At 40.6% G+C, this 115,343-nt stretch carries 106 protein-coding genes, 7 tRNA genes and 1 other RNA gene (2 of these 114 only partly in view); 42 read left to right on the top strand and 72 right to left on the bottom strand.

Annotated elements, in window-relative coordinates; translation table 11 throughout:
• The 5 genes from CAP51_RS14915 to sdhC form a co-directional block, all read right to left on the bottom strand.
• Positions 1-79: the start of a 2-oxoglutarate dehydrogenase E1 component gene (locus tag CAP51_RS14915; protein ID WP_213062701.1), read on the bottom strand. 2,762 nt of this gene lie to the left of the window's left edge; the window shows 79 of its 2,841 coding nt (coding positions 1-79); it begins with the start codon at positions 77-79; its stop codon lies beyond the left edge, outside the window.
• 578 nt (positions 80-657) lie between these two features.
• Positions 658-1,368 (bottom strand): succinate dehydrogenase iron-sulfur subunit, encoded by a 711-nt coding sequence (locus CAP51_RS14920; RefSeq protein WP_087621554.1) that lies wholly within the window; start codon positions 1,366-1,368, stop codon positions 658-660.
• Between the two features lie 14 nt (positions 1,369-1,382).
• The gene (locus CAP51_RS14925) at positions 1,383-3,281 is read right to left on the bottom strand and encodes an FAD-binding protein (protein ID WP_087621555.1); all 1,899 of its coding nucleotides are present in this window, start codon (positions 3,279-3,281) and stop codon (positions 1,383-1,385) included.
• Positions 3,282-3,293: 12 nt separating this feature from the next.
• Positions 3,294-3,659: a succinate dehydrogenase, hydrophobic membrane anchor protein gene (gene sdhD / locus CAP51_RS14930; RefSeq protein WP_087621556.1), complete on the bottom strand. Its 366-nt coding sequence runs from the start codon at positions 3,657-3,659 to the stop codon at positions 3,294-3,296.
• A complete protein-coding gene (gene sdhC / locus CAP51_RS14935) occupies positions 3,659-4,060 on the bottom strand; it encodes a succinate dehydrogenase, cytochrome b556 subunit (RefSeq protein WP_171294806.1) in 402 nt (133 codons plus the stop codon). The genes sdhD and sdhC overlap by 1 nt, the downstream gene beginning before the upstream one ends.
• A gap of 626 nt (positions 4,061-4,686) precedes the next feature.
• On the opposite strand from sdhC, the gene gltA reads away from it, so the two are divergent.
• Positions 4,687-5,961, top strand: a complete 1,275-nt coding sequence (gltA, locus tag CAP51_RS14940; protein ID WP_087621557.1) for a citrate synthase — start codon at positions 4,687-4,689, stop codon at positions 5,959-5,961.
• Between the two features lie 248 nt (positions 5,962-6,209).
• Positions 6,210-6,659, top strand: coding sequence for a lipopolysaccharide transport periplasmic protein LptA (gene lptA, locus CAP51_RS14945; RefSeq protein WP_087621558.1), 450 nt, complete (start codon positions 6,210-6,212; stop codon positions 6,657-6,659).
• 92 nt (positions 6,660-6,751) lie between these two features.
• Here the strand turns inward: lptA and CAP51_RS14950 are convergent, their stop codons facing one another.
• Complete coding sequence (locus CAP51_RS14950; protein WP_087621559.1) at positions 6,752-7,249, bottom strand: type IV secretion protein Rhs; 498 nt, start codon at positions 7,247-7,249, stop codon at positions 6,752-6,754.
• Positions 7,250-7,513: 264 nt separating this feature from the next.
• Between CAP51_RS14950 and CAP51_RS14955 the strand changes: the two genes are divergently transcribed.
• Positions 7,514-9,139 (top strand): NAD+ synthase, encoded by a 1,626-nt coding sequence (locus CAP51_RS14955; RefSeq protein ID WP_087621560.1) that lies wholly within the window; start codon positions 7,514-7,516, stop codon positions 9,137-9,139.
• Positions 9,132-10,154, top strand: a complete 1,023-nt coding sequence (locus CAP51_RS14960; RefSeq protein WP_140404453.1) for a hypothetical protein — start codon at positions 9,132-9,134, stop codon at positions 10,152-10,154. Before CAP51_RS14955 ends, CAP51_RS14960 begins: the two co-directional genes overlap by 8 nt.
• An 83-nt stretch (positions 10,155-10,237) precedes the next feature.
• Here the strand turns inward: CAP51_RS14960 and CAP51_RS14965 are convergent.
• A tRNA-Met gene (locus tag CAP51_RS14965) sits at positions 10,238-10,314 on the bottom strand.
• A gap of 201 nt (positions 10,315-10,515) precedes the next feature.
• Between CAP51_RS14965 and CAP51_RS14970 the strand changes: the two genes are divergently transcribed.
• The 4 genes from CAP51_RS14970 to rpsT all read left to right on the top strand — a co-directional run bounded on the left by CAP51_RS14970 (position 10,516) and on the right by rpsT (position 13,044).
• Positions 10,516-11,136, top strand: coding sequence for a rhomboid family intramembrane serine protease (locus tag CAP51_RS14970; protein ID WP_087621562.1), 621 nt, complete (start codon positions 10,516-10,518; stop codon positions 11,134-11,136).
• 18 nt (positions 11,137-11,154) lie between these two features.
• Positions 11,155-11,853 (top strand): putative quorum-sensing-regulated virulence factor, encoded by a 699-nt coding sequence (locus CAP51_RS14975; protein ID WP_087621563.1) that lies wholly within the window; start codon positions 11,155-11,157, stop codon positions 11,851-11,853.
• 45 nt (positions 11,854-11,898) lie between these two features.
• On the top strand, positions 11,899-12,630 hold the full coding sequence (gloB, locus tag CAP51_RS14980; protein WP_087621564.1) for a hydroxyacylglutathione hydrolase: 732 nt from the start codon (positions 11,899-11,901) through the stop codon (positions 12,628-12,630).
• Positions 12,631-12,768: 138 nt separating this feature from the next.
• Complete coding sequence (gene rpsT / locus CAP51_RS14985) at positions 12,769-13,044, top strand: 30S ribosomal protein S20 (protein WP_087621565.1); 276 nt, start codon at positions 12,769-12,771, stop codon at positions 13,042-13,044.
• Positions 13,045-13,107: 63 nt separating this feature from the next.
• Here rpsT and CAP51_RS14990 read toward each other — a convergent pair whose 3' ends face one another.
• Both CAP51_RS14990 and CAP51_RS14995 read right to left on the bottom strand, forming a co-directional pair.
• A complete protein-coding gene (locus tag CAP51_RS14990) occupies positions 13,108-13,836 on the bottom strand; it encodes a histidine phosphatase family protein (protein ID WP_087621665.1) in 729 nt (242 codons plus the stop codon).
• 90 nt (positions 13,837-13,926) lie between these two features.
• The gene (locus CAP51_RS14995; protein WP_245809180.1) at positions 13,927-14,802 is read right to left on the bottom strand and encodes a 3'(2'),5'-bisphosphate nucleotidase CysQ family protein; all 876 of its coding nucleotides are present in this window, start codon (positions 14,800-14,802) and stop codon (positions 13,927-13,929) included.
• Positions 14,803-14,821: 19 nt separating this feature from the next.
• Between CAP51_RS14995 and CAP51_RS15000 the strand changes: the two genes are divergently transcribed.
• The 4 genes from CAP51_RS15000 (at position 14,822) to CAP51_RS15015 (ending at position 17,812) form a co-directional block, all read left to right on the top strand.
• Positions 14,822-15,529, top strand: a complete 708-nt coding sequence (locus CAP51_RS15000) for an HAD-IA family hydrolase (protein ID WP_087621667.1) — start codon at positions 14,822-14,824, stop codon at positions 15,527-15,529.
• 14 nt (positions 15,530-15,543) lie between these two features.
• The gene (locus CAP51_RS15005; protein WP_087621566.1) at positions 15,544-15,996 is read left to right on the top strand and encodes an RNA-binding S4 domain-containing protein; all 453 of its coding nucleotides are present in this window, start codon (positions 15,544-15,546) and stop codon (positions 15,994-15,996) included.
• A gap of 207 nt (positions 15,997-16,203) precedes the next feature.
• Entirely contained in the window at positions 16,204-17,259 is a 1,056-nt protein-coding gene (recA, locus tag CAP51_RS15010) for a recombinase RecA (protein WP_087621567.1), read from the top strand.
• A 67-nt stretch (positions 17,260-17,326) separates the two neighbouring features.
• Positions 17,327-17,812, top strand: a complete 486-nt coding sequence (locus tag CAP51_RS15015) for a regulatory protein RecX (protein WP_087621568.1) — start codon at positions 17,327-17,329, stop codon at positions 17,810-17,812.
• A gap of 10 nt (positions 17,813-17,822) precedes the next feature.
• Here the strand turns inward: CAP51_RS15015 and ffs are convergent.
• Positions 17,823-17,919, bottom strand: an RNA gene (gene ffs, locus CAP51_RS15020) — signal recognition particle sRNA small type.
• 219 nt (positions 17,920-18,138) lie between these two features.
• Here ffs and CAP51_RS15025 point away from each other — a divergent pair.
• Positions 18,139-18,933: a tetratricopeptide repeat protein gene (locus CAP51_RS15025; protein ID WP_087621569.1), complete on the top strand. Its 795-nt coding sequence runs from the start codon at positions 18,139-18,141 to the stop codon at positions 18,931-18,933.
• Between the two features lie 55 nt (positions 18,934-18,988).
• Here CAP51_RS15025 and lpxA read toward each other — a convergent pair whose 3' ends face one another.
• From lpxA to rimO, 12 genes are all read right to left on the bottom strand, one after another.
• Positions 18,989-19,777, bottom strand: a complete 789-nt coding sequence (gene lpxA, locus CAP51_RS15030) for an acyl-ACP--UDP-N-acetylglucosamine O-acyltransferase (RefSeq protein ID WP_087621668.1) — start codon at positions 19,775-19,777, stop codon at positions 18,989-18,991.
• Complete coding sequence (fabZ, locus tag CAP51_RS15035; protein ID WP_087621570.1) at positions 19,777-20,268, bottom strand: 3-hydroxyacyl-ACP dehydratase FabZ; 492 nt, start codon at positions 20,266-20,268, stop codon at positions 19,777-19,779. Before fabZ ends, lpxA begins: the two co-directional genes overlap by 1 nt.
• A complete protein-coding gene (gene lpxD, locus CAP51_RS15040; RefSeq protein WP_087621571.1) occupies positions 20,261-21,337 on the bottom strand; it encodes a UDP-3-O-(3-hydroxymyristoyl)glucosamine N-acyltransferase in 1,077 nt (358 codons plus the stop codon). The genes fabZ and lpxD overlap by 8 nt, the downstream gene beginning before the upstream one ends.
• A 10-nt stretch (positions 21,338-21,347) precedes the next feature.
• Positions 21,348-21,854, bottom strand: coding sequence for an OmpH/Skp family outer membrane protein (locus tag CAP51_RS15045; RefSeq protein WP_087621572.1), 507 nt, complete (start codon positions 21,852-21,854; stop codon positions 21,348-21,350).
• 38 nt (positions 21,855-21,892) lie between these two features.
• Positions 21,893-24,355: an outer membrane protein assembly factor BamA gene (gene bamA / locus CAP51_RS15050; RefSeq protein WP_425426822.1), complete on the bottom strand. Its 2,463-nt coding sequence runs from the start codon at positions 24,353-24,355 to the stop codon at positions 21,893-21,895.
• Positions 24,356-24,389: 34 nt separating this feature from the next.
• Entirely contained in the window at positions 24,390-25,745 is a 1,356-nt protein-coding gene (gene rseP, locus CAP51_RS15055) for an RIP metalloprotease RseP (RefSeq protein ID WP_087621574.1), read from the bottom strand.
• The gene (gene dxr, locus CAP51_RS15060; RefSeq protein ID WP_087621575.1) at positions 25,745-26,953 is read right to left on the bottom strand and encodes a 1-deoxy-D-xylulose-5-phosphate reductoisomerase; all 1,209 of its coding nucleotides are present in this window, start codon (positions 26,951-26,953) and stop codon (positions 25,745-25,747) included. Before dxr ends, rseP begins: the two co-directional genes overlap by 1 nt.
• The gene (locus tag CAP51_RS15065) at positions 26,953-27,786 is read right to left on the bottom strand and encodes a phosphatidate cytidylyltransferase (protein WP_087621576.1); all 834 of its coding nucleotides are present in this window, start codon (positions 27,784-27,786) and stop codon (positions 26,953-26,955) included. The genes dxr and CAP51_RS15065 overlap by 1 nt, the downstream gene beginning before the upstream one ends.
• 4 nt (positions 27,787-27,790) lie before the next feature.
• Positions 27,791-28,534, bottom strand: coding sequence for a polyprenyl diphosphate synthase (gene uppS / locus CAP51_RS15070; RefSeq protein WP_281249293.1), 744 nt, complete (start codon positions 28,532-28,534; stop codon positions 27,791-27,793).
• Between the two features lie 22 nt (positions 28,535-28,556).
• Entirely contained in the window at positions 28,557-29,111 is a 555-nt protein-coding gene (frr, locus tag CAP51_RS15075) for a ribosome recycling factor (protein WP_087621577.1), read from the bottom strand.
• Between the two features lie 71 nt (positions 29,112-29,182).
• A complete protein-coding gene (gene pyrH, locus CAP51_RS15080; RefSeq protein WP_087621578.1) occupies positions 29,183-29,920 on the bottom strand; it encodes a UMP kinase in 738 nt (245 codons plus the stop codon).
• 124 nt (positions 29,921-30,044) lie between these two features.
• Positions 30,045-31,382 (bottom strand): 30S ribosomal protein S12 methylthiotransferase RimO, encoded by a 1,338-nt coding sequence (gene rimO / locus CAP51_RS15085; RefSeq protein WP_087621579.1) that lies wholly within the window; start codon positions 31,380-31,382, stop codon positions 30,045-30,047.
• A gap of 348 nt (positions 31,383-31,730) precedes the next feature.
• On the opposite strand from rimO, the gene glnL reads away from it, so the two are divergent.
• The 5 genes from glnL (at position 31,731) to argF (ending at position 36,836) form a co-directional block, all read left to right on the top strand.
• A complete protein-coding gene (gene glnL / locus CAP51_RS15090; RefSeq protein ID WP_087621580.1) occupies positions 31,731-32,837 on the top strand; it encodes a nitrogen regulation protein NR(II) in 1,107 nt (368 codons plus the stop codon).
• Positions 32,838-32,875: 38 nt separating this feature from the next.
• Complete coding sequence (gene glnG, locus CAP51_RS15095; RefSeq protein WP_425426826.1) at positions 32,876-34,315, top strand: nitrogen regulation protein NR(I); 1,440 nt, start codon at positions 32,876-32,878, stop codon at positions 34,313-34,315.
• Positions 34,316-34,431: 116 nt separating this feature from the next.
• Entirely contained in the window at positions 34,432-35,055 is a 624-nt protein-coding gene (locus CAP51_RS15100; protein ID WP_087621582.1) for a hypothetical protein, read from the top strand.
• 109 nt (positions 35,056-35,164) lie between these two features.
• Positions 35,165-35,812 (top strand): TetR/AcrR family transcriptional regulator, encoded by a 648-nt coding sequence (locus CAP51_RS15105; protein WP_087621583.1) that lies wholly within the window; start codon positions 35,165-35,167, stop codon positions 35,810-35,812.
• 103 nt (positions 35,813-35,915) lie between these two features.
• Positions 35,916-36,836 carry an ornithine carbamoyltransferase gene (argF, locus tag CAP51_RS15110; protein ID WP_087621584.1) on the top strand — a complete coding sequence of 307 codons (921 nt, stop codon included), beginning with the start codon at positions 35,916-35,918 and terminating at the stop codon, positions 36,834-36,836.
• A 641-nt stretch (positions 36,837-37,477) separates the two neighbouring features.
• Here the strand turns inward: argF and CAP51_RS15115 are convergent.
• The 5 genes from CAP51_RS15115 to argC form a co-directional block, all read right to left on the bottom strand.
• Positions 37,478-37,825 (bottom strand): YnfA family protein, encoded by a 348-nt coding sequence (locus CAP51_RS15115; protein WP_087621585.1) that lies wholly within the window; start codon positions 37,823-37,825, stop codon positions 37,478-37,480.
• Between the two features lie 3 nt (positions 37,826-37,828).
• Positions 37,829-40,102, bottom strand: coding sequence for an ATP-dependent Clp protease ATP-binding subunit ClpA (gene clpA / locus CAP51_RS15120; protein WP_087621586.1), 2,274 nt, complete (start codon positions 40,100-40,102; stop codon positions 37,829-37,831).
• A 10-nt stretch (positions 40,103-40,112) separates the two neighbouring features.
• A complete protein-coding gene (gene clpS, locus CAP51_RS15125; protein ID WP_087621587.1) occupies positions 40,113-40,568 on the bottom strand; it encodes an ATP-dependent Clp protease adapter ClpS in 456 nt (151 codons plus the stop codon).
• A gap of 13 nt (positions 40,569-40,581) precedes the next feature.
• Complete coding sequence (locus CAP51_RS15130) at positions 40,582-41,337, bottom strand: DUF6776 family protein (protein WP_087621588.1); 756 nt, start codon at positions 41,335-41,337, stop codon at positions 40,582-40,584.
• A 96-nt stretch (positions 41,338-41,433) separates the two neighbouring features.
• Complete coding sequence (argC, locus tag CAP51_RS15135; protein WP_087621589.1) at positions 41,434-42,483, bottom strand: N-acetyl-gamma-glutamyl-phosphate reductase; 1,050 nt, start codon at positions 42,481-42,483, stop codon at positions 41,434-41,436.
• A gap of 190 nt (positions 42,484-42,673) precedes the next feature.
• Here argC and CAP51_RS15140 point away from each other — a divergent pair, with 190 nt between their 5' ends.
• Positions 42,674-44,173: a hypothetical protein gene (locus tag CAP51_RS15140; protein WP_087621590.1), complete on the top strand. Its 1,500-nt coding sequence runs from the start codon at positions 42,674-42,676 to the stop codon at positions 44,171-44,173.
• Between the two features lie 62 nt (positions 44,174-44,235).
• On the opposite strand, the gene CAP51_RS15145 is transcribed toward CAP51_RS15140, so the two are convergent.
• Positions 44,236-44,925 (bottom strand): M48 family metallopeptidase, encoded by a 690-nt coding sequence (locus tag CAP51_RS15145; RefSeq protein WP_087621591.1) that lies wholly within the window; start codon positions 44,923-44,925, stop codon positions 44,236-44,238.
• Between the two features lie 3 nt (positions 44,926-44,928).
• Positions 44,929-45,600, bottom strand: a complete 672-nt coding sequence (rpiA, locus tag CAP51_RS15150) for a ribose-5-phosphate isomerase RpiA (RefSeq protein ID WP_087621592.1) — start codon at positions 45,598-45,600, stop codon at positions 44,929-44,931.
• Positions 45,601-45,719: 119 nt separating this feature from the next.
• Here rpiA and ilvA point away from each other — a divergent pair, with 119 nt between their 5' ends.
• The 3 genes from ilvA (at position 45,720) to CAP51_RS15165 (ending at position 47,962) form a co-directional block, all read left to right on the top strand.
• On the top strand, positions 45,720-47,261 hold the full coding sequence (gene ilvA / locus CAP51_RS15155; protein WP_087621593.1) for a threonine ammonia-lyase, biosynthetic: 1,542 nt from the start codon (positions 45,720-45,722) through the stop codon (positions 47,259-47,261).
• An 86-nt stretch (positions 47,262-47,347) separates the two neighbouring features.
• A complete protein-coding gene (locus CAP51_RS15160; RefSeq protein WP_245809181.1) occupies positions 47,348-47,716 on the top strand; it encodes a diacylglycerol kinase in 369 nt (122 codons plus the stop codon).
• Positions 47,717-47,737: 21 nt separating this feature from the next.
• Positions 47,738-47,962: a DUF1653 domain-containing protein gene (locus tag CAP51_RS15165; protein WP_087621595.1), complete on the top strand. Its 225-nt coding sequence runs from the start codon at positions 47,738-47,740 to the stop codon at positions 47,960-47,962.
• Between the two features lie 84 nt (positions 47,963-48,046).
• Here the strand turns inward: CAP51_RS15165 and CAP51_RS15170 are convergent, their stop codons facing one another.
• The 3 genes from CAP51_RS15170 to CAP51_RS15180 form a co-directional block, all read right to left on the bottom strand.
• Positions 48,047-48,679, bottom strand: coding sequence for an OB-fold-containig protein (locus CAP51_RS15170; protein WP_087621670.1), 633 nt, complete (start codon positions 48,677-48,679; stop codon positions 48,047-48,049).
• Between the two features lie 2 nt (positions 48,680-48,681).
• A complete protein-coding gene (locus tag CAP51_RS15175; protein WP_087621596.1) occupies positions 48,682-49,014 on the bottom strand; it encodes a Rieske (2Fe-2S) protein in 333 nt (110 codons plus the stop codon).
• A gap of 72 nt (positions 49,015-49,086) precedes the next feature.
• Positions 49,087-50,082 (bottom strand): adenosine kinase, encoded by a 996-nt coding sequence (locus CAP51_RS15180; protein ID WP_087621597.1) that lies wholly within the window; start codon positions 50,080-50,082, stop codon positions 49,087-49,089.
• Between the two features lie 286 nt (positions 50,083-50,368).
• Here CAP51_RS15180 and CAP51_RS15185 point away from each other — a divergent pair, with 286 nt between their 5' ends.
• Both CAP51_RS15185 and CAP51_RS15190 read left to right on the top strand, forming a co-directional pair.
• Positions 50,369-53,308, top strand: coding sequence for an insulinase family protein (locus CAP51_RS15185; RefSeq protein WP_087621598.1), 2,940 nt, complete (start codon positions 50,369-50,371; stop codon positions 53,306-53,308).
• A gap of 12 nt (positions 53,309-53,320) precedes the next feature.
• The gene (locus CAP51_RS15190) at positions 53,321-54,502 is read left to right on the top strand and encodes a phospholipase A (RefSeq protein ID WP_087621599.1); all 1,182 of its coding nucleotides are present in this window, start codon (positions 53,321-53,323) and stop codon (positions 54,500-54,502) included.
• 282 nt (positions 54,503-54,784) lie between these two features.
• Here the strand turns inward: CAP51_RS15190 and adk are convergent, their stop codons facing one another.
• The 3 genes from adk to CAP51_RS15205 form a co-directional block, all read right to left on the bottom strand.
• Positions 54,785-55,444 carry an adenylate kinase gene (gene adk / locus CAP51_RS15195; protein WP_087621600.1) on the bottom strand — a complete coding sequence of 220 codons (660 nt, stop codon included), beginning with the start codon at positions 55,442-55,444 and terminating at the stop codon, positions 54,785-54,787.
• 107 nt (positions 55,445-55,551) lie between these two features.
• The gene (locus CAP51_RS15200) at positions 55,552-56,868 is read right to left on the bottom strand and encodes a DUF445 domain-containing protein (protein WP_087621601.1); all 1,317 of its coding nucleotides are present in this window, start codon (positions 56,866-56,868) and stop codon (positions 55,552-55,554) included.
• A gap of 53 nt (positions 56,869-56,921) precedes the next feature.
• Positions 56,922-57,455: a hypothetical protein gene (locus tag CAP51_RS15205; RefSeq protein ID WP_425426823.1), complete on the bottom strand. Its 534-nt coding sequence runs from the start codon at positions 57,453-57,455 to the stop codon at positions 56,922-56,924.
• Between the two features lie 242 nt (positions 57,456-57,697).
• On the opposite strand from CAP51_RS15205, the gene mrdA reads away from it, so the two are divergent.
• The 3 genes from mrdA to CAP51_RS15220 all read left to right on the top strand — a co-directional run bounded on the left by mrdA (position 57,698) and on the right by CAP51_RS15220 (position 62,919).
• Positions 57,698-59,683 (top strand): penicillin-binding protein 2, encoded by a 1,986-nt coding sequence (gene mrdA / locus CAP51_RS15210; RefSeq protein WP_087621602.1) that lies wholly within the window; start codon positions 57,698-57,700, stop codon positions 59,681-59,683.
• Positions 59,680-60,225, top strand: coding sequence for a 16S rRNA (guanine(966)-N(2))-methyltransferase RsmD (rsmD, locus tag CAP51_RS15215; RefSeq protein ID WP_087621603.1), 546 nt, complete (start codon positions 59,680-59,682; stop codon positions 60,223-60,225). The genes mrdA and rsmD overlap by 4 nt, the downstream gene beginning before the upstream one ends.
• Positions 60,226-60,486: 261 nt before the next feature.
• Positions 60,487-62,919 (top strand): membrane-bound PQQ-dependent dehydrogenase, glucose/quinate/shikimate family, encoded by a 2,433-nt coding sequence (locus CAP51_RS15220; RefSeq protein ID WP_087621604.1) that lies wholly within the window; start codon positions 60,487-60,489, stop codon positions 62,917-62,919.
• Positions 62,920-63,037: 118 nt separating this feature from the next.
• Here CAP51_RS15220 and hemL read toward each other — a convergent pair whose 3' ends face one another.
• The 4 genes from hemL to CAP51_RS15240 all read right to left on the bottom strand — a co-directional run bounded on the left by hemL (position 63,038) and on the right by CAP51_RS15240 (position 68,322).
• Positions 63,038-64,333 carry a glutamate-1-semialdehyde 2,1-aminomutase gene (gene hemL, locus CAP51_RS15225; protein ID WP_087621605.1) on the bottom strand — a complete coding sequence of 432 codons (1,296 nt, stop codon included), beginning with the start codon at positions 64,331-64,333 and terminating at the stop codon, positions 63,038-63,040.
• Positions 64,334-64,348: 15 nt separating this feature from the next.
• Positions 64,349-64,960: a thiamine phosphate synthase gene (thiE, locus tag CAP51_RS15230; protein ID WP_087621606.1), complete on the bottom strand. Its 612-nt coding sequence runs from the start codon at positions 64,958-64,960 to the stop codon at positions 64,349-64,351.
• 156 nt (positions 64,961-65,116) lie between these two features.
• A complete protein-coding gene (locus CAP51_RS15235) occupies positions 65,117-67,546 on the bottom strand; it encodes an ABC transporter permease (RefSeq protein WP_087621607.1) in 2,430 nt (809 codons plus the stop codon).
• A gap of 2 nt (positions 67,547-67,548) precedes the next feature.
• On the bottom strand, positions 67,549-68,322 hold the full coding sequence (locus tag CAP51_RS15240) for an ABC transporter ATP-binding protein (RefSeq protein WP_087621608.1): 774 nt from the start codon (positions 68,320-68,322) through the stop codon (positions 67,549-67,551).
• Positions 68,323-68,362: 40 nt separating this feature from the next.
• Here CAP51_RS15240 and CAP51_RS15245 point away from each other — a divergent pair, with 40 nt between their 5' ends.
• The gene (locus CAP51_RS15245; RefSeq protein WP_213062702.1) at positions 68,363-68,986 is read left to right on the top strand and encodes an arylesterase; all 624 of its coding nucleotides are present in this window, start codon (positions 68,363-68,365) and stop codon (positions 68,984-68,986) included.
• Between the two features lie 88 nt (positions 68,987-69,074).
• Here the strand turns inward: CAP51_RS15245 and CAP51_RS17355 are convergent, their stop codons facing one another.
• The gene (locus CAP51_RS17355; protein WP_171294808.1) at positions 69,075-69,227 is read right to left on the bottom strand and encodes a hypothetical protein; all 153 of its coding nucleotides are present in this window, start codon (positions 69,225-69,227) and stop codon (positions 69,075-69,077) included.
• Between the two features lie 219 nt (positions 69,228-69,446).
• Between CAP51_RS17355 and CAP51_RS15250 the strand changes: the two genes are divergently transcribed.
• Both CAP51_RS15250 and CAP51_RS15255 read left to right on the top strand, forming a co-directional pair.
• A complete protein-coding gene (locus CAP51_RS15250; RefSeq protein ID WP_087621609.1) occupies positions 69,447-70,889 on the top strand; it encodes an aminotransferase-like domain-containing protein in 1,443 nt (480 codons plus the stop codon).
• A 98-nt stretch (positions 70,890-70,987) separates the two neighbouring features.
• Entirely contained in the window at positions 70,988-73,183 is a 2,196-nt protein-coding gene (locus CAP51_RS15255) for a TonB-dependent siderophore receptor (RefSeq protein WP_087621610.1), read from the top strand.
• Between the two features lie 87 nt (positions 73,184-73,270).
• On the opposite strand, the gene CAP51_RS15260 is transcribed toward CAP51_RS15255, so the two are convergent.
• The 3 genes from CAP51_RS15260 to hemE all read right to left on the bottom strand — a co-directional run bounded on the left by CAP51_RS15260 (position 73,271) and on the right by hemE (position 75,906).
• Positions 73,271-73,891, bottom strand: a complete 621-nt coding sequence (locus tag CAP51_RS15260; RefSeq protein WP_087621611.1) for a phosphoadenosine phosphosulfate reductase domain-containing protein — start codon at positions 73,889-73,891, stop codon at positions 73,271-73,273.
• A gap of 125 nt (positions 73,892-74,016) precedes the next feature.
• On the bottom strand, positions 74,017-74,814 hold the full coding sequence (locus tag CAP51_RS15265; protein WP_245809183.1) for a DUF817 family protein: 798 nt from the start codon (positions 74,812-74,814) through the stop codon (positions 74,017-74,019).
• Positions 74,815-74,832: 18 nt separating this feature from the next.
• Entirely contained in the window at positions 74,833-75,906 is a 1,074-nt protein-coding gene (hemE, locus tag CAP51_RS15270) for a uroporphyrinogen decarboxylase (protein WP_087621613.1), read from the bottom strand.
• Positions 75,907-76,096: 190 nt separating this feature from the next.
• Between hemE and CAP51_RS15275 the strand changes: the two genes are divergently transcribed.
• The gene (locus CAP51_RS15275; protein ID WP_087621614.1) at positions 76,097-77,389 is read left to right on the top strand and encodes a L,D-transpeptidase family protein; all 1,293 of its coding nucleotides are present in this window, start codon (positions 76,097-76,099) and stop codon (positions 77,387-77,389) included.
• A 136-nt stretch (positions 77,390-77,525) separates the two neighbouring features.
• Here the strand turns inward: CAP51_RS15275 and CAP51_RS15280 are convergent, their stop codons facing one another.
• On the bottom strand, positions 77,526-78,800 hold the full coding sequence (locus CAP51_RS15280; protein ID WP_087621615.1) for a DcaP family trimeric outer membrane transporter: 1,275 nt from the start codon (positions 78,798-78,800) through the stop codon (positions 77,526-77,528).
• A 427-nt stretch (positions 78,801-79,227) separates the two neighbouring features.
• Between CAP51_RS15280 and CAP51_RS15285 the strand changes: the two genes are divergently transcribed.
• Positions 79,228-79,932, top strand: coding sequence for a nitroreductase (locus tag CAP51_RS15285; RefSeq protein ID WP_087621616.1), 705 nt, complete (start codon positions 79,228-79,230; stop codon positions 79,930-79,932).
• 192 nt (positions 79,933-80,124) lie between these two features.
• Here the strand turns inward: CAP51_RS15285 and CAP51_RS15290 are convergent, their stop codons facing one another.
• Entirely contained in the window at positions 80,125-81,339 is a 1,215-nt protein-coding gene (locus CAP51_RS15290; protein WP_087621673.1) for a multidrug effflux MFS transporter, read from the bottom strand.
• 271 nt (positions 81,340-81,610) lie between these two features.
• Here CAP51_RS15290 and yccS point away from each other — a divergent pair, with 271 nt between their 5' ends.
• The 3 genes from yccS to CAP51_RS15305 all read left to right on the top strand — a co-directional run bounded on the left by yccS (position 81,611) and on the right by CAP51_RS15305 (position 87,299).
• On the top strand, positions 81,611-83,785 hold the full coding sequence (yccS, locus tag CAP51_RS15295) for a YccS family putative transporter (protein WP_281249292.1): 2,175 nt from the start codon (positions 81,611-81,613) through the stop codon (positions 83,783-83,785).
• A 71-nt stretch (positions 83,786-83,856) separates the two neighbouring features.
• Positions 83,857-84,414, top strand: coding sequence for a hypothetical protein (locus tag CAP51_RS15300; RefSeq protein ID WP_087621617.1), 558 nt, complete (start codon positions 83,857-83,859; stop codon positions 84,412-84,414).
• 137 nt (positions 84,415-84,551) lie between these two features.
• On the top strand, positions 84,552-87,299 hold the full coding sequence (locus CAP51_RS15305) for a PepSY domain-containing protein (protein WP_087621618.1): 2,748 nt from the start codon (positions 84,552-84,554) through the stop codon (positions 87,297-87,299).
• 71 nt (positions 87,300-87,370) lie between these two features.
• Here the strand turns inward: CAP51_RS15305 and CAP51_RS15310 are convergent, their stop codons facing one another.
• The 9 genes from CAP51_RS15310 to CAP51_RS15350 form a co-directional block, all read right to left on the bottom strand.
• Positions 87,371-87,850 carry a DUF2750 domain-containing protein gene (locus CAP51_RS15310; RefSeq protein WP_087621619.1) on the bottom strand — a complete coding sequence of 160 codons (480 nt, stop codon included), beginning with the start codon at positions 87,848-87,850 and terminating at the stop codon, positions 87,371-87,373.
• Between the two features lie 189 nt (positions 87,851-88,039).
• Positions 88,040-88,420, bottom strand: a complete 381-nt coding sequence (locus CAP51_RS15315) for a DUF2750 domain-containing protein (protein WP_087621620.1) — start codon at positions 88,418-88,420, stop codon at positions 88,040-88,042.
• A 17-nt stretch (positions 88,421-88,437) separates the two neighbouring features.
• Positions 88,438-88,513 (bottom strand) — tRNA-Val (locus tag CAP51_RS15320).
• Between the two features lie 113 nt (positions 88,514-88,626).
• Positions 88,627-88,703: transfer RNA gene (locus CAP51_RS15325), tRNA-Asp, on the bottom strand.
• Between the two features lie 63 nt (positions 88,704-88,766).
• Positions 88,767-88,842: transfer RNA gene (locus CAP51_RS15330), tRNA-Val, on the bottom strand.
• Between the two features lie 98 nt (positions 88,843-88,940).
• Positions 88,941-89,017, bottom strand: a tRNA-Asp gene (locus CAP51_RS15335).
• 37 nt (positions 89,018-89,054) lie between these two features.
• A tRNA-Asp gene (locus CAP51_RS15340) sits at positions 89,055-89,131 on the bottom strand.
• A 26-nt stretch (positions 89,132-89,157) separates the two neighbouring features.
• A tRNA-Val gene (locus CAP51_RS15345) sits at positions 89,158-89,233 on the bottom strand.
• A 164-nt stretch (positions 89,234-89,397) separates the two neighbouring features.
• Entirely contained in the window at positions 89,398-89,784 is a 387-nt protein-coding gene (locus CAP51_RS15350) for a YbaN family protein (RefSeq protein WP_087621621.1), read from the bottom strand.
• 99 nt (positions 89,785-89,883) lie between these two features.
• On the opposite strand from CAP51_RS15350, the gene CAP51_RS15355 reads away from it, so the two are divergent.
• From CAP51_RS15355 to dapE, 3 genes are all read left to right on the top strand, one after another.
• Complete coding sequence (locus CAP51_RS15355; RefSeq protein ID WP_087621622.1) at positions 89,884-90,744, top strand: DUF1853 family protein; 861 nt, start codon at positions 89,884-89,886, stop codon at positions 90,742-90,744.
• Between the two features lie 149 nt (positions 90,745-90,893).
• A complete protein-coding gene (locus tag CAP51_RS15360; RefSeq protein WP_087621623.1) occupies positions 90,894-91,037 on the top strand; it encodes an entericidin A/B family lipoprotein in 144 nt (47 codons plus the stop codon).
• Positions 91,038-91,187: 150 nt separating this feature from the next.
• Complete coding sequence (gene dapE, locus CAP51_RS15365) at positions 91,188-92,321, top strand: succinyl-diaminopimelate desuccinylase (protein WP_087621624.1); 1,134 nt, start codon at positions 91,188-91,190, stop codon at positions 92,319-92,321.
• A 61-nt stretch (positions 92,322-92,382) separates the two neighbouring features.
• Here dapE and CAP51_RS15370 read toward each other — a convergent pair whose 3' ends face one another.
• The 9 genes from CAP51_RS15370 to pdxA form a co-directional block, all read right to left on the bottom strand.
• Positions 92,383-92,838, bottom strand: a complete 456-nt coding sequence (locus CAP51_RS15370) for a hypothetical protein (protein WP_087621625.1) — start codon at positions 92,836-92,838, stop codon at positions 92,383-92,385.
• A 30-nt stretch (positions 92,839-92,868) separates the two neighbouring features.
• Positions 92,869-98,232, bottom strand: a complete 5,364-nt coding sequence (locus tag CAP51_RS15375) for a hybrid sensor histidine kinase/response regulator (protein ID WP_087621626.1) — start codon at positions 98,230-98,232, stop codon at positions 92,869-92,871.
• A gap of 173 nt (positions 98,233-98,405) precedes the next feature.
• Entirely contained in the window at positions 98,406-100,478 is a 2,073-nt protein-coding gene (locus CAP51_RS15380) for a methyl-accepting chemotaxis protein (protein WP_087621627.1), read from the bottom strand.
• A 46-nt stretch (positions 100,479-100,524) separates the two neighbouring features.
• The gene (locus tag CAP51_RS15385) at positions 100,525-101,049 is read right to left on the bottom strand and encodes a chemotaxis protein CheW (protein ID WP_087621628.1); all 525 of its coding nucleotides are present in this window, start codon (positions 101,047-101,049) and stop codon (positions 100,525-100,527) included.
• 3 nt (positions 101,050-101,052) lie between these two features.
• Complete coding sequence (locus tag CAP51_RS15390; protein ID WP_087621629.1) at positions 101,053-101,421, bottom strand: response regulator; 369 nt, start codon at positions 101,419-101,421, stop codon at positions 101,053-101,055.
• A gap of 43 nt (positions 101,422-101,464) precedes the next feature.
• Entirely contained in the window at positions 101,465-101,848 is a 384-nt protein-coding gene (gene pilG / locus CAP51_RS15395; RefSeq protein WP_087621630.1) for a twitching motility response regulator PilG, read from the bottom strand.
• Between the two features lie 161 nt (positions 101,849-102,009).
• Complete coding sequence (locus CAP51_RS15400) at positions 102,010-102,861, bottom strand: symmetrical bis(5'-nucleosyl)-tetraphosphatase (protein ID WP_087621631.1); 852 nt, start codon at positions 102,859-102,861, stop codon at positions 102,010-102,012.
• Positions 102,862-103,677: a 16S rRNA (adenine(1518)-N(6)/adenine(1519)-N(6))-dimethyltransferase RsmA gene (rsmA, locus tag CAP51_RS15405; RefSeq protein WP_087621632.1), complete on the bottom strand. Its 816-nt coding sequence runs from the start codon at positions 103,675-103,677 to the stop codon at positions 102,862-102,864.
• Positions 103,678-103,714: 37 nt separating this feature from the next.
• Complete coding sequence (pdxA, locus tag CAP51_RS15410; RefSeq protein ID WP_087621633.1) at positions 103,715-104,695, bottom strand: 4-hydroxythreonine-4-phosphate dehydrogenase PdxA; 981 nt, start codon at positions 104,693-104,695, stop codon at positions 103,715-103,717.
• A 71-nt stretch (positions 104,696-104,766) separates the two neighbouring features.
• Between pdxA and CAP51_RS15415 the strand changes: the two genes are divergently transcribed.
• Positions 104,767-105,636, top strand: coding sequence for a 1-aminocyclopropane-1-carboxylate deaminase/D-cysteine desulfhydrase (locus CAP51_RS15415; RefSeq protein WP_087621634.1), 870 nt, complete (start codon positions 104,767-104,769; stop codon positions 105,634-105,636).
• Here the strand turns inward: CAP51_RS15415 and CAP51_RS15420 are convergent.
• Complete coding sequence (locus tag CAP51_RS15420; RefSeq protein ID WP_087621635.1) at positions 105,633-106,004, bottom strand: DUF4870 family protein; 372 nt, start codon at positions 106,002-106,004, stop codon at positions 105,633-105,635. The two genes, CAP51_RS15415 and CAP51_RS15420, sit on opposite strands and share 4 nt — an antisense overlap.
• Positions 106,005-106,122: 118 nt before the next feature.
• Between CAP51_RS15420 and CAP51_RS15425 the strand changes: the two genes are divergently transcribed.
• A complete protein-coding gene (locus CAP51_RS15425; protein ID WP_087621636.1) occupies positions 106,123-107,319 on the top strand; it encodes a BaiN/RdsA family NAD(P)/FAD-dependent oxidoreductase in 1,197 nt (398 codons plus the stop codon).
• A 7-nt stretch (positions 107,320-107,326) separates the two neighbouring features.
• On the opposite strand, the gene CAP51_RS17360 is transcribed toward CAP51_RS15425, so the two are convergent.
• From CAP51_RS17360 to CAP51_RS15435, 3 genes are all read right to left on the bottom strand, one after another.
• On the bottom strand, positions 107,327-107,473 hold the full coding sequence (locus CAP51_RS17360; RefSeq protein WP_171294810.1) for a hypothetical protein: 147 nt from the start codon (positions 107,471-107,473) through the stop codon (positions 107,327-107,329).
• A gap of 184 nt (positions 107,474-107,657) precedes the next feature.
• A complete protein-coding gene (locus CAP51_RS15430; protein ID WP_087621637.1) occupies positions 107,658-109,247 on the bottom strand; it encodes a mechanosensitive ion channel in 1,590 nt (529 codons plus the stop codon).
• Positions 109,248-109,374: 127 nt separating this feature from the next.
• Positions 109,375-109,563, bottom strand: a complete 189-nt coding sequence (locus CAP51_RS15435) for a hypothetical protein (RefSeq protein ID WP_087621638.1) — start codon at positions 109,561-109,563, stop codon at positions 109,375-109,377.
• A gap of 168 nt (positions 109,564-109,731) precedes the next feature.
• Between CAP51_RS15435 and CAP51_RS15440 the strand changes: the two genes are divergently transcribed.
• Positions 109,732-110,154, top strand: a complete 423-nt coding sequence (locus CAP51_RS15440) for a hypothetical protein (RefSeq protein WP_087621639.1) — start codon at positions 109,732-109,734, stop codon at positions 110,152-110,154.
• 30 nt (positions 110,155-110,184) lie between these two features.
• Here CAP51_RS15440 and CAP51_RS15445 read toward each other — a convergent pair whose 3' ends face one another.
• Positions 110,185-110,505 (bottom strand): hypothetical protein, encoded by a 321-nt coding sequence (locus tag CAP51_RS15445; protein ID WP_087621640.1) that lies wholly within the window; start codon positions 110,503-110,505, stop codon positions 110,185-110,187.
• A 456-nt stretch (positions 110,506-110,961) separates the two neighbouring features.
• Entirely contained in the window at positions 110,962-111,723 is a 762-nt protein-coding gene (locus tag CAP51_RS15450; RefSeq protein WP_087621641.1) for a ferredoxin--NADP reductase, read from the bottom strand.
• A gap of 82 nt (positions 111,724-111,805) precedes the next feature.
• Between CAP51_RS15450 and gigC the strand changes: the two genes are divergently transcribed.
• A complete protein-coding gene (gene gigC / locus CAP51_RS15455; RefSeq protein ID WP_087621642.1) occupies positions 111,806-112,702 on the top strand; it encodes a LysR family transcriptional regulator GigC in 897 nt (298 codons plus the stop codon).
• 23 nt (positions 112,703-112,725) lie between these two features.
• Here the strand turns inward: gigC and CAP51_RS15460 are convergent, their stop codons facing one another.
• The 3 genes from CAP51_RS15460 to CAP51_RS15470 form a co-directional block, all read right to left on the bottom strand.
• Positions 112,726-113,316, bottom strand: coding sequence for a cold shock domain-containing protein (locus CAP51_RS15460; protein ID WP_087621643.1), 591 nt, complete (start codon positions 113,314-113,316; stop codon positions 112,726-112,728).
• A 64-nt stretch (positions 113,317-113,380) separates the two neighbouring features.
• Positions 113,381-114,013 carry a uracil phosphoribosyltransferase gene (gene upp / locus CAP51_RS15465; RefSeq protein WP_087621644.1) on the bottom strand — a complete coding sequence of 211 codons (633 nt, stop codon included), beginning with the start codon at positions 114,011-114,013 and terminating at the stop codon, positions 113,381-113,383.
• A 230-nt stretch (positions 114,014-114,243) separates the two neighbouring features.
• Positions 114,244-115,343: the final stretch of a glucose/quinate/shikimate family membrane-bound PQQ-dependent dehydrogenase gene (locus CAP51_RS15470; RefSeq protein ID WP_087621645.1), read on the bottom strand. The gene runs 1,330 nt beyond the window's last position; only the last 1,100 of its 2,430 coding nucleotides appear in the window; the start codon falls outside the window, past its right edge; its stop codon occupies positions 114,244-114,246.

Here is a 115,343-nt window from a genome sequence, read left to right on the forward strand (position 1 = left end):
CATAAAGTTCTTCAATATACGCTGCACTATCAGCGGAAAGTTCTGTGTCAAGACGCAATGCGTCAGCAACATCTTGCATGAGTGGACCCATTTCCTATTGCAAAAACAAGTTTGGTGGTCTCGTAGACACACCTACACTGGAACACTTATTGGTAAATAAGCGTCCAAGACCCTTGATCAATTCTTTCAACCAAGCGTTTTACACGATGTCAGACAATCTGACGATGAAATAAAAGCGTTATTTTGTATACTAAAGTTTCGCAACAAAATAATACTCATTCCGGTACTACTCCAAACTTGGAGCATTTCTGCAAGACGTATGAATAAAAATAAAATCATTTTACTCTTATTCATAAGACCTTCTTCACCATCTACTTTGATTAACCAAAGTAGATAAATTTTACTTCTTATACCTTAAAAAAACCAGAACACTCAGTCATAACATATAAGTTGATAAATGCTAACATGTCTTTGCACTTCTCTTAATTTATTCGAAACATACTATTCATAAATAAATTAAATACTGTTCTTAAATATTATGACTACGATACCTTTTTTCTTATACTTTCTCGATAGCTCTAGACAAAAGTCTTACAAAATCTTCAGACATAAAAAAACGCACCACTCAGGATGCGCTTTTTTGCTTGATTAAGCAAATTAACCTGCTTGATCCAGCAACATACTACGGATGTGGCCAATCGCCTTGGTTGGATTCAAACCTTTAGGACAAACAGACACACAGTTCATAATACCTTTACAACGGAACAAGCTAAATGGATCATCTAAACGTGCCAAACGCTCTTGCGTTGCAGTATCACGAGAATCAATGATAAAGCGATATGCATTTAACAACGCTGATGGTCCTAAGAACTTATCAGGATTCCACCAGAATGATGGACATGAGGTTGAACAACATGCACATAAAATACATTCATATAGACCATTTAAATGTTCGCGCTCTTCAGGAGATTGCAATCGTTCTTTAGGTGGTGCCGGCTGATTATTAATCAAGAAAGGCTGAATTTTGTCATATTGATCATAGAACTGATTCATATCCACAACCAGATCTTTAATCACTGGCAGACCAGGCAATGGTCGAATGGTAATAACTTCAGGCAAGTCATTTAAATTCCATAGACATGCCAGACCATTTTTACCATTAATATTCACACCATCGGAACCACAAATTCCTTCACGGCATGAACGACGGAAAGTTAAACTTTCATCCTGAACTTTTAATGCCAATAATGCATCAAGCAACATACGATGTTTATCGTTAAGTTCAAGTTTATAGGTTTGCATGTACGGCGCTTTATCCTTATCAGGATCATAGCGGTAGATGTGAAACGTACGAGTACCTCTACTCATCTTAATTCTCCCAATTAGAATGTACGTGGCTTAGGTTCAATTGGATCAACAGTCAATGGTTGATAACGCACTGGCTTGTACTCTAAACGGTTGTCAGATGAATACCATAAAGTATGCTTCATCCATTCATCATCACGACGACCATAAGGATAATCTGGGTGATCTGGTGGTAACTCATAGTCTACCACTGTATGTGCACCACGACATTCTTTACGAGCAGCAGCAGAAATCAGAGTTGCTTTGGCTACTTCGTACAGATTTTCAACTTCCAATGCTTCAATACGAGCTGTATTAAATACTTTGGATTTATCTTTCAAGTGAATGTTACGGACACGCGGTTCAAGTGCAAGAATTTGTTTTACACCTTCATCAAGCAAGGCCTGTGTACGGAATACCGCTGCATGGTTTTGCACGACTTCGCGAATTGCATCCGCAACTTCCTGTGCATTTTCACCTTCAACAGTATTATCCAAATGGGTCACACGTGACAAAGTTTTTTCCAACACATCATTCGGTAAAGGTGCATAATCATCACCATGATGCTTGGTAACATAATCAATGATATGTTCACCAGCTGCTTTACCAAAGACAACCAAGTCAAGTAATGAGTTTGTACCCAGACGGTTGGCACCATGTACAGATACACAAGAACACTCACCGATTGCATAAAAGCCTTTAACCACTTTTACATAATCAGGGCAATTGCCTTCATATGAATATTCTTTGGTTTCTTTATTATAGTGGGTGGTCAGTTGTGGATTTTCTGTCGGAACTGGCACAACAACTTGCCCATGAATATTAGTCGGAATACCACCCATTTGATAATGGATCGTTGGTACAACCGGAATAGGCTCTCTAGTGATATCCACGTTTGCGAATTTCTTGCCAATTTCAAATACTGATGGCAAACGTTTCATAATGGTATCAGCACCCAGATGGGTCATATCCAACAGAATATAATCGCCTTTAGGTCCACAACCACGACCTTCTTTAATTTCCTGATCCATGGAACGGGATACAAAGTCACGAGGTGCCAGATCTTTTAGTGTTGGCGCATAACGCTCCATAAATGGTTCGCCATCTTTATTACGCAGAATCGCACCTTCACCACGACAGCCTTCAGTTAATAGCACACCAGCGCCCGCGACACCTGTTGGGTGAAACTGCCAGAATTCCATATCCTGTAATGGAATACCAGCACGCGCAGCCATACCTAGACCATCACCGGTATTGATATACGCATTGGTTGATGCACGATAAACACGCCCTGCACCACCGGTTGCAAACAAGGTTGCTTTAGCCTGGAATACTGCAATATTACCAGTTTCCTGATCAATCGCTGTTACACCTAGTACATCACCCTCTTCATTACGAATCAGATCAAGTGCAATCCATTCCACGAAGAATTGAGTACCCATTTTTACATTGCTTTGGTATAGGGTATGCAATAAGGCATGACCAGTACGGTCAGCAGCAGCACAGGCACGCGGAACAGCCTTTTCACCATAATTTGCAGAGTGACCACCAAAAGGACGTTGGTAAATCGTACCATCCTTATTACGGTCAAATGGCATACCAAGATGTTCAAGCTCATATACAACTTTTGGTGCTTCGCGAGTCATAAACTCACAGGCATCCTGATCACTTAACCAGTCACCACCTTTTACCGTATCATAAAAGTGGTAATGCCAGTTATCTTCCTGCATATTACCAAGAGATGCACCAATACCACCTTGTGCAGCAACGGTATGCGAACGTGTCGGGAATACTTTAGTCAATACTGCAACTTTCAAACCTGCCTGTGCAAGCTGATAAGATGCACGCATACCAGAACCACCACCACCAACGATTACAGCATCGAAAGAGAGGGTTTGAATATTTGAATAATCTTCTTTAGGAGTTATTGCACCCATGATCTTTTCCTATCAATTCGCCCAGAAAATCTGGATTGCCCAGATTGCATACACAAACACCGCAATAATCACTGCCGATGTTAAGACTAGGCGTAAACCTGATGCAGAGGGACCCATTTGACGAGTCGTGACATAATCTGTAAATACCTGCCACATTCCAATCCATGCATGCGCAACCAATGATAATACCGCAAGCAATGACAATATTTTCATCGGTAAAGTCATCATAAAGCCAGACCATTGTTCATAACTAAAATCGCCATGACACAATATCCAACCAAACACAACAAAAGTATAGACAGCCAATACGACTGCACTGACACGCTGGATAAACCAGTCGCGTGAACCCGAACCTGTTAAACCAGTTGCACTTTTCATTACAGCACCACCCAGATAAATGAAGCCACAATACCAATTGCAGCAATTGCAAAGGCAATCCATGCTGCAATGCGACCGCTATTTAATTCTTCATTAAGGCCAAGATCTGCCAGTAAGTGTTTGATACCCATCACAAGGTGAAAATATAAACCTGCAACAAATATCCACACGATAAAACGTACAAAGAAATTACCAAATACGACATTTTTGACATAATCAAAACCTTCGGGCGAAGATAATGATCGATCCAAGATCCATAAGAGAACTGGCACTAATAAGAAAACAATGACACCTGACAAACGGTGTAAAATCGATGCAATAGCCACGGGTGATTTTAAGTTTACAGCTAAAACTTGACCCATGGACAAATTGACAGGTCTGTTGCTTTTCACAGCGGGCATCCTGTAGTAACAACTCCAAAAACAGGAGTTTATGAATTAATTCGAAGGAAAGCTGGCATTATTAGGCAAAGCTTGCCCAACTCAAATGACAGGGAATTATAAAACGCACAACATAAAAATACAAATACGTTTGCAAAAAACTTCTTTAAAATTACTTAATTGAGAATTGTTTTCATTAAGAAATCATCAAGAAGCCCTGTTTAGATAATGTACATTAATCATTCTTAAATTTGTAACAAATAAGACTTTGGTGCAATTTATTTATATACGCTTTTAGCGATATAAAAATATCCGCGCAAAACATCAAACAATGAGATATACAAATCTTCTTACAATTGTTTGAGTGAAAATAGCATGTTTTGCAGTAAGCTTGATACGTGTTACTGATCAATAAATATGACTAGGACATTATATCATTGCCTTGGGTGGAGTGTGAGGTTTTATAATTTTTTGGCTAAATTGTACAAAAATTAGCAAACTGGCGAGTTTTTTCTGCTAAATGAGAATTGACAAAATCTCAACACTCACTAATCTTATAGCAAATTTCAGCAGTCTGATTGATTTTAAGAAATTTCATCTTCCAAACAAATCAGATTTTACATTCACCAGGACAGGAGAGCTTTTGAATGTCTGAAACAACTGGTAAAAAAGCCGTTTTAGAACTTGATGGCAAAAGAATTGAACTTCCAATTTACAGCGGCACATTAGGTCCAGATGTAATTGATGTTGGCAGTGTATTAAAAGAAGGTCACTTTACTTTTGATCCTGGATTTATGTCTACCGCAGCTTGCGAGTCAAAAATCACATTTATCGATGGTGACAAAGGCATTCTGTTACACCGTGGTTACCCGATTGACCAACTTGCCACACAGACTGATTATTTAGAAACCTGTTATTTATTATTAAATGGCGAATTACCAACTGCTGAACAAAAACAAGATTTTGACGCAAAAGTTCGTAAACACACCATGGTTCACGATCAAGTTAGCCGTTTTTTCAATGGCTTCCGTCGTGATGCACACCCTATGGCAATCTTGGTTGGTGTAGTCGGTGCATTATCTGCGTTCTATCACAACAATCTCGATATCGAAGATGTTGATCATCGTGAAATTACAGCAATCCGTTTGATTGCAAAAATTCCTACATTGGCAGCTTGGAGCTACAAATATACTGTAGGCCAACCGTTCATGTATCCACGTAACGATTTAAATTACGCGGAAAACTTCCTGTACATGATGTTTGCAACGCCTGCGGACAAAGACTACAAAGTAAATCCTGTGCTTGCCAAAGCAATGGATCGTATCTTTACCCTGCATGCTGATCATGAACAAAATGCATCAACATCAACTGTACGTCTGGCAGGTTCTACCGGTGCAAATCCATATGCCTGTATCGCAGCAGGTATCGCAGCACTTTGGGGACCAGCGCACGGTGGTGCAAACGAAGCAGTACTTAAAATGCTTGATGAAATTGGTAGCGTAGAAAATGTTGCCGAGTTCATGGAAAAAGTAAAACGTAAAGAAGTTAAACTCATGGGCTTTGGCCACCGTGTGTACAAAAACTTCGATCCACGTGCAAAAGTCATGAAGCAAACCTGTGATGAAGTTCTGGAAGCATTGGGCATCAATGATCCACAACTTGCATTGGCAATGGAACTTGAACGTATTGCATTATCAGATGAATATTTCATCAAACGTAACTTGTATCCAAACGTTGACTTCTACTCTGGTATCATCCTGAAAGCAGTTGGTATTCCAACAGAAATGTTTACAGTGATCTTTGCGCTTGCACGTACTGTTGGCTGGATCAGTCACTGGTTAGAAATGCATTCTGCACCATATAAGATTGGTCGTCCGCGCCAGCTTTATACTGGTCACACCAAACGTGATATTGAGCGTTAATTCCCAGAAAATCTAGAAGATATTGTACCGAACGAATCAGTACAATATCAGATGATTACAGGCTTGTTTTGCACAATGGTACGTCACAGCTTTTTACCATAAAAAGTCAAAAATCGTATCCAAACTGCAAAACAAGCTTTTTTTAGGCCCTTAAATCCCCAAAATTTGAATATTAGCCATTCTTGATCAAGTCTTTATGTATTAAACAGCATCAAATCGAATTTTTATTTTCAATTAAGAAGTTTGTAATGTTAAAAAAAATAATTTTTATCAATATCAGTTTACTTGCCCAATCTATATGGGCATTAGAATCCGACTTTAAACAATCAATCTATTTTCAAGCCAATCAATCTCAATTCAATCATTATCAAGCAACATTTAGCGCAAGTGGTGATATTAAAATCTCACAAGGCACGATATTAATTCAGGCATCTAGTGCAAATGGTTCACTTCGAGATGGAATGCCTTATCAAATAACACTTAAAGGCAATCCAGTAAAGTTCCAACAACAACTGGATAACGGCATGGTCTATGGAACAGCCAATACTATTTTATATAATTCCACCTCATCCGAGATTTCATTAAAAGGTAATGCACAGATCAAACAACAAGGCGCACATTTATCCGGCGAAACCCTGCGATATAATTTGACATTAGGTGATGTAGAAGCCAAGGGTTCTGCGACCAAGCGGGTGTAAATCATCATTCCACCGCAAAAAGATTTAAAAATTAAAAAACTTGAATCTAGTGAAATACCATCATTAAGACCAACTGATTAATCACAAATTGTTTAGATCACTTCGCTTGAAGTTTTCATTGTTGGTTTTAAAAAAGGAATACAGGCTTTTAAATCATCACAATTCTGCCCTGTTCTGGATTTTAAAAAATAATCCTGTACCATCTGTGCCTGTTGCTCAATACCGTAATGTAAAAACGATTTACCAGCCTGAATCGCATATTGATAACGTCGATCAAAGAGTGCTTTTTTAACCACAGCGATGCCTTGCTGTAATTGCCAGACATGTACCAATTCATGAATCAACCAGGATTGCAAAGCAATACTTTCCTGCGAAAAGTCAGCTCGCCAGTCTTTTTGATGAAAATAAATATTGCCATTGGGACTCACCGCATAATGCTGTAATACCAGCCGATGGGCGACAATATGAATATTTTCCAGTTTTAGCTGCGTCCCAAAAACAGAATATGCCAGCTCTTTTTCGCTTGTGGTCAGTGTTCTTTTCTTTAAAACCAAGAACGAGGAGATGGATTTAGAACCAATACGCAGCATATCTACTCACATTTGCATAGAATCGGTGTAAATAAACAAAAAGTTATCTAAAATACTATGTTTTCTTTACAATTTTAAAATACAATAGCCAAGATTTAAATTCTCAACCAGAATCACGACGATTGGTATGCTATTTTAGTGTGATACACAGCGATACCAATGGACTAATGTATATTTTATTATGATGGTTGTCGTCAATATAAAAGCATAATAGTTGACCTCAACAGCATCATAAAATCCCTAAAAAACAGGAAAATCATTCAAATGCGTAATTTTAAAATTGCCCTAGCACAATACTCTCCTTCTATTGGCAACATTGCATTAAATGCAAAAAAAATGTTGGAACAGGCACAACAAGCCCAACAACAAGGTGCAGATATTGTCGTATTTCCAGAACTTGCCTTGATCGGTTATCCACCAGAAGATCTATTATTGCGTCCAAGTTTACTTAAACGTACCCAACAGGGCTTAAGCACGCTGCAACAAATCAAAGATATTATTGTGGTGGCTGGCTATGTACATATTGATGATGCAGGTCAGCGTTATAACTCTGCTGCACTGATTAAAAATGGTGAAATACTGGGGGTTTACCACAAACAAAATCTGCCCAACTATAGTGTATTTGATGAAAAACGCTATTTTACCCCGGGGCAACAACATCTGATTTTTGAACATGCTGGTCATAAATTCGGTATTTTAATTTGTGAAGACATCTGGATTGAACAAAATACCCAACAACTCACCAAATTGGGTGTAGAAACCATTCTGGTACTCAATGCCTCACCTTATGAAGCAGGTAAACCACAAACGCGTCAAAATCTGGTCAGCAAACTCAGCAAAACCTATAACGTGCGTATTGTCTATGTCAATCAGGTCGGTGGACAAGATGATTTAATCTTTGATGGTGCTTCGACTGTGACCAATATTAACGGTGAAATTGCCGCACGCGCCAAACTCACTGACGAACAATTACTATTGATTGAATATAATGCCGAAGCAAAAGCCTATCTGGTACAGGAAAAACCACCTGCACTAGACACTATTCCTGAAATTTATCAACTTCTGGTGATGTCAGTTCGGGATTATGTCAACCATTCTGGTTTCCCCGGTGTGATTCTAGGCTTGTCTGGCGGGATTGACTCTGCCCTGACCTTAGCTATTGCAGTGGATGCTTTGGGTGCAAATCGTGTACAGGCTGTGATGATGCCTTATACCTATACAGCACAAATCAGTGTGGAAGATGCCGCAGCGCAGGCAAAACGTCTAGGGATCACCTTTGGTATTGCGGAAATCAATCCAATCGTCAATGGCTTTATGCAAACCCTATATCCATTCTTCGGCGATGGTCCAGCAGATGCAACAGAAGAAAATCTTCAGGCGCGTTCTCGTGGCACATTGTTGATGGCTCTCTCCAACAAGTTTGGTAATCTGGTGCTTTCAACTGGTAACAAATCCGAATTGGCAGTGGGTTACTGTACCTTATATGGCGATATGGTCGGTGGTTTTGCACCACTTAAGGATGTCTATAAAACCATCGTCTTTGAATTGGCAAAATATCGTAACTCCATTGAGAAAACACCTGTCATTCCAGAACGTGTGATTACCCGTCCACCATCAGCCGAACTGCGCCCAGATCAAAAAGATCAGGATTCACTGCCATCCTATGACATTCTCGATGCAATTTTATATATGTACATTGAAGAAGATTTAAGCCAAGATAGTATTATCGAAAAAGGTTTTGATGCAGAAGTCGTGAAAAAAGTCATTCACCTTGTCGATAGAAACGAATATAAACGCCGTCAGGGTGCGATTGGTCCACGTATCAGCTCTAGAGCATTTGGTCGCGAACGTCGCTATCCGATCGTCAATGGATGGAATGCTGGTGCCTGAAAAAAAATCTGCTCAACTGGCAGAACAACTTTATAAGCTACAAAAGGCTTATCTTAAAAACATGCTGCTTGGTGAGAAATCCCAGCAGCATCAAGAACAATTTATCGAGCATATTTTTAAAATCGCAGACCAGATTACTTTGAATCAGATCATTGATTTACAACAGCTTACTGGTGTGGTACAGGAGCAAGTATTTAAAATCAATCTTGCTCCACCACTGCTCAGTGTCATTGGTGAAATGACCCAGAACCAGCATCAACAGTTGATAAATAATCATGCCCCATTAAAAAGCGTTATTTCTGATCAACAGATTGAACATTGGATTCGCAAAATCCTCGAACTAGAAAACGTATTCAATTACATCAAAACGTATATTGAACAAACACCACAAATTCGTATTTTATGCGCTTACTGGATTCATCAGAATATTGCCAGATTTACACCTGAACCAATCCATACACTTTCAGATAAAACCAGAGCAAAACTGCCACCGCGTATTCAACAATTTATCCAGCTACAACAACAAAAACTAGAAGAAAAACTTGAGGAAAAAACTGCACAATTATTTCAGCAGCAGTTATTGTTTTTATTCAGTCTGGAACAGGAGGAATACCTTGCACTGGCATTAAGCCTTTGGGACAATCTAAAGCAAAAGCCCATTTCTGAATTTGCCTCAAAAATTTCACCGCTAGATACCGAAGAAATTTTTATTCTCGCTTATGAGTTCTGGAAAGACTATCGACATAACAGCGGCGTACAAGACATGATTCGTCGTAGTATCCAGTATTTTTACCACACCTTTGAAAATGAATCCTTATTCTATTTATTTGAATCAACAGGTTTAAAAGTGAGTGATATTCAAATTGAGGCCCAGCGTTTTGCACCCTCAATTTTACGCCGTCTGGATCAACTGGATTTACTCGATCAATTTATTGACTTAATCATCGCACCTTTCTTTCAACAGCAGACTACGCTCGATCAAATCGCGTCTTTTCTGGATAATCAGGCTGAATAGTACTTTTACAGGATCGCTTTGATAAGAAAGGATTTTTAACACACAAAAAAAGAGGCCATACTGGGATGTATGGCCTATAAAAATGGTGGCTATGACTGGACTTGAACCTGTGACCCCAGCATTATGAGTGCTGTGCTCTAACCAACTGAGCTACATAGCCGTAAACTGTGCGAGCATTATATATTTTCAAAGCAGCACGTCAAGTCTTTATCTCCCAACTGTTTATTCTGCGTTCAATTTTTATATTTTCCATCTGATCAGCTGGCTAGAATTGCTTTTTTATCATTCTCAACATAAAAGTAATTGACCGATCACAGCCTAAGCCGTTAAGGTTATTGATTATTTATGATGATATTTGACTATGCTCGGTTTACCTTTTAATCATACCATCGCCATTATAATCATTACCGTCGTAGTGTCACTGTTGGCATTTAATCAACCAAAATTGATGAATCGTCTCATTTTCTGGGGACCTGCAATTGGTCGTGGTCAGTATGATCGTTTTATTACCTATGGCTTTGTTCATGCAGATGGCTTTCATTTGCTATTTAACATGATTACGCTATTCTTTTTTGGTAGTTTTATCGAACAATTTTATCGTCAATATGCCTTTGATATGGGCTTTGCCCTGTTTTATCTGGGTGGCTTGATTGTTTCTATTTTACCTACCTATTTTAAGCATAAAAATGATGTCAATTATTTTAGCCTAGGTGCATCAGGTGCGGTATCTGCCATTTTATTTGCCTTTATTCTGTTTCGGCCATGGAATATTATTTACGTGTTTTTTATTCCAGTACCTGCCATTATTTTTGCTGTGCTCTATGTGGCATATAGTATCTGGGCCGAAAGACGGGGACAGTCCGGCATTAATCATGGCGCGCATTTATGGGGTGCAGCTTATGGTATCATCGTTACCATTGCCCTACAGCCGCAGGTTTTATCGATCTTTCTCTATCAGTTGACCAATCCTGGCTTTAAATAGTCTATTAGGTAATCCATTATGTCTTTTAGCAGTCTTATTCTTGATACGGAAACCCATCGTTTAAATGGTAATCCGATTGAAATTGCTTATGCCCCTATTCAACTAGATCAGCGCGGTCTTACTGTCAATGAAAGTTTGATTTATGATGAATATTTTGCTCTAGATCCAGATACGGAGATTCAGCTCTCCTCTATGGCAATACACCATATTTTGCCTCAGGATTTGATTGGCAAGCCCAATTTTCGAGAATTTCGCCTGCCACAAGATACGATTTATTTAATTGGTCACAATATTGATTATGATATTCAAGCCATTGCCCGTTGTGGTCAGGATGTACGTAATATCAAACCGATTTGTACGCTGGCACTGGCACGCTATGTTTGGCCGAATCTGGATAGCCATTCTTTAAGCACACTCAGCTATGTGATTTCAGACAATCTTGAACAAACGCGACAACAGCTTAAAAATGCCCATAATGCCAAAACGGATATTCTGCTTACAGCAAATCTACTGGATAAAATTATCCAGCATTATCAGATTACCGATATTGAACAACTTTATCAGCAGTCCCAGCAAGCACGTTTGCCGCAGTTTATGCCGTTTGGTAAATACAAGGGCACACCGCTGACACAGGTGCCTATTGACTATGTACAGTGGTTGTTACGCCAAAATGATATAGATCCATATTTAAGGCAGGCATTGGAACAAAGTTTCTAGATTTGGACTCGATCACTGTTTTCACCATAAGGACAGGCTAAATTCATGCAATTTAAAATTGAAGCAATTGAGGTCGGCAATGCCTTACAGAACTATATCTGGATGCTGGTCGATACACATCAGCAACAAGCCGTGGTAATTGATCCGACACAGGCAGACCTTGTACTAGAGTATTGTGAAAAACAACAATTAGAACTCACTCAAATCTGGATTACCCACAAACATCCCGATCATACTGGTGGTGTAGCAGAATTACGCCAGCAAACCTATGCCAAAGTTTATGCACCTTTGGCAGAACGAGACAAGATCACCGAAGTTGATCATTTTCTCCAAGATGGCGATACCTTGCATTTTGCCAAACTAAAGGTTGATGTCATTGCTACACCGGGGCATACACTCGGACATCTTTGTTATTTTATTGATGCTCTCGATGCACTGTTTACCGGTGATACCTTATTTGCAATGGGTTGTGGACGCCTATTCGAAGGCACCTATATGCAAATGTATCATTCGCTCAATCGTCTGGCAGCCTTTCCACCGCGTAGCAAAGTTTACTGTGCACATGAATATACCGAAAGCAATGCCAGATTTGCACTGACTATTGAACCGGAGAATGTCGCCTTACAGCAGCGTTATCAAGAAGTGCTATCTTTACGCCAACAGAATAAAATTACTTTACCCTCGACAATTGCGTTAGAATTACAGACAAATCCCTTCCTACGCTGCGAAAGTGTAGAAGAATTTCAAAAAGTACGTCAATTGAAAGATCAATTTTGATGGTTTGACTTGACTTAAGCCTTGGCTTTCTTCAAAATATGCGACTTGTTTACGGGCTGGTTTTGTGTTGTGGTTTATTCACCAATACATATTTTAATCGAGCCCGCCCCAGACTAACTAATTTCAAGGAGTGCACGAGTGGCAAACTCTGCTCAAGCAAAAAAACGTGCTCGTCAAAACGTAAAAGCACGTAAACATAACGCAAGCTTGCGTTCTATGGTTCGTACCTATCTTAAACGTGTTGTTGCAGCAATCTCTGCTGGCGAACATGCGGTTGCGACTGAAGCTTACAAAAAAGCTGTACCAGTTATTGACCGTATGGCTGATAAAGGTATTATCCACAAAAATAAAGCTGCTCGTCATAAGAGCCGCTTAAATGCACAAATTAAAGCGCTGGCAACTGCTGCAAACTAATTTGTTGTATATAAAAAAAGCCCGTTAAGGGCTTTTTTTATGTCTTGCATTTCAATGAAATGTTTAGATCATATTTCCAACTAACTGCTGAATATCCAGTTGTTGATGCTGCCCTCTCCAAACCCAATGTACACGACTCTGTTTAAATTCTTCTGCCTCATCAAACCAGACAAATAAACCTTCCATCATTTCCGGCCAATCCTTTTTTTCTACCTGAAAATGACCCGAAATTACCGCAACAAATGCCGCCAAGATGGTATCGTGACTCACTGCCAGACTTAATTGTGCATTGGATTGTCGTTGATGATTCTGATGCAAATGTGAGTGGTACAACAATTCCAGTACATCGAGCACACCATTAATCGGATGTTTCATCCCAGGCAAGGCATTTTGTACAAAACTATTGATAAACCCGACTGCACCCTGCTCACGAAAATGTGGCGCAGCCTGTTTAATATCCACCACAAAACTGCCCGGTTCCACCAATAGTTTCTGTTCGAGAATATCGATTTTGTGGGTATTTTCAACATGCACCTGATCTGCACCAGCAATCATCAACTCTGCGGTTTCGATACAACGCTGGATCGGACTACTGATACAATTGACAATATGGCGATCTGAATTGTGGGTTAAATATTCCCCCCAAGCGAAAGCCAACTCACGTCCTTCATCAGTCAATTGCAGGTCATAACCTGCCAGACCAATGCCACGCACCACTTCCCGGAGCGAATGTCGGGTAAATAAAATCACGGAGGTATTTGTTTCTGGCAATAAATCGACTGCCTGCAACATACTTTGCGGTAAAAGTTTTAATGCGCTCACGATAATGATGACATGAAGTTTTGATAACGAAACTCAACTATACCATGTTCATGTGATTACTCAATCTACGAACGCTCTTCCTCGTAAAAAGTCTGCCAATATCGACCAATCCTGTTTCTGACGCAGTGCGATAAAATTGCCATTGAGCAGACTTGTCCTTTGATTATATCGAAAAGGTTGATGATTCAGATCAAACACATCACCACCAATACTTTGTAACAAGCCCTGTCCTGCCGAGGTATCCCATTCGCTGGTTGGATGAAAGCGTGGATAGACATCAATTTGCTCTTCTAGCATCATGCAAAATTTATAAGCACTGCCGGCGGCGACTTTTTCATATTCGATCTGATGTTGTTGCAAATATTGTAAAAATTCGGTGTACAAAGCACTTCGTTCAGGTCGTCGGCTCATGGCAATACGCAATACTTTCCTGTCCTGTAGCGAAACGGATGGTTCAAATTTCATCAAATGAATTTGTTGCTGTTGCCATTGCCACTTAAAAGGTAAATCACCCTGTTCACCAATATAGATCGTTTGCTGCAAAGGTACCGCAATCGCCGAAATCACCGATTCACCAGCATTGATCAAACTTAAGTTAATGGTAAATTCGCCAGTTTGATGAATAAATTCCTTAGTACCATCTAGCGGATCGAGTAACCAGAATTTTTGCCAATTCTGCCGTCCTTGATGCTGCCCTTCTTCTGATAAAATCGGCAGATCCGGAAAATTTTGTCGTAATTGTGCAGTAATATAATCATTGGCTTTTAAATCGGCCTGTGTCACTGGAGAGTGATCTTTTTTCTCTTCAATATTAAACTGTTGACCGTCTATGAATGCCTGATATTCCCGACACAGGATTTGACTTGCCTGCCGTAAAATTTCGCATAGGTGTTGCAATTTCTGTGGCATTTGTTGTAATGCAACATCTTTAAACATGCTGGTCGCTCCTCTATCTATGTCTAATGTAGCAAATTTTATCCATGACACAACGCCACAATGTGTACTATTTGACATGGATGGTACATTACTTGATCTGGCCTTTGATAATTATATCTGGATGCAACTGGTCCCAAAATTGTGGGCTGAACAAAACCAATGCGATATCGCAACGGCAAAACAGCGGCTTTATCAGTTTTATCTCGACAACCAAGGCCATTTACATTGGTATTCAAGTCAATTCTGGCAACAGCAACTTGGCATCGATGTTCTGGCCTTGCAATATGCACATCGGCATCTTATCCGAGCTAGACCGTATTGTTTTGAGTTACTCGAACAATTAAAGCAACGCCACATTGAATGTTGGCTAGTTACCAATGCTGATCAGGCAACTTTGGCGCTTAAACTTGAAACTGTGCCTTTGCACCCTTATTTTAAACATATTGTCAGTAGTGAAAGTCTGGGGGCTGCAAAGGAACAACAGCAATTTTGGCATAGTTTAAAGCAACGCCACGATTTTGATCCTCGGCACAGTGTTTTTATTGATGATAATTATCAAGTGCTGGCAAGTGCCAAACAGTTTGGTATCGGTCAACTCATCAGTATTGCACAGCCCGATTCTTCCGAGCCTCACGCTGTAACACAACGCTTGGCGCAGAATGAATTTATCCATCTACATCAATTAACAGATTTACTCGACTTGATCCATCTCAATTCAATATTTTAGGATATGCACTGTCTATGAAAAAACAAACGCATCCATCATCGGAGAAACCATCTCTTGAAACTATGCGTATTGATAAATGGCTTTGGGCAGCACGTTTTTTCAAGACCCGATCAATTGCCAAAGCAGCAATTGAAGGCGGCAAGGTTCACCATCAAGGTGATCGCGTCAAAGTCTCCAGAGATGTGCGCGTCGGAATGGAGTTGACCATTCAACAAGGTTTTGATAAAAAAACTGTTGTGGTAAAAGCACTCTCGGAAATTCGAGGCGGCGCACCACAGGCACAATTACTCTATGATGAAACCGAAGTCAGCGTCGCCCGACGTGAACTCATTTCTGCCCAACGGAAACTCAATAATATGGCACGACCAGAACATAAACCAAATAAAAGAGATCGACGACAAATTCATAGATTTCAACAAGAAAATAGCCTAGCTCATGATGATGCATGGTTTGATGATCAGGTTTAATTTTGTGCGACATGTTTTGTCGCATGAACAATATCAACACTCGCATTCTTGTACAAATTCTGCCATGATTACGACTACAAAGATCTGCCGATCCTAAAGTAAACAAGGCATCCACTTTGGTCAAAAAAGGGAGATTTAACAATTTATCAGTCATATATTGATATGCTGTTAAACACCCGAAACATTTCACAGTATTGAGGTTTTGAGATGGATGATAACAAAACAAAGGCACTAAGTGCTGCACTAAGCCAGATTGAAAAACAATTTGGTAAAAACACCGTGATGCGTCTAGGCGACAACACGGTACAAGCGGTAGAAGCAGTTTCAACAGGTTCCCTAACCTTGGATATTGCTCTAGGTATTGGCGGTCTACCAAAAGGTCGTATTGTTGAGATTTATGGCCCAGAATCTTCTGGTAAAACCACCATGACATTACAGGCGATTGCCCAGTGTCAAAAAAATGGTGGAACATGTGCATTCATCGATGCAGAACATGCGCTTGATCCGGAATATGCCAAAAAACTTGGTGTAGATATCGATAACTTGCTGGTATCTCAACCGGATAATGGTGAACAAGCCCTTGAAATTGCCGACATGCTAGTGCGTTCGGGTGCAATTGATTTGATCGTCATTGACTCCGTTGCCGCATTAACACCAAAAGCAGAAATTGAAGGTGAAATGGGCGATTCGCATATGGGTCTACAAGCCCGTTTGATGAGCCAAGCATTACGTAAAATTACTGGTAATGCCAAACGTTCCAACTGTATGGTGATCTTCATCAACCAGATTCGTATGAAAATTGGTGTGATGTTTGGTAGTCCGGAAACCACAACAGGTGGTAATGCTTTAAAATTCTATGCTTCTGTGCGTCTGGATATTCGTCGTATTGGCGCAGTCAAAGAAGGCGATGAGATTATTGGTAACGAAACCAAAGTGAAAGTGGTGAAAAACAAAATGGCGCCGCCATTTAAAGAAGCACTGTTCCAGATTCTATATGGCCAAGGTACCAATATTCTCGGTGAAGTCATTGATTTGGCTGTGGCACAGGATATCGTACAAAAGGCAGGTGCTTGGTATTCTTATCAAGGCGATAAAATCGGTCAAGGTAAAAACAATACCATTCGTTATCTTGAAGAAAACCCTCAAATTGCCGAACAAATCGAATCAACTATCCGTGAACGTATGTTGGTCAAAACTGTTGCACCTGAACAGGAAGAAACCGCACCAGAACTTGATGAACTGTCACTTGGTTTACAAAACTAAGCGGTTTAGAATGAATGCAATACTCTCTCAATTCGAGAGAGTTTGCAGTACTTATTAAATCCATGATATGAACGATTACCCTTCCCCACCCAAAAAAATTCCGACTGGTAATACACTACGTGCGCTCGGTTTTGCTTTATTGGCAAAAAAAGAATATTCCAAAACTGATCTCAAACAAAAACTTCTGGCCTATGGTGCAGCGTTTGATGAAGTGGAAACTTTGGTAGAAGAATTGGCACAACAAAATTATCAAAGTGATGAACGTATGGCTGGCATGTTATTACGTAGCCAGATTCGTCAGGGACGTGGCCCGGCCCGCATTAAACAGGCACTCAAAAAACATGACATTGATCTGGATCTCGCCCAACAGGAATACGATGAAGTGGACTGGTTTGAGCAAGCTTTAAACTTAAAAATTAAAAAATTTGGTGCAGAAGTAATAACAGATCCAAAACAAAAAGCCAAACAAATACGGTTTTTACAATATCGCGGTTTTTCAATGGATATTATTATGAAAGTGGTGAACTATAAAGGAGAAGAAGATTTTTATTAGATGGTGGCAACCCCACTAGCAATACTTCGGCACATCATGTTTCTGTTACCGTTGCTACCTTCCGGTCCTGGCGGGGTTCACAGAGCACAATTGCGAAGTCACCAGCAGGGCTACCATTGCATCGCAAAGTATAAAGATTTTTTATTTTCTTGCAAGTAAAAAAGCCCCTGCTCAAGATACATTGTATAATTTCTCCACAATAATTGATTAATTTACATAAAACTGATAAACAATCACTATTTACATCATCGTTAAACGATACATTCAACGTTATACTAGAATTATCTTTAACCAACTATTTTCTGATGCGCAACCACGAGCTAACTATGAAAAAGATTGTTTTGCTAACGAGTATCCTATGTGTATCCACTTCTCTTTTTGCAATTCAGATTGAGCAAAGAGATTTGTCAGGCAATAATAGTGCAGTCGGCAATGTACCTGCCGCCCAGCAAAGCACACAGTTTTGGGAACTTCATCAGCAAATTCAACAACTACAAACCCAAATTCGACAATTGCGTGGTCAGATTGAAGAACAGGACAATCAAATTGATCAACTCAATAACGATCTAAAAAATCGTTATACCGATCTGGATCAACGACTGGAAATCCTTAATCAAAAAATCGATCCTGACGCAGACATTGAAACTACAGAAGACAGTCAGACAAACTCCGCTTCAGATGGTACTGTACAACCTCAAAGCACTGCACAAAATGCATCAGCTTCTACTACAGCACAAAGTGCCCAACTGGATGAAGCTGCCTATAACATGGCATATGAAGCGTATAAACAAGGCGGTGCAGCCAAAGCCATTGCACCGATGGAAAATTTTATTAAAAACCATCCCAACAGCCCCTACGTGAGCCATGCCTATTATTGGCTGGGAGAGTTTAATTTATCGCTTACTCCTCCCAACTATAACCAGGCCAAAGAAAATTTCGCTATTGTGGCAGGCAATTATCCGCAGTCTAATAAAGCCCCCTCAGCCTTATATCGGCTAAGTGAAATTGCTAAAAATATTGATCAAGATATCCCTAAAGCTCGGGAATATTATTTAAGACTGATTCAAAAATATCCAGATTCAAACGATGCCAAGACTGCAAGAACCTCGATAAATCTTTAATAAAAAAAGCCTTTTCATAATAGAAAAGGCTTTTTTATCGTAACGCAGTATCCGATTAACGCACAATACCACGTGTAGAATGATTAAGTGAATCAAGTAATAATTGAACTTCTGGTACAGTCGGTAAAATTTCTGTAGAAATCTGAACAATTGCTTCTTGCGTCGTAAGATTCGAACGATAGAGAATTTTAAAGGCCTGCTTCAAACCATCAATGGTCGTTTTAGACCAGCCTTTGCGACGCATACCCTCGAAATTCATGCCATGTGCATGTGCCGGATTACCCGAAGCCATTACAAAAGCAGGAACATCCTTAACAATTAATGATGCGCCACCGACCATGCTATAAGAATCAATCCGACAAAATTGGTGAATGCCCGAATTGCCCCCTAAAATAACATAATCACCAATATGTACATGACCTGCAATGCCGACATTGTTTGCAATGATATTATGATCACCAATTCGGCAATCATGTGCAACATGGGTATTGACCATCAATAAATTATGACTACCCACTTTAGTCAGGCTTTGATCCTGTGCAGTACCACGATGTAAAGTACAATGCTCACGAATGGTATTATGATCACCAATCTCAAGCCAGGTTTCTTCACCTTGATACTTTAAATCCTGACACCGCTCCCCAATACTTGAGAACTGAAAAATCTGGTTATGTTGACCAATCCGTGTATTCTCTGTAATCACGACATGAGCATGTATTTTTGTACCACTCGCAATAGTAACATTAGGCCCAATAATCGAATATGGGCCAACACTGACATCCGAAGCGAGCTCCGCACTTGGATGAATGATTGCGGTTGAATGAATTAACTGTGCATTCGTCATCATGAAGGTAATGTTTGTCTAGAAAGTATAATTTCAGCTTGAGCGACAATCTTATCATCGACACAGGCTGTTGCGTGAAATTTAAAGACTCCACGCCGATTTAATATCAACTCAGAATTCAAAATAAGTTGATCCCCTGGTACAACTTGTTTTTTGAAACGTACATGTTCCATGCCTGCAAACAGAAATGTATCACCATCTTCCGGTTTTTGCTGCAAGATAATCATACCCAAAATACCAGAAAGCTGTGCCAATGCTTCCATGATTAATACACCCGGCATAATCGGATAATGTGGGAAATGCCCCTGGAAAAACTCTTCATTCATGGTCAGGTTTTTATAACCCTGAATTTTAGTCATATTTTCAATTGAAGTCACACGATCAACAAGTAAAAATGGGTATTGGTGTGGAAGATATTCACGAATTGTCTGGATCTGCATGGGTAGTTCAGGCAGTTTCAAAGCATCTAAATTAGGTTGTTCACTATTCATCATTTGACGGTTTTACAAAAGGTTTTGATAATTCAAGCTGTTCAATACGACTATGTAAATTGTTAAGTTGCTTTACAATTTTACTGACAGGTGTTTCAGAAAGTTGTCTAAGCCCAATCACTGCTCTCTTCCAAGCACTATTTTCCAGCAAACCTGTGCCAGATGAATAGGTACCCGATTGACTTACCGATTTTGTCACCATCGACATACCTGTGAACTGCACATGGTCTGCAATCGTCAAATGTCCCGCCACGGCACAACAACCACCCAGAATACAGTGCTGTCCAATAATCGTACTACCCGCAATTGCAGTATTTGCAGCAATCGCAGTATGCTTACCAATTTGCACGTTATGTGCAATTTGTACTAGATTATCAATAATTACACCATCGTCAATGACCGTATCATCCAAAGCCCCACGGTCAACACTACAATTAGAACCGATACGGACATTGTTCCCAATACGAACACGACCTATTTGTGCAATACGATGCCAACGCCCCTGATACGGTGCAAAACCGAATCCTTCACTTCCTATACTGGTATTGGCGTGAATACGAACATGATCCCCTACATGTGTTTCAGCAAATATCGTGACATGCGATTCGATATAAGCAAATTGACCAATTGTGACATTACTGTCAATATGTACATGTGGAAATATAATGCTATTGTCACCAATCTCCACATGTTCGCCAATCACTGCATAATCACCAATGCGAACATTCTCACCAATCTTTGCTGTTTCATGAATTTTTGCTGTTTCGGCAATACCGCTAATAGAGACAGGCGAGGCAAATAGATGTGTGAGTTGGGCAAAAGCGAGATAAGGTGAAGCAACTTCTATCACAATATAATGCGGTATTAATTGTTCAACCAATGCTTTCGGTGCAATCAGTACGCCTGCTTTAGAAGCCAATGCCTGAGCAAGGTATTTGTCACCATTTACAAATGAGATATCTGTTGCACCAGCATTTTCCAGACTTTTTAAATGGTCAACAATAAATTGAGAATCGCCATGTACAATACCTTGTACATGACGACTGATTTCAGCAACACTTAGATTCACGAATCCAACCTTATTTCAATGATGCATTAACCTTTTGGGTAACTTGGGAAGTTAGATCAATTGAAGGGTCAAGGCTTACAACTGCACTACGATTCAAAATAGCGCTATAACCACCTGCTTTACGTAACTCTTCAGTGGCTTGCTCAATTTTTGGTGCAAGTGTTTTATTGATATTCTCCAATGTATCCTGTGCACGTTTTTGCATGCCTGCTGCATTGGAATTATATTCATTCATTTTCGATGCATAGTCTTGTTCAAGCTTTTTCAGATCAGCTTCTTTCATGACTTTGGCATCGTTTTGCGCTTTTTGTTGTAAAGCCGTAATTTCTTTGGTTAAACTCTCATGCTTCTGTTGCTGCGGTTTAAGCGCAGCTTCCAAACTGGCCATTTGAGATTTCATATAAGTGGTATCAGAAGCTGCCTTTTGAATATCCACTACAGCATATTTTTCTGCAAAAGCAGCCGCAGAGGTCATTAATCCTACAGCCAACATTGAAGAAACAAATAATTTACGCATACTTAACTCCTAATTTTTTAATTTCAATCATCTTCTGATTAAAAAGTACGCCCGATTTCAAATTGAATCGTTTTAGTATCATCACCTTTTTTATCGTTAAGCGGATAAGCATAACTTAATGATAATGGTCCGATCATGGTAATCCACGTAAAGCCAATACCTGCACTATAACGCATTTCTTTAAAGTCAAAATCATATTGACTTGAGGTTGTATCAAAAACCTGACCACCTTCAATAAACATGACAGGACGAACCTGCCGTGCCCAATCACCTTTGGTCGGCAATGGTAAAACAAGCTCTACACCAGCTTGCACTAAAGCATTACCACCGACTTCTTCCGGATCTGGATCAGTTGAATTGGTTTGCTCATAAATAACAGAATCATATTTTGGACCCAGTGTATTGGAATCATAACCACGCACGGAGCCATAACCACCCGCAAAGAAGTTTTTATAGAATGGCAAATCATGACCATAACCCAACTTACCATAACCACGTAAAACAAAATTACGCCATAAAGGTAAATAAGCCTGTGTATCATAGGTTACTTTTTGGTACTCAACATCACTGCCAGGCAATGCTACATCAAGGCTAACCCGATGGTAAGAACCTTTGGTCGGGAAAACTGGTCTATCTAACGTATTATATGCCCATGATAAATTTAGGTTATAGGTTAAATATTCACCCTGAAATTCACTTTCATAAGTTTCAATCGTGCCACTACATACATAGTCTGTAGTGTCCCCATCGCCATCACTATCATCTTTATCTACCACCCAGTCACCGGTACAATAGGTACTGCTTCCTGTGGCTTTACCCTCATGAGCTAATAGATAATCACGAACATAAGTCGATACATAAGGACCTGTTGTTACTTTGGTTTTATCCACATTCAAGGTCGCACTGATACTTTGGTTTTCATCCAGCGGATAACCAAAGGTTAACGATCCACCTAGTGAGTCCGTCACATAGTTACTGACGTTATAATCATCACTTAACTTGGTTTTACGATAATAGACGTTATAACCACGACTAATCCCATCAAGGGTAAAATATGGATCATAAATATTTAAATTATAATAATCGAGCGTATCGGAACGGGATAAATCAATCGATACCCGGTTCCCGGTTCCCATAAAGTTGGTTTGGCTTAAACCAAGCTGATAGGTCACACCACCGCTCTGTGAATATCCCACGGCAATGGTACTTGTTCCAGAATGCTGTTCTTCAACTGCAACATCCAGATCGACCTGATCCGGGGAGTTCGGTACACGCGTTGGTTTGATATCCACTGTTTTAAAGAAACCAGTACGTTCCAGACGCACCTTTGACAAATCAATTTTTTCATTACTTGCCAATGCGCCTTCCATTTGACGCATTTCACGACGTAACACATCATCGGCAGTTTTATTATTACCAGTAAAGTTGATACGACGCACCGTGACTTGTTGACCCGGATTAATATAATAATTTAAATCGACAGTTTTTGTTTCGCCATTGATTTCAGGCACCACATTCACTTCGGCAAAGTAATAACCTGCATTACCATATTTACGTAATAATAATTGCTTGACTGCATTCACTTTGGCCTGTGAATAAGTTTCACCTGCTTTAAATAGTTGTAAAGCCTCTAACTCTTTATCCGGGAATAAAACATCCCCTAAAAATTTGGTTTCACCAAATTTAAATTGCTCACCTTCATCTACGCCCACTTCGATAAAAATATTCTTCTTATCTTCGCTAATATCCAGCTGTGAGTTGGTTACGGTAAAGTTGATATAACCATCATTGAGATACATCGCACGCAAGGCTTCAAGACTGGCTGTCATTTTTTCTTTTGCGTAACGGTCATTCCGTGTCAGGATAGAAGACCATGAGCTCTCTTTTACTGCAAATGCGCGTTCAATATCACTTTCTTTAAATACGGTATTGCCAATCACGTTAATGCTGACAACTTTAGCCGCAGAACCTTCATAAAATTTAAGTTTTAAATCCACCCGGTTATTCGGACGGGCAATTGTTTCGACCTGTACATCCGCATTATAACGTCCCTGCTGGGTGTATTGCTGTTCCAGTTCGTTTTCAATATTTTGTAAAACAGACTTTTGTAAAACTTCACCTTCACTGATGCCCATTTTTTTCAAGCCATCTTGTAAGGCTTCTTTGGGAATAAGTTTGTTGCCTTCCATTTCAATCTTGGCAATTACTGGACGTTCAACAACTTTGAAAACCAAATTGTTAGCGTTACGCTCTGCCTGAACATCATCAAAATTACCAGAATTGAATAATACACGAACGGCATTTGCAATTGCAGCTTCGTCGATCTGGTCACCGCTACTGATTGGAATAATATTATATACATTAGCTGGTGTTAAACGGACTAACCCTTCAACCCGAATATCACTCACTTGAAAACTTTCTGCGTGTGCTGTCTGGACAATTGCCATCGCACTCACTAAAGCTAAAGGCATAAAAAAAGGATTGTGCCGCATATTGTTCATTTCCAGTATTTTCAATCAATTAGGTTGAAGTTCATTACAAACGCATTATGTCGTTAAATAAAGCCAATAGCATCATTGTACCCAACAGCGCCATACCAATTTTTAATCCAAACAATTGCACTTGTTCAGACACAGGGCGACCACGCAAAGCTTCGATGATGTAATATACTAGATGTCCACCATCTAGCATAGGAATCGGTAACAAATTTAACACACCAAGACTCACACTCATTAATGCCATAAAAGACAAAAAGGTTTGCCAGCCCATTTCTGCACTTTGTCCAGCAACTTTAGCTATGGTGATCGGACCGGATAGATTATCTAGACCAATCAAGCCCTTAATCATTTTTACAATACCCGTAACAGTCATTACCGAGAGTTGCCAAGTTTTATCAACTGCAACAGAAAAAGCCTGCAAGGGTGTATATTGTACTTTCATCAAAAATTCATCTGGAATTTTGTAATGCTCTTGTTTGATTCCAGCACCAATAAATCCAGTTTGATTGCCCATCGCATCTTTTCGTGCCTGTGGCATAATCTGTAGGTCAACGGATTGTTGATCCCGTAAAACCGTAAAAATCATTAATTTTTCAGGGGATAAGCGAATCTGCTCTACCACCTGATACCAGTCTTGTACAGGTTGTCCATTAATGGCAGTAATTTTATCTCCAACCTGCATACCTTGACGCAAGGCTGCACCATCTTTTGACAGTTCACCAATAATCGGCTGAATATGCGGCTGATAAGGCATAAAACCCAGACTTTGTAATGGAGATTGATTTTGGTCCTGAATAAAGTTTTTGATCGGCAACTGTTTTTGTAGCACCTGTCCGCCACGCTCAACAGTAATATCCACGGAACCTGTTTCACCCATACGCCCAAGTAAAGCGTAATTTAACTTTTCCCAAGTCGGTGTTGCCTGTGCATCAATCGCAGTAATTTTGTCTCCTACCCTCAAATCAACCTGAGCCGCAGGACTTTGTTCGATGACCTTGCCAATACGGGTACTTAACTGTTCACTGGCAGGCAAACTTAATATCCAGAATAAAATCACTGCCAATAACAAATTAATCAATGGACCAGCAGCAACAATTGCAATCCTTTTCCATGGGGATTGCCGATTAAAAGCCAGATGTAGCTGATCTTCGGGGACATTGCCTTCCCTTTCATCAAGCATGCGCACATAACCACCCAATGGCAATGCAGCAAGCCGATACTGAATTCCAGATTTTTTTGATGTCCATTGGATCAATGTAGGGCCAAAGCCTATAGAATAGACCAGCACTTTTACACCGACACGCCGAGCCACCCAATAATGTCCAAACTCATGTATGGCGATTAACGGGCCTAGTAACAAAACTGCTGCGACAATAATAAACAGGATACTCATCATTGTACTCCGTATTGTCTGATCCACTGTGCCGCTTTATCACGGGCACACTGATCCGCAGCCATCACTACATTCAAATCATCATCTGTTGATTCAAACTGACTCTGTTGTAAAACAGCATCTACCAAATTTGCGATATCCAAGAATTTAATTCTTTCCTGTAAAAAAGCTGCCACAGCGATTTCATTCGCGGCATTTAAAATGCCGGGTGCAGTACCGCCCTCTCGCATACTCTGTCTAGCCAATTTCAATGCCGGAAATTTATCCAGATCAGGCGGACAAAAATCCAGTGTTTGCACCTCGAATAAATCCAGTGTTTTGACTTGAGTCGAAATACGTTCCGGCCATGCCAGCGCATGTGCTATCGGTGTACACATATCAGGATTTCCCATCTGTGCCAGTGTTGAACCATCAATATATTGCACCATAGAATGAATGATACTTTGTGGATGGATTACAACTGTAACAAAATGTTCTGATATTGCAAATAAATGGCAGGCCTCAATTAATTCTAAACCTTTATTCATCAATGTTGCAGAGTCTACAGAAATTTTTTGCCCCATTGACCAGTTTGGATGTTTACAGGCTTGTGCAGGTGTCACCTGCTGCATTTGCTCTAGACTAAAATTTAAAAAGGGACCGCCCGAGGCTGTCAACAATAGACGAGACACCCCAAGCTGTGGTTGTTTATTCTGCTGTCGATGTGAAAAGTATTGCTGAGGTAAACATTGAAAAATGGCATTATGCTCGGAATCGACAGGCAAAACCAATGCGCCAGATTTTTTAGCCTCGGCCAGCATGATCTCACCCGCCATCACTAGGGCTTCTTTATTGGCAAGCAAAACCCGTTTTCCAGCTTTGACTGCTGCTAAAGTTGAAGATAAGCCAGCTGCACCCACAATGGCAGCCATGACCACATCCACTTCTGGTGCAGAGGCAATTGCCACAAGTCCTGCTTCGTCAACAAGCAACGCTGGTAATTGTTTTAATTGTTTTTGAGTCGCGAGGTCTTTAAATAATGCAACATGACTTTGTGGTAATGCTACAACTTCAGGCTGAAATTGCAGACAAATATCAACCAGTTCGGCGATTCGATGAAATCCAGAAATCGCATAGAGGTGATATTTATCAGGATGATCAGCCAAAATTTTAAGTGTGCTCTGACCAATTGACCCTGTTGCACCTAAAATCGCCACAGACTGTTTCATTAAATATCAAACCCCAAAATTTTAAATAAATAAATACCTGCGGCAAAAACAGGTGCTGCTGCAAGTAAGGAATCGACACGATCCAGCACACCGCCATGTCCCGGTAAAATTCTGCCAGAATCTTTGATACCGGCACGGCGTTTGACCATAGATTCCACCAAGTCACCCAACACTGATGCAATCACTGTGATCAGGGACAATAGCATAAAACCTACAAATGGCCAGAAAGATAAATCCAAATATAAACTTGATACGATAATGATAATAATCCCTGAAGTCACCAGACCACCAATCAGGCCTTCTATCGACTTATTCGGACTCACCAGCGGCGCCAGTTTACGCATACCAAATTTCTTACCGACAAAGTAGGCACCACTATCTGCACCCCAAACCAACAAGAATACATACATCAACCACCATGGCGAAAATTCCCAAAGTGAAAATATTGCCGTCACCGCTGCAATAATTAATAATCCACCTAGAAAATACAGGATTGAATTATACCAGCCATCATATTGTGGATATCGACGCACCCAGCTCAGACTAACACCCCACACCCCAATCGATGCCAGCCACAATAAAATCCATACATCTTTTAAATATACAATTGAAATCAGTACAATGACTGCAATCACAATACCTGACAGCCATGCCTTAGATTTTTGTACAGGTTCAAGATCATTTTTTTGTGGCATTAACTTATACCACTCGTACCCCGCCCCTAGCGCTGCCAAAGACATTAATACAATCATTGGATAAGGTGCAGTCGTTGCAAACATACAGCTTAAAACGACCGCAACCAGGATTAATGCGGTAACGATCCGCTCTAACATAATTCTAATTCTCTTGTGGATATTGCATCGCTTGAACTTGCTCGGAGGTTTTACCAAACCGACGCTCTCTTCGTGCAAATTTTTTTAATATCTGATCAAATTCTTTAATTGTAAAATCCGGCCAGAGTGTTTCTGTAAAGAATAACTCTGCATATGCCGATTGCCACATTAAAAAATTTGATAACCGATAGTCACCACCTGTACGAATCAGCACATCAACTGCTGGCAGATCACTTAAACATACATGCTGGTTAAACAGATTGACGTCAATTTGTGCAGGTTGCAGAAGCCCTTGCTGGACTTGCTCAGCAATTTTCTGTGCAGCCTGAGTAATATCCCACATACCACCATAACTAATCGCAATGGTCAGTGTCATGGTCGTATAATTTGCCGTTTGCGCCTCTGCATCTGCCATCAAACTGCAAAGTTGAGGCGATAACTTTGTACGATCACCGATAAAACGCAAGGCGATCTGATGTGCATGCATACGTGGAATTTGCTGATGAATCGCTTCTTCCAGTAAATGCATCAGTAATTCAACTTCTGCAACGGGACGATTCCAGTTTTCACTCGAAAAAGCAAAGATGGTAAGTGCAGAAATACCTGTTTTTCGACAATGCTCTACAATAGGATCAAGCGAGTCTTTACCCGCCCGATGCCCCTCGCCCGATGCAAGTCGATGTTTTTTACCATAACGATTGTTGCCATCCATAATGATGGCAACATGCTTGGGCAAATGTGGTGACAATAAAGGTTGAGCAATCAATGCATTACACCTGCATCAATTCGGCTTCTTTGGCAGCCAGACGCTTATCCACTTCGGCGATGTATTTATCTGTCAATTTTTGCACATCGTCACCCGCACGACGCTCATCATCTTCAGAAATTTCTTTCTCTTTCAACAGATCTTTGACATCGCCCAAAATATCACGACGGATATTACGAATTGCGATTTTGGCATTTTCAGCTTCACTACGTGCCAACTTTTGCATATCACGGCGTGTTTCTTCAGTCAATGCAGGAAGAGGTACACGAATAGCATCGGCACTAATCGGATTTAAACCTAAATCGCTTTCACGAATAGCTTTATCAATTGCTGACACCATGGTACGTTCAAAAGGTTGAACAATCAGTGTACGTGAATCTTCGACACCGACGTTTGCCACCTGATTTAAAGGGACATCTGAACCATAATAAGGCACCATTACGCCATTTAACATCGAAGGATGTGCACGTCCAGTACGCACTTTTGCAAAGCCTTGTTCCAAAGACTCAATGCTTTTTTGCATACGTAGTTCGCCATCTTTTTTCAGGTCATTAATCATGGTTAATTCCGCTTCGGTTTTTCAAAATTTAACTATTATAAAGTGATTTAATCAGAAAAGTGTGACTAAATTTATCTGATTGTACCGTTACTCACGCGAGTACCTTCATTTTCACCCATGACCACCGACAGTAATGAGCCAGACTTGTTCATGTCAAAGACTTGCAATGGCACATCGTGATCACGGCATAGACAAATGGCTGTCAAATCCATTACACCTAATTTTTCATCTAACACTTGATCAAAAGTTAAATGATCATATTTCACGGCATCTTCATATTTATTTGGATCTTTATTATAAACACCGTCTACTTTGGTAGCTTTTAGGATCAATTTGGCTTCAATCTCGATACCACGTAAACATGCTGCGGTATCTGTTGTAAAGAATGGATTGCCTGTTCCGGCAACGAATACACAAACTTCACCATTATTTAAATGACGAATCGCATCACGACTGGAATACGGTTCAACCACTGTACCAATTTCCAGTGCAGACATCAGTCGTGTTTTGATATTACGACGGATTAGTGCATCACGCATCGCCAGACCATTCATTACGGTTGCCAGCATACCCATTTGGTCACCAGTGACACGTCCTACCAAGCCATCTTTTTGTAATTGACTACCGCGATACAAGTTCCCGCCACCCACGACGATACCGACCTGCACACCCAGACCAACCAGATGGGCAATCGCCAGAGACATTTGATCCAGCACAGTTGCATCGATACCCATTTCACGGTTACCGGAAAGCGCTTCACCCGATAGCTTTAACAGGATGCGTGCATAACGTGGACTTTTTTCGCTCATATTTCTACTCCAAAGGGATTTCTTTAAAATCATTTATAGTTTTGCCATCTAGATAGATGGCATTGTATAGGGTTATATCTCAAAATTTACTGACAGCAATGTGCAATCATGCATGTTCAGACAGTCAACATGTTCTGATGAGTTTTGCAAATAAGTCATACTCATCAGCATCGGTAATTTCCACTTCGAGTAGATCGCCTGCTTTAATGGCATTACGATCAATGTCCTCAACAAAGACATTACCATCAATTTCCGGTGCATCTGCATATGATCTGGCCACCGCAACCGGATATTCATCTTCCAGATCATCCACCAGCACAGTCATTCTTTGACCAATACGTTTTTTCAGTTTTGCCGCAGAAATTTCCTGTTGAACCTGCATAAAACGCTCAAAACGATCCTGCTTAACCTCTTCCGGTACATGATCAGGCAAATCATTAGCAGGCGCACCTTCAATCGCAGAATAAGTAAAACAGCCCACGCGATCGAGTTGTGCTTCTTTTAGCCATTCCAATAAATATTGAAAGTCTTCTTCGGTTTCGCCAGGGAAACCCACCACAAAAGTCGAACGTAACACCAGTTCCGGGCACTTTTCTCGCCAGGTTTTGATTCGTTCCAATGTATTTTCACTATGAGCTGGTCGTTTCATGTTCTTTAGAACACTAGGACTGGCGTGTTGAAAAGGAATATCCAGATAAGGCAAGATTTTGCCTTTTGCCATCAAGTCAATGGCTGCATCAACGTGCGGATAAGGATAAACATAATGTAGACGCACCCAGATTCCCAGTTGCCCCAATGCTTCGCATAAATCTAGAAATTTGGTTTTGAGCGGCTGTCCATTCCAGAAATCTAGCTTGTATTTGGTATCGACACCATACGCCGAGGTATCCTGTGAAATCACCAATAATTCTTTTACACCAGCACGTTTTAATGCCTGCGCCTCATCCATGACACTGCCAATTGGACGAGACACCAGATCACCCCTTAAACTCGGAATGATACAGAAGGTACAACGGTGGTTACAGCCTTCTGAAATTTTTAAATAGGCATAATGTTTTGGTGTCAAGCGGATACCCTGCTCCGGCACCAGATCAACAAAAGGATTATGTTTTGGCGGTGGCGGCACATACTCATGTACAGCTTCCATCACATCACTATAGGCAGCAGCACCAGTGACTTTTAGGACATTGGGATGCATTGAACGAATCTTGTCTTCGTCCTTGCCCAAACAACCTGTAACGATAACTTTACCATTTTCACTAATGGCCTCCCCAATTGCGTCCAAAGACTCCTGCACTGCCGATTCGATAAAACCACAGGTATTGACAACAACAAGGTCTGCACCTTCATAATCTTGCGCAACCTGATAACCTTCAGTTCTTAATTGCGTCAAAATACGCTCAGAATCAACCAGCGCCTTAGGACAACCTAAAGAGACAAAGCCTACTTTGGGGGATTTCATTTACACACACTCCGATAGAATGCGCATATTGTAAGGCGTTTTTCCACAGAAAAATAGTCAAAGCATGTATAAGCCAATATGTTACATTATGGTGCATAATTTTACTTTACAAAAATAAGCTTCAAAATAGTGCAAAAATAAATCATGCACTTTATTCTTTATCTTTACTTCTATTTAATGGAAAAACCGTGCAAATACTGCAATTCTATATAGTGTCTTGTTTTAGTGCATATTTATTGACTTAGAGAATAGTTGGCGTATTTTTTGCTTCCAATTCATAGTCTGATGATAAGCATTTACGGTATTGTTTGATTTATGCGCTATTTTAACTCTTGGAACCGCTAACTTATGGATGTGCGCACCAATATAGACTACAAAACCATCGTTGATCATTTAACGACAGCTGTGTTGTTGGTTCATCCAGACCTAACCGTCTATTATATGAATTCTTCCTGTGAAACTCTATTTGAAATGAGTTTCCTGCGCGTTCATAAACAATCAGTGACACAATTTATCGAGCTATCCGACAGTAGTATCACGCTGGAACAGGCACTAAACAAAACCTTGCAAACTGGTCAACCCTATACCCATCGTGAAGCATTACTCAATATTGGTTTAAAAGACCGGTATGTTGATTATACCGTTTCATTGTTAACGCCCTTACCAACCCAACAATTGAGTCCATTACTGCTCATCGAATTTCAACCGATTGATCGATTATTACGGATTTCCAAAGAAGAATTACAGGATCAACAACATCTGGTTGCACGGCAACTAATTCGAGGTGTTGCCCATGAGATTAAAAATCCATTAGGCGGTATCCGTGGTGCAACACAATTGCTGGCTCGTAATGTCAAAGATCCGCATATCAGCGAATATACCGAAATTATTATTAACGAAGTTGATCGCCTAAGAAATCTGGCCGACACCATGCTGGGTTCCAGACAACTGCCCAGTTATGAAGCAGTCAATATACACGAACCATTAGAACGGGTACGTTCTCTGGTGCTCAGTCAAACCAAGAATAAGATTCCAGTAAAGCGTGATTATGATCTGTCCTTGCCGGATGTCATTGCTGACCGTGATCAACTGATTCAAGTAATTTTAAATATTAGTGTTAATGCAGTACAAGCGATGACAGAGAACAAAGAGTTCTTTATCGAGCATAAGCCACAACTGATTTTCAGAACACGAATTCAACGTCTTGTCACCATTCAGGGTGTACATCATCGCAGTGCAATTCGTGTCGATATTGAAGACAATGGTCCCGGTATTCCACCAGAAATTGTGGAATCCGTTTTCTATCCAATGGTGACGGGACGTGCAAAAGGCACCGGATTAGGACTTAGCATTGCACAAAATATAATGCGCCAGCATCAGGGTATGATCGAATGTCATTCCGAAGTTGGGCGTACCGTTTTTAGTTTATATTTACCTTGGGAGAGCAAATCATGACACGGAACAAAATTTGGGTAATTGATGATGATCGTGCCATGCGTTGGGTCCTTGAAAAAACATTTAAAGAAGAAGGCTTCGATGTCACCAGCTTTGAAGAAGCACAAAGTGCTTTGGACTTGCTACCCAGCAATCAACCGGATGTGATTTTAACAGATATCCGCATGCCGGGTATGGATGGCTTAAATTTTCTCTCCAAGGTCAAAAGTAGTCACCCCGATTTACCTGTCATCATCATGACTGCACATTCGGATCTTGAATCTGCTGTTTCAAGTTATCAAACTGGTGCTTTTGAATACCTTCCTAAACCTTTTGATATCGATGAAGCTTTGGCACTGGTCAATCGCGCCATCTTACATATCACCAAATTGCAGCAACAGGAAAGCACCAAAGCCAGTATTGCTCTACCATCCACTGAAATTATTGGTGAATCGCCTGCCATGCAGGAAGTATTCCGTGCCATCGGTCGCCTGTCACAATCGCATATTACGGTACTCATCAATGGGGAATCAGGGACGGGTAAAGAACTGGTCGCCCATGCACTTCATCGCCATTCCCCACGCAGCAGCAAACCTTTTATTGCCTTAAACATGGCTGCAATCCCAAAAGATTTGATCGAAACAGAATTATTTGGTCATGAAAAAGGGGCATTTACCGGTGCCAACACGCAACGTCAAGGCCGTTTTGAACAAGCCAATGGCGGCACCCTGTTTCTAGATGAAATTGGTGATATGCCATTTGAAACCCAAACCCGTTTATTACGTGTTTTGGCCGATGGTGAATTCTATCGGGTCGGTGGACATATCCCGGTCAAGGTCAATGTGCGTATTGTCGCTGCAACGCATCAAGATCTGGAGAAATTGGTACAGGCCGGTAAATTCCGTGAAGATTTATATCATCGCTTAAATGTGATTCGTATTCATATTCCAAAATTAGCACATCGTAGTGAAGACATTCCAATGCTGGCCCAGCACTTTCTAGTTCGTGCAGCAAAAGAATTGTCAGTTAGTCCAAAAATCCTAAAACCGGAAACAGTGGAATACCTGCAACAACTGCCATGGCCCGGCAATGTCCGCCAACTGGAAAATACCTGTCGCTGGTTAACAGTCATGATTACTGGGCGTGAAGTTTATCCGGATGATTTACCTTCAGAATTAAAACAAATACCGGTTGAAAGTAAAACTTCAACACCTTCATATAGCACCACGAATGCCCTACCAGTTCATAGTGAAAATATTAGCAATTTTGCTTGGGATGAACTATTAAGAGAGTGGGTCATGACCAAGTTACAAAGTGGCGAAATGAAGATTCTGGACATTGCTACCCCGATCTTTGAACGCACATTGATCGAAGCAGCCTTATTCCAAACCAAAGGCCGTAAACGCCACGCTGCGGAATTACTAGGCTGGGGCCGTAATACCCTGACCCGCAAACTCAAGGAGCTTGGCATGGATTCCAGTGATGATGAGGAGGAATAAAATCCACACTCACTAAAATTCATATCTTGCTTGTCTAGTAGTGCAGTCTTTTATTTGACAGATGCACTTTTGAGCGATGTATCGTATGATTAGTCTGCTTATATAAGGATTAATTTATGATACGTCGCTTTTTATTGGCTTGTATTTTATTGCTGAGTCCATTGTCTGTTTTTGCCACAGTCGGTGGCGAACAACATATCGAACTTTTAGGTTATGATACTCAGGAGCAAAAAGTTTATTTATTAAGACATTATGAAGATGGTCGTGCTCGTTTACCACAGCTCTATTATTTTGACTTACGCAATAAACAAAACGACAAACTGATTGAAGTAACGTCAATTTATATTGATCCCAAAACAGGAAAAGCTGATTACGATAATAATGAGGTCGCTTTTAATAAAGAATTACAAAAAATTAAACGTCGTTTAAGCTCACTTTATCCACTCAATCCAAAAGTATTTTCAATTCAGATCGATCATCAACAACAAGAATCCGTTCCAAGCTGGCACGATGACAATGAAACCGCCACAGCCTATCATTACGAATATTATGTTCATGATTCCAGTTATCAAAGCCAGCCACAAACTGCAATCAGTTATGCACCAGAACTCAAAATCAAACAGGCTTTTCGGATTCCAAGACAGAATAAAATTCTAATTACGGTAGAATATCTAGGTATTCCGTTTGAAACTGGCTATAACATGGAAGATCCAGTTCTGTTAAGTCCTAAAACAAAGTAACAAATAGTTTCTCCTTTATTCGGAATATCGTTTAACAGATATCTTCTATAAGGGATTTTTGAACTATGCTAAAATTAATTAAATATAGCAAAGGCTTGAATATCCATCTATGAAATCTAGTACGATCAAACAATCACCATGTACACAACGAGGCGCTGATCGGTGTTCATTATTGTTTGAAGTTGCTACAGATTTGTTTCTTCGCTATGGCTATGAAAAAGTCAGTCTTGATCAGATTGTTGAGCATGCAGGCGGTTCAAAAGCCACCATCTACAAGTATTTTGGCAGTAAAAAAGGCCTGTTTATTGCGATCTGCCAGGAAAGATGCAATAAATTCACCCATCAAATTGAACTGGCCTGTCAGCGTAATTCCGTCGATATCCGCCAGAATCTATCCGAATTATTGTTTGATTTGTATAGTATTTTCGCTGACGACAAAAGCACTGCCTTTGGCCGCTTGATTTTATTAGTTGCCCAGAATGATCAAGACCTTGCACAGCAGCTCTATAGTTTCGGTCCAAAACGTGCGCATCAATTGTTAGCAGAATTATTACAGCAAGCACATGAATGCAACCAGCTCTACTGTACTCGCCCACTCGATTCCGCAATATACTTCCTGGGCTTCTTTCATGATATCCATTGGCGTACCATGGTCGGCTTGCCCTTTTCAGAGCGGGATATGAATATCAAGGATCATATCAACTATATCGTTGATCGTTTTATCGAAGGTCATCAAAACCCGGAAAAAATGCAATAAGTATTTGCAATTGACTGGCAAATGCCTATAAACTATTCGATTCTTTTTTTCATCAACCCTCTCAAACTTAATTGTTTGTTATCAACAATTTTGTGGAGTAGCTATGGCTCTACGTCACTTCTTAACTTTACGTGATCTCACCCAATTCGAACTCAAACAACTTCTTGCACGAGCAACCGAACTGAAGCGCTTACAACACAAAGGCGAAATTTATCAGCCTTTCGTTGGCAAAGTCATGGGCATGATTTTTGAAAAATCAAGCACCCGAACACGTATTTCATTTGAAGCAGGAATGAGCCAGTTTGGTGGTGATGCGATTTTTCTTTCTTCCCGGGATACACAATTAGGTCGTGGAGAACCCATTGAGGATTCGGCACGCGTTATTTCTCGTATGCTTGATATTGTCATGATTCGTACCTTCGGACATGACATTGTGGAAAAATTTGCAGCCTATTCATCTGTACCTGTCATTAACGGTCTGACTGACGATCATCATCCTTGTCAGTTACTTGCCGATATGCAAACCTATATTGAACATCGTGGCAATATCGAAGGCAAAACAGTGGCTTGGATTGGTGATGGCAACAACATGTGTAATTCCTATATGGAAGCTGCGCATATGCTAGGTTTCCAGCTTAAGATTGCTTCCCCGGCTGGTTATACACCCAATACCGCATTGCTCAGTGAATTTGCCCACTGTGTCGAACTGGTTGATACACCAGAAGATGCAGCAGCCAATGCCGATTTAATCGTTACAGATGTATGGGCAAGTATGGGACAGGAAGAAGAACAAAAACTGCGTGAAAAGGCTTTTGCCAATTATCAAGTGAATGAACATCTGATGTCACTGGCACATAAAGACTGCCTGTTTATGCATTGTTTACCTGCACACCGCGGCGAAGAAATTTCTGAAACCATGTTAGACCATCCAAATGCTGTGGTCTGGGATGAAGCAGAAAACCGTTTGCATGCACAAAAAGCACTGGTTGAATTTTTATTGAATGAAAATATTAAACGTAATTAATTCTTTTATTTTTATGTTTGATGTACAAAAAAGTATCTGAAAATTTTCAGGTACTTTTTTATTTTAAGTTTCATTTTTTTATCCGTTGAATTATTCTACAAATACAAGATAAAAAATAAAGTTTTTCCTAAAAATATGATGACCTTCAAGCTGAGTACTAGAATATCCTTTAATGGGCAAAAACAAAAAGAGATTTTTAAGTTAAACAACTGCGTCCAAATTATTTTAGAATTTTGAATCATCAGCAAGATGCTATTGATGATGGTAATACACTAATTTTATCCAACAATATTTTAGATATTTATATATTGAAAATCCCACAACAGGCTGAACGCTGGCTTCATCAGCAAAATCAATTTATTACCTAATTCGTTCAATCTCACTCCTCGTTAACACAGCGTAAAATTGAATTTTTAGCCGAATATTATGCTTTAAACCGACAGCAATAAATGCCATGAATTTATTAAAACAACTTGATGAAAAAGATCAGGACGCAATTACACCAGAAAATTTAAAAACAAATCCCATATTTGCGAATATCCACTTTAGTGATGAATTTCAATTCTGATTATTACAATATGATCAAAAATATAGCCAGCTGCAAAGAACAGGTTGTCAGCTTGACCTCTTATAGTTTCTAGTTATCGGATAAATGCATGCGGCTGTAGAATAATAATCGCTGCACCGCATAAAACCACTGCCCCACCAACCATATCCCACCACGTTAAGGATACTTGCTCAACATAACGCAGCCAGATCAATGCCACACTGATATAAATCCCACCATAGGCTGCATAAACGCGCCCTGTTGCAGTGGGATGCAAACTAAGCAACCAAACAAACACTGCAAGGCTAATCATTGTAGGTAGCCAAAGCCATGCCGATTTATTTTCTCTTAAAATCAAATACGGCAGATAACAACCTACAATTTCTGCTACTGCCGTACAGACAAATAAAACAAACGTGATCAATAACCGACTAAAATCCATTGCTTAAACAGGCTCAGTCCGGTGTTCTTCAATCACAGTAAGTTTTAAACCTTCATGATCACTGTCTTTAGGTTGAATCGATACACTGACTGTTCCACCATTCACCAGATCACCAAACAAGATCATCTCGGCCAATGGTTTTTTCAGTTGGTCCTGAATCAGACGTTGCATCGGACGTGCACCCATCAAACGGTCATAGCCTTTTTCTGCCAGCCAGTCCCGAGCATCCTGATCAACTTCAAGCACCACTTTCTTATCGTCCAGTTGTGCTTGCAACTCTGTAAGGAATTTATCCACCACAGAATCGATCACCAGTGTTGGTAAAGGTTTAAACTGAATCACACCATCCAGACGATTGCGGAATTCCGGTGTAAATGCACGTTTCATGGCATCGGTATTGTCCAGACTGTTATCTTGTTCTGTAAAGCCAATACTGGTTCGAGAAATATTCTCTGCACCGATATTGGTGGTCATGACCAAAATAACATTTCTAAAGTCAGATTTACGGCCATTATTATCGGTCAAAGTACCATGATCCATCACTTGCAATAATAGATTAAATACTTCTGGATGGGCTTTTTCAATTTCATCCAGCAATAATACACAATGCGGTGTTTTATTGATGGCATCTGTCAACAAACCACCCTGATCAAAACCAACATAACCAGGAGGTGCACCAATCAGGCGTGAAACTGCATGACGCTCCATATATTCAGACATATCAAAACGTACCAGCTCTACACCCAGCACTTTTGCCAGTTGACGTGTGACTTCGGTTTTACCCACACCAGTAGGACCGGCAAAAATAAAACTACCAATTGGTTTATCTGGAGATTTTAAGCCTGCACGGGAAAGTTTAATGGCTGAAGCCAAAGCGGTAATTGCTTCATCTTGTCCAAACACCACACGTTTTAAATCACGTTCCAGATGCTCAAGTACAGATTTATCATCTTTAGAAACAGTTTTTGGCGGAATCCGTGCAATTTTGGCAACAACTTCTTCAATTTCCGTGACACCAATCTGCTTGGTTTCACCATTGGCATGCAAGCGTTGTTGTGCACCCGCTTCATCAATCACATCAATGGCTTTATCTGGCAAGAAACGTTCATGAATATATTTTACCGACAATTCAACCGCAGCTGTTAATGCTGCATCGTCGTATTTCACATTATGAAATTCTTCAAACTTGGTTTTCAAGCCTTTTAAAATATCAATCGCTTCTGAAATAGTCGGTTCAACCACGTCAACTTTCTGGAATCGTCTTGATAAGGCATGATCTTTTTCAAAAACCTGACGATATTCCTGAAATGTCGTTGAACCAATACAACGTAAGGAACCATTTGCCAATGCGGGTTTAATCAGGTTTGATGCATCCATGGTGCTGCCCATAGAAGAGCCTGCACCAATAATCATATGGATTTCATCAATAAATAAAATCGCATGTGTTTTTTTCTTTAAGGCATTTAACAGCTGTTTCAGGCGTTTTTCAAAATCACCACGGTATTTTGTACCGGCAACCAATGCCCCAATATCCAGACTGTAAATTTCTGCATCAGCCAATGGTTTTGGTGCTTGTCCCTTAACAATCAGCCATGCCAAACCTTCTGCAATCGAGGTTTTTCCAACCCCAGGATCACCAACCAGCAAAGGATTATTTTTACGACGACGACACAAGATTTGTGCAGTACGTTCAATTTCTTTTTGGCGGCCAATCAACGGATCTGTTTTTCCGGATTGCGCTTCCTGATTAAGATTGACAGTATAGAGTTCCAGTGGTCCAGCATTACCCGAACTTGCACTGCTATCTTGTTCTGTGTCTTCTTGTTCCTCTAGCGGTGCATCTTCTTTCTGTGCACCGTGAGAAAGGTACTGGGTCAGATTTAAGCGGTTAATTTGCTGACGTTTCAACAAATAGACCGCAAAGGAATCTCTTTCGGAATACATTGCCACAAGTACATCTGCACCCTCAACCGCACGATCACCACCACTGGATTGCACATGAAAAATTGATCTTTGCAAAATACGATCAAAACTTTCTGTCGGATGTGGTGCCTGTTCACTGTTTTCAGGGAGTTTTGGCGTATGTAAGTCGATATATTCTTCTAATTCTTTACGCAACGCAACAATGTCTCCGCCACATGCTTTTAAGGCATTTACCGCAGAGTCATTATCCAACAAAGCCAAAAGTAAATGTTCAACAGTTAGAAACTCATGACGTTTTTGGCGGGCCATGCTAACAGCCAAACGTAATGATACCTCTAAATGACGACTGAGCATGCTGTAACCTCTATTCTTGTGGCTCAATCTGACAAAGCAAAGGATGTCCTTGTGATCGAGCGTAATTATTTACTTGGTTTGCTTTTGTTTCGGCAATATCGCGTGGATATATGCCAGCAATACCTTTACCTTCATGATGTACAGTTAGCATTACTTGGGTGGCTCGGTCAAGGTCTAATGCAAAATATTGTTGTAAAATTTCAATAACAAAATCCATTGGTGTGTAATCATCATTGAGTAACACAACCGCATATTGTGGTGGACGCTTAAGTTGTGGTGGTGCAACCATGACATCAACTTCATGTTCACCATCATCATCTTGTTCTTGTAATTCAATAGGTTGTGCAGATACAGCCGTATTTTGAATATGCCAGTCGACCACGCCGGAGGCAATAAAATTTTGTCTTATATGTTCTAAAGCTTCGGGCTTTAATTTTCTAAATTGCTTTAACCATGAATAATACATAAATTTCTAACTTCTATTTTGCATTCGCTTCAGCTTGTGGAATTTCAGAAAGAAAAGCAGGTGATTCGACCGTATCCTTACCTCTTTGCCATGCAAAGCGTTGAATAACCGGATTACCTGCACCGCTTAAATGCACTTCGATATATTGTGGTGTAAAGCCACTTGGCATGGTCCAGCGCCCTGTCAATCGCTCAAAATCTTCAAAATTATAATTAGCACTGTCCAGTGGTACAGTCAATATTTCACTGTTTTGCACCAGACGGATTTCGACTTTACCTGCCGCACGTCGACGATTTGGACTGACCTGTACCAGATCCAGAACATATTCATAGGCATTACTTGGTAGTGGCCGTATCGCTAGATTCTGGATGGATAAACTTAAACCACCACGTTCACGCAGCTTTTCACGATAGGTTGCGCTGAGTGACTCAGCCTGCCGTTTATCCTGTTTTGCTGCATCGAGTGCAACATTCAGCTCTTTGGCATTGCCAATGGCAACATCGCGCTCCTGAGTTGCGGTATTTAAAGCCACACTCACCGCATCAAGCGATTTTTTCTGTTTATTGACAATTTCTGATAACTCTTCTGCATCCGCATCAAAACCCACCACAGTCAGGCCTTGCTTATGCCCTACCGCATAACCAAGCCCAAGTCCCCCGCCAGCCAGTAAAACGGCAGCAATGACCAACGGATAGTTACTTTTTACAAAAGACTGTTTCGAGCGATGCTCTAGCGCAGGGATTTGCTCTGACTGTTCGGTATTCTTCATGAGAACGCATATGTCCTAAAATATTTTAAATCCGTAAACGATTATACGTTACGATGCTCATATTATGGCGAATGAATGTTATCAAAAAAAGATGCTTTAAGGTAAAAGCCCGATATGATTTAAACCCAAAGATTCATTTAAGCCAAACATAATATTCATATTTTGAATCGCCTGACCTGAAGCGCCCTTAACCAGATTATCCTGTGCAACCACGATAACCAAACGATTTGGCAAAGGTTGATACAAGGCAATACGTAAATAATTTGCACCGCGTACACTACGTGTTTCCGGCTGACTGTCTTCGGGCATGACGTCAACAAATGCTTCATTTTGATAGAATTGTTCAAATAATTGTTGTAAATCTGTTTCCTGACCAGCTGCGGTAAGATTGACATAAATGGTACTGAGCATACCACGAATCATCGGTACCAGATGGGGTACAAAAGTCAAACCATCAAATGCACCTTTTTTACCGGAAATATTTTCCAGTGCTTCAACGATTTCGGGATGATGACGATGGCCACCCACACCATAGGCTTTAAAGTTATCGGTGTTTTCAGTATAGATCATCGACATACTGGCTTTACGCCCTGCCCCAGATACACCAGACTTGGCATCGACAATAATATTGTCATATTCAATCAAATCCTGACCAGCTTTTAACAGTGGCGCCAGACCCAATTGTACAGTGGTCGGATAACAACCCGGGTTACCGATAACATCAGCATGTTTAATTTTTTCACGATTCAGTTCGGACAAGCCATAAACGGATTTTTTTAATAATTCTGGGCAGTTATGTTCAATGCCATACCAGTGACGAAACTTATCCAGATTCTGTAACCGAAAATCTGCTGCCAGATCAATGACTTTCACACCAGCATCGACCAATTCCTGTGCATATTTCATGGCCACGCCATGCGGTGTTGCAAAAAATACCACATTACAGGTTTTTAGTTGTTCGATATCCAGCGGACTAAAAGCCAGATCCAATACACCGCGTAAACTTGGAAACATATCAGAAACTTTCAGACCCGCTTCTGTTCGAGAGGTAAGCAACTTGAGGTGAGCCTCGGGATGTTGTAACAACAAACGAATCAGTTCTATTCCTGTATAACCAGTGCCACCGACAATACCGACTTCAACCACAATCTTTTCCTTCTCGTTCAAAAAGCATATGCTACAGTATGACAGGATGTTGATTTAAACAAAACGATGTATTTTAATAGACGTGCAATTATTTTTACTTTTTAATGTCAACACCTGTTGCTATTTCCACACTGGAACAACAATACCTCATGGTAATGGAACATTACCGAAATAATACATGGAGTGCGGGATGCCTTCGATAAAAACAAAACAATCTGTATCTACAGGTTTATGGTCTAAATCGGTTTTAATACTGCTATGTAGTGGTTTGATCGCATGTGGTGGAGGATCTTCTGGTACCACACGTATCAGTGATGACAATACACAACCCGATACCACAACACCAGAAAGTGTTTTTAAAATCTCTGTCCGAATGCCAATGCAGGTTAAAAATTCGCATTTGCGTATTCAGGTTGTGGGCGATAGTACCCCACTATATGACAATCAGGATTTCTCTGACTTTGATGCCGTGGTCGATAATGTGCCAGTTAATAATTATCGTAATAAGCTGTTATCCGTCAAACTCACAGGACTGGATAATAGCACCATGTTCGACCCAATTTTAAAGCGATTCGTTCCATTTCATGGTGAAATCAATGCCATTGCAATGATTCAGGGGAGTACGATTGATATAACTCTTAGCCCGTTCTCTGAAGCCATTTATCAACGCACGCTAGTTCGTGCTGGTAATCTTGATCCCAGCCGTGCGGATTTAACACTGATTGAAGCTAAGCATCTAAGCAAAGCCCGTTCCGAGGTCAGTGCAAGCTTAAATGGTGCATTTGATGCAACACAATTCCCATTATTCAATACCGATCAAAGCATCCGGCTGGTGCAATATAGTACAATGTCCTCGCGCAATTACATCAATATTTTCACTGGATTGGGATTATTGAATTACTGGGTCAAACTATATCCAGAGAGTCAAAATACCTATCTAGAACTGGCACAAAGTCTAGGCACAGATCTTCGTGATGGATCGCTAGATGGGCGAACATTTACGGGCGATAACACCGATTTTTCGCCACTGATCACTGCACCTAAAAATATTGATCCTGCATTAAATACTTTGTTGGGCATTGGCGAAACACAAAAAACCATTCGGGAAAGTTTTGGTAACACACTCAAGACTGCAACACTCGACTATGCAAATACCAACTTTCAAAGCATTATCAATCCTGAAGGTTTAAAAGCATTACAAAACTTTTCCTACTATAGTACGGGTTATAGCGTCGATACAGCGAACGCTGTACGCTGGAATGGTGCAGGTGATTATCATCGTGCATTCGGCTTTTCCAGCGATGAAAAATGTCAGGGCATCAGTGCCTATCCATGCAAACAGGGATTGAATGCAGATGACACTGGCAATGAAATTTCTGCAATTGATTATTTAATCGGAATCCATCAGGTCGGTTCCTGCAAAATTGAAATGTTCCCAAATGGCAATGTACGCCTAACCCAGAATAATCAGGTGTACAACGCCAGTATTAACCGTGATGTTTCTGATAATTTATTGCGCCTTGATCAAGCATCACAGCATTATATTTTAAATATTGGTGCTGGTGAGAACAGGCCACCCTATTTCATGCAGCTTGAAATTAAAAATGTACACATTATTTCCGCCAAAACTGGAAATGCAGATGGATTTTATCCAACTGAATTAACTACCACTGAAATGAGTTGTACATAACGTCATCCTGCAAAGTGCATCATATTGATAGACCACAGCACATGCGGACATGTAAGTCTCTCTTATTTCGATTGCCACCATGCCGGCAATCGGAATGTTTTCACCCGTTTCTGAGCTACTTTAGCATTCGGATAAAGTTGTTCCAAAAATGTCCAAAAAACGGCCTGATGATGCATGTGTCTGGTATGTGCCAACTCATGCAATAATACATAATCTGCATCTTGCTTCGACATTAACAATAAGCCTGCATGCAGCATAATGCACTGATCATGACTACAACTGCCCCAGCGTGTGGTAGGTCTGGCAATACGAACCTTATTCACAGTTAAACGGTGTTGTTCGGCATAATTTAATAGTTGACTGGTCAAAATCTGCTTGGCTTGTCGGATAATAAACTGGGTTAAAGCCTGTTCGGCACAGGCTTCATTCACAATTAACTGCTGGCTTTTCGCTTGATATTGATACGCCTTGCTGATCGGTTGATAGGATACATCAATCACCTGATCCAGATAACATAAGCGAATTTGATCGGGTAAGGCAATTGATTGTGCCGAAACAGCTTGTAACTGATATTTCGCCCAAGTTTGTTTGAGCCAGTCCTTACTTTGTGCAACAAAAAAATGAATTTGTCGCTGTGTGGTTAACGGAGGAATAGTCAGCCGTATGCCTTTTGGCGATACGGCAAGTTTTAAACGCTTGGCCCGGGCATGCTTAACCACCGCAATTTCCGGTAAATCAGCATCAATAATCATATATTATTGAGCAGAGCGCACGTCAATGCCTTGATCAGTTGCTACAATGGCAAGATTGGCAGGACGTAGTGCAAAGATTCCATTGGTCACCACACCAGGAATATTATTAATGGTTTGTTCCAGTTCTAGAGGATTTAAAATATTTAAATTAAATACATCAAGAATGACATTGCCATTATCTGTCACCACCCCTTCACGATAGGCAGGGTCACCCCCCAAAGACACCAGTTTACGGGCAACTGCCGAACGTGCCATCGGAATCACTTCAATCGGTAATGGAAAGTCACGCCCCAGTTGCGTCACCCATTTTGAATCATCAACAATACAGATAAATTCTTTGGCCACCGATGCCACAATCTTTTCCCTTGTCAATGCTGCACCACCGCCTTTAATCATATGCAAATGACGGTCGATTTCATCGGCACCGTCCACATAGGCATCCAGATTACCCACATGGTTTAACTCAACTACTTCAATACCTAGTTTTTTCAATCGCTCTTCGGTTGCCTTGGAACTGGCAACAGCAGCTTCAAGTTGCAACTGAGGCAACAGATCAATCAAAAAATTTACTGTACTGCCTGTTCCTACACCCAAAATTCCGCCTTTAGGTAGATGCTGAATGGCAGCTTCAGCAGCGGCTTGTTTTTTGGCGTCCTGAGAAGGATATAAACTCATAGTGCTAATCTCTGTATTAGGCTCTGGTGATCGATGATTTAAATCATGCAAAATGCAACGGATGCTGATTTGTTTTGCTACAATAGCGCATATTTTACTGTTAAAAATGGAAGAATGTCATGTTGTCTCGTTGGGTTAGACAAATTTTACAAGCCACTGTCTATGATGTCGCAATAGAATCCCCTCTCGAAGCAGCACCAAAAATTAGTCAACGCTTAAATAATAACATTCGTTTTAAGCGAGAAGATTTACAACCGGTTTTTTCGTTTAAATTACGCGGTGCCTACAACCGTATTAGCCAAGTGCCAAAAGATCAATTACAACGGGGTGTAATTTGTGCTTCGGCAGGCAATCATGCGCAAGGTGTTGCCCTGTCCGGACAAAAACTAGGGGTGCCGGCAATCATCGTGATGCCAAGTACCACACCGGATATCAAAATCGAAGCAGTAAAACGTCTAGGTGGTACAGTGGTGCTACATGGCGATAGTTTTGATATTTCCAATCGCTATGCTCAACAACGTGCCAAAGATGAAGGTCTAGTCTTTATTCCACCTTATGATGATGAACTGGTGATTGCAGGACAAGGCACCATTGCCAATGAAATTCTTCGGCAATGGCGTGATGTTGACTATGTTTTTGTTGCGGTAGGTGGCGGTGGTCTAATCGCAGGTGTTGCAGCTTATCTGGGTGAGGTGGCACCGCATGTCAAAGTTGTTGCCGTGGAATATGATGAATCGGCCTGTTTAAAAGCAGCACTGGAAAGTGGTGAACGTGTGGTTTTGCCTTCGGTCGGTTTATTTGCCGATGGTACAGCAGTTGCACAAATCGGTGAATTACCGTTTGAAGTGATTCGTTTACCTAAATCTGATAATTCCGGACCAATCGTCGAACCCGATGTGGTCACTGTTAACACCGATGAAATCTGTGCTGCCATCAAGGATACCTTTGATGAGAATCGTAGCATTGTCGAACCATCGGGTGCTATGGCCTTGGCAGGCATTAAAAAATATGTGGCACAGCATAAACTGCACGATAAAAACATGGTGTCGATTGTCTGTGGTGCCAACATGAATTTTGACCGTTTGCGTTATATTGCCGAACGTACCGAACTAGGCGAACACAAGGAAGCCATTTTTGCAGTGTCCATGCCGGAACAGCAAGGCGCATTTCTGCAATTTTGCCGAGCATTGCAAGGCCGTAATATTACCGAATTTAATTATCGCTATAATGGTAGTAATGACGCACAGGTTTTTGTCGGCATCAGTCTAAAAGGTGGTGAACAGGAACGGCAGGATATTTTTGCCAGCTTAAAGCAAAATTATGATGTGTCTGATTTATCTGATGATGAAGTGGCAAAACTGCATATTCGTTATTTAATTGGCGGTCATGGACATCTTAATGATGAACGTCTGTTCCGTGTCGAGTTTCCGGAACGTCCAGGTGCCCTACTCACTTTCCTCGAACGTCTGGGCCCGGATCATAATATCAGCCTGTTCCACTATCGCAATCATGGTGCAGCAGAAGGTCGTGTCTTGATGGGACTGGAATCGGGCATCAAAAGCAGCAATGGCACAGATCCGTTAATAGACACGCTACAGCAAATTAATTATCCGTTTGTGGAAATTAGTGAAAACGAAGGCTATAAACGCTTCTTAAAATAAATTGTAAGATGAAAGCTGAATTAAGCAAATGTTCAGCTTTCATCTTTAAAATCATCTCGCTTCCTTCCAGATATAGAGATTTATTTATGTACTCGCCACAGAAGGGTAAAACCGGTCTGACCCGTATCTTAAATGCTTGGTCCTACTCCATGTCTGGATTTAAAGCAGCATTTCAAAATGAAGCAGCGTTTCGTCAAGTGGTCTGGATTAATCTTATCCTCATTCCAGTGACTTTTTTTCTTGATATTTCACCCGTTGAACATGCTGCCTTGATCATCGTATGTTTGCTTTCACTTATTGTGGAACTGTTTAATTCTGCTATTGAAGCCGTGGTTGATCGCATTTCGCTGGATAAGCATGAATTATCAAAACGTGCCAAAGATATGGGCAGTGCAGCACAATTTGTCTCGCTGAGTATTATTTTTATCACTTGGCTGATTATTTTATTGAAATAACACACAAACAGGTTAAATGGTATGCAACATATTCAAAAAGGGCTCTACCGTCACTATAAAGGCCAGCTTTATCAGGTGCTTGGTGTTGCAAGGCACAGCGAAACAGAAGAATTGATGGTGGTCTATCAATGTCTGTATGGTGAATATCAATTATGGTTAAGACCATTCGACATGTTTAGAGAAAACGTAACACTCGATAATGGCAATGTCGTCCCACGTTTTGAATTTCTTCAGGAAAATTTTTAAACAGACACAAAATAATGCTTTTGGTTTTAAGTTGTTTTGAATATTGATTTGGTTATTTAAATGAATATTTTTTCATTGTTAAAATCAGTCGTCATATTTATCCTGATAAAACTGAGGCAGATGCTCATCACGTTGTGGCGTAATTTTCTTGCCAATATAATGCGAATCATTATAGCCCACCAAAATAATATGGGCATGTAATTCCAGTTCGCCAAATTCCGGTTCAACCTGAACATAATGCACCCCACCCATATGATCTTTTACCTGTGCATTGGCACTGGCACCCGGTTTTGCCTGACCACTGACAATGGTAGCAAAACGCCCAACCAGATCAACCTGACAACTGGTTTGACTAGGCTGAATCACTTGATCCAGACAATGAATCATAAACAGGGTAAAAAACCACGCCATAATAAAAGCGGGAATAAAAATCAGGCTAGAACTGATAAATGCCTTATGAAATGCAAAAAAACTGAGTTGAATAAAATAACCGGCATAGCTTAAATTAATCAGAAAAAATAATAAAATAATAAAACGGGAAATCTGAACTTTCAGTAAAGGAGAATCTTTAATCCACGATGGAATTACTGTGCGAATAAAATTAGAGGGACGATGTCCAATATAAATCCCGATGGTTTCCCCGATAATCAGCACAAAAATTGCCACCACACAAAAATGAAATGGCAATAATGCAGAATCGAAAAACAACTCGGGCAATCTCACGACTCACGGCTACCCTGTAAATAAATGCCACCATCAGAATGAATTTCGATATCGACCTTGGTCAATGATTCACCCTGACAAGGCCCCCAAATACATTCTCCATCTTCGACATTAAACAAAGCACCATGGGTCGAACAGATAATATATTCTTTGTCCATATCCAGAAACTGATCTTCCATATACTCAAGACTGACCTGTAAATGCGGACAGATATTTTTATAGGCAAAAAAAGAACCATCACGCTGGGTGATCAAAATTTCTCCCAACGGTGTGTCAAATCCACGAGCTTCACGCTCCTGTACATCATCTGTCTGGCAAATTAAATACATGGCGACCTCTTGTCTATTGATTATCTCTACTGGCAATTATCTTTACTGGCAACTATTTTCTGTTGGTGATGATCACGACTCAAGCTGCCCGGCAATATCCTGATATTGTTGATAACTTAAGCGCGGACCATATTGACTCACCACTTTGGCTGCAACAATATTACCAATTTTGGCAGCCTGTTCCACAGTTTTATCCTGTGTAAGCGCATATAAAAATCCACCGGCAAAGGCATCACCTGCACCATTACTGTCCAGTGCCTCAACTGCCTCACCAACCACCATTTGAATGGCACGGTTTTTCGCCCCAATCAAGGCACCCTTGCTGCCCAGTGTAATCACCACAGTTCTTGCAATATTCAACAAGGCTTCTGATGCCTGTTCGATGCTGAGTGCCTTGGTGTACATCAATGCTTCCTGTTCATTACAGAATAATACATCAACGCCATCATCAATCAATTGATCCAGACCGGATTTGGCATATTGCACCATGGCAGGATCTGAAAGTGAAATTGCAATTTTTACGCCATGTGCCTTGGCAATCTGGCGAGCTTCTGCAACAGCCTGATGAGCAGTTGGACTAGTCGCCAAGTAGCCTTCAATATACAGCCATTTTGCCTGTTTCAGCGGTTCATAATCAATTTGTTCAGGACTCAGTTCAGCTGTAATACCTAAATAGGTGTACATGGTACGTTCGCCATCTGGCGTAACCATGACAATACAGGTTCCGGTTTGCCCTTCACTCAGGGATTTTTGATGGGTCTGCACCTTTACATTTTGTAAATCATGCAAATAAAAGTTTGCCAGCGCATCATTACCTACTCGGCAAGCATAAAAACTTGTACCACCTAATGCAGTAAATGCAACCGTGGTATTTGCAGCAGAACCGCCACTGGCTTGCCCTTTATGTGTGGCTTGGGATAAGTTTTTTACCAGATGGGCTTGTTGCTCGGCATCGCAAAGTTGCATGGTTCCTTTGACCAGTTGTGCATTTTGCAGAAATTGATCATCTACCAAAAATTCCTGATCTACCAATGCATTACCAATAGAAAAAAGCTCAACACTTGCCATAACAACAGATCCCAATAAAAATTTTTGCCTAGAGTAGCACGAAAGCCCAAAGGCTATAATAGTGATTGTGGCATTTCATCTAAAAAAGCAAATTTGATTTTTTGTTCATCAATTTGCATTCGCATATAAGCTCCGGTATAAAAAATAATCAGCAGTATCTGCATAAAAAAAATATCAACAAAGCTCAAAGAATTAATCCCATTAATTCGCTATACTTTCCTGCAATATCAAATATCGTCCTGTGCAATTTTTTATGTTGCATTATGATTTAAGCTATGGAGTTTTTATGACCAACACCTGTTCAAACCTGGCACAGAATACCATTCACCCTGCTTTTGAATTGGTGCGTCAACAATTTATCGATGCCCTCTCAACCACTGTTTATGAATTTCGGCATAAAGTCACTGGTGCAGTGCATTATCACCTTGCCAATGATAATGATGAAAACGTGTTTTTGGTGGCATTTCGTACCCAACCGATGGATTCCAAAGGCGAAGCGCATATTCTTGAACATACTGCGCTGTGTGGTTCAAAAAAATATCCTGTCCGTGATCCGTTCTTTTCCATGATCAAACGCTCACTCAATACCTTTATGAATGCGTTTACTGCGGCAGACTGGACCGCTTATCCATTTGCGACCCAAAATAAAAAAGATTTTGACAATTTATTATCGGTTTATCTCGATGCAGCTTTTTTTGCCAATTTAAATCAACTGGACTTTTTACAAGAAGGTATTCGGGTTGAGTTTGAAAATGATAAACCAGTATTTAAAGGCATTGTGTTTAATGAAATGAAAGGTGCATGTAGTGCGCCAACCGATCAGCTTTATCATAAACTAGCACAACATCTTTATCCGCAAACCACCTATCATTATAATTCCGGCGGTGATCCCAAAGATATTCCTGATCTTAGCTATCAGGAACTGGTTGATTTCTATAAAAGTCATTACCATCCGTCCAATGCTGTCTTTATGACCTTTGGTGATGCAGACGTTTATGATTTACATGAAAAGTTTGAACAACAGGCACTAAAACATTTTGAAAAAGGTCATACCCTTTATTCGGTTCCCGAAAAACGCCTGACTCAGCCGATTCAAGTGATTGAACACTATGCCATGGATGAAGATGACTTAAGTCAAAAAACCTATCATGTGCTGTCGTGGTTATTGCCTGAAACCAATAATGTCAAATTACGTCTAGGCATGCGGCTGGTGGAAGGCATCTTACTGGAAAATTCTGCTGCGCCATTAAGAAACTATCTGGAAACCAGTAAACTCGGTCAATCCACTGGTCCATTGATGGGAACCGATGACAGTAATTTCGAAATGACCTTCTATTGTGGTATTCAAGGGTCAGAAGCAGGCAAAGCTGATGAATTTGAACAAGGTGTCATGACTATCTTGAAAGATGTCGCGTCTAAACCGATTGACCGAGATACCATTGATGCGATTTTACACCAGATTGAACTGCATCAACGTGAAGTGGATGGCGATGGAACACCTTATGGTTTAAGCCTGATTTTTAACGGCATGAGCGGTGCAATCCATCATGGCGATCCGATTACTGTCTGGGATGTGGATCAGGCCCTTGCCGATGTCAAACAGGAACTGGAAGACCCAATGTGGTTATCACAATTAATCCAGACCTATTTGATTGATAATCCACATCGGGTTCGACTCACCCTTATCCCGGACAACCAACAATCTCAACGTGACCGGGATGAAGAACAAGCGCGGCTTGATCAACTTGACCGTAGCTTAAGTCCAGAACAACGTGAACAAATCATTCAACAGACCGAAGCATTAAAACAGCATCAGGCCACGCCAGATGATCTCGAATTATTACCAAAAGTCACACTGGCAGACATTCCAGCCGAACTTAAACAGACCAATGCCATCGCCGAGCAGATCGATCTTGATGGTCAAACTGTTCCTGTACATTTGTACCATGCCGGAACCAATGGCTTATTCTATCAACAAGTCTTGATCCATTTACCTGACGATGTGGTGCTGTCACCTTATTTTAATCTGTTAAGTATGTTGATGGGTGAAGTGGGTGCAGGTGAATACGATTATCTGCAATTACAACAGCAACAAACTGCAATTAGTGGCGGTGTAGGTATGGGCCTAAGCTTGCGTAGCCAAATTGGTGATAGAAACCAAATCAGTGCCTTTCTTACCCTGACCACCAAAGCACTCAATCATCATGTTGCGGCAATGGATTTATTAAAAACTGCATTTACCGACATGCGTTTTGATGAAAAAGATCGTATTCTTGAGCTATTACAACAACGTAAAGCCCGTTGGCAATCCCGTATTTCCGGTGCTGGGCATAGCTATGCCATGCAAACCGCTCAACGTAATATGAGCGCGCTGGCCAAACGTGATTATCAAAATACCGGTTTACCTGCACTGCGCTGGTTAAGCCAGTTGATTGAAGACATTCAACAGGATGAGCAGCGTTATCATGATTTCATTCAACAGTTGCAGCAGATTCATCAACGGATTCTACAGTCTTCCAAATCATTCCTGCTGGTCTGTGAAACACAACAAAGTGATCAGCTTTTACAGCATCTACAACACGTCTGGTCACAACAGCAACAGATTGAACAGACAGCAGCGATTCAGAATCCCGAATTTGTCGAGGATCAACAGGATCAGGCTTGGTTGATTCAAACCAATGTCCAATTCTGTGCCAGCGCTTATCCCGCAGTAGATATTGTTCATCCCGATGCAGCCGCATTTATGGTGCTAGGTCCATACCTACGCAATGGTTATTTACATGGTGCCATTCGTGAACAAGGCGGTGCGTATGGTGGTGGTGCAGGCTATGATAGTAATGCCTGTGCATTTCGATTCTATAGTTACCGTGATCCACGTCTAAGTGAGACGTTTGATGATTTCGGTCGCGCTATTGACTGGCTATTACATAGCGAACAGCAGGATTATCAATTGGAAGAAGCCATCTTGGGCCTGATTGCCAGTATGGATAAGCCGGGTTCACCCGCAGGCGAAGCCATTACCGCATGCTATGCCGCCTTACATGGCCGTGATCATGCGTTTAGACAACATTTACGCCAATCTATTCTCGCTGTAAGCTTAAAGGATTTAAGACGCATCACCGAACAATATTTACTTAATCAACAACCTGTCCGTGCAGTAGTTGCTCCAGTTTCTCGTCAGGAAGAATTGTTGCAACTTGGTTTTAACATTCAGAAAATTAATTAAAATGGATCGCATATGAACACTCAATTCATATTAAAAAAACCGTTGTTGTACATTACCACTGTACTGGGTGTTATCGGCACAGCCAATGTACATGCCACAACGACGACCACACCCGTTACACCACCGTCAATGCCGCAACCTGTTGCACCAGAGGCCTGTGTTGGCTTGCCCTCCAATAATGACCGTTTAGCCTGTTACGATGCGATCTTTAGACCTGTGTCTGTCCAACCTGAAAGCTTAAGTATTAGCGAACAGGCAGCAAGTGAGGCCATCAATGTAAAAACTGCCGAGCAGCAACAGGAACAACCAACCACTCAAAAAATTGCAGAAACCATTCGCAATTATGATTTGTTTGGTGCAGCGCCACAGTTTGATCCAACCACGTCTCTATTGGATCAACGCTGGGAATTGTCGGAAAAATCAAAACTCGGCACATGGCAATTGCGAGCGTATCAACCAATTTATTTATTACCAGCAATGTGGACTTCCGATAAAAATGAAACCCCTTATAGCCCAAATCCACAAAATACTGTGACCGACCCACAGAATTTAAACAGTACAGAAGCAAAATTTCAGCTCTCGGTTAAAACCAAAGCAGTAGAAAATATTTTTGGCGATAATGGCGATATCTGGCTTGGTTATACCCAGTCTTCGCGCTGGCAAGTCTATAACAGCGAAGAATCACGTCCTTTCCGGGAAACCAACTACGAGCCTGAAGCCAGTATTATTTTCCGTACCAACTACAATTTACTCGGTCTACATGGTCGTTTACTCGGGTTAACATTAAATCATCAATCCAATGGCCGATCAGATCCATTTTCACGTAGCTGGAATCGGGCAATTTTGAATATTGGTTTTGAGAAAAATAACTTTGCTTTGATGTTACGTCCTTGGTATCGCTTTGAAGAAGATGCCGATGACGACAATAACCCCGATATCAAAAACTATATTGGTCGTGGTGATTTAACCGCAAACTATAAATGGAAAGACCATCAATTTTCATTGATGTTACGTCATAGTTTAAAAGGCGGTGATGATAGCCATGGTGCAGCACAGTTTGACTGGGCCTTCCCATTATCAGGTTCACTGCGTGGTCATTTACAGATTTTCGATGGTTATGGAGAAAGTTTGATTGATTACAACCACCGGGCAACATATGTTGGTTTGGGTGTTTCACTGATGAACTGGTTCTAATCACAAACAATAGTGATAAAAATCTTGAACTGCCTATCGAGCAATCGGTAGGCTTTTTTATCTATAAAATATATAAGAAAATAAAGGATGAATCCGAGACATTTTAAGGTTTATTCTTGTGCTGTGTTTCTCTAAGCATTTTAAAACTTAAACGAAATAAAATGAATAAAACAAAAATGCTGACCAACAACAATGCAATAATTAAAAATTTCATTTATCTTTCAATCCCACAATAAAAAAGCCCTATCATGAAGATAGAGCCTTTGGCACTAAAGCACAATATTATTTTGCTTGATCTAAAATAGAGAACAATTTTGCCTGTACATTTTCGATCGCATCTAAGCCATTGACTTTATCATAAGTCGGTGCATTGTCAGTTGCTTGAGTACGCCCCTGATAATAGCCAACCAGCTGCTCGGTTTCGGAATGATAGGAAGCTAGACGTTTACGAATTGTTTCTTCGAGATCATCAGGACGTTGTACCAAATCTTCACCAGTTTCATCATCTTTACCTTCCACTTTTGGTGGATTATAAATGGTATGATAAATACGGCCAGATGCAGGATGCTGACGACGACCAGAAAGACGTTTTACAATTTCTTCATCAGGTACTTCAATTTCTATCACATGATCAATCTTGATCCCTTCTTTTTCCAATGCTTCTGCTTGAGGAATGGTACGTGGAAAACCATCAAAGATACAGCCATTTGCACAATCAGGCTGTGCAATACGTTCTTTTACCAGACCAATAATCAGTTCATCAGAAACCAATCCACCATTTTCCATTACAGACTTTGCTTGTAAACCAAGCTCTGTCCCTTCACGAATCGCAGCACGAAGCATGTCGCCTGTAGAGATTTGTGGGATATTGTAGCGCTTACAGATCAACTGAGCTTGAGTTCCTTTTCCTGCCCCAGGTGGTCCAAGTAATATAATGCGCATAAAAAACATCCTCATAAACAAGAGTAATTAACAAAATTTTGCATGTGGAACATTAGCCAAAAGACTAACTGCAAGGCATTTTGGGATATGCTATTTTAAAGCCCCAATTATAAAAATGCTATAAATAAGTGAATCAGACCGGCACCAAAGCCAGTTACGCCACCTAATAAAATCAAAATCCATTCGTCTTCCTGAAATGCAGGACGTAACAAATTCTGAAATTCTTTTGGGGTAAGTAAACGAATCCGATCCCTAAACATAGCAAAGATCTTTTGAGCCCGACTCGCATTAAACCCTGGATCACAAATTGGAACCATCGTAATTTCAATTGAACGATCAATCAAGTCCGTTTTTAATTTTGCATATTCACTTGGGCCAATTGACAACTGTAAAGAAGTTCGAACAATCGGCGTTTCCATGATTTGATTGACATGTCTTTTGATAATACGACGTGTTTTTATACTTTTTTCACCATACATCATTTCAGTCATAATTGACTTTAAAGTAATTAAATCAGTGGTTACCACTTCAGAGAAAACCTCAGAGACCTCTTCCTGACGCTTCATAAATGCACCCTGAATATTATAGGTTCCTATACGTGGCACAACAGGTTTAATCCATGGAAACTGATGATTTTTCGTTCTTTCAAAAAACTGCGGATAACGAATATAGTGTGGTTCAACCGGATTAAATACCATCCAGATTGCAATCCAGTTGGTCAAGAATCCCCAGATTGCGGCAAAAAAAGGAACCGTCCAGTGCTGCGGGATAAAAATATACACAAACATCTGGATAATACCAAAGAATGAACCAATCAAAGCACTGATATGCCAGATAAAGTTAATTTCTTTCTGTCCCACTTTAAGGAACATGCGCACCATGAGCCGACGATCGCTTTCCATCTGGTTAACCACCATGCTACGCATATCCACCAGATTTTCAACGTTATAAGTCAGTTCTGTCACCAGATCGGTTAACACTGCAGGCAATTGATTATGGGCTTGTGCATAGATACGACGCTTAATGGAATAAGGCAAGTTTTCCCAGAGTACCGCCCTGCGCTCCATCATGACTTCATCAATCAGGTGTTCCAGTTCAAAACCCACCTGCTCGCCAATGATACGTGCCATATCCTGTGGATCCATTGCCTCAAGAAATTCACGTAATGAACCCAATTTTGACAAGGTATTGTCGGTAATAATACCGGATATGCGCCCGGCTTTGCGTGGCACAATACCTTGCCATCCGATTGGCAATGAACCGATATGAAATCCCCAAAACTGAATGGGGTAAAACACCATTTTAAGTGCCATCCAGACATGTGCCCAAGTTACAAAAGCCGTAACAGGGACAATACTTAAAATAGCCCAAAAATCAGGTCGACTAGCAAATATTTGCCATTCGGTTGCTATATACTCTAGCATCGATCTCTCTCAATTATTGTTTCATCGCCTAAAACTTTGCCCACTTGATCATGTTAAAACACATCAAAACTTAAACTATAAGCAAACTGTAGTTGTGGTTCAGTGGGTTTTTTACTGCCATTTTTTCCAACCACTTTTTCCGCAGCACCGACACCGACACTAAAGCTGCTAATGCGCTCCTTATCCAGCAGCACATAAGCTAAATCTACACCGCCACCTAGTCTTTGATAAAACTTGCCATCTACACTGACATTATCAAGATGACCTGCATAAGCACCAAAGTAGTAACCGTTTAAATCTGTACCAGTGAGAAAATAAGGATAACGAAAACCCAGTTGCGCACCAATTTCGTTATCACCATTGATGAATGCCCCCACTTTAGCATAAGCGATGCCATAAGGATTGACCCATTCGGCATTGACATGTAATAGTTTTTGCGTCATACCAAAACCAACATATCCCTGTTTGGCTTCCGCACTGCGCTCTTTTAACTTTGCTTCTGGTAAGGTGGGTAAAAAATCACTCAATTTTGCCTGTGTCGTTCCTGTAACCATCAAAGCCAGCAACAATAAACCTGTTTTTTTCAATTTTTATCTCCGCTTTTTCCCTAAAGCACAAGGTGAAATACTTGTCTATTATTCAATCTAATACACAATATCTATTAGAATGTATCAGAAAACAGGTCAAAGCTATAGCGTAAACCACCTAAATCATATGTCTGTAGAGTCAAATAAGCAAAGATTAACCCTATATAAAACTAAACCAAAAAGATATATACCTTATGTATTTGTTTAGATAGAATAGCCCTGTTTCGATTTCGCATACCATCATGAGCAAGCAACCTACGCCCATAAAAAACATTCAGCAAGAAAAAAAGATTTTTCGTGGCCGCATTTATTTTGCTATTGGATTGGTGTCGGTTTTTATCCTGATTCTGGTGGTGCGCTACAGCTACCTGCAACTTTACCAGCACGAACATTTCCAGACCGTATCCGACAGCAATCGTATTCGATTACAAGCATTACCCCCTGCCCGCGGTTATATTTACGATCGCAACGGTATTTTACTGGCCGATAATTTTCCGGTATTTAGTGCAGTGATTAGCCGTGCTGATATTGAAGATGTAGATCACACCATTGCTCAACTTGTTCCGATTTTTCATTTGACTGATGAAGACATCGAACAATTTCAAAAGCGGGCAAAAACCGCACGTAAAACCGAAGTTTTGTCCATTAAAATGAATTTGAGTGAATCTGAAATTGCCAAATTCAGTGAATTAAAACAAAACTTCCCCGGTGTTCGTATCGAAACGCAAATGACCCGCTATTATCCACATGGAGATTTATTCGCACATGTGATTGGCTATGTCGGCAGAATTAATGATAAAGAATTAAAAACGCTGGATAAAGACCTCTATGCTGGAACCAATCTGATTGGAAAAATCGGGGTCGAAAAATCTTATGAATCTTTGCTGCATGGCAGACCCGGTTATGAGTCTGTAGAGGCGGATGCACATAGTAATATTTTAAGACATTTGGGTCGTAAAGAAGCAGTACGGGGCAATGATTTATATCTTTCTCTGGATTATGGCCTACAAATGGTTGCTTCCGAACAAATGATCGGCAAACGTGGGGCTGTTGTTGCCATCGATCCCAATACAGGAGAGATTTTGGCACTGGTGTCTGCACCTAGCTTTAATCCTAATCTATTTGTCACAGGCATTAGCCACAAGGATTATCGTGATCTAAGCGATAGTCTGGATCAACCACTTTATAACCGTGCCGTACAAGGCTCTTATCCACCTGGCTCAACCATTAAGCCAATGGAAGCCATGGGTGGAATTCACTATAAATATATCGACTGGAATACCAAAATTTTTGATCCAGGTTATTTCCATTTACCCGGTGATAGTCATAAATTCCGTGACTGGAAAAAAAGCGGCCATGGTATAGTCGATATTAATAAAGCGATTGTAGAGTCCTGTGATACATTTTTTTATGTACTGTCCTATCAGATGGGCATTGATAAAATGCATACATGGATGTCGCAATTTGGTTTTGGACAGAAAACCGGTGTCGATCTGCCGAGTGAAAGTTCCGGATTATATCCATCTCCGGAATGGAAAATGCGTACCCGCAATAAACCGTGGCTGAAAGGTGAAACGATTTCAGTCAGTATCGGTCAGGGTGCATTTACTGCGACGCCTCTACAGCTTGCCCTTGCAACAGCCATTACAGCCAATTACGGACAGCATGTGAAACCACATGTATTAAGAGAAACCAAAGGCGAAAAAGTACTCAAGGTACTGCATGGCAGTGACTTCAAAATCGACTTTGACGGCACGCAAGATGACTGGGAAAAAATGCATGCCGCCATGGTTGCAGTAATCAATTCCGGTACTGGTAGAGGCATTCGCACACCTTTTTATTCCATTGCAGGTAAAACAGGTACAGCACAAGTTAAGAGTATTGCTCAAGGTAAACGCTACAATGAAGCTTTACTTAAAGAACGTGAATATGACCATGGTTTGTTTGTTGGTTTTGCCCCTGCGGATGAGCCTAAAATTGCTGTAGCAGTGATCTGGGAAAATGGTCGACATGGTGGATCAGCCGCAAAAATTGCCAAACCAATTTTTGACTACTGGCTCTTAAAACGTGAAAAAGATCCGATCAAACCTGTTCCCCCACCTGTGAATGGTGGTTTAATGACAGCAGGTGCAAAACCTGCCGAATTGCCAACTAGTGGCGTATTACAAAGTACGCCAACACCGCCAGCCAATAACACACCACCATCTGCTGCTGAGGATGAAGAATGAAAAACCAGTTACGCATTATTGGTGGTGAATTTAAACGTCGCCAATTACCTTTTGCCACGATAGAAGGATTACGTCCTACGCCAGACCGCATACGAGAAACACTTTTTAACTGGCTGATGTGGGATATTCAGGGGGCAAAAGTACTCGATCTTTGCGCCGGTTCAGGCGCATTAGGTTTTGAGGCATTATCTCGTGGTGCCAAACAGGTGGTGATGATCGAACCAAATCCGCAACAAAGCAAATTTTTAAAACAAAATATTGCGGTCCTCAAAACCGAACAGGTCCAAATCGTACACGCAACAGCTCAACAGGCTTTGGCAACACTGCATGAAAATTTTGATTTGGTTTTTCTGGATCCACCCTATGCATTAAATCTATGGCAGGAACTGGCGGAATTGGTTAATCCAAAATTAAATAAAAATGGCTTTATTTATGTTGAAGCAAACCAGAATCTAGACACACTGACATTACCAACTGACTGGAAACTGATCAAAAATACCAAAGCAGGTCTGGTTAAAGCCGGATTATTTCAAAAAATTTAATTCTCTCCATAAAATATCCTATATTACGTTTTTTTAATAGATTGACTTAAATCTATACGAATCAAAAAAAAGGGATTAAAATACTATACCAAAGTACTATGAGTTCTAGATTGAGCATGACAAACTCAATTTTGTTCCTCTTGGGAAATCATCAAAAATATCAATCTTATTCAGCATTTAGAATAATCTTCATTGGTAAATTAATTATTTTATTAATTAAGATCATTCATATTGCACATACCTTAACCCTAAGGTGAAAATATGACAAATAACGCTGTTTCCAATAAAAAGACAGTTTATCTTAATGTGTTTCGACTTTTATTTGTATTACTCACATTAATTATTGCTGTTGCACTTATTTTTGGTGGCATAAAATTACTGAGTCTTGGTGGCTCCAGTTATTATTTAATTGCTGGTGTTGCATATCTTGCAATCGCAGCACTTTATTTGCTACGCAACAAAATAGGTTTATGGCTATCTATCATTACGTATATTGCCACAGTCATCTGGGCATTTTACGAAGTTCAGGCATTTGATTACTGGCAATTATTACCCCGTCTGGTGATTCCGACCATTATTGTCGTACTCAGCCTGTGGCTGAATCCTATCTTTAAAACCGTGACTGTACAAGCTGGCAGACTTGCCAATTATGTCGGTATTGCAGGGTTTCTGGGCTGTGTTGCTGCACTCATTGCTGCATTTTTCCCACACGGAAAAATTTATAATCCAGTCGATATTAGCCCTGATCAAACCAAGGCAACAGTTAATCCTGCTAATCCGGAAAACTGGGATCATTTTGGACGCAATGCAACAGGTACCCGCTTTGCACCTTATGATCAAATCACCCCGGAAAATATTAACCAGCTAAAAGTAGCATGGACGTATCGTACAGGCCGTAGTCTGGAAGGTGCAGCCGGTGTCGATGAAAATACGCCATTGCAAATTGGCGATACACTTTATTCCTGTACGCCACAAAACATCATTACTGCGATTGATGGTGATACTGGTCAGGCAAAATGGAAATTTGATCCAAAATCCCGTACGGCCGAACATGTTACCTGTCGTGCAGTGGCTTATTATGATGTCAATAAAGATACAACCTTATCAGCAGCAGACAAGGCTAAATATGCCACTGGTCAGTGTCAGCAACGAATTGTTGTATCTACTGTAGATTCCCGTCTATTTGCACTTGATGCCAAAAGCGGTGAGCTTTGTGCAGGTTTTGGTAATAATGGTTTTGTTGATCTTGATCATCAAATGGGACCAACAGAAAAAAGTAAACGCTACCACCCAACTTCTGTTCCGGTGTTAATGGGACATAATGCAGTGATTGGTGGCTGGGTACGTGACATCATGCATGGTGAACCCTCTGGTGTAGTACGTGCTTATAATGTTTTAGATGGTTCTCTGGCCTGGGCTTGGGATGTGGGTGATCCTGAGAATACTGGCGCACCTGCGGCGGATAAAACATTTACACTTGAAACCCCCAATATGTGGACTATTCCTACCTATGATAAGGATCTGAATCTAATCTATTTACCAACAGGTAATGGTCCGCCGGATTATTGGGGCGGTGATCGTGGTCCTGCAAAAGAAAAATTTGGTTCGGCTGTGGTGGCTGTTGATGCCTCAACAGGTAAAACCAAATGGTCCTATCAAACTGTACATCATGATGTATGGGATTATGACTTACCTTCACAACCTGTACTGTATGATGTAACCAATGATCAGGGTGAAAAAGTTCCTGCATTAATTCAAACCACAAAAACAGGTAACATTTTTGTGCTGGATCGTCGTACCGGTCAACCTGTCACCAAAGTAGAAGAACGTCCAGTCGCAACCTCTCCACATGCGGTTGGCGAAAAACTTTCTCCGACACAACCATTTTCGGTAGGTATGCCAATCATTGGTGCAGAAACCCTGACAGAAAAAAGTATGTGGGGTGTCAGTACCTTTGATCAATTGTATTGTCGGATCAAGTTTAAAGATTCAATCTATCAGGGTGCATTTACCCCACCAACTGAAAAACCGTATATTGAATGGCCAAGCCTGTTAGGTGGTATGAACTGGGGTGGTATTACCATTGATGAACGTACCAACGTTATGTATGTCAATGATATGCGTATGCCGCTTCGGATGTCTTTGGTTACTCAGGAAGAAGCGAAAAACTTTAAAGTTTCGACTGATGAAGTACCTGGATTTATGGGCACCATTCGTCCACAAATTGGTGGTATCTATGGTGGTGTACGTATCGATATTTTACAATCCCCACTGGGTATTCCATGTAATAACCCGCCATTTGGTACCATGAGTGCGATTGATCTCAATAGCAAAAAACTGATCTGGCAAGTGCCAATGGGTACTGCGAAAGAGCTTGGTCCATTTGGGATTAAATCGCATCTGCCAATGCCTATTGGTATGCCAACTTTGGGCGGTCCAACTTCTACAGCATCTGGCTTGATTTTCTTTGCAGGTACACAAGATTATTATCTACGTGCGCTTGATGCAAAAACCGGAAAAGAAATCTGGAAAGCACCTCTCCCTGTTGCTGCGGTTGCTGCACCATTGATTTATCAGTCACCTAAAACCGGTAAACAATATGTCGTTATTTCCGCAGGTGGTGCAAGTCACTCCAAAGATGTCGGTGATTATATTATTGCCTATGCCCTACCAGACAATTTAATCAAAAAATAAGGATTGATTAAATTAAAGACTTCCCTAAATCTATGTATATAGGTTTAGGGATTTTTTATGCCCAAACATAAAAAAATGGCATATCCAAAGACATGCCATTTTCTCCAAACCCTAAAATTTAGGCTTTCATTTCAGCAAAAGTCTCTTTTGCAGCCTGAATGGTTTTTTCAATATCCTCATCAGAATGCGCAGAAGAAATAAATGCTGCTTCAAATGCCGAAGGCGCAAAATAAACACCACGGCGCAACATGCCATGAAAGAATTGCTTAAAGGCATCTACATCGCATTTCAGCATCGAATCAAAACTGGAAATATCGTCCTGATCGGTAAAATACAGACCAAACATGCCACCAACCTGTTGAGTTTTAAAGGCAATGCCAGCATCGTTTGCTGCCTGCTCTAATCCAGCCAGTAATTTTGCCAATTGCGCTTCCAGTTTTTCATAAAAACCATCCTGACGGATATGCTTAAACATTTCCAGACCAGCACGCATTGCCAGTGGATTACCTGATAATGTACCTGCCTGATAAACGCCGCCAAGCGGTGCAATGCACTGCATGATTTCACGCTTACCGCCAAAAGCACCCACAGGCAAACCAGCACCAATGATTTTACCCAGCGTCACGAGATCAGGTTTCACATCATAGAGTGTATGTGCACCGCCTAGGGCCACACGAAAACCAGTCATCACTTCATCAATAATAAATACAGATTTGTATTCATCACATAACGCACGAATGGTCTGTAAAAAGCCATCTTTGGGCTTGACCAGATTCATATTGCCCGCTACAGGCTCAACAATCACCCCTGCGATTTGACTACCAAATTTGGCAAAACATTCTTTCAATGCATCAATGTCGTTATAGGGTAAGACAATGGTATGTTTGGCAAAATCTTCCGGTACACCTTTTGATGTTGGTTCACCAAAAGTGAGTAACCCCGATCCGGCTTTGACCAGCAAAGAATCGGAATGACCGTGATAACAACCTTCAAATTTAATAATTTGGTCACGTCCAGTATAGCCACGGGCCAGACGAATTGCCGTCATGGTGGCTTCCGTACCCGAATTGGTCATGCGGATCAAATCCACTGCGGGCAGAATGTCACAGATCACATCGGCAAGGGAGGTTTCTGCAACTGTTGGTGCACCATAGCTTAGGCCATCTTCGGCTGCCGCTTGTACTGCTTTAACGATATCAGGATGAGAATGGCCCAGAATCATTGGTCCCCAAGAACCGACATAATCAATATATTGATTGTCATCTTCATCCCACAAATATGCACCCTTGGCACGTTTGATAAAGACTGGTGTCCCGCCCACCCCTTTAAATGCACGTACAGGAGAATTTACCCCACCCGGGATATGTTTACTGGCTTCTTCAAAGAGTTGTGCCTGTTTTGCAGAAATGAACATAAAACTTTCTCGCAATTATTGAAATAACTTTGCCCAAGCATCGACACGCCCGGGAATTTGCTCTGGAGCTAAACCCAGTATATCACTGACCACCGCACAAAGGCTTGCTCCAGCATCGATCACCACCTGTGAATTCTCTACCGTTAGCCCACCAATCGCACAGATTGGGACATTCAATTGCTGTTTTGCCTGCTGAATCACAGCAATCCCGACATTGCCAGCTTCCGGTTTGGTACTGGTGGCATAGACTGCACCAAAGGCCACATAGCTCGCGCCATCAGCAATCGCCTGCTCTGCCAATTGCAGCGAATTTAAACAGGTTCGCCCAATGATGGCATCTTTACCCAAAACTTGTCTGGCATGCTGTATTGAACCATCATCCTGCCCCAGATGTACATGCACACCAAACTGTCTCGCTTGATCAAGATCATCATTGATAATCAAAGGCACCGCGTATTGATTACACAACTTAAAAATCTGTTCGATTTCCTGAGTTTGATCAGCCTTTGCTACTTTTTTACGCCGATATTGTAATAATGCAACCTTTCGGGTTGCCAACGCAGCCTGTAGCTTTTGCAATAACAATGCGAATGGATCATCGTTGGTGATCAGATAAAGTCCTTGCATATTCTTGATTCCTAAAAGATTTCATTATACGTAAATAAATGCTATAGGCTGTATGACCAGTATTTCAGCCCGTTGATAGTTCTGAAGATTTCTGCTAACAATGATTTCGCATGGATAATATAAGGCAATAGCATATTATATTGCCTTATCATCAACCTAGCCAATATTCCTCAAACTCAACAACGGTGCAATTTGCCAAAGTTTTTGCAAGCGATAGCGACCAATCACACCACATATCATTGCCATCAATAAAGGCAGAATCAACCAATATTGCCAGTGTAATGTCCATGCGATTTCCATTTTCCATGCCACGATATAGGATACTGTTTCGGCGAAGGCAATCGCCAGCACCCCAGCACCAGCTCCAATACAGGCAAGCTCAATGCTCAGGTAACGTTTTAACTGTGCTTGTGACATACCAATTGCACGTAACAAGGCAACTTCATGTTTACGCTCGTCCATCAATAAATTCAGGCAGGCCAATAGCACCAGTACACCGGCAGCAAATACCAAAAATGCCAGAATACTAATGATCTGTGCAATCACGCTCACCAGTTGTTTGATTTGTTCAATAATGCCATCAATATCAATAAATACTGTGGTTGGAAATTGATTAATCAATTCAGCCATCTGCTGATTGTGTTGGGGTGGTACATAGAAACTGCCAAGATAACTGCCCGCATTTTCATCTAACGTATCAGGAGAAAAAATAAAGAAAAAGTTTGGACTGAAACTTTCCCATTCAACAATTCTAAAACTGACCACTTTGGCTTCAATGTCACCATCGGGAAGCTCGAAGCCAAGTTGATCGCCCAACTGTATTCCCAGACTCTCCGCAGTATCTTTTTCAACCGAGACCTGGTACGTTGCTGTAAAATCTTTTGTTCCTGCCACAATACGATTGTCTTTAGGAAACGTTGCGCTTTGAGTTAAATTTAATTCCCGTTTCAGACTATTGTTTTTCCTCACCACATCTTCACTAAATGCTTCGCCATTCTTGGCAATCAAACGACCACGAATATTTGGATATAGCGTTGTCGATTGCCATTGTCGTTCTGCCAATGCTTGTTCAAAAGGTGCCTTATCAAACGGCGGCAAGCCATAAACAAATTGATTTGGTGTACCTACAGGCAATTGTTGCTGCCAACGCTCGAACATATCACTGCGCAATAAAAATAACACAGTAATCAGGCTTAAACCCAGTGCCAAGGCTGTCATTTGCAGGCTGACTTTGGCAGGTTCACGTACCCATTGTTCAAAGCGAAAATGCATTTTTCTTAAAGCAGTTAATATGAGCCAAACCACAGCAAATAGTACAAAACACAATACAAAAATTGCAGCAATAACAGATAAGGTTAAACCAATATTTTCAGTGAGATACAGGGTAAATAGCGATAAACTAATCACTGCCGAAGCAATCACGATCCATACTGCAACCTGATCAAACTGGCTTTGACGCAAAACACGAATCGGTGGGACTTTGGCAAGGTGTAAAATACTCGGTAAAACAAAGCCGGCAAGTACAATCAAGCAGGTAAAGACTGCATTAGGTAATGGTCCCAAAACAATCGCCCATAGCGAAAACTGCAAACTGATATGGGGAATGGTTGTGAGCATAAGTTTCAGCAAAGCAAAACCAAAAATTACGCCAAAAATACTGCCGAGTAATGTTGCCAACAATGCTACCACAGCCAGCAACGCCACAAATGCGCCCAGCAATTGCTTACGCGAAGCACCCAAACACCGCAGCATTGCAATATGATCCTGATTTTGTGCCACATAGCGTTGACTGGTTAAGGCTATGGCAATCCCGCATAATAATAACGTCAATAAATTGGCCAGTTGCATATAGGTTTCAAGATTGCGGATGGGACGCATCAGTCGTGAATTGCTATCGCTTGCCGAACGCAGTTTTAAAGGTTCTTGTATAAACTGTGCATATTGTTGTTCAAATTGTCTAAGCTGATTTGGTTCTCCCGACATTAACAAGCGATAATCAATCCGGCTACCCACCTGAATCGCATTGGTTTTTGCCACATCCTGAAGATGAATAATGACCGTAGGTGAAAAGCCCGACAAACCTGTTTCCTGATTGGCATCATGTTCAATCTCACCAGTGACCTTAAATTCTGCATCGGCAATATAAATGCGATCACCAATTTTTACTTTTAATAAGTCAAATACCCTTGGGGTCAGCCAGATCTGTCCCGGCTGAATCTGTTTTACATCAGGAGAAATCTGCAAATCGCCACGCAATGGAAAGGCATCATCAATGGCTTTGACATTGACCATGACAAATTGTTCGCCGGTATGTGCCATCGAACTAAAAACATAGTTTTGTGAGGTCTGCAAGTGTGTTTCTCTGGCGCGATCCAGCCAAATAGGCTCAATCGGCTGACTTGAACTGAGTACTAAATCGGCTGCAAGTAACTCCCCTGCTTGCTGCTCAATGGCATATTGAATCTGTTGATTACTAAACTTAAGTGCTGTTGTAGCACTAATCGCCAATGATAAGGCAACAATCAATAAAGCAATCCCGCCACTATGTAAACTTTGTCGAAACAGACTGGAAAAAAGCCGAAACATGATTACAAAGCTCCATGCTGTATGGATTGGTTTAGCTCAAATTCTGATGGATTGGAGGTTTTTGTCTTGATCTCACCCATGCTTCGTTCATGGATATTGCCATCGACCAGTTGAATCTGTCTTTGGCACTGTGCCGCGAGTTTGGCATCGTGCGTGACCAATACCAACGTTGTACCCAGTTCTTTATTCATCTGAAATAACAAATGCTCAATCTCTTTTGCCGTTTCACCATCAAGATTACCGGTTGGCTCATCGGCAAAAACCACTTTTGGTTGTGTTACTAGTGCACGGGCAATGGCTACACGCTGTTGCTCACCACCGGATAAAACTTTGGGAGTTTGCTGCATTTGACGGGATAGTCCGACTTGTTCCAGCATTTCAGTTGCACGTTTTTTTGCATCGGCATACTGATATTGAGCTTGCAAGCGCATCGGCAACATGACGTTATCCAGTGCGGTTAAATGTGGTAGTAGCTGAAAAGACTGAAAGACAAAACCAATATTTTCCAGACGAACTTTGGCACGTTGTTCTTCATTCATTTGATAGATCGGATAATCACACAGATAAACCTCTCCACTAGAAGGCCGATCCAATGCAGCCAGTAATCCCAGCAAGGTGGATTTACCAGAACCCGAACGTCCTGTGATGGCCACTTGTTCCCGAGCGAATATTTCCAGATTAATCTCTTTTAATACATGTATTTTTTGGTCATGAATTTGTATCACTTGTGAGAGATTTTTGGTTTTTATCACTGTTTTTTCAGAACTTTGTGGCATGATGGTAGAAGCCTTAACTATTTATTTGTGGAGTCATGGGATGTTACCCAAACTGCGTTTAATTCTGATCACATTCACACTTGGCAGCTTGGCAAGTATGTCCTTGCAGGCCAAAACCATTTTAATCGTGGGTGATAGTATTAGTGCAGCTTATGGCATGTCGCCTGAACAGGGTTGGGTGAAACTGCTACAACAACGTATAGAACAAAAGTACCCTAAACAGCATCGTGTGGTCAATGCCAGTGTCAGTGGGGAAACCACCAGTGGCGCACTGGCAAGGTTACCCAAACTCCTTAGCACCTATAAACCTGAGATTGTTGTCATTGAACTTGGCGGTAATGATGGCTTGCGCGGACAACCGCCACAGTTGATTCAAAAGAATTTATCTCAACTGGTTCAGCTCAGTAAAAATAGTAAGGCGCAAGTATTGTTATTTGGCATGAAAATTCCACCGAATTATGGCACCAGCTATAGTAAAGCCTTTGAAAATAATTATCAGGTGGTGGCAAAACAGCATAATATCCAACTGCTGCCTTTTTTTCTTGAGGGTGTGGCTGGTAATAATGCCTTAATGCAGTCAGATCTGATTCATCCCAATGTTAAAGCACAAAGCAAACTACTTGATTCTGCATGGAAATATATTGAACCCAGCCTGAAAAAATAAACGTCGTAAAGATGATGCTTTCAATTGAATGTTTTGTACAGGATCAAAAAGAAAGCATCAATCTACCATTAAAAATTATAAAAAATCATCAACTTAAATCGTAAAATACTGCAAAATATACACCTATACAAAATAACAGCACATAAATCGAACCATAGATGATCATATTCTTAAAAGCCTTGTCTGACATGCCACTATCTGCGTATTTTTTTACTGGTTGAGGACGTTTTTCATCATTCATATTCAATCACCCTAGACGTATGCCTTATTTCACCTCCATTATTAAAGGCTAGACAATTAAATAACAGATACACATTCTAGATAAAAAAACATAACAGATTTTATTTCCCTTAAAACTGTTATACTTTTTATGCAGTATTTTGTATCTGGTATTGCCCAAGCAAATCCATAAACATGATCATCTGCCCTCTCTTTTAATATTGTTATCCTTAAGCCCTTTATGTTTAAAGCCGAACAACTTGCCCATACCTTGCATCAACTCATCGAACAGGGCGTGTGGAAACCACATCAAAAACTCCCTTCCTTGCGGGAACAGGCGCAAACCTCCGGTTATAGTTTGATGACAGTTTTAAATGCGTATCAGGAACTCGAAGCACGAGGGCTGGTCTTTGCCAGAGAAAAATCAGGTTATTATGTTGCCGATCAAAACATGCAGCCTACAGCACTGGATCGTATTGAAGATTCCACATTGCAATCCAACATCCAGATGAATTCCTTTGTATTTGATTATCTCAAATCGATACAACCTAACGATATCTTGCCGTTTGGTTCTGCTTTTCCCAATACAGCCTTGCTACATCAACCCAAATTATTACAAATTGTGGCGCAACATGCCCGGCGTAAACAGAGCTATGAAAGTACCGCCAGTATGCCGCCTGGTCTTTTGACATTACAGCAAATCATTGCACGTCGGTATAGTTTGCAAGGCATTGCCACAGAACCACAGGATATTGTCATCACCTCAGGTTGTCTGGATGCATTAAATCTATCATTACAGGCTGTAGCACAACCCGGCGATTATATTTTATTACAACAAACTATTTTTTATGGCGCATGGCAGGCAGCAGAGCGCTTGGGCTTAAATGTAATTACCTTGCCAGAACATCCTGAATATGGCTTTGATCTGGAAAAATTTGAACAATGCCTACAAATGTATCCGATCAAAGTCTGCTGGCTAATGCTCAATAGTCATAATCCGATTGGTTTTAGTGTAAGTGATGACATCAAACAAAAAATTGCACAATTGCTGGCACGCTATAAGGTTTATCTGATTGAAGATGATGTCTATCAGGAACTTTATTTTGGCAGTAAAAAACCATTGTCGGTCAAATATTTTGATCAAGATCATCGAGTCTTGCACTGCTCGTCGTTTTCCAAAACATTAGGTGCCGGTTTTCGGGTCGGCTGGGTTCATCACCGAAAACTTTCCAATCAAATTCAGCATTTGCAATTGATGAGTACCATTGCTGTCAGTCCACTGCTACAACATGCACTGGTTGATTTTTTATCCACACACCATTATGAAAAACATTTACGATCCTTGCGGCTAAAGCTGGAACATCATAAAAAATTATTTTATCGCTATTTAAAACAACACCTGCCCGCAGAATGTGAAGTATATTATTATCCGAGCGGCTATTTCCTCTGGATCAAACTGCCCAAACACATAGACAGTACCCAGCTCTATCAAACACTTTTGCAACATCGTATCGGTATTGCACCGAGTCAGTTGTTTACAGTCAACCGCCAACAGCAACATTTTATCCGTTTAAATTGTTCTTTTGAATTCACCAATCAAACTCAGCATGCACTAGATCTGCTAATTCACAGCATTACATCTGCCAAATTCGATCAATCATCAACATATAGCGATAAGCCTTAAAATAAAATAATTTACTATTAATAATGATTATCAATAGTAGTACAATCCATTAACAATTTATAATTTTTCATCTCCCCCATTGAATTAAAGGATTCAATATGAATCATAATTTTTCTTTGCAGACACTTTGTTGTGCAATGTTAATCGCCCAAACTACACAGATTTTTGCTGAAACCCCAGATTCTTCTACATCAGAGCAAACACCTCAGGTAAAAAGTCTGGAAACCATTGTCGTTACGGCAATTCCTTCATCTGTGATGAGTACCACAACAGGGATGGAGGTAAGCTTAAAGGAAACACCACAATCGATTAGTGTGATTAGTCAGGATCAAATCAAAAATTTGGGGCTCAACAATATTGCCGATGCCTTAAAACAGACCACCGGGATCAATGTCGTTCGGGATTCAGGACGTTATCGGTTTCAATCCCGTGGTTTTTATATTGATCAAATCGAAGAAGATGGTATGAGCAGTACCGTTCCCGGCTCATCGAGTAATCCCTATCGCTCAGCTTCGAGTATGACTGATCTGGAAATTTATGATCATATTGAAGTTTTAAAAGGCGCCTCCGGTCTCACTCAGGGCAATGGCGAGCCAGGCGGTACCATCAATGCAGTACGGAAAAAACCGACTGAAGAATTTCAAGCCAATGGCAAACTACAATATGGCAGTTGGAATAATATTCGTTCCAGCTTTGATGTATCCGGTAGCTTAAATCAGGATCAGAGTATTCGTGGACGACTAGTTGCCGTTGCGGGTGATAGTGAATCGTTCAAAAAATCAGTGGAAAAGAATAATCAGACTCTTTATGGCATACTGGATTTTGATTTAAATGATAAAGCCCTGTTCCGTATTGGTGGACTCTATCAACAGGTTGAGGAAACACCAGATATTTTTGGTCTTCCCATGGGCTTAGGCAGTAAAAGTCTTGGTTTAAGTAAAGATACTTTTCTGGGTGCAGACTGGTCGCAAGATAACTTTAAAAAATCCAATATCTTTGCCGAGCTAGTCTATACATTTAATGATGACTGGAAACTCAGTACCAAAGCCAATGCCACATGGTCAGAATCCTTGCAAAAATTTGCTGCTTTGGGCAATGGCAGTAGCAGTTATATTGGTGTCGGTGCTGATGGATTATTGGCACTGAACAATATGCAATATTATGATAATCAAAGCCATGAATGGGGTGCCAATAGCACCTTAACCGGGAAATACTATTTGCTTGGTCGGGAGCATCAATTATTTACTACGATTAGCTACAATAAGGAAGATCATGATTCACGCTGGAAACGGCATATGGATTCAAATCAGTATAATATTTATACTTTTCAGCCCGCACAAATAGCTGAACCTGACTGGAATAACTATACCCTGTTACAAAATGATGTGCTGTATAAAAACCATATCGAACAAAAAGCAATATCTTTAGGCACGCAGTTTAACCTACTGGATCGTTTACATTTGATCGCTGGCGGACGTTATACCGATTTTAGCGCAGGTGGTGATTATCAATATTATACTTGGGCAGGCGCCCCTGACTCGGAATATGGTAAAAACACTGATGTTAACAAGAAAAAGTTTATTCCTTATGCTGGTTTAACCTTTGATATAACGCCTTCAACCAGTACCTATATCAGCCATACCGAAATTTTTAAACCACAAAGTAATAAAGCCCCAGACGGTAGTTTACTTAATCCCGTGGTCGGTAAAAATCAGGAACTCGGGATAAAATCCGAATTATTTGGTGGTGAGCTTAATCTCTCCGCAGCATTATTCCAAATTGAGCAGGAAAATCGTGCGATTGCCATTGTTGGAACCAGTTTTTATGCACCAGAAGGTAAAGTGCGCAGTCGCGGTCTTGATCTGGAAATTTCCGGAAAAATTTTACCCGAATGGCAACTGTTTGCAGGTTATACCTATAACAAGAGTAAATATCTAAAAACAGAAGGGACGATATATGCCAATGGCACAAACTTTAATAAACATACGCCAGAACAGACGTTTAGAGCCTATAGCAGCTATCAGTTTCGTGGCGCTTTAGAAAATTTAACCATAGGTGCAGGCATTACTGCACAAACTGAAAGTGATAGTTTATATAACGTAAAACAAGGCGGTTATACCCTATATAATGCCAATTTACGTTATCAGTTTAATCCAAATTTTGCCTTGAATTTGATCGGACAAAACCTGTCGGATAAGCGTTATTATGAAAATCAAAAAGCTCGTGTTAATGGAATGAATAATTTCTATGGTACACCACGCAATTATCTGCTGAGTCTGGAATGGAATTATTAAAGCACATTCCATCTTGAGTCTAATAAAAAACGCTGCTTTGAATCCAAGGCAGCGTTTTTAATTCATTCAACAATAATTGAAACTATCTTAATGTTCCAAATGCAAACCACATTCACGATGTTCTTCGGCTTTGGTTGGATCAAAATAATCTTCATTATCCGGCAAATTGTGTTTTTGCATGTACATCCATAGATCTTTGGCATGCCAATGTAATAATGGAGCAACTTTAATCAAACCATCCGGATTAATACTGACAGCTTCCATCTGAGCACGTTGCGCTGTATCTGTGGCACGTAAAGCCGTAAACCAAACTTCAGGTTGCATTTCAGCTAAAGCACGATTAAATGGTTCAAGTTTTACTTCTTCGGTAAATGCAGCATGACGTGGATCATCCAAAGCTGGTACAGGTCCATCAATGGCCTCACGATGCGCACGGGAACGCTTAGGCAAATAGGTAATCAGATTCAGATTCAATAGCTTGGTGAGTTCATCAACATAGCGATAAGTGGTTTCGGTATTATAACCATTGTCCATCCACACCACAGGAATATCAGGTTGAATACGTGTCAACATATGTAGAATCACGGCTTCAAATGGACGAAAATTGGTGGTCACAATCGCTTTTTTATTCAGTCCTAATGCCCATTCAACCAGTTTTTCCGCATCATGGCCGATTTCGGCATTTACTTTCTGCAAATCTAGACTCATCACGTCCTCTTAAAATATATTTACTTTAACTCGGCTTATCTTAACATGACTCAGGATCAGAAATAACATTGCACTCAATGAAAAACATGATCCCAAGCATCATAAAATCAAATCATCAATTTCTTTTATTTGTTACTTTTCAGTTGCCATCTGCCTTGCTGCTGCACACCTAAAATACGTAACACCAGTACAAGACTCAGCAACAATAATAAATACCATGAACCGAGTTTGCTCCAACCGACCATATGCCATGCATCAACCTGACTTGGATACAGCCAGATTTGATAAAATGTACTGATATTCTCGGCAATCCAGATTAAAAAGGCTAAAATCACGAACACCAACAACATCGGTAATTGATAGGTACGTTGTTGTACCTGAAATAATAATTTTGTTTTCCAGAAGATAAAAATAGAACAGGCAAATAAAAGATAGCGAATATCGGGTACAAAAAATTTGCTCATAAAATTAATATAAGACAACACCGCCAACAACAGCATCCACCTAAATTCAGGCAAATTAATAAAACTGACCTGAAATAATCTAAGGCTACGAGCAAAAAAACTGCCCACAGCCGAATACATAAACCCAGCAAATAGCGGTACGGTCCAAAGTTTGAATACAGCTGGTTGCGGGTATTGCCACGAGGCAATGGCCGGATGGGTTAAAAAGATTTCCATCACCATCGCCATAAGATGAAATAACGCGATCACCCGAGCTTCAGCCCAGCTTTCCAGTTTAAAATACAGTAATAAAGCCTGAATAATCAGCGCATAAAACAGCAAATAATCGTAACGATAAAAGCCCCAGAACGACTCATATCCCATCGGTGCTGTAATGGCAAAAGCAAGCAATAATAAAATACCAAATAAGGCTGCCGAAACAGCCTTATATAAAAACTCGACCAGAGAGAAAAATAAAATACGCAAGGCTAACCCGAATTAGCGCAAATACTTCTGGCTATATTCATGCACAGTATCAATAAATACTTTTGGATTGGCCGGATCAACCCATTGGGTAATACCATGTCCAAGATTTGCCACATAGCCTGTTTTTTCACCATCAGCATAGGCATCATCAAGCATTAATTTAACTGCTTTTTCAATAGATTGTGCATTACCATACAAGGTCGCCGGATCAAGATTACCCTGCAATGCAGCCCGACCATTTACAGTTTGACGTGCAGTATTTAAGGAGGTGGTCCAGTCCAGTCCAAACGCATCTGCATCTGTGTCCAACATCTGTGCTAACCATTGTCCACCACCCTTGGTAAACAAAATAACCGGAATTTTCTGCCCTTCTTTTTCCTTGATCAAACCTGCGACGATTTTTTGCATATAATTTAAGGAAAATTCGACATATTCACGATGTGCCAATGCCCCGCCCCAACTGTCAAAAATCTGAATCACCTGCGCTCCAGCCTCAATCTGCGCATTCAGATAATCGGTCACAGTCTCTGCCAAATGATCCAACAAAGCGTGTAACAGTTCAGGTCTGGCATACAGCATTTCTTTGCTATAGCGATAATCTTTACTAGAGCCGCCCTCGATCATATAAGTCGCCAATGTCCATGGACTACCAGAAAAACCTATCAAAGGCACTTGACCACCCAAGGCACTGCGAATAGCTTTGACGGCGTTAACGACATAATCCAGATCAGCCCCAATATTGACCTTGGGCAAGGCAGCAATATCCTGCTCACTACGCACGGTCTTTTTAAATTTTGGCCCTTCTCCAGTTTCAAAATACAGGCCTAAGCCCAAAGCATCAGGCACAGTCAAAATATCGGAAAATAAAATGGCTGCATCCAGATCGTAACGACGCAACGGTTGTAATGTGACTTCACAAGCAAAATCAGTATTTTTGCATAATGAAAGGAAATCCCCAGCCTGAGCACGTGTTTCGCGATATTCCGGTAAATAACGTCCAGCCTGACGCATCATCCATACCGGCGTGGTATCTACAGGTTGTCTTAATAAGGCACGAATAAAACGGTCATTTTTTAAAGCAGACATGTTGTTCCTGTCATTGCATACAATGTCGGTGCATCATAGCAAAATGACATGCATCAGGCGAAGTATTTATCTGCCCGATATTGCGAAAAAATGTGCCCTATTATACAAAAGAGTTACTGTAATTCTTTGTTTCCTTTGTCATACTAGACACAGCATTAGAAAATTTAAATTTATTTTTTTAGGATAATTTATGTTTGCACGTACAATACTCGCCATTAGCCTAGGTTGTGCCATTTCTTCTGTGGTGAATGCAGAAAATACTGTTTCGAATCAAATAGAAACGATTCCAGCCAATAAAAGCGTGCCGATTGAATCATATTCACTAAGTCAAAATAAAGCCGAACCAGCTACTGCTGTACCTGCAATAGATCATCAGGCAGTAATAGACGAAAGTTCTGATGCCGAGGACAATGCAGATGAATCTTCTGTAAATCAACCTTCTGTTGACGCAGCTATAATAGACAATACACCACCGGCACCTGTGACAAACACAGATCGCGCCGTGACAACGACAAGTAAAAACACTCCAACTAAAACTACAGCGAGTTTAGGTACATGGACTTTAGATGGGATTAATAATTCAGTCTGGTCGACGGGTATGCCAATTGATGGTCGCTATCCTGTATTTGCAAAATTACAAGTATTATTAAACGACAATCATGCATCGCCTGGTCCAATAGATGGTGCCATTGGTAAAGCAGAAAATCTAAAAGGTGGAAAAAACAACACTTTAAAAGCAATCTCTGCTTATCAAACCATGAATAATCTGCCTGTTACCGGGATTTTAGATCAAGCAACCTGGGACAGTTTAAATAGTAAATCAAATGCTCCAGCCTTTGTCGAATATACAATTACCGAACAGGATTTGAAAGGACCATACGCTGCATCTATTCCTTCAAACTATGCCGAACAAGCCAAAATGAAGGGCTTATACTACACCCGTGTAACAGAAATGCTGGGTGAAAAATTCCATATGGATGAAGCATTCTTAAAAACTTTAAATCCTAATGCCAGCTTTAAAAAAGCAGGTGAAAAAATTATTGTTGCAAATGTGCGTAACGATTTACCACAAGACATTCATTTGATTATCGCCCATAAAGGTGCAAAACAGCTGTATTTATTTAACAGTCAAAACAAGATGATTGCCTCTTTCCCTGCAACCATTGGCAGTACTGATACACCCTCACCGGAAGGTACATATACCATCAAGAGTATCGCGCCAAATCCATGGTATGGCTATAATCCTAAAAACTTTGTACAAGGTGGTAACATGAAACCTTTATCTTTACCACCTGGACCAAACAATCCTGTTGGAAATATGTGGATTGGCTTATCCAAACCTTCTTTTGGTATTCATGGTACACCAAATCCATCGACCATTTCCAAAACGGCATCACATGGTTGTATCCGTTTGACCAACTGGGATGCCAATGATCTGGCCAAGCGTGTCAAACCGGGTATTACGGTGAAATTCTTGGAATAATCTGATTGTTCTCATTCTAGATGCGTAAATGATTCATCATTTACGCATTTTTTTATCACAAATATTCTCGCATAAAAAAGCAACCCCGAAGGATTGCTCTTGTTTTTAATCAATCTAAAACCGATCAATATTAAACTTAGAAGCTATATTTTGCCATCAAGCCCAAACGGTTATCATCGTATTTATCACCGGCAAATGTTTCACGTTTACCATTGATATATTCAAGACCTAAATCAATAGGCTTAGCTGGTGAATAAATCACGTTAATCCAAGCTTGTTGAACTTCCTTATTAGCACCTGTGACTGCTTTTGCATAAGCATTGTTATCATCAGCATACATACCACCAAATGCTAAAGTTGAACGCAGGTTTGGTAAAATCTGATATGTTCCACCAATTTGGAAAGTATTAAATTCGTTTTGCTCAACTTCACCATTTACAAATGTAGCAGCTGCATTACTACCATAGAGATATTTGCTATTACCTTTCACATGAGAATAATCGCCAAACACCTTCAATTCTGGAATCGCCAGATAGTTTGCACCAACGGCTACACCCCAACCGGTTTTATCTGAACCATTACTTCCATCTGCATTCAGGTCATATTGTTCAACTAAACCACGTACAGATGCCTGACCTTTACCTTCAGCAAATCCTTGTGTTAATTTCGCAGTCAGTACAGGTAATTTATATTTAATGCTATTACCTGTTGTTACCGCATCATCACCTTCTTCCAAAGAAATAAATACCTTCGTTGCTGGCGCTACATCAAAACCATAGCGAACCTGTGGCAAACGTGATGTACCACCACCAATATTGGTATTAAAGTCAATCATTTCAGGTGCATGACTACTTAAAAAGTTAGAAGTGGTTTGACCAAATAACCAGTTGTTATAGGTCAAGTAGGCATGGCGAATACGCAGGTTTTCACCAGTACCATTGCCGGCAAAATCTGCTTCTAATTTACCACCTACATCTGCACCAGCAATCGGCGTTTTAAAATCAATACCGATACGGGTTGTTTTCGCTGTTGCACGAAGTTTATCTTTGGCTGCGCCAGTAGAACTCGAAATCGCGTTAAAGTCGTCGTCTGCACCTTCAATAATATAGTTTGCATCCCCACGAACAAAACCATACAACTTAACTTCTGCCCCTTTTGCAGTTGTCACTTTTAAATCTTTAGGCTGCACATTCATTGCAGGCGGTGCGCCAACAGGTGCTGGTGGTGGAAGTATCTGTGCTTGCTGTGCAGCTTGTTGCTGTACTAAAGCACGAAGCTCCTGAATTTCTGCACGTAACTGTTGAATTTCATCCTGCTGTGGATTGGCATGTACAACTTGTACCATTGATGTTGCAACTGCGATGGTCAAGGCAGTTTTTGCCAATCCTTTATTGATACGAGCAAAGCTCATTCTCTTCTCCTAAATATCCAAAGTGATATATGTATTACAGGTCACGTTTTTAAAGCAAAAAATAGACCAAAAACATACGTCTCATCCGTAATGACTCAACCTTGTATAAGGTCTGCATCCATTGTGAACAATTTGTTAAACTTTTTTTAGCTCTATTAGCCAAAAGTATTATAACGTTATCCATATATGTAAAATGTCATTTTTAGCCGCATAATTTCCATAAAAAACCGCAATTGCCTGCTTTTTCCTCACATAAAAGCCAATATTCAAGAATTCAACCTTATTTTTCTCACGTTTAATTGACTATGCTTTAGTCTAATTTTGTCTAAAATCAGCAAAAAAACTTAGCGATACAAATGAAATGCTCTCGTTTCTCTTGGAAATTCCGCTATAGTTGGCGACAAAGAAAATTCTTTAAGGAGTTATTATGAGTCTGGATCAGGTCAAACTTGTCGATCAAGCCATCACTTCACGACATTCTGTACGTGCATTTTTAGATCAAGCTGTCGATCAACAAACCATTAAAGATATCCTTACTGTCGCCAGCCGAGCACCCTCAGGCACCAATACACAGCCATGGAAAGTCTATGTGGTGACAGGACAAAAACGTCAAGAAATGATTGACCGGGTCTGTAAGGCACAACTTGAGGTCTCCCAAAATCCAGAACTTGCAAAACAATATACAGAAACCTTTGCCTATTATCCGGAAAAATGGATCTCCCCTTTTATTGATCGTCGTCGTGAAAACGGTTGGGGATTGTATGGTCTGCTAAATATTCAAAAAGGCGAAAAAGAAAAAATGGCTGCTCAGCAATTGCGGAACTATCAATTGTTTGATGCACCAGTCGCGCTATATTTTACCGTCAATAAAGCCATGGGCGTGGGATCGAAAATGGATATTTCCATGATGATTCAAAACGTAATGATTGCAGCAAAGGCGCGTGGTTTGGATACCTGTCCACAAGCCGCATGGAACCATTTCCACCCGATTGTTCTGGATGTCTTGAATGCTCCAGATGATGAAGAACTGGTCTGTACCGTCGCTTTAGGCTATGCCGATCCGCAGCATATTGTAAATACCTTTATTACCCCACGTTTACCGGTAGAAGAATTTACGGTATTTCTAGATTAAAACTTTAAATGAGAAAGTGTTTTCATTAAAACAATCTATCAGATGATGCTCATAGCATTGGGCATCTATAGATTGATTTAAATATAAAAACGGCTGATCCAATCGGATCAGCCGTCAATCATTTCAATGTATGCCTTAAAACATTATCCTGTTTAAAAGCACTATTTACGTTATCAACCCACATCCACTCTACTAACGGGCATTTTTTGTACGAATACGTAGAATATAGACACAGATTAAACCAAGCACACCATAGATCAGCATGGTTGTGGCAATATTTTGCAAAATACTGCCATGTAAATGATATAAAATTACCCCTGCCAACAAACCAATCGCAAACTGAATGCTCCCCAATAAAGCACTTGCCACACCCGCACGTTGCTTTTGTTTGGATAATGCCAATGCCGTTGCATTTGGGCCTGTAAGACCAATACTTGCCACCACAATAAATAAACCTATCAAAACCCACTGAATATTGTCTGGGGCATAAAGTGCAGCGCCTGTTACCAGAATTGCACCAGAAAATTGCAAGGTTCCACCAAATTGGAGCAACGGTAATGGCCCGATTTTACGTACAATTTTGCTATTCAAAAATGAAAACAACATAATACCAAAGGCATTAACACCAAAGGCAAGGGCAAATTGTCGCTGAGAAAAATGATAATGCTCAATAAATAATGCCGATGCCGAAGTGATATAACAGAACATCATGCCTGAGAATAAAGACATCGCCAGCATTGGTGTACGAAAGCTGGAATCCTGTAAAACATTGCCATACATGATCATCAGTTGCTTCATGCTTAAGTGTAGACGACGTTCAATAGGCAAGGTTTCCTGAAAAAATAAATGCACACAGAGCAAGGCAAGACTACCAACGATGCACAATAATATAAATATGCTGTGCCAACTAAAAAAGGAGATAAGCACCGCGCCAATCATGGGAGCGATAATTGGGGCAATCCCCAAGATCATGGCCATATGTGCCAAAGCTTGTGCTGATGTATTCACATCAAAACAATCACGAATCGCAGCCCGTGCAATCACCACCCCAACACAGCCACCCAAAGCCTGCAACACCCGGGAAATGATTAAGGACCATTCAGTTTGTGCAATTGCGCATAAAAATGATGCTGCAATATAAATGACCAATCCGATATAAAGTGGTTTTTTTCGCCCAATCCGATCGCTTAATGCCCCATAAATTAACTGTCCAATCGCCAGACCTAAAAAATAGGCCGGGACAGAACTGGAAATACTGGCTGTCGTGGTTTGAAAATCTTTGGCCATACTCGGTAAAGCAGGCAAATACATATCAATGGACAATGGCCCCAAAGCGGTTAGCAGCCCGAGTAAAGCAATCCACTGTAAGGAATATTGCCTGGTTTGTGTAAGAGAAGAAGTCGACATTTTTTTCTGCATTCCGAAATTGCCACAAGAGTAGCAAGTCCCGAATTAAAATTAAAGTCAGAATGCCAGAGAATTCATGCGCTGTTTATCTTGCTCCAGCTCGTTGTCGTAGTCATCAAAATTGCTGGAGTGAATAGAAAGTTTGTTATCAGGCGTACCATATAAATTTCACTATGGCAAAATTTTTTAAAATGATACAGAAATATCAGTTATTAAAGAGAAAATTCATTATAATTTAAACTCTATAATACGATGTATGGAAAATTGATCAGTGGGTGCTTTATCGGCATTACAACGTGTCAGCTATAATTCAAGTCTGATGTATAACATACGCATGTTGATTGCGTTTGTCGGTACAGCCTTTATTCCTTATCTGCTCGATCAGCAAATCCTGACCATTCCCTTAACATTGGGCGTGGTTGCCGCAGCACTCAGTGATATTGATGATCGCTTTTCCGTTCGTATCCGCAATCTATTTCTGACCTATGTTGGTTTTTTTGCTACTGCTGCTGCGGTGGAATTACTTTTCCCCCATCCCGTGCTATTCGGCATTGCCTTAATTATTTCCTGCTTTTGTCTGATTCTTCTGGGATCATTAGGAAAACGCTATGCCACCATTAGTTATGGTTGTCTGGTGGTTTCTGTCTATACCATGCTAGGTGTGGATATTTTCCCCAATTGGTATGAACAACCAACATTATTGGTACTGGGTGCGGCTTGGTATGGTTGCCTTTCCACCATTAGCTTTTTATTGTTTCCGGTTCGGTTGGTACAGGATCAACTGGATCAATGCTATCGCTTGCTTGGTAATTTTCTGTTTGTAAAATCCAATTTATTTGATGTCGATATGACACCGGAAAATTATCAGCAGGCCATGATCGAATTGTCTTTAAACAATGCAAAACTGGTCGGTACTTTTAATGATACCCGAATTTCTCTGGTGACACGCCTTAAGGGTGACCGTGGACAAAAGGATACTCGGCGTAGTCTGCAATATTATTTTATTGCACAAGACATTCATGAACGCGCAGATTCAGCCCATATTGATTATCTAAAATTATCGAAAATTTTTCAGCACCGAGATATTCTATTTCGCTTTCAGCGTATTTTAAGTTTACAGGGTAAGGCGTGTCAGGATTTGGCCCATGCCATTGCCAAACGACAACCCTATATTCACAATCATCGGTTTAAACATGCATTTAAGAATCTGGACCTCTCTTTGGATCAACTGGAGCTGGAGCAACATTATGATCTGGTCTGGCTTAAAGCACTGCGCTCATTACAACGTAACCTAAAAGAAATTGACGCTCAGCTTAAAAATCTTGAATCAGAACGTGCATTTTTGAATAGTAAAGTGCCCAGTAAGGATGATGTACTACAAAATGACGATTTGACCGGCTTAAAAGATATCTGGCAACGAATGCGTCAGAATTTAAGCCCAGAATCCGGCTTATTCCGGCATGCAACTCGTCTTTCCATTTTGTTATTGGTATCACATATCATTGTACAACTGACCCATCTGGAATATGGTTACTGGATTCTACTTACGGTACTGTTCGTTTGTCAGCCTAATTTTAATGCCACCAAACGCCGTTTAAAACTACGGATTATGGGTACACTCGCCGGGGTTTTAATCGGTACATTTATTATCCATTTTATTCCGTCAGTCGAAGGTCAGTTGGTATTACTAGTGATCAGCGGCGTTTTATTTTTACAATTGCGTTCCCAGCAATATGCACAAGCCACCATGTTTATTACCATGCTGGCACTGATTAACTTCCATCTTGCCGATCCGCAGCTGAATGCTGCCCTGCCACGGGCAATTTATACCATTGCCGGATGTTTTCTGGCTTGGCTTGGCATCATGTTTATCTGGCCAGACTGGAAGTTTCGCCGTCTGCCTAAAGTGCTACAGAATACTTTAATCAGCCAGTGTAATTATCTTGCCGAAATTGTGAAACAATATCATGTAGGACGTAATAATGGTCTGGACTATCGCACCGTGCGTCGCAAGGCGCACATTATGGATGCAGAACTGGCCTCATTAATTTCCACGCTGGCAACAGAACCCGATTTTGACAATGACCAGAAACAGCATGCTTTCAAATTTTTATGCTTGAATCATACCTTGCTCAGCTATATTGCCGCTTTGGGTGCACATCGCAATATGATCCAAGATCAGGAAATTTTATTGATTCTTGACCATGCGCTAGAAGATATTCAAGGCGCATTACTGCATGATGAAGCCCCTGAATTAAAAGCACAATCTGCCATTCAAACCCTGAGAGATCGTATTCTGGATCAGGAGCAGGCACTCGATGATCAAGCCACGGTGATTCTGCAACAACTCGCACTGATTCTAAATCTGCTGCCCGAACTAAGCTTTCTTAAACAGAATTTATCCTATGACCATGATCCAGATGCAACTGCACTCGCATCTTTATAGTACTAAAGATTCACTTTTTTAGATGCTTTAATGCTAAAATACAGGCAATTTTTTGTTAGCTGTATAGATTTATGACATCGACCACTTACGCATACACGTTACAGACTGTTCCTTATGAAGTCTCCACCGAAGAACAACGTACCGCACAGATGATGATGTGGCGTAGCACCAACAAAATCCGTCCGAGAACATGGGCGATTTTAGGGGTACTTACTGCTTTGGCTATTCTTGGGCTGATTTTTATCAAAAATTACTCTACTGTTTTTTGTTGGGTAATTTTAGTCTGTGTGGCTTTATTCCTGTTTATTCGCACCTTTGTTTATGAATGGTATGTAAAACGCAAAATGAACGAATTTCCGGTTCAGGAAATCAAAGGCATTAAACTGGGTATTCAGCCACATGGCATGGTCATGCAACAAAAAGTGGGCATGCAGCAAGGCGTTGCCAATATTGCCTGGAAAGAAGTGACAGAATGGTATGACAGTCCTGAATTTTTACTGATGACATTTACAGCAAAAGGACAACAAGGCTCTTTTTTCTTGCCTAAACGCATGAACTCTAAAAACTTTTCATTCGACACCATTCGCAAACACTTGAATGAATCTGTCGGAACTGCTAAAAAAATCTAAAAATTTAAGCCCTCATATCAAGATGAGGGCTTTTTATACAACAAGAATGAGAATAAATATTAAATGCAAATCCATATTATCTGCAAAATGTTCAGGTATAATCTTCTGCAATATTTCAGACCTTTTTACGTATTGCCATGTTTAAGAAAACTTTTTTCCAAATACACTGGTTTTTGGGTATTACAGCAGGCTTAATTCTGTCCCTAATGGGGGTAACGGGAGCAATTTACTCCTATGAACAGCAAATCCTGAAGTGGATCAATCATGACAGCTATGTCGTTGAGGTACAGAATAAACCTAAACTTAATCCAGATGAACTTTATCAGCATTTTATCCAGCAAGATCCGGATCTAAAGATCAATAGTATTACCATTGCTCAGGCAGATGATGCCTCTTCTACGGTCAATATCGTCAAAGAAGGTGAGCGTCGTGGTTATAATATGATGGTCAATCCTTATACTGCTGAGGTATTACCGGAAATCAAGGGTCGGGATTTTTTCCAGTTTATTCAACAATTGCACCGAAATTTAACCGTTGGTGAAGTGGGTAAACAGATTACTGGTGCATGTACTTTAATGCTGATTTTCTTTGTATTAAGTGGGATCTATCTGCGCTGGCCGAAAAAGCATTCTGTACGGCAATGGCTATTTGTAAAACCCAAATTAAAAGGTCGTAATTTTATCTGGGACTTACATGCTGTAGTTGGAACATGGGTTATTGTATTTTATCTGATCTTTGCCATGACAGGATTATACTGGTCTTATGACTGGTGGCGTAACGGCATGTTTAAAGTACTGGGTGTCGAACGTCCGCAGATGACACAAGGGGGTGCTGGTGGTCAAAGACCGCAAGGTCAAGGTGGTGAACGCCCTGCTGCACCAAATGGAGAAAGAGGAAATAATAGATCCCAACAGCCCGATGGAGAGCGTCCACGTGGTGAGGGCCGTGCTGAACAAGCTAATCGTGGTGAAAATAGCGGACGCCAGAATCGAGGTGAAGGCAACAACTTTAATCGCAATGGCAACACGGAAAATGCTCAACGTGGCGAAGGCCGTAATGCAGGTTTTGGTCGTGAACAAAATAATGAAACAGCAATCTCATCACAACAAATTAGCCATGCATTAAATAAAGCATGGGTAGAATTCCCAGAAAAAGTAAAACGGGATTATTCAAGTATTACCTTTAATATTCCTAAACAAAATGATGGCAAAATTGAGCTTTCATTTGTCGATGCCATTGCGCAGCATGAACGCGCGCGTAATAGTGCAACCTATGATTACCAAAATTCTTCCATTGAAAAAATGGAATTATATGCAGATAAAAAGCTCAACGAAAAAATCATGAGCAGTATGCTACCGGTGCATCGTGGTAGCTTTATGGGGCCGATTTATCAGTTTTTTGCCATGCTGGCCTCTCTGGCAATGCCATTATTCTTTGTGACCGGCTGGATGCTTTATCTTAAACGCCGTAAACAGAAAAAACTGACCAATGCAGCACGTCAACAGTCCAATGTAGTTCACCTTGATGCCAATGCCGAAGCATGGACCATTCTCTATGCAAGCCAAACTGGTACAGCAGAACAAATTGCCTATAACACCTCTAGCGCCTTACAACAGGCAGGTGTACCTGCACAAGTTAAAGCACTAAAAGATTGTAGCAGCGATGATATCCGTGATCATCAGCGTGTATTGTTTATAGTCAGTACCTATGGTACGGGTGATGCACCGGATCTGGCAGTAGGTTTTGTCAAAAAATATATGGCGCATGCTGCACAATTCGATGGTCTTAAATATGCTGTTTTGGCCCTTGGTTCTAAAGAATATCCAGAAACTTATTGTACTTTTGGTCATCGACTGGATAACTGGCTTAAAGAAAACAATGCCAAAGCTGTCTTTAATCTGGTCGAAGTAGATAATAGCAATAAAACTGATTTAGAGCGCTGGTACACTGCACTGGCAAATATCACCCATAAAGATGTACAGGTAATTATTAACGAAAAAACCTTCGATGACTGGCAACTGGTATCCCGCCATCTGCTCAATGAGGGCAGTCTGGGGGAACCTGCATTTGAAGTGATTCTTAAACCCTTACATGATCAATCCTGGCATGCTGGTGACATTGCTGAAATTCAGCCAGGAAATAGCCAGCAACGTATTGCCGACTTTATCGAGCAACATCAACTGGAAAATAATGCTTCAACCTACGAGGTATTACGTTATAAGAATCTCACGCAGTCAATCGATCTTCAATCCAATTCGGAACAACAGCTCCTGCAACTTAGCGATCTGCCTTCACGTGAATACTCTATTGCCAGTATTGCCAATGAAGGATTCCTTCGTTTAGTGGTACGTCAAAAACAACTTGCTGACGGGTTCGGTTTGGGATCCGGCTGGTTAACTGAATATGCCGAACAAGGCATCACCTTGCCAGCACGCATTCGTACCAATCCATCATTCCACCTGATTGATGATAATCGCCCTGCACTGTTTATTGGTAACGGGACAGGTATTGCCGGTTTACTTAGTCTGTTAAAACAACGTGAACAATTGGGCTTTATTCAAAACTGGTTGATTTTCGGTGAACGTCAACACAGCGTCGACTATTTCTATCGAAAACAAATTGAATTATGGCAACAGACTGAACATCTGCAATATGTTGATCTTGCATTTTCCCGTGATCAGGCACAACGTACTTATGTACAGGATAAATTACTTGAACAACAACAACGCGTGATTGAATGGATTGAGGGAGGTGCTGTCATTTATATCTGTGGTAGCATCGATGGTATGGCAAGTGGCGTAGAACAGGCACTGATTGACATATTGGGTGAAGAAAAACTCAATGAATTACGTCAAACAGATCGTTATCGTCGAGATGTATACTAAGGCGATATACCAGATTTAAAACCTTAAATCACCCCAACAAGCCCTTCTTTATATAAAATGAAGGGCTTGTTTTATATGGCATGGATACGAATCTTACGGGGTAATGGAATATCTGGATGAGCTTTAAAAAATTCTGGTGATTTGGTATAGATTTCATATAAATAGTTTTTTAAATCCATCAATACTTTACTCGGTTCCAGAAATACACTCCGCCCTTCTGGTGTCATCATAATTGATAACAATACTTTCTCTTTAGCAGCATAAGGCAACACCTTAAAAATGAAATTGTCTAGCGTCATTTCCGCAGGTTGGTATTTTGCCCATACCTCAGTCTGACATAGTTTCGCAAAGGTTTTATCTGCCCAGACTGGCAGAGAGTTTCGTCCATAGGACGTGGCACCAATGGCCCAGCCATCGTGATACAATCCCCAAACACATCGTTTTTCCACAATACTTTTAATAAAATAGCGATAGCGCTCAAGTGATGTATCCAGATTTACAGCACACTGTTGTACCGATCTGGATTGGTCATAGGTTTTCTTCTTTTCTATCCATTAAATTAACGTAAGCAATTCATTCAATCCATGAATGAACGTAAATATTAAATTTTTTAGAGAATAATGAAAAGTTAGATGTGTTAAAGAATCTCGTACAGCACATCGTACTTGAACAATAAAAATAAGCTTAAATAATCAAAAGAACTTACGAAAGGACTTTACCAAATGGCAAAGGATACTGAATCACCCCAGAATAATTTCTTCCTGAAGGCGTTTTGGATCAACAAATAATGCTTCACCAGAAGGTGTGCGATTGATCGCTAGCGAATATTGGTGCTGGATCAAATAAGGAATGATCTCTTGCATCAATGCCTGTAATGCTATTTTTTGTGGTTTGGAATCTTGCCATTCCTCATAACAACATAACTTTGCATTGATTTCACTTGCCCAAATAGGAAAAGCTTTTTGCCCACCTGCATCAAAGCACAAAGACCAATGTGCTGTTGCAATACCCCATAAAAACTGTTGCTGAATGATTTGCTCGATAAAAGCATAATACTGTTCATCTTGAGCATAAGATTTTGATTGAGGAGATTTTGAGAAACTGAAATATGGATTTTTCATTATTTTTAATTCAAATATGGTGGGCGCTGACGGGATCGAACCGCCGACATTCTGCTTGTAAGGCAGACGCTCTACCAACTGAGCTAAGCGCCCTGAGGAAAAAATTTGATTAATAATCAAATTTTTGATGCAAGATAAACACAATACGTAATATCTAAAAGCATCATCAGGATCTTGCCATATAGAAAATTTAAATTCCTATAAAATGGCGCAGCGGACGGGACTCGAACCCGCGACCCTCGGCGTGACAGGCCGATATTCTAACCAACTGAACTACCGCTGCATATCGAATTTATTACATAAATTCAGGTCATTTCCTTTTATATTTAACCACTCAAAGGATAAGTGGTGGGCGCTGACGGGATCGAACCGCCGACATTCTGCTTGTAAGGCAGACGCTCTACCAACTGAGCTAAGCGCCCTGAGGAAAAAAATTTGATTAATAATCAAATTTTTTGACGCAAGACAAACGTAATACGTTATATCTAGAACATCAATAAATATTTAAGTCTTTATAAAATGGCGCAGCGGACGGGACTCGAACCCGCGACCCTCGGCGTGACAGGCCGATATTCTAACCAACTGAACTACCGCTGCACTATATAAAAAACTTAAATCACATACAAAACTTAAATGGCGCAGCGGACGGGACTCGAACCCGCGACCCTCGGCGTGACAGGCCGATATTCTAACCAACTGAACTACCGCTGCATTAAATCTTGTACTCAAACAAACTATGGTGGGCGCTGACGGGATCGAACCGCCGACATTCTGCTTGTAAGGCAGACGCTCTACCAACTGAGCTAAGCGCCCATAGCGTGTTTGTGAGGTGCATTATAGAGAATCTTTATCGCCTGTCAAACGCTTTTACGCATTTTTTTAAAATTTCAGTTCAATTGTCTAAAAAATAAATATTTTAAAGATCAAATAGTTTGCTTTCGTTGTTTTTTTAAACAACCTCAATTTGCCCGTTAAATTTAACGTTCAATTTGCTCATTCTTTGGTGCTTGCGGCTCCGGACGACACCATAACCAAATGGCAACAACCAGCATCACTGTATCTGTAAACAATTTGACCCACCATGGCGCATTAGTGAATAACATGATCACTCCACTGATCAACATCATGATGGACGCTATCCATTTTGCCCGTCTAGGTACAGTACCATTTTCCCGCCAGTTTCTTAATGTAGGGCCGTATTTGGGATGATTGAGTAACCATGCATCCATTTCCGGCCACCCTTTTGATGCTGCCCATGCGGCGAGAATTAAAAATACTGTTGTTGGCATTCCTGGTAAAATTGCGCCTATCACACCCAGTATGATAAAAATAACCACCAAGCATCGCCAAAAAATTACACGCATGAAAGTTGCTCAAAAGAGGAATAGTGCTAGTATAAAGTTTTTCACTCTGTAGTATGTATACTTTCCCAATGAGATTTTTCTCAAAAAGCACTTTTGCTCATGTCTTCATCACATTATTTTGAGCCTTGGTTCAATTTCAAAACGCCTATTGTCAGGCAATTGGCATTTGCAATTGCCAGTCCCAATCTTATTCACCATTTTCCCGAAGAAATTACACTCACCCGTACCATTGATCTGCATAATGATCAGGCATGGCAAAATTATTATGCTGCTTATCAGCCCCGTCTTTATGATTTAGATCATCACCCGCAGGAATTAATTGCGTTTTTATCAAAGATTAAAAGTACCCGACTTGGTTTGAGATTTGAAGCATTATTATGGTTTTGGTTACAGGATACTCAAAATCAATATTTCGAGTTATTAGGACATAGTATTCAAAGTCATTGCGGTGGGAAAACGCTGGGAGAAATCGATTTTTTATTAAGAAATAAAATCAATCATCGTATTGAACACTGGGAAGTCTGTTTAAAATATTATTTGGCTGCCCCCGATTTAAGTTTAAATCAATGGATTGGTTTAAATCCACAAGATACTTTTGTGCATAAACTCGATCATCTTAATCAAAAGCAATTTCAGTTTGATCATGCACTCGGTTATCCGATTGAACATCGCTCTGCCATTGTTAAAGGTCAACTCTATTTACCTACTCATCATGCCAATATTCCAAATTGGTTAAACTGCGCTCGTCGGCTGGGTAAATGGCTGGATCATATTCCTACCAAAGGCAAATGGCGACGCTTACATAGACAGGAATGGTTGTGCCCTTTTCTCGACACTGAAAATAGCGATATAGATTTAATTCATTGGTGGACAGATGGATTATATTATGATGCCGTACAAAATCATCTTTTAATGTTACGTTTAACCAAGCATAAATCACTTTTTAATATAAAAGTATAGTGCTATTTGCATAAAATCTTTATTTTATACAGTAACGCAACAAGATATAACCTATTCTTCACTGAAAAACCGCATTAAATCAAGCATTCTAATCATGTCTTAGACAAATCCTCATAACAAACAATTATTGAAATATATGGAGTAAGCTGATGAAGAAAATGCTAGCAACTTTCGCAATTCTATCTGCTGTTGTAATTACTGGTTGTAACACATTTAAAGGTGTTGGAGAGGACGTTTCAAAAGCGGGTGATAAAGTTTCACAAGCTGCAACGGATACTCAGAAAAAACTGTAATCTACGTGTCAGCTGTTAAATCTGTGACAATTTCGTAGATGCATTACCCCTTACATTCATTGTAAGGGGTATTTTTTTATGCAGTTTTCGTTATTTTCAGCCTAAAATTGTTATACTATTACAATAATTCATTATGTATAGCCTTTCTCCATGCAACATTCAGATACGCTTGCTTTAAGTTTAGAACTACTCAAACAACCTTCCGTTACTCCTGTAGATCACCATTGCCAAACCATCATTGCAGATCGCTTAACTCAGATCGGTTTTGAGATTGAACCTATGCGTTTTGAAGATGTTGATAATTTATGGGCACGTAAAGGCACTGCTTCACCAGTATTTTGCTTTGCAGGACATACTGATGTTGTCCCGACTGGAAAACTAGAAGCATGGGATTCTGCGCCGTTTGAACCGGAAATTCGAGATCAAAAATTATATGGACGTGGTAGTGCAGACATGAAAACTGCATTGGCCGCAATGGTAGTCGCAACTGAACGTTTTGTCGCAAAATATCCAGATCATCAAGGTTCCATCGCCTATTTAATTACCTCTGATGAGGAAGGCCCTTCAATTAATGGCACAGTGAAGGTAGTCGAAACACTCGAAGCACGACAAGAAAAAATCACCTGGTGTTTAGTGGGGGAACCTTCTAGTACCAATGAATTGGGTGATATTATCAAAAATGGTCGTCGTGGTTCACTCAATGGTGTATTAACGGTACAAGGCAAACAAGGCCACGTCGCATATCCTCATCTGGCACGTAACCCAATTCATCTGGCAGCTAGCGCACTAGACACACTGTGTAAAGAAGTCTGGGACAATGGCAATGAATACTTTCCTGCCACCAGTTTCCAGATTTCCAATATTCAAGCAGGAACTGGTGCAACCAATGTCATTCCAGACACATTAACAGTGACATTTAACTTTCGCTATTCTACCGAAGTCACAGCAGACATCTTGCAACAACGCGTGTATGCCATTTTGGATCAATATCAACTCGATTATCATATTGACTGGACTTTATCTGGACTGCCATTTTTAACCCCTGTGGGCGAATTGGTCAATGCAGCGAAACAAGCCATTGAAACCGTAACAGGCAGACAAACCACCCTGTCCACCAGTGGCGGCACCTCTGATGGACGTTTTATTGCACCCACAGGCGCACAGGTGATCGAACTCGGTGTGTTAAATGCCACAATCCATCAGATCAATGAGCACGTCAACGTGAATGATCTGGAACCATTAGCCGAAATCTATGAACAGATCCTAATCAACTTACTCACTTAATAGAATTTGTTTTAAAGCACTTGCTGGTTGTATGAATACACCAGCAAGTTTCGATTGAATTTTAGTTCTGAAACAAATCTTTTTGAATATTACTTAAGTGTGGAATTTGATACTGTTGCTCATCCACTTTAACGTATTGATAAACAAATTTTGGTGTTTCTCTCTCCACATCCAATACACCCGAAATACGCAAGCGCATACTATCCGGCATTGCATCACATAGGATCGCAAAACGTGTCGACTCATCATCACCTTCAATCACCAGTGCAGTCACCTCGTGTAGCTCTGGTCGATGCACTATATACGTAGGGAGATGCTTATCATGCCATTCAACTTCACTCACATTTGCCGGTACATTCATTGCGGATAGCACCATATTCTGTGGCAAAAGGATTGGAGCATCGCCATACACAGGAATAACGTAAGCTTCGATAAAGCCTGTTGATGTCGCAATCAGACGCTGAATCTGTTCCTGTGTTAAATCCAGTGCTGACTCATGCACAATATCCTGTTGCATTATCGGCTCCTTTTAAATGCATCTTTTGAATTAAAAAACTTTTTCCATGCCCAAAATTTTATGGATATTGTCCAGAAGTTCTGCTTCTTGGAAAGGTTTACCCATATAATCATTCACACCCAAACTAAAGGCATGTTCACGATGTTTTTCACCGGTACGTGAAGTAATCATGATGATCGGTAAATGCTTGTGTTGTGAATCATGACGGATGTAATTTGCCACTTCAAAACCGTCCATACGTGGCATTTCAATATCCAGTAACATCAAGTCTGGTGTAATCGATGCCAGTTTTTCTATCGCTTCTACACCATCTTTAGCCGTTACGACATCAAAGCCGTTACGTTCCAGTAATCGCGAAGTCACTTTACGTACAGTTACCGAGTCATCGACCACCATCACAGTTCTGCGAGATACGCGACTTTCCACAGGCTGCTGCACAATATGTTCAACACGATGTGCCCGGGCAGTGGTTAATACCAGTCGTGAAATATTCTGTCCATCAAGAATCAGACAGACACGACCATCAGCAAGAATGGTTGCACCGCCGACTGAACCGACGGATGACATTTGCTTACCAATAGGTTTAATCACAATTTGCGCACGAGAACCAACCAATTGATCTACTTGTAATGCAACCGAACGACCAGCACTATTAAAAATAATTACGGGTACGGAGGAACCCATATTACTAAATACAGGTTTTGCTTGTCCGGTCACAAACTCACCGACATAACGTAAGCGATAAGAAGTCTGATCCAGCTCAAACTGTTCAGCCTTGCTGTCGTAATATTCGGTCAATGCCACTGGTGATACGCGGACAATACGTTCAATTTGTGTAAGTGGTAAAGCAAATTGCTGATCACCAACCCGGACCATTAAGGCATCACTGACTGCCACAGTAGTCGGTACACGAATGGTAAACTCTGTCCCCTTACCTAATTCCGAATTAACACTAACATGACCACCCAGTGATTTGATTTCACTTTGTACTACATCAAGACCGACACCACGTCCAGAAATTTGCGTGACTTTTTTGGCAGTCGTTAATCCGGAATGGAAGATATATTGCATCAGATCGACATCACTGATCTGCATTCCCGGGGTAATCAGGCCATTTTGCTCGGCTTTCTGCTTAACTGCGTTGACATCAATACCATGACCATCATCAGAAAAAATAACCAGAATATCATTGCCTTCACGGGCAATATTTAAATTGATATGCCCTGTTGTAGATTTACCCAGTTGTTTACGGGTTTCCGGATCTTCAATCCCATGGTCAATTGCGTTACGCAACATATGTTCAAGTGGAGAAACCAGACGCTCCAGAATGTTACGGTCCAACTCACCTTCGGTATTCTCAATATTCAACTCAACTGGTCGATTCAGCTGTGTAGAAGTCTGACGTACTAAACGCTGTAAACGAGGTAGCAATCGGGTAAATGGTACCAGACGTGTACCCATTAAACTTTGCTGTAATTCATTCTGGATACGGGATTGCTGTAATAGCAAATTCTCTGTATCGCGAATTTTTTCCGATAATGTGGTTTTAAAATCAATTAAATCCGATGCAGATTCCGCCAGTGATTTTGACAACTGATTCAATGCCGAATATTGGTCCATTTCTAGTGGATCAAACTCACCATAACGCTGACCTGTTATTTCATGTTTCACCAGAATTTGTGTTTCCAACTCACCTTCCATTCGACGCAGCTGATCCGCAAGACGCTGAATGGCAAGTTCCATTTCCGACAAAGTGAAATTCATTTGTCCCAAATCCAGTTCGATACGGGAACGGTTAATGGCACTTTCACCAGACAGGTCAATCATTTTCTCAACCAAATCGGCAGAAATACGGATTTGTTCCTGTGCCTGTGTTTCCTGATTCTTCTCAACTTCTGCATACATCGGTGGTGGTGTCGAGCCATCACCTTGTACCATGTCATATTGTACAACTGTAGCAAAGTCAATCGTTTCACTGCCCAGCTCTTCATCGGCAGGCAGCAGTGAATCCTGATATTTAATCGCTTGCAGACGCGCTTTTAACTCACTTGCACCATCAAAGCTGCCATTTAAAATGGCATGATGCAACCAGGCTTGCGCCTGTTGAATTAGATGATCATAGCGTTCGGATGTAAATTGATGAATTGAAAACCGCTCAAATACTGTTTCAAGTTGATATGCAATATCAGCAATCAACTGTTCATGCACAACGCGGGAATTACCTTTCAAGGTATGATATGCACGTTGCAAATTCAGCAAAGTACGACGGTTATTACGATCATTACGCCATTGCTCGAATACGGTTTCGCCTTGTTCCAGCAATTCCTGTGCTTCTTCGATATAGCTTTCCACAATGACAATTTTTTCTTCATCACCTTCAGCAATCGCCTGTGCGAGCAGTGGCGGAATCGTAGAATCAAGCTTATCTACTTCTACTGGTACTTCAGCAGATAACAAGGCTGTTTCAGCGCTATGTTGATCCTGAGTTTCAACAGAAACCGGCTCTACAACATCAGAGTTAACAGATTCAGGCAATTCTGGAATATGTTGAGCAGCATCTGTAATCGTATTTTCTGTTGCCGTACTGTCTGCTGAGATATGTTCTGCGGCTAGATTTTCTGTTGCTGTATCCGTATTAGTCTCAATGATTTGTGCATCAACCTCAGACTGGTCATGTTGCACCAATGACTGAATACTCAAATCAGCAACTGTCTTACCTGCTGCTATGCGATGTAAATCGGCAATTAAAGCAGGATTTGCTTCATCAATGGCTTGATCACGTAATTTTTGCAATCTAATGGCAATATCATCTTGTACATAACGAATCGTTTGCAGGACTTGTGTAGAAGGCACAATTTGCCCATTCAATACACGTTCATAAATATTTTCCAGTTCATGTGCAATCTCACCAAGATGGCTTGCCTGAACCATATTTGCCCCACCTTTTAAGGTATGCAAATAGCGAAACAGATTTTTTAAAAGTTGTGTATTTTCTGGATTCTGCTGCCACGCATTGAAATCGGTATCCATTGCCGCAACCAGTTCATCAGACTCTTCCAGAAAGATGTCCAGCAGCTCATCATCAAAGCCTTGTGGCTCAGACATGAATTCGGCATGGTGTTGTTCATCTTGCGATGTAATAACCTGATCTGGCTGATCCAAAGTTGAAGTCTGTTGAACAGAAAAATCTGGTGCAACATATTCAAAATCAATTGAATGATGCTGTGCAGTAGATTGATCCTGATCGGCATCCTGCACTTGATCCTGGACAGAATCCACATGCTCAGAAAATATAGATGTGGCTGTCTGCTCTGCGTTGCTCTCGTCTACATCGTCAAATACAATGGTTGGTTTAGCCTGTAAACCAGATTGTTCCGCATGAGAAATCGCTCTTAAACTAGCGATCAGATCAGGATTGTCCTCATCAATGGCATGCTCACGTAATCGTTGCAAACGTGCAGCAATCTCATCTTGTGCATACCGTATGCTTTGCATCGCTGTGACAGACGGCTGAATCCGACCGCTTAAGATACGCTCATAAATACTTTCCAGCTCATGTGCAATCTCACCTAAATGGGTCGCTTGAATCATATTTGCACCACCTTTTAAGGTATGCAAATAACGAAATAAATCCTTTAAAACCTGTGTATTTTCAGGATTCTGCTCCCAAAGATTAAAATCTGCATCCATTGCAGCCACAAGCTCATCAGATTCTTCTAGAAAGATATCTAGCAATTCGGCATCAAATACTGTATTGGCATGTTGTGTTTGTATATGATCACTGCTTTCGATATCTGCATGTTCTGTGTTATTACCTTGCAACACAGGATCGTCAGATAAAGTGCTTTCAGATGAAGCGCTTTCAGGCAATACACTGTCCGCCAAGTCTAGAGAAGTATAATGTACATCAATCGCCTGAATATCTGCCAATACTTGCTCAAACTCAGCCTCAACCAGATGAGTAATGGCAACATTCTGACCTGATGCCAGACCATCAAAAGCCTCTATCAGATATTGATGTAAAGCCTGAACTTTTTGTAATACATCCAGATGCTGTTCTACAGAAATTTCTTGAGCCAATAGGGCTTGATAACACTGTTCTAAATACTGGGTAATTTTACGTAAGGACTCAGTTTGTTTGGCATTCAAATGCGTTTGTAAAACTTCAGCTTGTTCTAATAAACTGATCAAATACCCCGTTAGACCAGCTTCGGCTTCTTCAACAAAAGCAAACTCGGCATCAAGTAAATCATTAATCCCTAAATCCAGAAGCTTGGAAACCAGCCCTTGCGTATTATTGTCATTGCTATCGGCACCATAATCCGCCTCGAACATAGCAAAAGTATTTGCAAAAGCCTGATCTAGCAAGACCAATTGATCAGATGTCTTATCGTCAGACAACACACCGATATAGGCATTCACATATTCATGATATTCAAGTAATAACTGTTTTTCTGCGTTTAATTGCTGATATCGATCCTGATCAATATGTTTAAACACATTTTCTACATTGCTACTGGCTGCAAAAATCGAATCAACACCCACCATGCCAGAACTACCACGAATCGTATGTACAGCCCGGATCAACTGGTTAAATTCTTCAACACTAGGTTCATGTTGTAAATGCAAAAAGCTAGAAATAATCTGTAAATGTTCTGTACTTTCTTCCAGAAAGATTTCCAGTGTTTGATCTTCGACACTTTCAATATCGGCTACACTTTCAGCATCATCTATATTTTCACCTTTTACGAGATGATTGATTTCTTCTATATTTTCAGTATGTTCCACATCCTCTACAGGTTCAAGCTTGTCAAGCTCTACTGGACTTGAAATCGTTTCCTCAATCTCAGGCTGTGATGTGTGAGATTCAAATATACTTTCACCGACATCTTCAGTCGGAATATCCTGGGTTTGATAATAATCAATGGTGAAACGTAATACAGATTCAACTTCCTGCATGTCACGTAACCGATTTGCTGTCACAATCCATGGACGGATATCAATCTGATGACCATCACCGCTTTCAAAATCCTGAACCAGTGTTTTATATAAGCTTGCAACAGAATAAACCAGTTCCTGTACATCTTTGTTTAGTGCGATCACCCCTGCCATCACACGATTTAACATTTCCTCCACCGCCCAGGCAAGTTCACCAGATGGTAAGGCACCCGCCATACGACCAGAACCCTTTAAGGTATGAAAAGAACGACGTATATCGGTCAGAATCGCCTGATTTGATGGATTATCAAGCCACTGCGGCAATGCAAAATCCAGAAACTCGATAATTTCCTGTACTTCTTCAATAAAAATTTCACGAATTTCTGGGTCCTGATCTTTCAATTGATCAGTAGGAAGCTCAATATGACTAATTAATTCTTTTAAAACTTCGTTCATAAGCTTTGCTTCTTCTATACCATCAAATGCTGTGTGAACAATAAATTTTCAAACCCGATCTTTCTATTTCAATCTGAGAATCCATTTGTTGTTCGTATGAGCAAATACATTTTATTCAATATAAGCTGGAGTCAATCAGGTGCACCCCCATGATGGCACCTGATATAACATAATTACATATTTTCCGGTAACTTAAAGTCAGTTACAGATTCACGTAAAGCTTCAGCCATATGCGAAAGTTCAGTCACAGAACGCGCCGCTTCCATAGTAGAGGAAGTAGTCTGCATGGTAATGTCCTGTACCACATTCATGGTTTGCGAGATATGACTTGCAGAACCTGCCTGTTCACGCGCAGCATCAGAGATGTTTTGAATCAAGCTTGCCAGTGTACCCGATACGTTTTGGATCTCATCAAGTGCAATACCAGCATCTTTGGCAAGCGTTGTACCCCGTACTACCTCGGTGGTGGTTAATTCCATTGATGTCACCGCTTCGTTGGTATCGGCCTGAATGGTTTTTACCAGCGATTCAATCTGTTTGGTTGCCGTTGCAGAGCGTTCTGCGAGACGTTGTACCTCATCGGCAACCACCGCAAAACCACGACCTGCTTCCCCTGCCATAGAGGCCTGAATTGCAGCATTCAATGCCAGAATGTTAGTCTGGTCGGCAATATCGTTAATCAGCGAGACGATGTTACCAATTTCCTGAGAAGATTCACCTAGACGTTTAATACGTTTTGACGTTTCCTGAATCTGTTCACGAATGGTATCCATCCCTTCAATGGTACGGTTTACCACATTTGCACCATTGGTTGCGATATCAACCGAACGTTTCGCCACTTCGGCAGATTCCAGTGAGTTTGCCGATACCTGGTCAATTGAGACTGCCATTTGATTGATCGCAGCAGAGGCCCCCGCAATTTCCTGCGCATTGTGTTCAGACGCTTCTGATAATTGCATCGTAATGTGTTGGGTTTCCTGCGAGTATTTTGCTACTTCTTCCGATGTCGTGTTGATACGGGAAACCAGATCACGTAACTGGTCAATCGCAAAGTTAATCGAATCGGCAATTGCACCGGTAAAGTCTTCGGATACCGTTGCATACGAACGCAAATCACCATCTGCCAAATCGGCAATTTCATCGAGTAATCGTAAAATCGCATTCTGGTTACGATCATATTCTTCCTGCAAGCCCAATACACGTTGTTGGTCGGCTTTGTTACGCAGGTTAAGTAATTTATAAACCGCAAATGCTGCTGCCAATACAGTGATGGCCAGTAGAATCGATAACAGGGTGACGTAGGAATGGGTTTCTTCTGCAAGCGAATTCAAAGTGGCAAGCAATTCGTCAGATGTACTAAATATTTTTGATGACGCCTGACGCACTTCCAGCAATGGTGCAGAGTTGACCAATACATTTACCGCAGCACTTTTTAAGACTTGATTGTATTCAGTTTGAATACCTTCAAGAATTTGGCGCATTTTGGGATCACCAATACGCTCAACCCCGTTTTCTGCACTACCATTGAGCTGGCCATTTAAATAGGTACCGAATGTTTCAGTATCGGTACTAAAGTTATCGGCATATTCAACAGAGTTTTCATTCCCAGTCAATACTGTATTAATGGAGCGCAAAATACGTTCGGCCAGATAGACTTGGTTTTTAGCCAAAGCAACTTGTGAAGCAGAATAACCGGCACGTGTCATTTCATCGACCAGCAAGTTATATTCGGACTGCATTCCCGGAATGGCTTCGGTAATTTGCAAACCTAAACCTTGTAATGTGCTAATGGTTTTTTGACGTTTTACAATTAAATCAATGTTGCTATTGGTAGTCTTCCAGTCCGCCACCAGTTTTTCAATTTTGTCATCATTACTGTGAATATTTACCACAGTATCCAAGGATTGATTGAACTGAGCCTGACTTTGCTTTAACTCATTGACAATTTTTTCATCACCCTGTACAGCAGCTTCTGCGGATTGTTTCGAGATTTGCTGTGACAGTAAACGTAAGTCTCCAATATTACGTGTTAACGTTGTTTCACGACTATTGGACCAAAGCACCGCAAAGAATAAAATAATGGATACCAGCAACGAGACAAATAATAAACCAAGATATCGGATCGCTTGCTGTCGATCCCCACCAAAGAACGAGGCAAGTTGATCTAATAATTTTCTTGCTTTATTGAATGCAGGATTGGTAGACCGCACCTGATTACTTTTGTTTTTTCCTAGACCCAAGCCCATGCAAGCTCTCCCCTAAATACCTAATAATTTAGCAAAACTGCTATGACTATAATGATGGATTCATAAAACTTTGACTATTTAACAAATCTCTTAGCATAAACACATGCCAAGGTTTGTTCTGATGAATAAAATACCCCTGACAGAATTGATTGAGATACTCCGACAGTTCATCAGATTTTTTAAAATAGCTTTGCGTATTAAAATGCTGGATACCAAAGACTTGATCGACAATGACCCCGCAATAATGTTCTGGATGAGACAAACATAAAATTTTACTGGTCGGTTTGATCTCTGTTGCAGAATTTGAAATAAACGCCGATAAATCTGTAATCGAGAGTAATCTTCCGCGCAGATTGGCAACACCACAAGACCAGACTTTGGTTCTTGGAATGGGTGTCCACTCCGGCAGATAAATCACTTCGGCAACATCCCCTAGCGGTGCAACAAAATATTTACCCAATATCTCAAATGCAACACCGGACCATCTGGATTCTGAATCGATCAGGCTTACTTGTCTTTTTTTGCCACGATCTGCCAGCCGCAGCAGTTCAATAAATCCTTTAGCTGCCATAATTTATTTCACATGCAAATAGCTATTGATGGTTTCAATCAATTTGGTTTCATCTACAGGTTTGACCAGATAATCCTTGGCACCCTGGCGTTTTCCCCATAGACGATCTGTGGCCTGATCCTTGGTACTGACAATAACCACTGGAATATGCTTGGTCTCCGGCGCCCGGGTAATTTGACGGGTTGCCTGAAATCCATTCACACCCGGCATCACCACATCCATAAGAATCAGATCGGGTTGTTCGGTTTTTGCGAGGGTGACACCATCTGCACCATTGGTGGCTTCAATCGTGCTAAAACCATGTTTGCTTAAAATTTCTTTAAAACGAAATGTCTCGGTTGGAGAATCATCAATAATTAAGATGCTAGCCATACAAAAATCCTATTTTAAATCGTATAAACGCCTGTTCTTGTACTTACAGTGCTACATGATTCTTAATTGCTTCAAATAACTCTTCTTTACTAAACGGTTTCGTCAGATACTGTTCCGAGCCCACAATCTTGCCTTTTGCCTGATCAAACAGACCATCCTTACTGGACAGCATAATCACGGGAATATTCTGATAATTTTGATTATTCTTAATCAAGGCACAAGTCTGATAACCATCTAGCCTTGGCATCATGATGTCTGCAAAAATAATATCCGGATTGGTTTCGGCAATTTTTGCCAAGGCATCAAAACCGTCAATTGCAGTTACAACCTGACACCCCTCACGTTGCAACAATGTTTCCGCAGTTCGACGAATCGTTTTTGAATCGTCAATAATCATTACTTTTAAATTGCGAAGTTTTTCTTCCATTTTACTCATGATCCCAAAAACAAATTCATATCGTATTTAATACAACGACACTACATTTTATTATTCATTTTTAACATAGATACCCCGCTTTTCCAATCAAACTTTGCCAATTCATAAAAAATATATTGTGATGTAAATCACAATAAAATCAATTAATATGCTTAGACTAAAGGATTAAAAATTGAGTATTTTTGTCGAGTATTGATTTCATAGGCAACTAGCTTTCCGCCCCAGACACAACCGCCATCCAGCGCAACAATATGCGGATGAATTTCTTTGGCCTCTAATGCTGCCCAGTGTCCAAATAATATGTCATTCGTTTTTGCAATCTGACTCTCAAATGCAAACCAAGGTTTAAACCCTTGTGGCATTGGATCATCCAAACTTTCCTTAAAGTCAAAATCCAGATGTCCGGCCTGATCAATAATCCGCATCCGGGTTAAATAATTGACAATCACACGTAATCGTTCATTCCCTTTTAAATCATCAGACCAGATATCTGGTTTTGCACCAAACATCTCAAACAGAAAATGGTCCAGTGTCTCCAGATCTGACTGCAATACTTGCTCAACTTCCTTGGCATATTGTCTGACTTGAGCCAATGACCAAATATGTGGAATACCGGCATGGGTTAGCACCGTATTTTCATTAATTTCAATCAATAGAGGTTGATGACGTAACCAGTCAATCAAATCACTGCCATCAATGGCCTCAAAAATAGGCTGAGTATGATCTTTTTCCTTGATTTTTTTAAAGCCACGACCCGTCGCAATCAGGGTTAAATCATGATTACCCAGGACTGTTGCAGCCGCACCCTGATCACACAGTTTTTTGACAAAACGCAGGCAAGAAAGTGAATCCTCCCCTCTTGCCACTAAATCCCCAGCAAAATAAATAAAATCCTGTGCCGAATCAAACTGAATTTCTTTGAGTAAAGCTTTAAGTGCAGCAAAACAACCTTGTAAATCACCAATCACATAGTTGTGACGATTTTTTTTAACATCAGTGTTCATCTAAAATAACTCTATACATGCATCAGATAAGGCAACAAATTGCGTCAAAGACAAAGTTTCTGGTCGTGCCATCGGATCAACGCCAGCCTGTGCAAAACCCGCTTCATCCAGTTTACCTTTTAAGCTATTACGCAAAGTTTTACGACGCTGGGTAAACACATGTGCAACCAGTGCTGCCAGATTTTTCTCACTTTTCGCAATGATTGGTTTATCCAGATAAGGTACCAAACGAAATACTGCGCTGGTCACTTTGGGCGGCGGATTAAATGCACCTGCCGGCACTTCAAATAAATAGGTTGCCTTACAATAATACTGCAACATGACAGAAAGACGACCATACTCTTTGCTGTTCGGTGCCGCGGTAATACGTTCTACCACCTCTTTTTGCAGCATAAAGTGCATGTCCTCGACCACTTTACCCTGTTGTACCAGATGAAAAAGCAAAGGCGTAGAAATGTTATAAGGCAGGTTTCCAACCACGCGCAAAGGCTTTTCTGTTGCCAGACTGGAAAAATCAAACTTTAGCGCATCCGCTTCAACAATCGTGAGACGTTCAGGATGTGGTACGCGATTCGGCAGACCCGCAGCCAAGTCACGATCCAGTTCAACCACTGTCAAATGATCAACTTCTGCAATCAGCGGTGACGTTAATGCTGCCAGACCCGGTCCAATTTCCACCACGTTATCATCACGTCGTGGATTGACTGCACGTACAATTTTTTCGATCACACGCTGATCATGCAAGAAGTTCTGACCAAAGCGTTTTCGCGCCTGATGCCCTTCGTCTTTTGGGTTTAGGGCATTAATTTGATACATGCAATTCTTCCTAATGGTTTATTCAATGTTCTAAAATCTATGCAGACTGTGCCATGTGTAAGGCAAGATCGGTTGCGACCATCAAACTTGAGCTTTTTGCCAGTCCTGTTCCAGCCAGACTCAAGGCAGTACCATGATCGACTGAGGTACGAATAAAAGGTAAACCCAGTGTAATATTGATCGCTTCACCAAAGCCCTGTGATTTTAACACAGGCAGGCCCTGATCGTGATACATCGCCAATACTGCATCGGCATGCTGCAAATGCTCAGGGGTAAATAAGGTGTCCGCCGGCATCGCATCACTGATGTTTATGCCTTGCTGTTGATAGCGATGCAATACAGGATTAATCACCTTGATTTCTTCATCACCCAGATAACCACCCTCACCGGCATGCGGGTTTAAACCACAAACCAAAATTCTCGGATCGGCAATTTTAAATTTGCTTTGCAAATCATGAATTAATATATCAATCACCTGAGTTAGTCGCTGTTCGGTAATGGCATCCGCCACTTTACGCAGTGGCAAATGTGTCGTCGCCAAAGCAACCCGTAAATTCTTGGTGGCAAGCATCATCACCACACGGGCAACACCAGCTTTTTCCTGAAAGAATTCGGTATGTCCACTAAATGCCAGACCTGCATCATTGATGACCGATTTTTGTACTGGTGCAGTCACGATCCCGGCACTTTGTTGCTGTAATGCCTTCTCTGCTGCAAAATCAAGTTGACGAATCACATAGTCGGCATTACCTGCATCGAGTTGTCCAAGTGTTACCGCGACATTTAATGGAATATGCTGCACATATAATTGCCCAGCAGCACTTGGCTCGGTTTGTCCGAAATAGTCAACCAATTCTACCGCTTTGGCCAATCGTTCGGCACGTTGTTGTAATAATTGTCGATCTGCCAACACCACAATCGGTCGCTGATCAACACGCTCTGCCAGATCAAGGCAAATATCAGGACCTATTCCGGCAGGTTCACCACTGGTGACATATAAAGGCAGTTTTGCATTCATCGTATTTCAATTTATTCAGGATATTGTAGTATTGTCGCAAGAATTACAGCAAAGCTAAAGTTTTTCTCTCCATGTTTGATCAAGTACTTGCTATTCCTTATCAAAAAATCTCGCTCGACAATGATATTAACATCATGATCAAGCGACTTGATCTGATTCATCCCCATATTTCCGGTAATAAATATTTTAAACTCAAATATAATTTGCTGGCTGCCAGACAGCTAGGATATAACCAGCTCTTGAGTTTTGGCGGTGCATATTCTAATCATATTTTTGCGCTTGCCCATGCTGCACATGAATATGGCTTTCACAGTATCGGGGTGATTCGAGGACAAGAATTACAGCATCAAAACTTAAATGCCACTTTAGCAACTGCAAAAAATTTGGGCATGCAACTGGACTTTATCTCGCGGCAGGATTATCGACTAAAACATACACCCGAATTTTTACAACAATTACAACAGCGTTATCCCGACACCTATATCATTCCCGAAGGCGGAAGCAATGCTTTGGCTGTTCAAGGCTGTGAGGAAATTTTAACTGAGTATGATCGGGAAAATTTTGATGTGATTTGCTGTGCAGTAGGAACAGGCGGCACAATTTCTGGCTTAATCAATCGCAGTTCTGCACAGCAACATGTGATTGGATTTTGTGCATTAAAAGGTGATTTTTTAACAACAGAAATCCAGCAATGGACCACGAAAAATAACTGGTCTATTTATTCTGAAGAAACTTTTGGCGGATATGGCAAATTTAACCCCGAACTGACAGATTTTATTGCCACAATCCAACAGCAATACGATGTGCCATTGGAACCCATTTATACTGGCAAGGCATTCTACCAGCTCTACAAGCTGATACAGGATAATTATTTTCCTGCATCAACCCGAATTTTATTTATTCATACTGGTGGCTTACAAGCTTTTGCCGCAAGTCATTAAAACCAGCCATTACCAATTGGCTTATTGTCCAAAAATACAATCAAGCCTTTTACAATACGGTAAATAAACCAGATACTGACGGCTGCAAGCACCAGATAACCAATTAAAATCAGCATTAAGACAAAACCAATAATACAGCCCAGCAAAGTGTACCAAAAAGTTTTGATTTGCCAGTCAAAATGGCTTTGTAACCATGTTCCCTGCACTTCTTCACGTTTAATATAATTCATGATAATAGCGACAATGCTGGTAATTCCCACCAAAATACTGATCGCATAGAGAATATAGATCACCAATGTATATTGTCGCAATGATTCATTATTGGAAAAATCAGGGCTAGTCTGAGTTGAGTTATTATGAATATCCATAAAATGTCTCTTTCTATTTAAGAATAATTATCATTTTTTATAACATACCTCGATATGATTTTCTACACTTTCATGTCAAGGAACCGTATAATTTAGCGTTTTATCCTGCGAGCTCGGCATGTCTAACACTTTTTTTGATGTCATTATCGTTGGTGCGGGTGCAGCCGGATTGATGTGTGCCGCACAGGCAGGCAAACGGGGACGCAAAGTTTTAGTGCTGGAAAAAGCCAATAAAATCGGTAAAAAAATTCTGATGTCGGGTGGTGGAAAATGTAATTTTACCAATCTCTCGGTCGAACCGGAAAATTATATTTGTCACAATCCGCATTTTGTTATTTCTGCCTTATCCCGTTATACAAACTGGGATTTTATCGGCATGGTTTGCGATTATAACATTGCTTATGAAGAACGTGATTTGGGCAAACTATTTACCCTTGATGGTGCAAAACATATTTTGGAGATGCTACTGGATCAATGTCAGCAAACGCAAAATGTTGATATTCATGCACACACCGAAGTACAACAGGTTGAAAAATTAGACGCTTATTTTCAGATCAGCAGTAATCGCGGTCAATTTCAATGTGAATCACTGGTGATTGCCAGTGGTGGTTTATCCATTCCAAGTTTGGGCGGTTCTGGTATCGGCTATCAAATTGCAAAACAGTTTGGACATCATGTCTATGCAACGCGGGCAGGTCTGGTGCCATTTACCTTTAGTGATCAATTTAAAGAAACCACGGCAAAACTCAGTGGTAATGCGATTGATGTAACCTTGAGTAATGATCAAACCAGTTTTAATGAAGCCATGCTCTTTACCCATCGTGGTCTAAGCGGCCCCAGCAGTTTACAACTGTCCAATTATTGGGATGTTGGACAAGCCTTTCAGATTAACTTTCTCCCCCAACTGGATGTCATAGATTTTTTACTGCAAAAAAAACAGCAACAACCAAAAGTTTTATTGCGAACTTTATTGAATGAGTTCTTACCCAAAAGTGTGGTGCTGGAATTACAGCACTGGATTTGGCAAAAATATAGTGAAACACACATTGGTCAACTGAGTGATGCGATTTTGCAGGACATTGCCGGACAACTACAGGACTTTACTGTCAAGCCATCTGGCACAGAAGGTTACCGTACTGCCGAAGTTACTTTAGGTGGTGTAAATACCGATGAAGTATCCTCAAAAACCATGCAAAGTAAAAAACAACACGGCTTATATTTTATTGGCGAAGTACTAGATGTCACAGGACATTTGGGTGGCTATAACTTTCAGTGGGCATGGTCATCAGGATTTGTTGCAGGTGAAGTCGTCTAGCCTTTCATCAGCTTTTTGCATTTTCAATGAAGCTTTCTTCCTGCTCCTGTTCTGTATCACGGTAGAACACAAATTTTATGGCAGAACCGATAAAAAAGATCATTGTCCCGACAATCAATGCTGGGATAAATTTCACATTTGGACGATATTTCATGCCAACTCTCACAATTTAATGAATAGTTAATTATTTTAAATATTTGATCAAATTTTATTCTTATAAATTGTCTGACAAGTTACATAACAATATATTTAAGCCACGATCACCTTGAAGAAACAATAAAAGCCACCGAAGTGGCTTTTATCTCAACACTTAAATCTATTGATTTTAAGCGTAGGGATTAGAGTTTGTGTTGGTCATCTTCTGGATGAAGATTAATGTCTGCAACACCTGTTGGTAAATTTACCGCTGCGTTTGAGTCAGTCGGAGGTGTAACCGGATTAGGTTGATTCGCCTCTTTCTCAGCTTTATCGATCAATTTAGTTAACAAGCGTTCTGCTGGCTGACGACCACCAAGACCGAAGGCCAGTGCAAATGCAACTGCTACACCACCAAGTGTTAAACCGAATGCGAGATTGACAATAGAATCTGCGATACCCATAGCACGTAAGCCCATGGCAATGACCAGACCCATAATCAAAATACGAACCAAATTACCCAACCAGCGTGAGCTGTTATATTCACCACGTTGAACCACATTGGCAACGGTATTGGCTAACCAGAAACCGATCACCAGAATCACTGCACCCAACAGAATATTTGCACCAAACTGGATAAACATACTGATCAAAGCACTAACCTGACCAAAGTCCAGTCGGTTTGCAGCTTCTGCTGTGGCAAACAGCATGGTGAAGAACACAATTAAAAATCCGATAAAGCTAGAAATTTTTTGTTCGCCCAAAAAGCGTTGTACATCCAGTTTCGCCGGAATATTGTCAATGCCTGTACCTGCAAGCAATTCTGCCACCAATTGCCCAACAAAGCGCGCAACCACATAGGCAATAATCAGAATAATTGCAGCGCCTAAAATATTAGGAATAGCGGCAAGAATTTGATTCAACATTGAAGTTGCAGGTTGGGAAATCGATTCCACACCCAGTGCATCAAATGCAATAATCAATGCAGTAATAATCACCACAGTAAATACAAATGAGCCGAGTAATTTTGGTAAATTGGTTTGTTTAAATACACCAATTTTTTCTGCCTGTGTCTGTAATCCCAGACTATTGGACAAGCCTTCCACAATACCACGTACAATTTTGGCAAGAATATATCCTGCAAAAACGATAATACCTGCAATAAACAGATTCGGAATAAATGAAACCGCTTCTGTCACCATCACCTGTACCGGTGCAAGCAAACCATTTAAGCCAAGGATCGACAGCACAATCGGTAAAAATATTAATAAAATTAACCAATAGCTAATTTCAGCAATATTTTTACTTAAAGGTGCAACACCCACTTCCTGACTGAGCTTTTCATCAATCTGTGTACGTGCCAATGCTTTACTTAAACCCGCACGAACCAGTGTCGCAACTAGCCAACCCACCAGACTCACAATTGCCGCAGCAATTAAAGTCGGAATGAATGCCAGTACTTCACCGACCATATTGGCAAATGGTGCACTCACCGAATGCAGATTCAGTACATTTAAGCCAGCCACAATGGCAATGATTAAAATAAACCAAAAGATAATTCTGGCAAAAATTTGCTCAATATCTGTACCTGTTTGCGTTGACTGATTAAGTTTCTGATTGAGATGAACTTTTGCAAGCAGCTTTTTAATCCCTCCAGAAATTAATAAAGCGACAATCCAACCCACGATAAAGATCGCAATTGCACCAAGTATTGGATGGAATTGATCCCAAAAGTAATAGAAATCAAGTCTCTGCCCTGACCCTGGGTGATTAAAGCCAAATTGATCGTTCATATACAGTATTCCCCTTATAATTTATTTTTGACGATAGAGACAGCCCGTTGCTTGTTCTCTATTGGTACTTACTCTTTACTTGACTTTGATATCAAATAAAAGATTATTAAACATATATCGTTCTTGGCTATTGCTCCTGTTGCTGATTATTTTGCTGTGCCGGTAACTCCGTTGGATTTGGTTTGATATTAATCAACATAATGATCAAACAAATAATGAAAAACAGAGCAACTGCAATCCCGATATACTTCACTCGTTTGGTCTTTTCTTTTGGACTCAGTTCTTCGGGATCATTACTTGGTTGTTGTGAAGTCATTGCATATTACTCCTTGTAATTCGTATATTTTTTATGCTAACAAAGCAAGCTAAGTGTATGTGTTTTAAAATGTATCGTTTTGGCTAACTTTGTATGCTTATTTTTTAGCTTGAAGTTTAGCAATTGGCATATATAATAATTCACCTTTTTTTATTGGTGTTGCCGTATATGGCTTATCGCCTGATCCCTGTTAGTCTATCTCTCGCTACCGATGTTAGTCATCAATGCTGGTTACATAAGACACGTGACCAACATTTGGTGGGAATTATTAAATTTTGCAAACCTGATTCCGAATTGACCTGGGGTGATATCGAATACTGCCGTCGTCGTATCGAAGAATTCTCATTAATGCCATTTCCAGAATGTATCAATGCCATGATTATAGATATTCATGATTTTAATGCATTTATTGATAATGACCTGGTGCTTACTCCGTGGCGCTTACAGGAGGAAGATTGTCTGATACGCCTTGTCGTGGCACCCGATCAAATGGAATCTTACGCCAGCATTTTTGATCCAACCTGGTTATGTAGCGATGTCGATCATGCCATCAAGGAAATTCGTGAATTTATGGATATGTTTGTTCATTAATTTTTATCGAATATATTTGAAATTAAATTTTTAGATTGAAAACCAAAATAAAAGCAAAAGAATTATAGTACTACCATACAGCCCTGCTGCCCATTGTGCTGGCACCACATTGAAATCGGCATGCTTGCTATACGTCCAACACAAATATAATGAAACGATAAAAAAACCGGCGCTATATACGCCAGCAGCCATTAAAATAAAAATGAAGACTACAGCTCTGGAAAGTGCCGGCCATCCACTCTGATAGGGAAAAATAAGATTAAGTAAAATCGCTATGATTGCCAATCCCAAGCCTACAAAAAATGCTTTGAGAGGAATCAATCCAATTTTCTGTGCTGCTATATCATTCATTTACACCTCACAACACGATAACGTCCTTCGAGATATAAGGTTTAGATTTAAGTTTGTGTAAATAAACATCAGTTCTGGATAAAAGCACTTGTTTTATATAGATAAAATTAATTTCAATGAAAGAATCACGACGGAGTCTTACATTATAGGTTCATATATCTGGTTTAACCTTCGGTTCGACCTACTTTTCTTTCGGGAAAAGTAGGCAAAACCATTTGTCCGCTGCAAACTCGGTCAAATACCGCTAAAAAAACAAATTAATTGAAAAACATTATTTTGCAGACAACTTACTAACCTCAGACAAGCAGCGGACACTGCTACGAAATCAATTTTTTCTACTCATCTTATCCCGAATTCACGTTAAATAAGGTGATAATGCACAAGCATAAATCCTCTGCTAACAACTTAATTTTTCCTAAAAATACCTTTAATATTTTTCTGTTGGCAATCTATCGATTACCAATAGTTTTCTACCGCGATATTACCTACACCACGACGATTCATAATCAATCCTCTGCATTTCAATGCTTCTTTGGTATCTTCCACCATTTGCGGATTACCACACAGCATGACATGGCTGCTTTCGACATTAAATTTTAAATCGGCTTCCTGTTCCAAATCACCCGATTCGATCAATTTCGGTAATCGATGATTGAGTTTAGCAAAAGGATCGCGAGTAATAATCGGTAAAAAACAAAATTCTGCACCATTCTCACCAAAGATATTTTGAATTTCATTTATTCGATCGACATACGCCAGCTCTTGCTGAGTACGTACACTATATGCCAAAACAATATGACGATATTTTTGCCATGTTTCGAAATCCTGTAACATGGAAATAAAAGGAGCCAAACCAGTTCCTGTCGCCAGCAACCATAAATCGTGTGGTGCAGGTTCTTGATAACGTGCCAAGGTTAAAAATCCATAAGGAATTTTTTCCAGATAAATTTGATCGCCCGGTTTTAAATATTGTAATTGTGAGGTGAATGCACCTTCAGGCACGACAATAGAAAAAAATTCCAGCGTTTCATCAAAAGGTGACGACACAATGGAATACGCCCGCACAATCAGTTCACCCTCGACCTGAATCCCGATTCGTGCAAATTGTCCCGCAGTAAATCGAAAAGCAGATGGGCGTGTCATGGTAAAGCTAAATAGATTCGCTGCCCATCTTTTGACAGAAAGTACGGTTTCTAAAGTATATTTTTCCTCAGACATGGTAACTTCATGGCATACTATAAAGCACTCATGTTAGCATGACTCAAAGATTCACTCACTATTTTAATTTAAGAGCCTGATTATGCGTATGACGCTTCGCCAATTGGCTGTATTTGTTGCGGTCGCACAAGAAGGAACGGTAACACGTGCCAGTGATGCCGTTCGACTGACCCAAAGTGCAGCGAGTATGGCATTATCGGATCTGGAAGATGGTCTTGGTTCACCCCTGTTTGATCGTCAAGGTAAACGCCTGCAACTCAATGATCTTGGACGCTATTTATTACCACAGGCATTGGAAATTCTAGGACGCTGTGAAGCTTTTGAACAAGCCGCAAAAGGTGAATTACAGGGCATTGATTTACGTCTTGGCGCCACCCTAACCATCAGTGATTATTTAATTCCAGATCTAATGGCAAACTTTTTATTGCAGCAGCCGCAGGCACATTTACAGCTTCAGGTCGGCAATACCCGGCAAATTATAGAAGCGGTCAGTCAGTTCCAACTTGATTTGGCCTTGATTGAAGGTTCCTGTCATTTACCGCAACTTCAGTGTATTCACTGGCAAGATGATGAACTGGCGGTATGCTGTGCGCCCTCACATCCTTTGGCACAATTAAAACGTAAACTCAGCATTGATGATTTTAAAAACGTAGAATGGATTTTGCGGGAAGAAGGTTCGGGAACTCGGGAAGTGTTTGATCATGCCATTTTGCAGGATCTGCCTGATGCCGACATCCGTCTTACACTAGGCCATAATGAGGCGATTTTAAAAATTGTAGCAGGCGGTATCGGCATTGCATGTATTTCCAAACTGGCCATTGCCCCACTTGCTGAAAAAAATCAGGTTGTTATTTTGGATACCCCATTCTGGCAATTAACCCGCCCTTTATTTATGCTGGTACACCGTCAAAAATATCAAGGCCCTGGACTTAAGGCATTTATGCAATTTTGTGAAGATCAAGTAAAAAAAGAAGCTTAATTGCTTCTTCTTTACTTAACATATCACCATCGACTATCATTTTCACAAGCATCGCCATCTCCGTCACCATCCATTTTTGTTCCGGGACAATTTCTTACAAACCAATTAGCCTCAGCTTTAGAATTCATTTGTGAACAATGTATTCGACCATCACAAGTAAAACTATTAGAGCTACTATCTACTTGCTGATTTGCAATTCTAAGTGTTTCATTGCTAATTGGTTGATGAGCTAGGTTAGATCTTTGAACGTAATTTTGTATTTGAATATAAATAAAAAAAGCTGCTCCTCCAATTAAAATTATCCTGCTCATAAAGGAAAAAACACTCATTGATTCTGATTTTTTCTTATAAATAGGTTTTAAATTATTTTTATGAGATTTGGCAGAATGATTTAAATTTCTTTCTAATGGAAAATCTAACCGAACAATATTTACAGCTTTAATTTTTTCACCATCTTTTCCTACACTAAATGTTAATTCTTCTCCTATTTGAGGTAAAGAACCTTTAGGAAAATCTTTAATATGAAAAAAGATCGCTTTGCCATCCGTATCTGACTCAATAAAACCAAAACCACGATCTTGATTGTATTTTTTAATTTTTCCAGTTTTTATCATATTATTCTATTCCTTTCATTAAGCCTTCCTGATGATAAAAGGCTTAATGTTAGTTCATTATTTTTTATTTCTGCACACTACCAAAGATTTTATCGCCGGCATCACCAAGACCTGGAATGATATAACCATTTTCATTGAGGCCATCATCGATAGATGCGGTATAAATTCGCACATCTGGATGAGCATTTTCTACACGTTGAATACCTTCGGGTGCAGCAACCAAAACCATGACCCGAATATCTTTACAGCCACCAGCTTTTAATACATCGATCGCTGCCACTAGCGAGCTTCCTGTTGCCAGCATAGGATCAATAATCATGGCAATACGATTGCAGACATCCGGAACCAGTTTTTTATAATAAGTGCGCGCTTCTAGCGTTTCTTCGTCACGTTCAAGCCCTAGTACACTCACCTTGGCACTTGGAATCAGGTTAAGCACACCATCTAACATACCAATGCCGGCACGTAAGATTGGGACAACTGTAATTTTTTTACCGGCAATACGCTCTGAATGCACTTTTCCAGCCCAGCCATCAATCACATGATCTTCCAGTTGTAAATCTTTGGTGGCTTCATAGGTCAGTAACATCGTGACTTCTTGTGCCAACTCTCTAAAATTCTTGGTACTAATATCAGAGCGACGTAATAAACCAAGTTTATGACGAATCAATGGATGGCGAATTTCTTGTATCGGCACAGGACGTTACCTTAAATTTAAATCAAAACGCTATTATAGGGATTTTTTAATCTGATCACCAAGGTTTTAGCCTGAAATATCCAGAGATTGTTTTTAATGAATTAATTTTAATCGACACCTGATTCATCTATGAATGATCAATCGGTTCAGATTGCTTTAATAAAAAATGCCTGATCAAATATTTCATTCAATCAGGCGTCGGATATGACATAAAAAGTTGGCTTTATCGATTAATCCGGCAAGGCATAGGCAATCACATAATCACCATGATCTGGAGATTGACGCGCACCGCCAGCCGAGATCACCACATATTGTTTACCGGTTTTTGCCGAACGATAAGAGATTGGTGTACCCTGACTGCCTACAGGTAAACGGGATTTCCACAACTCACGACCATTTGATGAATCAAACGCACGTAGGTAATAATCCTGTGTCGCTGCAAAGAACACTAGTCCACCTTGTGTCGCCATTGGACCACCAATGGTTGGCATGCCAATGGGTACTTTTAATCCCATTTTAATGCCTAAAGGTCCGGTATCCTGTACGGTACCCAATGGAACTTGCCATGCAATCTGACGAGTTTTCATATCAATTGCGGTCATAGTGCCATAGGGTGGTTTTTGGCACGGAATATTCAGTTTCGACCAGAACCGATCCTTGACAACTTTATAAGGTGTACCTTTCATCGGTACTGCCCCCATACCAGTATTGACGCTCTCACCACCATTGGCTTCCAGTGCCAAATCTTCCGGACTTTGTGCAATCAATTGAATCCATAGCCCCAAACGCATGTCATTGACAAACATATACTGATGGGTTGGATCAAATGCAATACTACCCCAGTTCATGCCGCCCAAAGAGCCTGGAAAGCTTAATGAAACATCCTTACCGGGCGCAGTATATAAACCTTCATAACGCATGGATTTAAAGCTAATCCGGCACATCAATTGATCAAACGGTGTGGCACCCCACATGTCTGATTCTGTTAAGGTCTGATTGCCAATTTGTGGCATTTCAACCGAACGCGGCTGTGTTGCACTATATTGCTCATCAGGAATATCTGCTGGTTTTACTGCCTGTTCAACTACTTTGGTCAGCGGCTTGCCTGTGACACGATCCAGTACAAAGAATTGGCCTGATTTAGTTCCAATCACAACCGCAGGTTTGTTGCTGCCATCCTGCATTGGAAAATCAACCAGACTAGGTTGCATCGGCAAGTCAAAATCCCATAGATCATTATGAACGGTTTGATAAACCCATTTTTCTTTCCCAGTCGTGGCATCGAGTGCAAGTACAGAAGTATTATATTTATGATCCAGAGGTTGACGAT

Source organism: Acinetobacter populi, assembly GCF_002174125.1.
Taxonomy (GTDB): Bacteria; Pseudomonadota; Gammaproteobacteria; order Pseudomonadales; family Moraxellaceae; genus Acinetobacter; species Acinetobacter populi.

What these genes read in the sequence shown, in the direction of transcription:
- CAP51_RS15130 (WP_087621588.1), bottom strand. Translation starts at nt 41,337, where the DNA reads ATGAAGAATACCGAACAGTCAGAGCAAATCCCTGCGCTAGAGCATCGC.
- pilG (WP_087621630.1), bottom strand. Translation starts at nt 101,848, where the DNA reads ATGGAAGAAAAACTTCGCAATTTAAAAGTAATGATTATTGACGATTCA.
- CAP51_RS14920 (WP_087621554.1), bottom strand. Translation starts at nt 1,368, where the DNA reads ATGAGTAGAGGTACTCGTACGTTTCACATCTACCGCTATGATCCTGAT.
- pdxA (WP_087621633.1), bottom strand. Translation starts at nt 104,695, where the DNA reads ATGAATGCAAAACTGCCTTTATATGTCACCAGTGGTGAACCTGCCGGA.
- CAP51_RS14995 (WP_245809180.1), bottom strand. Translation starts at nt 14,802, where the DNA reads ATGTTTAAAGATGTTGCATTACAACAAATGCCACAGAAATTGCAACAC.
- gltA (WP_087621557.1), top strand. Translation starts at nt 4,687, where the DNA reads ATGTCTGAAACAACTGGTAAAAAAGCCGTTTTAGAACTTGATGGCAAA.
- CAP51_RS15220 (WP_087621604.1), top strand. Translation starts at nt 60,487, where the DNA reads ATGACAAATAACGCTGTTTCCAATAAAAAGACAGTTTATCTTAATGTG.
- dapE (WP_087621624.1), top strand. Translation starts at nt 91,188, where the DNA reads ATGCAACATTCAGATACGCTTGCTTTAAGTTTAGAACTACTCAAACAA.
- clpA (WP_087621586.1), bottom strand. Translation starts at nt 40,102, where the DNA reads ATGCTCAGTCGTCATTTAGAGGTATCATTACGTTTGGCTGTTAGCATG.
- mrdA (WP_087621602.1), top strand. Translation starts at nt 57,698, where the DNA reads ATGAGCAAGCAACCTACGCCCATAAAAAACATTCAGCAAGAAAAAAAG.
- CAP51_RS15370 (WP_087621625.1), bottom strand. Translation starts at nt 92,838, where the DNA reads ATGCAACAGGATATTGTGCATGAGTCAGCACTGGATTTAACACAGGAA.
- CAP51_RS15190 (WP_087621599.1), top strand. Translation starts at nt 53,321, where the DNA reads ATGAACACTCAATTCATATTAAAAAAACCGTTGTTGTACATTACCACT.
- CAP51_RS15140 (WP_087621590.1), top strand. Translation starts at nt 42,674, where the DNA reads ATGCCTTCGATAAAAACAAAACAATCTGTATCTACAGGTTTATGGTCT.
- CAP51_RS15185 (WP_087621598.1), top strand. Translation starts at nt 50,369, where the DNA reads ATGACCAACACCTGTTCAAACCTGGCACAGAATACCATTCACCCTGCT.
- sdhC (WP_171294806.1), bottom strand. Translation starts at nt 4,060, where the DNA reads ATGCCCGCTGTGAAAAGCAACAGACCTGTCAATTTGTCCATGGGTCAA.
- CAP51_RS15300 (WP_087621617.1), top strand. Translation starts at nt 83,857, where the DNA reads ATGACATCGACCACTTACGCATACACGTTACAGACTGTTCCTTATGAA.
- CAP51_RS15160 (WP_245809181.1), top strand. Translation starts at nt 47,348, where the DNA reads ATGTACTCGCCACAGAAGGGTAAAACCGGTCTGACCCGTATCTTAAAT.
- fabZ (WP_087621570.1), bottom strand. Translation starts at nt 20,268, where the DNA reads ATGAATAGTGAACAACCTAATTTAGATGCTTTGAAACTGCCTGAACTA.
- rpiA (WP_087621592.1), bottom strand. Translation starts at nt 45,600, where the DNA reads ATGAGTTTATATCCTTCTCAGGACGCCAAAAAACAAGCCGCTGCTGAA.
- CAP51_RS17355 (WP_171294808.1), bottom strand. Translation starts at nt 69,227, where the DNA reads ATGAATGATGAAAAACGTCCTCAACCAGTAAAAAAATACGCAGATAGT.
- CAP51_RS15240 (WP_087621608.1), bottom strand. Translation starts at nt 68,322, where the DNA reads ATGCCACAAAGTTCTGAAAAAACAGTGATAAAAACCAAAAATCTCTCA.
- CAP51_RS15015 (WP_087621568.1), top strand. Translation starts at nt 17,327, where the DNA reads ATGAACGATTACCCTTCCCCACCCAAAAAAATTCCGACTGGTAATACA.
- CAP51_RS14970 (WP_087621562.1), top strand. Translation starts at nt 10,516, where the DNA reads ATGCTCGGTTTACCTTTTAATCATACCATCGCCATTATAATCATTACC.
- CAP51_RS15385 (WP_087621628.1), bottom strand. Translation starts at nt 101,049, where the DNA reads ATGGCAGCTAAAGGATTTATTGAACTGCTGCGGCTGGCAGATCGTGGC.
- CAP51_RS14990 (WP_087621665.1), bottom strand. Translation starts at nt 13,836, where the DNA reads ATGTTGCAGGCAGTCGATTTATTGCCAGAAACAAATACCTCCGTGATT.
- CAP51_RS15460 (WP_087621643.1), bottom strand. Translation starts at nt 113,316, where the DNA reads ATGATAAAAACTGGAAAAATTAAAAAATACAATCAAGATCGTGGTTTT.
- CAP51_RS15105 (WP_087621583.1), top strand. Translation starts at nt 35,165, where the DNA reads ATGAAATCTAGTACGATCAAACAATCACCATGTACACAACGAGGCGCT.
- CAP51_RS14975 (WP_087621563.1), top strand. Translation starts at nt 11,155, where the DNA reads ATGTCTTTTAGCAGTCTTATTCTTGATACGGAAACCCATCGTTTAAAT.
- CAP51_RS15180 (WP_087621597.1), bottom strand. Translation starts at nt 50,082, where the DNA reads ATGGCAAGTGTTGAGCTTTTTTCTATTGGTAATGCATTGGTAGATCAG.
- glnL (WP_087621580.1), top strand. Translation starts at nt 31,731, where the DNA reads ATGGATGTGCGCACCAATATAGACTACAAAACCATCGTTGATCATTTA.
- ilvA (WP_087621593.1), top strand. Translation starts at nt 45,720, where the DNA reads ATGTTGTCTCGTTGGGTTAGACAAATTTTACAAGCCACTGTCTATGAT.
- CAP51_RS15315 (WP_087621620.1), bottom strand. Translation starts at nt 88,420, where the DNA reads ATGAAAAATCCATATTTCAGTTTCTCAAAATCTCCTCAATCAAAATCT.
- CAP51_RS15430 (WP_087621637.1), bottom strand. Translation starts at nt 109,247, where the DNA reads ATGAACGATCAATTTGGCTTTAATCACCCAGGGTCAGGGCAGAGACTT.
- CAP51_RS15175 (WP_087621596.1), bottom strand. Translation starts at nt 49,014, where the DNA reads ATGTATTTAATTTGCCAGACAGATGATGTACAGGAGCGTGAAGCTCGT.
- frr (WP_087621577.1), bottom strand. Translation starts at nt 29,111, where the DNA reads ATGATTAATGACCTGAAAAAAGATGGCGAACTACGTATGCAAAAAAGC.
- CAP51_RS15045 (WP_087621572.1), bottom strand. Translation starts at nt 21,854, where the DNA reads ATGCGTAAATTATTTGTTTCTTCAATGTTGGCTGTAGGATTAATGACC.
- dxr (WP_087621575.1), bottom strand. Translation starts at nt 26,953, where the DNA reads ATGAAACAGTCTGTGGCGATTTTAGGTGCAACAGGGTCAATTGGTCAG.
- CAP51_RS15165 (WP_087621595.1), top strand. Translation starts at nt 47,738, where the DNA reads ATGCAACATATTCAAAAAGGGCTCTACCGTCACTATAAAGGCCAGCTT.
- hemL (WP_087621605.1), bottom strand. Translation starts at nt 64,333, where the DNA reads ATGTTCATTTCTGCAAAACAGGCACAACTCTTTGAAGAAGCCAGTAAA.
- CAP51_RS15360 (WP_087621623.1), top strand. Translation starts at nt 90,894, where the DNA reads ATGAAGAAAATGCTAGCAACTTTCGCAATTCTATCTGCTGTTGTAATT.
- CAP51_RS15245 (WP_213062702.1), top strand. Translation starts at nt 68,363, where the DNA reads ATGTTACCCAAACTGCGTTTAATTCTGATCACATTCACACTTGGCAGC.
- gloB (WP_087621564.1), top strand. Translation starts at nt 11,899, where the DNA reads ATGCAATTTAAAATTGAAGCAATTGAGGTCGGCAATGCCTTACAGAAC.
- CAP51_RS15390 (WP_087621629.1), bottom strand. Translation starts at nt 101,421, where the DNA reads ATGGCTAGCATCTTAATTATTGATGATTCTCCAACCGAGACATTTCGT.
- CAP51_RS15200 (WP_087621601.1), bottom strand. Translation starts at nt 56,868, where the DNA reads ATGCTAGAGTATATAGCAACCGAATGGCAAATATTTGCTAGTCGACCT.
- rimO (WP_087621579.1), bottom strand. Translation starts at nt 31,382, where the DNA reads ATGAAATCCCCCAAAGTAGGCTTTGTCTCTTTAGGTTGTCCTAAGGCG.
- CAP51_RS15350 (WP_087621621.1), bottom strand. Translation starts at nt 89,784, where the DNA reads ATGCGTGTAATTTTTTGGCGATGCTTGGTGGTTATTTTTATCATACTG.
- CAP51_RS15285 (WP_087621616.1), top strand. Translation starts at nt 79,228, where the DNA reads ATGAGTCTGGATCAGGTCAAACTTGTCGATCAAGCCATCACTTCACGA.
- argF (WP_087621584.1), top strand. Translation starts at nt 35,916, where the DNA reads ATGGCTCTACGTCACTTCTTAACTTTACGTGATCTCACCCAATTCGAA.
- CAP51_RS15435 (WP_087621638.1), bottom strand. Translation starts at nt 109,563, where the DNA reads ATGACTTCACAACAACCAAGTAATGATCCCGAAGAACTGAGTCCAAAA.
- lptA (WP_087621558.1), top strand. Translation starts at nt 6,210, where the DNA reads ATGTTAAAAAAAATAATTTTTATCAATATCAGTTTACTTGCCCAATCT.
- CAP51_RS14950 (WP_087621559.1), bottom strand. Translation starts at nt 7,249, where the DNA reads ATGCTGCGTATTGGTTCTAAATCCATCTCCTCGTTCTTGGTTTTAAAG.
- CAP51_RS15375 (WP_087621626.1), bottom strand. Translation starts at nt 98,232, where the DNA reads ATGAACGAAGTTTTAAAAGAATTAATTAGTCATATTGAGCTTCCTACT.
- CAP51_RS15380 (WP_087621627.1), bottom strand. Translation starts at nt 100,478, where the DNA reads ATGGGCTTGGGTCTAGGAAAAAACAAAAGTAATCAGGTGCGGTCTACC.
- CAP51_RS15305 (WP_087621618.1), top strand. Translation starts at nt 84,552, where the DNA reads ATGTTTAAGAAAACTTTTTTCCAAATACACTGGTTTTTGGGTATTACA.
- CAP51_RS15355 (WP_087621622.1), top strand. Translation starts at nt 89,884, where the DNA reads ATGTCTTCATCACATTATTTTGAGCCTTGGTTCAATTTCAAAACGCCT.
- CAP51_RS15100 (WP_087621582.1), top strand. Translation starts at nt 34,432, where the DNA reads ATGATACGTCGCTTTTTATTGGCTTGTATTTTATTGCTGAGTCCATTG.
- CAP51_RS17360 (WP_171294810.1), bottom strand. Translation starts at nt 107,473, where the DNA reads ATGAAATATCGTCCAAATGTGAAATTTATCCCAGCATTGATTGTCGGG.
- CAP51_RS15000 (WP_087621667.1), top strand. Translation starts at nt 14,822, where the DNA reads ATGTCTAATGTAGCAAATTTTATCCATGACACAACGCCACAATGTGTA.
- sdhD (WP_087621556.1), bottom strand. Translation starts at nt 3,659, where the DNA reads ATGAAAAGTGCAACTGGTTTAACAGGTTCGGGTTCACGCGACTGGTTT.
- CAP51_RS15235 (WP_087621607.1), bottom strand. Translation starts at nt 67,546, where the DNA reads ATGTTTCGGCTTTTTTCCAGTCTGTTTCGACAAAGTTTACATAGTGGC.
- CAP51_RS15115 (WP_087621585.1), bottom strand. Translation starts at nt 37,825, where the DNA reads ATGGATTTTAGTCGGTTATTGATCACGTTTGTTTTATTTGTCTGTACG.
- CAP51_RS14955 (WP_087621560.1), top strand. Translation starts at nt 7,514, where the DNA reads ATGCGTAATTTTAAAATTGCCCTAGCACAATACTCTCCTTCTATTGGC.
- CAP51_RS15400 (WP_087621631.1), bottom strand. Translation starts at nt 102,861, where the DNA reads ATGAACACTGATGTTAAAAAAAATCGTCACAACTATGTGATTGGTGAT.
- CAP51_RS15005 (WP_087621566.1), top strand. Translation starts at nt 15,544, where the DNA reads ATGAAAAAACAAACGCATCCATCATCGGAGAAACCATCTCTTGAAACT.
- CAP51_RS15440 (WP_087621639.1), top strand. Translation starts at nt 109,732, where the DNA reads ATGGCTTATCGCCTGATCCCTGTTAGTCTATCTCTCGCTACCGATGTT.
- CAP51_RS14925 (WP_087621555.1), bottom strand. Translation starts at nt 3,281, where the DNA reads ATGGGTGCAATAACTCCTAAAGAAGATTATTCAAATATTCAAACCCTC.
- CAP51_RS15255 (WP_087621610.1), top strand. Translation starts at nt 70,988, where the DNA reads ATGAATCATAATTTTTCTTTGCAGACACTTTGTTGTGCAATGTTAATC.
- recA (WP_087621567.1), top strand. Translation starts at nt 16,204, where the DNA reads ATGGATGATAACAAAACAAAGGCACTAAGTGCTGCACTAAGCCAGATT.
- rsmA (WP_087621632.1), bottom strand. Translation starts at nt 103,677, where the DNA reads ATGTATCAAATTAATGCCCTAAACCCAAAAGACGAAGGGCATCAGGCG.
- CAP51_RS15280 (WP_087621615.1), bottom strand. Translation starts at nt 78,800, where the DNA reads ATGAGCTTTGCTCGTATCAATAAAGGATTGGCAAAAACTGCCTTGACC.
- CAP51_RS15260 (WP_087621611.1), bottom strand. Translation starts at nt 73,891, where the DNA reads ATGAGTCTAGATTTGCAGAAAGTAAATGCCGAAATCGGCCATGATGCG.
- hemE (WP_087621613.1), bottom strand. Translation starts at nt 75,906, where the DNA reads ATGTCTGCTTTAAAAAATGACCGTTTTATTCGTGCCTTATTAAGACAA.
- rsmD (WP_087621603.1), top strand. Translation starts at nt 59,680, where the DNA reads ATGAAAAACCAGTTACGCATTATTGGTGGTGAATTTAAACGTCGCCAA.
- gigC (WP_087621642.1), top strand. Translation starts at nt 111,806, where the DNA reads ATGCGTATGACGCTTCGCCAATTGGCTGTATTTGTTGCGGTCGCACAA.
- thiE (WP_087621606.1), bottom strand. Translation starts at nt 64,960, where the DNA reads ATGCAAGGACTTTATCTGATCACCAACGATGATCCATTCGCATTGTTA.
- CAP51_RS15420 (WP_087621635.1), bottom strand. Translation starts at nt 106,004, where the DNA reads ATGGATATTCATAATAACTCAACTCAGACTAGCCCTGATTTTTCCAAT.
- CAP51_RS15065 (WP_087621576.1), bottom strand. Translation starts at nt 27,786, where the DNA reads ATGTTAGAGCGGATCGTTACCGCATTAATCCTGGTTGCGGTCGTTTTA.
- clpS (WP_087621587.1), bottom strand. Translation starts at nt 40,568, where the DNA reads ATGTATTATTCATGGTTAAAGCAATTTAGAAAATTAAAGCCCGAAGCT.
- lpxA (WP_087621668.1), bottom strand. Translation starts at nt 19,777, where the DNA reads ATGACGAATGCACAGTTAATTCATTCAACCGCAATCATTCATCCAAGT.
- rseP (WP_087621574.1), bottom strand. Translation starts at nt 25,745, where the DNA reads ATGAGTATCCTGTTTATTATTGTCGCAGCAGTTTTGTTACTAGGCCCG.
- bamA (WP_425426822.1), bottom strand. Translation starts at nt 24,355, where the DNA reads ATGAACAATATGCGGCACAATCCTTTTTTTATGCCTTTAGCTTTAGTG.
- CAP51_RS15450 (WP_087621641.1), bottom strand. Translation starts at nt 111,723, where the DNA reads ATGTCTGAGGAAAAATATACTTTAGAAACCGTACTTTCTGTCAAAAGA.
- CAP51_RS15275 (WP_087621614.1), top strand. Translation starts at nt 76,097, where the DNA reads ATGTTTGCACGTACAATACTCGCCATTAGCCTAGGTTGTGCCATTTCT.
- CAP51_RS15290 (WP_087621673.1), bottom strand. Translation starts at nt 81,339, where the DNA reads ATGTCGACTTCTTCTCTTACACAAACCAGGCAATATTCCTTACAGTGG.
- glnG (WP_425426826.1), top strand. Translation starts at nt 32,876, where the DNA reads ATGCGTTGGGTCCTTGAAAAAACATTTAAAGAAGAAGGCTTCGATGTC.
- CAP51_RS15145 (WP_087621591.1), bottom strand. Translation starts at nt 44,925, where the DNA reads ATGATTATTGATGCTGATTTACCGGAAATTGCGGTGGTTAAGCATGCC.
- pyrH (WP_087621578.1), bottom strand. Translation starts at nt 29,920, where the DNA reads ATGAGCGAAAAAAGTCCACGTTATGCACGCATCCTGTTAAAGCTATCG.
- CAP51_RS15425 (WP_087621636.1), top strand. Translation starts at nt 106,123, where the DNA reads ATGTCTAACACTTTTTTTGATGTCATTATCGTTGGTGCGGGTGCAGCC.
- CAP51_RS15415 (WP_087621634.1), top strand. Translation starts at nt 104,767, where the DNA reads ATGTTTGATCAAGTACTTGCTATTCCTTATCAAAAAATCTCGCTCGAC.
- CAP51_RS15025 (WP_087621569.1), top strand. Translation starts at nt 18,139, where the DNA reads ATGAAAAAGATTGTTTTGCTAACGAGTATCCTATGTGTATCCACTTCT.
- CAP51_RS15250 (WP_087621609.1), top strand. Translation starts at nt 69,447, where the DNA reads ATGTTTAAAGCCGAACAACTTGCCCATACCTTGCATCAACTCATCGAA.
- CAP51_RS15445 (WP_087621640.1), bottom strand. Translation starts at nt 110,505, where the DNA reads ATGAATGATATAGCAGCACAGAAAATTGGATTGATTCCTCTCAAAGCA.
- adk (WP_087621600.1), bottom strand. Translation starts at nt 55,444, where the DNA reads ATGCGCATTATATTACTTGGACCACCTGGGGCAGGAAAAGGAACTCAA.